Annotated in this window: 110 protein-coding genes, 2 tRNA genes, 1 pseudogene and 1 riboswitch (2 of these 114 only partly in view); of the genes and pseudogenes, 78 read left to right on the top strand and 35 right to left on the bottom strand. The window is 71.7% G+C overall.

Annotated elements, in window-relative coordinates; genetic code table 11:
* The 3 genes from ACQPZK_RS24825 to ACQPZK_RS24815 all read left to right on the top strand — a co-directional run.
* A protein-coding gene (locus ACQPZK_RS24825; protein WP_433535274.1) for a ComEC/Rec2 family competence protein crosses the window boundary here: on the top strand, window positions 1-1029 show its end. 1356 nt of this gene lie to the left of the window's left edge; the window shows 1029 of its 2385 coding nt (coding positions 1357-2385); its start codon lies off the left edge, out of view; its stop codon occupies window positions 1027-1029.
* Between the two features lie 155 nt (window positions 1030-1184).
* Window positions 1185-2165 carry a DNA polymerase III subunit delta gene (gene holA, locus ACQPZK_RS24820; protein ID WP_433535273.1) on the top strand — a complete coding sequence of 327 codons (981 nt, stop codon included), beginning with the start codon at window positions 1185-1187 and terminating at the stop codon, window positions 2163-2165.
* The gene (locus tag ACQPZK_RS24815; protein WP_433535272.1) at window positions 2162-2578 is read left to right on the top strand and encodes a hypothetical protein; all 417 of its coding nucleotides are present in this window, start codon (window positions 2162-2164) and stop codon (window positions 2576-2578) included. The genes holA and ACQPZK_RS24815 overlap by 4 nt, the downstream gene beginning before the upstream one ends.
* A gap of 77 nt (window positions 2579-2655) precedes the next feature.
* Here the strand turns inward: ACQPZK_RS24815 and rpsT are convergent, their stop codons facing one another.
* Both rpsT and ACQPZK_RS24805 read right to left on the bottom strand, forming a co-directional pair.
* Window positions 2656-2922, bottom strand: a complete 267-nt coding sequence (gene rpsT / locus ACQPZK_RS24810; RefSeq protein ID WP_433535271.1) for a 30S ribosomal protein S20 — start codon at window positions 2920-2922, stop codon at window positions 2656-2658.
* Between the two features lie 285 nt (window positions 2923-3207).
* On the bottom strand, window positions 3208-4176 hold the full coding sequence (locus tag ACQPZK_RS24805; RefSeq protein ID WP_433535270.1) for a phosphotransferase: 969 nt from the start codon (window positions 4174-4176) through the stop codon (window positions 3208-3210).
* A 60-nt stretch (window positions 4177-4236) separates the two neighbouring features.
* Between ACQPZK_RS24805 and ACQPZK_RS24800 the strand changes: the two genes are divergently transcribed.
* The 7 genes from ACQPZK_RS24800 to ACQPZK_RS24770 all read left to right on the top strand — a co-directional run bounded on the left by ACQPZK_RS24800 (window position 4237) and on the right by ACQPZK_RS24770 (window position 11417).
* Window positions 4237-4773: a DUF4240 domain-containing protein gene (locus tag ACQPZK_RS24800; RefSeq protein WP_433535269.1), complete on the top strand. Its 537-nt coding sequence runs from the start codon at window positions 4237-4239 to the stop codon at window positions 4771-4773.
* A gap of 116 nt (window positions 4774-4889) precedes the next feature.
* Window positions 4890-6767 (top strand): translation elongation factor 4, encoded by a 1878-nt coding sequence (lepA, locus tag ACQPZK_RS24795; RefSeq protein WP_433535268.1) that lies wholly within the window; start codon window positions 4890-4892, stop codon window positions 6765-6767.
* Between the two features lie 349 nt (window positions 6768-7116).
* Window positions 7117-7401 (top strand): GlsB/YeaQ/YmgE family stress response membrane protein, encoded by a 285-nt coding sequence (locus ACQPZK_RS24790; protein WP_422736453.1) that lies wholly within the window; start codon window positions 7117-7119, stop codon window positions 7399-7401.
* Between the two features lie 226 nt (window positions 7402-7627).
* A complete protein-coding gene (locus tag ACQPZK_RS24785; RefSeq protein ID WP_433535267.1) occupies window positions 7628-8914 on the top strand; it encodes a sugar ABC transporter substrate-binding protein in 1287 nt (428 codons plus the stop codon).
* On the top strand, window positions 8911-9897 hold the full coding sequence (locus ACQPZK_RS24780) for a carbohydrate ABC transporter permease (RefSeq protein WP_433535266.1): 987 nt from the start codon (window positions 8911-8913) through the stop codon (window positions 9895-9897). The genes ACQPZK_RS24785 and ACQPZK_RS24780 overlap by 4 nt, the downstream gene beginning before the upstream one ends.
* A complete protein-coding gene (locus ACQPZK_RS24775) occupies window positions 9894-10724 on the top strand; it encodes a carbohydrate ABC transporter permease (RefSeq protein ID WP_422736451.1) in 831 nt (276 codons plus the stop codon). Before ACQPZK_RS24780 ends, ACQPZK_RS24775 begins: the two co-directional genes overlap by 4 nt.
* A gap of 51 nt (window positions 10725-10775) precedes the next feature.
* Window positions 10776-11417 (top strand): MOSC domain-containing protein, encoded by a 642-nt coding sequence (locus ACQPZK_RS24770; RefSeq protein WP_433535265.1) that lies wholly within the window; start codon window positions 10776-10778, stop codon window positions 11415-11417.
* 51 nt (window positions 11418-11468) lie between these two features.
* On the opposite strand, the gene ACQPZK_RS24765 is transcribed toward ACQPZK_RS24770, so the two are convergent.
* Both ACQPZK_RS24765 and ACQPZK_RS24760 read right to left on the bottom strand, forming a co-directional pair.
* Window positions 11469-12371, bottom strand: coding sequence for a phytanoyl-CoA dioxygenase family protein (locus tag ACQPZK_RS24765; RefSeq protein WP_088988074.1), 903 nt, complete (start codon window positions 12369-12371; stop codon window positions 11469-11471).
* Between the two features lie 243 nt (window positions 12372-12614).
* Window positions 12615-13469: a hypothetical protein gene (locus ACQPZK_RS24760; RefSeq protein ID WP_433535264.1), complete on the bottom strand. Its 855-nt coding sequence runs from the start codon at window positions 13467-13469 to the stop codon at window positions 12615-12617.
* Between the two features lie 266 nt (window positions 13470-13735).
* Here ACQPZK_RS24760 and ACQPZK_RS24755 point away from each other — a divergent pair, with 266 nt between their 5' ends.
* Window positions 13736-14500: an SDR family NAD(P)-dependent oxidoreductase gene (locus ACQPZK_RS24755; RefSeq protein WP_433535263.1), complete on the top strand. Its 765-nt coding sequence runs from the start codon at window positions 13736-13738 to the stop codon at window positions 14498-14500.
* 43 nt (window positions 14501-14543) lie between these two features.
* Here ACQPZK_RS24755 and ACQPZK_RS24750 read toward each other — a convergent pair whose 3' ends face one another.
* On the bottom strand, window positions 14544-15353 hold the full coding sequence (locus ACQPZK_RS24750; RefSeq protein WP_433535262.1) for an enoyl-CoA hydratase-related protein: 810 nt from the start codon (window positions 15351-15353) through the stop codon (window positions 14544-14546).
* Between the two features lie 19 nt (window positions 15354-15372).
* On the opposite strand from ACQPZK_RS24750, the gene hemW reads away from it, so the two are divergent.
* Window positions 15373-16596 carry a radical SAM family heme chaperone HemW gene (gene hemW, locus ACQPZK_RS24745; RefSeq protein WP_433535261.1) on the top strand — a complete coding sequence of 408 codons (1224 nt, stop codon included), beginning with the start codon at window positions 15373-15375 and terminating at the stop codon, window positions 16594-16596.
* 62 nt (window positions 16597-16658) lie between these two features.
* Here the strand turns inward: hemW and ACQPZK_RS24740 are convergent, their stop codons facing one another.
* The gene (locus ACQPZK_RS24740; RefSeq protein ID WP_433535260.1) at window positions 16659-17288 is read right to left on the bottom strand and encodes a DUF4870 domain-containing protein; all 630 of its coding nucleotides are present in this window, start codon (window positions 17286-17288) and stop codon (window positions 16659-16661) included.
* Window positions 17289-17473: 185 nt separating this feature from the next.
* On the opposite strand from ACQPZK_RS24740, the gene hrcA reads away from it, so the two are divergent.
* The 3 genes from hrcA (at window position 17474) to ACQPZK_RS24725 (ending at window position 20454) form a co-directional block, all read left to right on the top strand.
* Window positions 17474-18496 (top strand): heat-inducible transcriptional repressor HrcA, encoded by a 1023-nt coding sequence (hrcA, locus tag ACQPZK_RS24735; protein ID WP_433535259.1) that lies wholly within the window; start codon window positions 17474-17476, stop codon window positions 18494-18496.
* Between the two features lie 73 nt (window positions 18497-18569).
* The gene (gene dnaJ, locus ACQPZK_RS24730) at window positions 18570-19718 is read left to right on the top strand and encodes a molecular chaperone DnaJ (protein WP_433539303.1); all 1149 of its coding nucleotides are present in this window, start codon (window positions 18570-18572) and stop codon (window positions 19716-19718) included.
* A gap of 1 nt (window position 19719) precedes the next feature.
* Window positions 19720-20454, top strand: a complete 735-nt coding sequence (locus tag ACQPZK_RS24725) for a 16S rRNA (uracil(1498)-N(3))-methyltransferase (RefSeq protein WP_433535258.1) — start codon at window positions 19720-19722, stop codon at window positions 20452-20454.
* 258 nt (window positions 20455-20712) lie between these two features.
* Here the strand turns inward: ACQPZK_RS24725 and ACQPZK_RS24720 are convergent, their stop codons facing one another.
* Window positions 20713-21474 carry an SDR family NAD(P)-dependent oxidoreductase gene (locus tag ACQPZK_RS24720; protein WP_433535257.1) on the bottom strand — a complete coding sequence of 254 codons (762 nt, stop codon included), beginning with the start codon at window positions 21472-21474 and terminating at the stop codon, window positions 20713-20715.
* A 47-nt stretch (window positions 21475-21521) separates the two neighbouring features.
* Here ACQPZK_RS24720 and ACQPZK_RS24715 point away from each other — a divergent pair, with 47 nt between their 5' ends.
* The 8 genes from ACQPZK_RS24715 to ACQPZK_RS24680 all read left to right on the top strand — a co-directional run bounded on the left by ACQPZK_RS24715 (window position 21522) and on the right by ACQPZK_RS24680 (window position 28834).
* Entirely contained in the window at window positions 21522-21881 is a 360-nt protein-coding gene (locus tag ACQPZK_RS24715) for a histidine triad nucleotide-binding protein (protein WP_393055180.1), read from the top strand.
* A complete protein-coding gene (locus tag ACQPZK_RS24710; RefSeq protein WP_433535256.1) occupies window positions 21878-23263 on the top strand; it encodes a serine hydrolase domain-containing protein in 1386 nt (461 codons plus the stop codon). Before ACQPZK_RS24715 ends, ACQPZK_RS24710 begins: the two co-directional genes overlap by 4 nt.
* Window positions 23264-23394: 131 nt before the next feature.
* The gene (locus ACQPZK_RS24705; protein ID WP_433535255.1) at window positions 23395-24453 is read left to right on the top strand and encodes a PhoH family protein; all 1059 of its coding nucleotides are present in this window, start codon (window positions 23395-23397) and stop codon (window positions 24451-24453) included.
* A gap of 15 nt (window positions 24454-24468) precedes the next feature.
* Window positions 24469-24942, top strand: coding sequence for an rRNA maturation RNase YbeY (gene ybeY, locus ACQPZK_RS24700; RefSeq protein WP_433535254.1), 474 nt, complete (start codon window positions 24469-24471; stop codon window positions 24940-24942).
* Window positions 24918-26342: a hemolysin family protein gene (locus ACQPZK_RS24695; protein WP_433539302.1), complete on the top strand. Its 1425-nt coding sequence runs from the start codon at window positions 24918-24920 to the stop codon at window positions 26340-26342. Before ybeY ends, ACQPZK_RS24695 begins: the two co-directional genes overlap by 25 nt.
* Window positions 26335-26721, top strand: coding sequence for a cytidine deaminase (locus ACQPZK_RS24690; protein WP_433535253.1), 387 nt, complete (start codon window positions 26335-26337; stop codon window positions 26719-26721). Before ACQPZK_RS24695 ends, ACQPZK_RS24690 begins: the two co-directional genes overlap by 8 nt.
* A 5-nt stretch (window positions 26722-26726) precedes the next feature.
* Complete coding sequence (gene era, locus ACQPZK_RS24685) at window positions 26727-27623, top strand: GTPase Era (RefSeq protein WP_425892816.1); 897 nt, start codon at window positions 26727-26729, stop codon at window positions 27621-27623.
* A gap of 74 nt (window positions 27624-27697) precedes the next feature.
* Window positions 27698-28834, top strand: a complete 1137-nt coding sequence (locus ACQPZK_RS24680; protein WP_433535252.1) for an acyltransferase family protein — start codon at window positions 27698-27700, stop codon at window positions 28832-28834.
* Here ACQPZK_RS24680 and ACQPZK_RS24675 read toward each other — a convergent pair.
* Window positions 28821-29627: a DUF4097 family beta strand repeat-containing protein gene (locus ACQPZK_RS24675; protein WP_433535251.1), complete on the bottom strand. Its 807-nt coding sequence runs from the start codon at window positions 29625-29627 to the stop codon at window positions 28821-28823. The two genes, ACQPZK_RS24680 and ACQPZK_RS24675, sit on opposite strands and share 14 nt — an antisense overlap.
* 102 nt (window positions 29628-29729) lie before the next feature.
* Between ACQPZK_RS24675 and recO the strand changes: the two genes are divergently transcribed.
* From recO to ACQPZK_RS24650, 5 genes are all read left to right on the top strand, one after another.
* Window positions 29730-30686: a DNA repair protein RecO gene (gene recO, locus ACQPZK_RS24670; protein WP_433535250.1), complete on the top strand. Its 957-nt coding sequence runs from the start codon at window positions 29730-29732 to the stop codon at window positions 30684-30686.
* A complete protein-coding gene (locus ACQPZK_RS24665; RefSeq protein WP_433535249.1) occupies window positions 30683-31495 on the top strand; it encodes an isoprenyl transferase in 813 nt (270 codons plus the stop codon). Before recO ends, ACQPZK_RS24665 begins: the two co-directional genes overlap by 4 nt.
* A gap of 68 nt (window positions 31496-31563) precedes the next feature.
* Window positions 31564-31749, top strand: coding sequence for a hypothetical protein (locus tag ACQPZK_RS24660; protein WP_334630275.1), 186 nt, complete (start codon window positions 31564-31566; stop codon window positions 31747-31749).
* A 504-nt stretch (window positions 31750-32253) separates the two neighbouring features.
* Window positions 32254-32454, top strand: a complete 201-nt coding sequence (locus ACQPZK_RS24655; RefSeq protein ID WP_433535248.1) for a thioredoxin reductase — start codon at window positions 32254-32256, stop codon at window positions 32452-32454.
* A complete protein-coding gene (locus ACQPZK_RS24650; protein WP_433535247.1) occupies window positions 32444-33214 on the top strand; it encodes a pirin family protein in 771 nt (256 codons plus the stop codon). Before ACQPZK_RS24655 ends, ACQPZK_RS24650 begins: the two co-directional genes overlap by 11 nt.
* Before the next feature lie 109 nt (window positions 33215-33323).
* Here ACQPZK_RS24650 and gndA read toward each other — a convergent pair whose 3' ends face one another.
* Window positions 33324-34766, bottom strand: coding sequence for an NADP-dependent phosphogluconate dehydrogenase (gene gndA, locus ACQPZK_RS24645; protein ID WP_433535246.1), 1443 nt, complete (start codon window positions 34764-34766; stop codon window positions 33324-33326).
* A gap of 144 nt (window positions 34767-34910) precedes the next feature.
* Complete coding sequence (locus tag ACQPZK_RS24640) at window positions 34911-35207, bottom strand: MTH1187 family thiamine-binding protein (protein ID WP_433535245.1); 297 nt, start codon at window positions 35205-35207, stop codon at window positions 34911-34913.
* Between the two features lie 289 nt (window positions 35208-35496).
* Here ACQPZK_RS24640 and ACQPZK_RS24635 point away from each other — a divergent pair, with 289 nt between their 5' ends.
* Window positions 35497-36114: a hypothetical protein gene (locus ACQPZK_RS24635; protein WP_433535244.1), complete on the top strand. Its 618-nt coding sequence runs from the start codon at window positions 35497-35499 to the stop codon at window positions 36112-36114.
* A 206-nt stretch (window positions 36115-36320) separates the two neighbouring features.
* On the opposite strand, the gene ACQPZK_RS24630 is transcribed toward ACQPZK_RS24635, so the two are convergent.
* From ACQPZK_RS24630 to ACQPZK_RS24615, 4 genes are all read right to left on the bottom strand, one after another.
* The gene (locus tag ACQPZK_RS24630; protein WP_433535243.1) at window positions 36321-37121 is read right to left on the bottom strand and encodes an energy-coupling factor transporter transmembrane component T family protein; all 801 of its coding nucleotides are present in this window, start codon (window positions 37119-37121) and stop codon (window positions 36321-36323) included.
* The gene (locus tag ACQPZK_RS24625; protein WP_433535242.1) at window positions 37118-37525 is read right to left on the bottom strand and encodes a hypothetical protein; all 408 of its coding nucleotides are present in this window, start codon (window positions 37523-37525) and stop codon (window positions 37118-37120) included. Before ACQPZK_RS24625 ends, ACQPZK_RS24630 begins: the two co-directional genes overlap by 4 nt.
* Complete coding sequence (locus ACQPZK_RS24620; RefSeq protein ID WP_433535241.1) at window positions 37522-38934, bottom strand: ABC transporter ATP-binding protein; 1413 nt, start codon at window positions 38932-38934, stop codon at window positions 37522-37524. Before ACQPZK_RS24620 ends, ACQPZK_RS24625 begins: the two co-directional genes overlap by 4 nt.
* Before the next feature lie 112 nt (window positions 38935-39046).
* Window positions 39047-39634 carry an ECF transporter S component gene (locus ACQPZK_RS24615; protein WP_433535240.1) on the bottom strand — a complete coding sequence of 196 codons (588 nt, stop codon included), beginning with the start codon at window positions 39632-39634 and terminating at the stop codon, window positions 39047-39049.
* A 77-nt stretch (window positions 39635-39711) separates the two neighbouring features.
* Window positions 39712-39816: riboswitch (TPP riboswitch) on the bottom strand.
* 107 nt (window positions 39817-39923) lie between these two features.
* Here ACQPZK_RS24615 and ACQPZK_RS24610 point away from each other — a divergent pair.
* The 5 genes from ACQPZK_RS24610 (at window position 39924) to ACQPZK_RS24590 (ending at window position 45145) form a co-directional block, all read left to right on the top strand.
* Window positions 39924-40754: an alpha/beta fold hydrolase gene (locus ACQPZK_RS24610; RefSeq protein WP_433535239.1), complete on the top strand. Its 831-nt coding sequence runs from the start codon at window positions 39924-39926 to the stop codon at window positions 40752-40754.
* Window positions 40755-40757: 3 nt separating this feature from the next.
* Window positions 40758-41564, top strand: coding sequence for an aminoglycoside N(3)-acetyltransferase (locus tag ACQPZK_RS24605; protein ID WP_433535238.1), 807 nt, complete (start codon window positions 40758-40760; stop codon window positions 41562-41564).
* The gene (locus ACQPZK_RS24600) at window positions 41561-42310 is read left to right on the top strand and encodes a sugar isomerase domain-containing protein (RefSeq protein WP_433535237.1); all 750 of its coding nucleotides are present in this window, start codon (window positions 41561-41563) and stop codon (window positions 42308-42310) included. Before ACQPZK_RS24605 ends, ACQPZK_RS24600 begins: the two co-directional genes overlap by 4 nt.
* Window positions 42311-42464: 154 nt before the next feature.
* Window positions 42465-42968, top strand: coding sequence for a DUF6328 family protein (locus tag ACQPZK_RS24595; protein ID WP_433535236.1), 504 nt, complete (start codon window positions 42465-42467; stop codon window positions 42966-42968).
* A gap of 254 nt (window positions 42969-43222) precedes the next feature.
* Entirely contained in the window at window positions 43223-45145 is a 1923-nt protein-coding gene (locus ACQPZK_RS24590; RefSeq protein ID WP_433539301.1) for an acyl-CoA dehydrogenase family protein, read from the top strand.
* 26 nt (window positions 45146-45171) lie between these two features.
* Here the strand turns inward: ACQPZK_RS24590 and ACQPZK_RS24585 are convergent, their stop codons facing one another.
* The 10 genes from ACQPZK_RS24585 to ACQPZK_RS24540 all read right to left on the bottom strand — a co-directional run bounded on the left by ACQPZK_RS24585 (window position 45172) and on the right by ACQPZK_RS24540 (window position 50638).
* The gene (locus ACQPZK_RS24585; RefSeq protein WP_433535235.1) at window positions 45172-45351 is read right to left on the bottom strand and encodes a hypothetical protein; all 180 of its coding nucleotides are present in this window, start codon (window positions 45349-45351) and stop codon (window positions 45172-45174) included.
* Between the two features lie 78 nt (window positions 45352-45429).
* Window positions 45430-45597, bottom strand: coding sequence for a hypothetical protein (locus tag ACQPZK_RS24580; protein WP_357133280.1), 168 nt, complete (start codon window positions 45595-45597; stop codon window positions 45430-45432).
* Window positions 45598-45994: 397 nt separating this feature from the next.
* Entirely contained in the window at window positions 45995-46603 is a 609-nt protein-coding gene (locus ACQPZK_RS24575; RefSeq protein WP_433535234.1) for a hypothetical protein, read from the bottom strand.
* Window positions 46604-46683: 80 nt separating this feature from the next.
* Entirely contained in the window at window positions 46684-46845 is a 162-nt protein-coding gene (locus ACQPZK_RS24570; RefSeq protein WP_433535233.1) for a hypothetical protein, read from the bottom strand.
* Window positions 46846-47004: 159 nt separating this feature from the next.
* The gene (locus tag ACQPZK_RS24565) at window positions 47005-47403 is read right to left on the bottom strand and encodes a Fur family transcriptional regulator (RefSeq protein WP_433535232.1); all 399 of its coding nucleotides are present in this window, start codon (window positions 47401-47403) and stop codon (window positions 47005-47007) included.
* On the bottom strand, window positions 47400-47699 hold the full coding sequence (locus ACQPZK_RS24560; RefSeq protein ID WP_282257156.1) for an ArsR/SmtB family transcription factor: 300 nt from the start codon (window positions 47697-47699) through the stop codon (window positions 47400-47402). The genes ACQPZK_RS24565 and ACQPZK_RS24560 overlap by 4 nt, the downstream gene beginning before the upstream one ends.
* A gap of 49 nt (window positions 47700-47748) precedes the next feature.
* The gene (locus ACQPZK_RS24555; RefSeq protein WP_433535231.1) at window positions 47749-48615 is read right to left on the bottom strand and encodes a metal ABC transporter permease; all 867 of its coding nucleotides are present in this window, start codon (window positions 48613-48615) and stop codon (window positions 47749-47751) included.
* 2 nt (window positions 48616-48617) lie between these two features.
* Entirely contained in the window at window positions 48618-49379 is a 762-nt protein-coding gene (locus ACQPZK_RS24550) for a metal ABC transporter ATP-binding protein (RefSeq protein ID WP_433535230.1), read from the bottom strand.
* Complete coding sequence (locus ACQPZK_RS24545) at window positions 49376-50326, bottom strand: metal ABC transporter substrate-binding protein (protein WP_433535229.1); 951 nt, start codon at window positions 50324-50326, stop codon at window positions 49376-49378. Before ACQPZK_RS24545 ends, ACQPZK_RS24550 begins: the two co-directional genes overlap by 4 nt.
* Window positions 50327-50380: 54 nt before the next feature.
* Complete coding sequence (locus tag ACQPZK_RS24540) at window positions 50381-50638, bottom strand: hypothetical protein (protein ID WP_421472643.1); 258 nt, start codon at window positions 50636-50638, stop codon at window positions 50381-50383.
* A gap of 29 nt (window positions 50639-50667) precedes the next feature.
* Between ACQPZK_RS24540 and ACQPZK_RS24535 the strand changes: the two genes are divergently transcribed.
* The 4 genes from ACQPZK_RS24535 (at window position 50668) to dusB (ending at window position 54231) form a co-directional block, all read left to right on the top strand.
* Entirely contained in the window at window positions 50668-51009 is a 342-nt protein-coding gene (locus ACQPZK_RS24535) for an antibiotic biosynthesis monooxygenase family protein (RefSeq protein WP_007463893.1), read from the top strand.
* 24 nt (window positions 51010-51033) lie between these two features.
* Window positions 51034-51513, top strand: coding sequence for a hypothetical protein (locus ACQPZK_RS24530; RefSeq protein ID WP_433535228.1), 480 nt, complete (start codon window positions 51034-51036; stop codon window positions 51511-51513).
* 114 nt (window positions 51514-51627) lie between these two features.
* Window positions 51628-53007 (top strand): glycine--tRNA ligase, encoded by a 1380-nt coding sequence (locus ACQPZK_RS24525; protein ID WP_433535227.1) that lies wholly within the window; start codon window positions 51628-51630, stop codon window positions 53005-53007.
* A gap of 132 nt (window positions 53008-53139) precedes the next feature.
* Window positions 53140-54231, top strand: a complete 1092-nt coding sequence (dusB, locus tag ACQPZK_RS24520; protein ID WP_433539300.1) for a tRNA dihydrouridine synthase DusB — start codon at window positions 53140-53142, stop codon at window positions 54229-54231.
* A gap of 249 nt (window positions 54232-54480) precedes the next feature.
* On the opposite strand, the gene ACQPZK_RS24515 is transcribed toward dusB, so the two are convergent.
* Entirely contained in the window at window positions 54481-55143 is a 663-nt protein-coding gene (locus ACQPZK_RS24515) for a C39 family peptidase (RefSeq protein ID WP_433534736.1), read from the bottom strand.
* A gap of 792 nt (window positions 55144-55935) precedes the next feature.
* Window positions 55936-57669 (bottom strand): beta-N-acetylhexosaminidase, encoded by a 1734-nt coding sequence (locus ACQPZK_RS24510; protein WP_433535226.1) that lies wholly within the window; start codon window positions 57667-57669, stop codon window positions 55936-55938.
* A 260-nt stretch (window positions 57670-57929) separates the two neighbouring features.
* Between ACQPZK_RS24510 and ppdK the strand changes: the two genes are divergently transcribed.
* The 4 genes from ppdK (at window position 57930) to ACQPZK_RS24490 (ending at window position 63219) form a co-directional block, all read left to right on the top strand.
* Window positions 57930-60638 carry a pyruvate, phosphate dikinase gene (gene ppdK, locus ACQPZK_RS24505; protein WP_433535225.1) on the top strand — a complete coding sequence of 903 codons (2709 nt, stop codon included), beginning with the start codon at window positions 57930-57932 and terminating at the stop codon, window positions 60636-60638.
* Between the two features lie 156 nt (window positions 60639-60794).
* The gene (locus tag ACQPZK_RS24500) at window positions 60795-61142 is read left to right on the top strand and encodes a VOC family protein (protein WP_433535224.1); all 348 of its coding nucleotides are present in this window, start codon (window positions 60795-60797) and stop codon (window positions 61140-61142) included.
* Window positions 61139-62374 carry a deoxyguanosinetriphosphate triphosphohydrolase gene (locus tag ACQPZK_RS24495; RefSeq protein ID WP_433535223.1) on the top strand — a complete coding sequence of 412 codons (1236 nt, stop codon included), beginning with the start codon at window positions 61139-61141 and terminating at the stop codon, window positions 62372-62374. Before ACQPZK_RS24500 ends, ACQPZK_RS24495 begins: the two co-directional genes overlap by 4 nt.
* 14 nt (window positions 62375-62388) lie before the next feature.
* Window positions 62389-63219 carry a siderophore-interacting protein gene (locus ACQPZK_RS24490; RefSeq protein WP_433535222.1) on the top strand — a complete coding sequence of 277 codons (831 nt, stop codon included), beginning with the start codon at window positions 62389-62391 and terminating at the stop codon, window positions 63217-63219.
* A gap of 12 nt (window positions 63220-63231) precedes the next feature.
* Here ACQPZK_RS24490 and ACQPZK_RS24485 read toward each other — a convergent pair whose 3' ends face one another.
* Window positions 63232-64419: a low temperature requirement protein A gene (locus tag ACQPZK_RS24485; RefSeq protein ID WP_433535221.1), complete on the bottom strand. Its 1188-nt coding sequence runs from the start codon at window positions 64417-64419 to the stop codon at window positions 63232-63234.
* 114 nt (window positions 64420-64533) lie between these two features.
* Here ACQPZK_RS24485 and dnaG point away from each other — a divergent pair.
* Both dnaG and ACQPZK_RS24475 read left to right on the top strand, forming a co-directional pair.
* Window positions 64534-66436: pseudogene (gene dnaG / locus ACQPZK_RS24480) on the top strand (DNA primase).
* A complete protein-coding gene (locus ACQPZK_RS24475) occupies window positions 66437-66973 on the top strand; it encodes a hypothetical protein (RefSeq protein WP_433535220.1) in 537 nt (178 codons plus the stop codon).
* Window positions 66974-66982: 9 nt separating this feature from the next.
* Here ACQPZK_RS24475 and ACQPZK_RS24470 read toward each other — a convergent pair whose 3' ends face one another.
* Both ACQPZK_RS24470 and ACQPZK_RS24465 read right to left on the bottom strand, forming a co-directional pair.
* A complete protein-coding gene (locus ACQPZK_RS24470) occupies window positions 66983-68002 on the bottom strand; it encodes a TAXI family TRAP transporter solute-binding subunit (protein ID WP_433535219.1) in 1020 nt (339 codons plus the stop codon).
* Window positions 67999-70113, bottom strand: a complete 2115-nt coding sequence (locus ACQPZK_RS24465; protein WP_433535218.1) for a TRAP transporter permease — start codon at window positions 70111-70113, stop codon at window positions 67999-68001. Before ACQPZK_RS24465 ends, ACQPZK_RS24470 begins: the two co-directional genes overlap by 4 nt.
* A gap of 483 nt (window positions 70114-70596) precedes the next feature.
* Here ACQPZK_RS24465 and ACQPZK_RS24460 point away from each other — a divergent pair, with 483 nt between their 5' ends.
* Entirely contained in the window at window positions 70597-71529 is a 933-nt protein-coding gene (locus tag ACQPZK_RS24460) for an ABC transporter ATP-binding protein (protein WP_433535217.1), read from the top strand.
* Between the two features lie 88 nt (window positions 71530-71617).
* Here the strand turns inward: ACQPZK_RS24460 and ACQPZK_RS24455 are convergent, their stop codons facing one another.
* Window positions 71618-71851, bottom strand: a complete 234-nt coding sequence (locus tag ACQPZK_RS24455) for a flavin reductase (RefSeq protein WP_433535216.1) — start codon at window positions 71849-71851, stop codon at window positions 71618-71620.
* A gap of 305 nt (window positions 71852-72156) precedes the next feature.
* On the opposite strand from ACQPZK_RS24455, the gene ACQPZK_RS24450 reads away from it, so the two are divergent.
* The 23 genes from ACQPZK_RS24450 (at window position 72157) to ACQPZK_RS24340 (ending at window position 100133) form a co-directional block, all read left to right on the top strand.
* Window positions 72157-72960: a helix-turn-helix domain-containing protein gene (locus ACQPZK_RS24450; protein ID WP_433535215.1), complete on the top strand. Its 804-nt coding sequence runs from the start codon at window positions 72157-72159 to the stop codon at window positions 72958-72960.
* Window positions 72951-73142 carry a DUF397 domain-containing protein gene (locus tag ACQPZK_RS24445; protein ID WP_433535214.1) on the top strand — a complete coding sequence of 64 codons (192 nt, stop codon included), beginning with the start codon at window positions 72951-72953 and terminating at the stop codon, window positions 73140-73142. Before ACQPZK_RS24450 ends, ACQPZK_RS24445 begins: the two co-directional genes overlap by 10 nt.
* A 341-nt stretch (window positions 73143-73483) precedes the next feature.
* Window positions 73484-73678, top strand: coding sequence for a DUF397 domain-containing protein (locus ACQPZK_RS24440; protein ID WP_433535213.1), 195 nt, complete (start codon window positions 73484-73486; stop codon window positions 73676-73678).
* 576 nt (window positions 73679-74254) lie between these two features.
* Window positions 74255-75055 (top strand): ABC transporter permease, encoded by an 801-nt coding sequence (locus ACQPZK_RS24435; RefSeq protein ID WP_433535212.1) that lies wholly within the window; start codon window positions 74255-74257, stop codon window positions 75053-75055.
* A 9-nt stretch (window positions 75056-75064) separates the two neighbouring features.
* Window positions 75065-75874, top strand: a complete 810-nt coding sequence (locus ACQPZK_RS24430; protein ID WP_433535211.1) for an ABC transporter permease — start codon at window positions 75065-75067, stop codon at window positions 75872-75874.
* A gap of 64 nt (window positions 75875-75938) precedes the next feature.
* Window positions 75939-77153 carry a YihY/virulence factor BrkB family protein gene (locus ACQPZK_RS24425; RefSeq protein ID WP_433535210.1) on the top strand — a complete coding sequence of 405 codons (1215 nt, stop codon included), beginning with the start codon at window positions 75939-75941 and terminating at the stop codon, window positions 77151-77153.
* Between the two features lie 268 nt (window positions 77154-77421).
* Window positions 77422-78600 (top strand): ROK family protein, encoded by a 1179-nt coding sequence (locus ACQPZK_RS24420; protein WP_396804177.1) that lies wholly within the window; start codon window positions 77422-77424, stop codon window positions 78598-78600.
* Window positions 78597-80219: a sugar ABC transporter ATP-binding protein gene (locus ACQPZK_RS24415; protein WP_433535209.1), complete on the top strand. Its 1623-nt coding sequence runs from the start codon at window positions 78597-78599 to the stop codon at window positions 80217-80219. Before ACQPZK_RS24420 ends, ACQPZK_RS24415 begins: the two co-directional genes overlap by 4 nt.
* Window positions 80216-81343: an ABC transporter permease gene (locus tag ACQPZK_RS24410; protein ID WP_433535208.1), complete on the top strand. Its 1128-nt coding sequence runs from the start codon at window positions 80216-80218 to the stop codon at window positions 81341-81343. Before ACQPZK_RS24415 ends, ACQPZK_RS24410 begins: the two co-directional genes overlap by 4 nt.
* A gap of 98 nt (window positions 81344-81441) precedes the next feature.
* A complete protein-coding gene (locus ACQPZK_RS24405) occupies window positions 81442-82494 on the top strand; it encodes a substrate-binding domain-containing protein (RefSeq protein WP_433535207.1) in 1053 nt (350 codons plus the stop codon).
* A 54-nt stretch (window positions 82495-82548) separates the two neighbouring features.
* Window positions 82549-83739 carry a Gfo/Idh/MocA family protein gene (locus ACQPZK_RS24400; RefSeq protein ID WP_433539299.1) on the top strand — a complete coding sequence of 397 codons (1191 nt, stop codon included), beginning with the start codon at window positions 82549-82551 and terminating at the stop codon, window positions 83737-83739.
* 646 nt (window positions 83740-84385) lie between these two features.
* The gene (locus ACQPZK_RS24395; RefSeq protein ID WP_433535206.1) at window positions 84386-85552 is read left to right on the top strand and encodes an inositol-3-phosphate synthase; all 1167 of its coding nucleotides are present in this window, start codon (window positions 84386-84388) and stop codon (window positions 85550-85552) included.
* Window positions 85536-86441: an SCO3242 family prenyltransferase gene (locus ACQPZK_RS24390; protein WP_433535205.1), complete on the top strand. Its 906-nt coding sequence runs from the start codon at window positions 85536-85538 to the stop codon at window positions 86439-86441. The genes ACQPZK_RS24395 and ACQPZK_RS24390 overlap by 17 nt, the downstream gene beginning before the upstream one ends.
* Before the next feature lie 146 nt (window positions 86442-86587).
* Window positions 86588-87544: a sugar phosphate isomerase/epimerase family protein gene (locus ACQPZK_RS24385; protein WP_433539298.1), complete on the top strand. Its 957-nt coding sequence runs from the start codon at window positions 86588-86590 to the stop codon at window positions 87542-87544.
* 122 nt (window positions 87545-87666) lie between these two features.
* Window positions 87667-88275, top strand: a complete 609-nt coding sequence (locus ACQPZK_RS24380) for an EboA domain-containing protein (RefSeq protein ID WP_433535204.1) — start codon at window positions 87667-87669, stop codon at window positions 88273-88275.
* 1 nt (window position 88276) lies between these two features.
* Window positions 88277-89134, top strand: coding sequence for a TatD family hydrolase (locus ACQPZK_RS24375; protein WP_433535203.1), 858 nt, complete (start codon window positions 88277-88279; stop codon window positions 89132-89134).
* The gene (gene eboE / locus ACQPZK_RS24370; protein ID WP_433535202.1) at window positions 89134-90333 is read left to right on the top strand and encodes a metabolite traffic protein EboE; all 1200 of its coding nucleotides are present in this window, start codon (window positions 89134-89136) and stop codon (window positions 90331-90333) included. The genes ACQPZK_RS24375 and eboE overlap by 1 nt, the downstream gene beginning before the upstream one ends.
* Window positions 90330-91745: an alkaline phosphatase family protein gene (locus ACQPZK_RS24365; protein WP_433535201.1), complete on the top strand. Its 1416-nt coding sequence runs from the start codon at window positions 90330-90332 to the stop codon at window positions 91743-91745. The genes eboE and ACQPZK_RS24365 overlap by 4 nt, the downstream gene beginning before the upstream one ends.
* Window positions 91742-92809 (top strand): polyprenyl synthetase family protein, encoded by a 1068-nt coding sequence (locus ACQPZK_RS24360; RefSeq protein WP_433535200.1) that lies wholly within the window; start codon window positions 91742-91744, stop codon window positions 92807-92809. The genes ACQPZK_RS24365 and ACQPZK_RS24360 overlap by 4 nt, the downstream gene beginning before the upstream one ends.
* A 216-nt stretch (window positions 92810-93025) precedes the next feature.
* Complete coding sequence (locus ACQPZK_RS24355; RefSeq protein WP_433535199.1) at window positions 93026-95884, top strand: PQQ-dependent sugar dehydrogenase; 2859 nt, start codon at window positions 93026-93028, stop codon at window positions 95882-95884.
* Between the two features lie 62 nt (window positions 95885-95946).
* On the top strand, window positions 95947-98061 hold the full coding sequence (locus tag ACQPZK_RS24350; RefSeq protein WP_433535198.1) for a ThuA domain-containing protein: 2115 nt from the start codon (window positions 95947-95949) through the stop codon (window positions 98059-98061).
* A gap of 165 nt (window positions 98062-98226) precedes the next feature.
* The gene (locus ACQPZK_RS24345; protein WP_433535197.1) at window positions 98227-98721 is read left to right on the top strand and encodes a sensor histidine kinase; all 495 of its coding nucleotides are present in this window, start codon (window positions 98227-98229) and stop codon (window positions 98719-98721) included.
* 404 nt (window positions 98722-99125) lie between these two features.
* Entirely contained in the window at window positions 99126-100133 is a 1008-nt protein-coding gene (locus tag ACQPZK_RS24340; RefSeq protein ID WP_433535196.1) for a sugar phosphate isomerase/epimerase family protein, read from the top strand.
* Window positions 100134-100586: 453 nt separating this feature from the next.
* On the opposite strand, the gene ACQPZK_RS24335 is transcribed toward ACQPZK_RS24340, so the two are convergent.
* Window positions 100587-100985, bottom strand: coding sequence for a hypothetical protein (locus tag ACQPZK_RS24335; protein ID WP_433535195.1), 399 nt, complete (start codon window positions 100983-100985; stop codon window positions 100587-100589).
* 307 nt (window positions 100986-101292) lie between these two features.
* Here ACQPZK_RS24335 and ACQPZK_RS24330 point away from each other — a divergent pair.
* The 8 genes from ACQPZK_RS24330 (at window position 101293) to ACQPZK_RS24295 (ending at window position 108908) form a co-directional block, all read left to right on the top strand.
* A tRNA-Asn gene (locus ACQPZK_RS24330) sits at window positions 101293-101365 on the top strand.
* Window positions 101366-101999: 634 nt separating this feature from the next.
* Window positions 102000-104111 carry an MMPL family transporter gene (locus tag ACQPZK_RS24325; protein WP_433535194.1) on the top strand — a complete coding sequence of 704 codons (2112 nt, stop codon included), beginning with the start codon at window positions 102000-102002 and terminating at the stop codon, window positions 104109-104111.
* Entirely contained in the window at window positions 104101-105339 is a 1239-nt protein-coding gene (locus tag ACQPZK_RS24320) for an FAD-dependent oxidoreductase (protein ID WP_433535193.1), read from the top strand. Before ACQPZK_RS24325 ends, ACQPZK_RS24320 begins: the two co-directional genes overlap by 11 nt.
* Window positions 105340-105395: 56 nt before the next feature.
* Window positions 105396-106343, top strand: a complete 948-nt coding sequence (locus ACQPZK_RS24315; protein ID WP_433535192.1) for a hypothetical protein — start codon at window positions 105396-105398, stop codon at window positions 106341-106343.
* Window positions 106340-108025, top strand: coding sequence for an insulinase family protein (locus ACQPZK_RS24310; protein WP_433535191.1), 1686 nt, complete (start codon window positions 106340-106342; stop codon window positions 108023-108025). Before ACQPZK_RS24315 ends, ACQPZK_RS24310 begins: the two co-directional genes overlap by 4 nt.
* Window positions 108026-108089: 64 nt before the next feature.
* A tRNA-Ile gene (locus tag ACQPZK_RS24305) sits at window positions 108090-108163 on the top strand.
* A 92-nt stretch (window positions 108164-108255) separates the two neighbouring features.
* Window positions 108256-108510 carry a FitA-like ribbon-helix-helix domain-containing protein gene (locus ACQPZK_RS24300; protein WP_018729706.1) on the top strand — a complete coding sequence of 85 codons (255 nt, stop codon included), beginning with the start codon at window positions 108256-108258 and terminating at the stop codon, window positions 108508-108510.
* Window positions 108492-108908 carry a type II toxin-antitoxin system VapC family toxin gene (locus ACQPZK_RS24295; protein ID WP_433535190.1) on the top strand — a complete coding sequence of 139 codons (417 nt, stop codon included), beginning with the start codon at window positions 108492-108494 and terminating at the stop codon, window positions 108906-108908. Before ACQPZK_RS24300 ends, ACQPZK_RS24295 begins: the two co-directional genes overlap by 19 nt.
* Before the next feature lie 79 nt (window positions 108909-108987).
* Here ACQPZK_RS24295 and ACQPZK_RS24290 read toward each other — a convergent pair whose 3' ends face one another.
* The 4 genes from ACQPZK_RS24290 to ACQPZK_RS24275 all read right to left on the bottom strand — a co-directional run bounded on the left by ACQPZK_RS24290 (window position 108988) and on the right by ACQPZK_RS24275 (window position 111289).
* On the bottom strand, window positions 108988-109809 hold the full coding sequence (locus ACQPZK_RS24290) for a hypothetical protein (RefSeq protein WP_433535189.1): 822 nt from the start codon (window positions 109807-109809) through the stop codon (window positions 108988-108990).
* A gap of 118 nt (window positions 109810-109927) precedes the next feature.
* On the bottom strand, window positions 109928-110326 hold the full coding sequence (locus ACQPZK_RS24285; RefSeq protein WP_433535188.1) for a hypothetical protein: 399 nt from the start codon (window positions 110324-110326) through the stop codon (window positions 109928-109930).
* A 60-nt stretch (window positions 110327-110386) separates the two neighbouring features.
* Window positions 110387-110812 carry a hypothetical protein gene (locus tag ACQPZK_RS24280; RefSeq protein ID WP_433535187.1) on the bottom strand — a complete coding sequence of 142 codons (426 nt, stop codon included), beginning with the start codon at window positions 110810-110812 and terminating at the stop codon, window positions 110387-110389.
* 120 nt (window positions 110813-110932) lie between these two features.
* A complete protein-coding gene (locus ACQPZK_RS24275) occupies window positions 110933-111289 on the bottom strand; it encodes a hypothetical protein (RefSeq protein WP_433535186.1) in 357 nt (118 codons plus the stop codon).
* Window positions 111290-111409: 120 nt separating this feature from the next.
* On the opposite strand from ACQPZK_RS24275, the gene ACQPZK_RS24270 reads away from it, so the two are divergent.
* Together ACQPZK_RS24270 and ACQPZK_RS24265 are read left to right on the top strand one after the other, a co-directional pair.
* Window positions 111410-112648 carry a sulfite oxidase gene (locus ACQPZK_RS24270; RefSeq protein ID WP_433535185.1) on the top strand — a complete coding sequence of 413 codons (1239 nt, stop codon included), beginning with the start codon at window positions 111410-111412 and terminating at the stop codon, window positions 112646-112648.
* A 47-nt stretch (window positions 112649-112695) separates the two neighbouring features.
* Window positions 112696-113288 carry the 5' portion of a DUF6461 domain-containing protein gene (locus ACQPZK_RS24265; protein ID WP_433535184.1) on the top strand. It continues 385 nt past the right edge of the window, so 593 of the gene's 978 nt are visible here — the first part of the coding sequence; it begins with the start codon at window positions 112696-112698; the stop codon falls past the right edge of the window.

Raw genomic sequence — 113288 nt, 5'->3', positions numbered from 1 at the left:
TGGCTGGCCAGTTGGCCGGCCTGGTGGCTGGTCGTCATCGCCCGCCACGGCGCCCGCCTCCCGGCCGGCACCCTGCCGTGGCCGGGTGGGGCATGGGGCGCCCTGCTGCTGGCCGGGCTGACCGTGGCGCTGCTGGTGGCCGCGCGCCGACCGCTGGTGCGCCGATTGGTGGCGGTGGTCGCCGTCGCCGTACTCGTCGGCGCGCTCGGGGTCCGGTTGGTGGCCGGTGGCTGGCCGCCGCCCGGCTGGGTGGTGGTGGCCTGCGCCGTGGGGCAGGGTGACGCCCTCGTGCTGCCGGTCGCGCCCGGTCGGGCGGTGCTCGTCGACACGGGGCCGGAGCCGGGCGCGGTGGACGCGTGTCTGCGCCGGCTCGGCATCCGGGAGGTGTCGCTGCTGGTGGTCAGCCACTTCCACCTCGACCACGTGGGCGGGGTGGCCGGGGTGTTCCGGGGGCGCCGGGTGGCCGCCGTGCTGACCCCGTCCTCGACCGATCCGGCGAGCGGACGGGCGGCCGTCCGCGCGGCGGCGACCGGTGGTCGGGCCACGATGCGGGACACCACCGCCGGGGCACGTCACCGGATCGGCGGTGTCGAGCTGCTGGTGCTCGGTCCGCCGTACCCGCTGGGCGGCACCCGCTCGGACCCGAACAACAACTCGCTGGTGCTGCGCGCCACGGTCGCCGGCGTCTCGGTCCTGCTGCCCGGTGACGCCGAGACCGAGGAACAGCACGCCGTCCTGGTCCGGACGCCGCCCGACCAGCTGCGGGCGGACGTGTTGAAGGTCGCGCACCACGGCTCGGCGTACCAGGACGAGGGCTTCCTCGCCGCCGTTCGGCCGGCGGTCGCGCTGGTACCCGTCGGCGCGGGCAACACGTACGGGCACCCCAATCCGGCACTCCTGGGCCGGCTGAGCAGGCACGGCGCCCGGGTCCTGCGGACCGACACCGACGGTGACGTGGCGGCGATCCGGACGGCCGACGGGCTGGCGGTGGCCCGTCGAGGCCTACCGCCGGGACGTCCACCACCGTGATAGGCGCGTGGAAATTGCGCGCACTCGGCCGGAATCTCAACCGCCTTGCGGATTAAATGGTAGACCGAGGCAAATGTCTGGATTTGCGCTAAGTGCGGGCTGCGCCGACCGGGCGGCCAATGAGCAGGCCCGTACCCGCCACAGGCCGTGCGAATATGGGCGACGTGACCCCCGCCAGCCTCGCCCCCATTGTGCTCGTCCTCGGCGACGAGGAGCTGCTCGCCACGCGCGCGGTCTCCGAAGCCGTCGAACGGGCCCGGGCCACCGACCCCGAGGTGGACGTTCGCGAGTACCAGGCGGGTGCGCTCACCGTCGGCGAGATAGCCGAGATGCTCAGCCCGTCGCTGTTCGGCGGCCGGCGGCTGCTCATCCTGCGCTCCGGCCAGGACGCCCGCAAGGACCTGGTCGCCGCGCTGCTGGCGTACGCGAAGAATCCCGACCCTGAGGTCCAGCTCCTGGTGCTGCACCTGGGCGGCGCGAAGGGCAAGGCGTTCGCCGACGGGCTGCGGTCGGCCGGCGCGACGGTGGTCCCGGCGGCCAAGCTCAAGGGTCACCGCGAACGGGTCGCCTTCGTCCGCGACGAGATCCGCCGGGCCGGTGGCCGGTGCGCCGACGACGCCGCCGAGGCGCTGATCGCGGCGGTCGGTAACGACCTGCGCGAACTGGCCGCCGCCTGCTCCCAGCTCATGGCCGACACCGACGGGCGGATCAGCGCCGAGACGGTGTCCCGTTACTACCGGGGGCGGGTCGAGGTGACCGGCTTCACCGTGGCCGACGCCACCATGGTCGGCGATGTGCCGGCCGCCCTGGAGGCCCTGCGCTGGGCCCTGCACGTCGGCGTCGACCCGGTGCCCATCGCCGACGCCCTGGCCGACGGGGTGCGGACGGTGGCCCGGGTGGCGTCGGCCGGGCGGGGCAACGCCTACCAGCTCGCCAGCAGCCTCGGGATGCCGGCGTGGAAGATCGAACGGGCGCAGCGACAGGGGCGCGGCTGGACCCCGGAAGGACTGGTCCGGGCCATGCAGGTCGCCGCGGAGTGCAACGCGGCCGTCAAGGGGGGCTCGGACGACCGGGCGTACGCCCTGGAGCGGGCGGTCTTCTCGGTGGCGGCGGCCCGGCAGGGCAGCACGCGGTGACGGGGCCGAACCGTACGGCGTGGACCACCGTGTCCGCCGACGAGGAGCGGTACCGGCCGCTCTACGCCCGGCTTCTCGGCCTGCGGTTCGTCAACCCCGGTGGGGTGCTCTGCTTCCTGTTCTTCGAGGGCACCATCGCCCTCGCCGTGCTGCTCGCCCTCGCGGAGTTGGTCACCTGGTGGGCGGTGCTGGTGCTACCCGTGGTCGTGGCGGCGATGGTCAAGCTCAACGACGTGGTGGCCGCGGTGGTGGTCCGTTCCGCCGCGCTCGTACCCGAGCAGGAGCGGGACCGCTTCCGCCGGCAGATGGAGCCGGTGGTCGGCCGGGCCCGGGTCGAGTGGAGCGCCGCGACTCCGGTGGTGGTCACGACCGATCCGGTGCGGCCCCGGCGCCGCAGGGACCCGCTGAACTGACGGCCGACGCCTCGTGGACACACGGAAGCCCCGGACCGAGGTCCGGGGCTTTCCGAAATCTGTCTGACGGTGAAGCGTCAGGCGGAGAGCGACACCACGCGCTTCGCGATCGCGGACTTGCGGTTCGCGGCCTGGTTGGCGTGGATCACGCCCTTGCTGACGGCCTTGTCCAGCTTGCGCGAGGCGTCCTGCATGAGGGCGGTGGCCTGCTCGACGTCACCGGCCTCGGCGGCCTCGTTGAACTTGCGGACGGCGGTCTTCAGCGACGACTTGACCGACTTGTTGCGCAGCCGGGCCTTCTCGTTCTGCCGGTTGCGCTTGATCTGGGACTTGATGTTCGCCACGCGACAGCCTCGTCTTATAGCTCGGGTTGGTCAGCTTGTGCACGGCAGGACGACATGCGCCATCGCCGCGCGAATAGCCAGGTTACCAGGTCGTCCGGGACGAGCCAAAACGGCTCCACCTACCGTGCGTGTGCGACTTCCGCGCCCAGCCCCGGGCACTCGAGCCGTGATCCACCCGGCTTCCTGGAAACCAGGGTATCCGTCGCCCGCTGACCGCCCGACCTCCCTGAACCCGAGTGGATCACGACTCGGCGCGGGGACCTCGGCGCGGGGACCCCGGCGCTGTCAGCGCCAGCCCTGCCGGTCGGTGAGCCAGCGGAGGGCCTGCTCGCCGCTGGACCGCTGGTGTGCCGCCCGCTGCGGCGAGGTCGTCACCGCCGCCGCGCCGGTCAGGTAGTAGCCGGCCAACGCGGCGAGGGTGGCGTCCAGCGCGTCCGGGGGAGCACCCGTGGCCGCCGGGTGCGCCGCGAAGATCCGGTCGACGTCCAGACCGCCGGCGTACGCGGTGAGCAGCAGCGTGACCAGGTCGAACCAGGCCGGCCCGGTGCAGGCCCAGGTCCAGTCACAGAGCCAGGCCCGGCCGTCCGGGTCGATGAGCACGTTGTCCACCCGCAGGTCGCCGTGGATCACGCCGGTCGCCCCGTCCGCGTACTCCGGAAGGCGGGACTCCAGCATCACCAGCTCGGGGAGTCGGCCCCGGGCGGCGGCGGGCAGCGCCGGGAGCGGCTCCCGGCCCGCGGCGACCTCCTCCCACCAGAGGATGTCCGAGCGGGCCAGGTCGGCCAGGCGGGGCAGGCCGAGCGAGGTCAGGCCGGTCGGTGGGTCGGCGAGGGCGGCGGCAACCTCGGCGTACGCGGCGAGCGTGGCGTCCAGCTCGGCACGCGCCCAGGGCAGGCGTGGGAGGTGGCCGTCGACCGCGTCGGCGCAGAGCACGAACCAGCCGGCCGCGTCCAGCGTCCACCGCAGGCGGGGCGCGGGCAGGTCGACCGGCAGCCGGCCGAGGATCGCGGCCTCCCGGGCGTACCCCTGGGTCAGGTGCGGTTGCGCGACGGCGGGTGCCGCCTTGACGAAGGCCCGGCCGCCGTCGGCGGTGCGGAGCACGGCGGCGAAGCCCCGGGTGAAGCCGGCGGTGGCGGTCCGGGCGGTGACCACCGGCGCGCCGAGCCGGTCGGCGATCGCGGCCCGCAGCGCCGCCGGCAGCTGCGGCCACGACGGGCGCGGCGCGCCCGCGTGGTACGGCGGTGGGGAGGACACCCCACCATGCTGCCCGGGGTACGTGCGCGGCGCGCGGCGACACTGCCAGACTGCCAGACCATGAGGACCGAGGACTTCTGGCAGCTGATCGACCAGGCCCGTGCCGGGGGCGGGGGTGAGCCCGGGCCGGTCGCCGCGCGGGCCGTGGCGCTGCTCGCCGAGCGCGATCCGGAGGACATCGTCGGGTACGCCCAGCACCAGGCCCGGGTCCTGGCGGCGTCGCACAAGGCGGACCTGTGGGGCGCGGCGTACCTGATCAACGGTGGGGCGTCGGCGGAGGGCTTCGAGCACTTCCGGGGCTGGCTGATGACCCAGGGTCGGGCGGTGTTCGCCCGCGCGGTCGGCGACCCCGACTCGCTGGCCGAGCTTCCCCAGGTGCGCGCGGCGTCGCTGAGCGGGGAGGAGTTCTCCGCCGAGCAGATGCTGGCGGTGCCGTGGGACGCCTACCGCAGGGCCACCGCGTCGGATCTGCCGACGGATCGCGAGCCGGTCCGGACGCCGGACCTCAACGACTTCTGGGACTTCGACGACGAGTCCGAGGCCCGCCGCCGGCTGCCCCGGCTGGCCGCGCTCTTCGTGGAGCCGCCGATGGAGTGATGCGTCCCGGGACCGATCCGTCGCCCGCGCAGTGGGCGTACGCCGGCGGCGTGGGAACATGGAGGGGGTCGGCGGCGCGCCGGCCTGTTCACGTCAGCCGACCAGAACGGACCGCTGTGCCACCGAAGCTCGATCCCGGCGCGAACGCCCCTGGTGCCACCGACCCCGGTCGCATCCGGAACTTCGGCATCATCGCCCACATCGACCACGGGAAGTCGACCCTGGCCGACCGGATGTTGCAGCTCACCGGCGTGGTCGACCCCCGGCAGATGCGCGCGCAGTACCTGGACCGGATGGACATCGAGCGCGAACGCGGCATCACCATCAAGAGCCAGGCCGTCCGCATGCCGTGGACGATCCGCGAGGGCGAGCGGGCCGGTGAGCACGCCGTGCTCAACATGATCGACACCCCGGGGCACGTGGACTTCACGTACGAGGTGTCCCGGTCGCTGGCCGCCTGCGAGGGCGCCGTGCTGCTGGTCGACGCCGCCCAGGGCATCGAGGCGCAGACCCTGGCCAACCTCTACCTGGCCCTCGAGAACGACCTGCGCATCATCCCGGTGCTCAACAAGATCGACCTGCCGGCCGCGCAGCCGGAGAAGTACGCCGAGGAGTTGGCCCACCTCATCGGCGGCGACCCCGCCGACTGCATCCGGGTCTCCGGCAAGACCGGCGAGGGCGTCCCGCACCTGCTCGACGAGATCGTCCGGCAGTTCATCCCACCGGTCGGCGACGCCGAGGCGCCCGCCCGGGCGATGATCTTCGATTCGGTGTACGACGTCTACCGCGGCGTCGTCACCTACGTCCGGGTCATCGACGGCCGGATCAGCGCCCGCGAGCGGATCAAGATGATGTCCACCGGCGCGGTGCACGAGCTGCTGGAGATCGGCGTCATCTCACCCGAGATGGTCAAGGCCGACGGGCTCGGTGTCGGTGAGGTCGGCTACCTCATCACCGGCGTGAAGGACGTCCGGCAGTCCCGGGTCGGTGACACGGTCACCATCAACAGTCGGCCGGCCGAGGAGCCGTTGGGCGGCTACAAGGACCCGAAGCCGATGGTCTACTCCGGCCTCTACCCGATCGACGGGTCCGACTACCCCAACCTGCGCGAGGCTCTGGACAAGCTCAAGCTCAACGATGCCGCCCTGGACTACGAGCCGGAGACCTCCGGCGCGCTCGGCTTCGGCTTCCGCTGCGGCTTCCTCGGCCTGCTCCACCTGGAGATCATCCGGGAGCGGTTGGAGCGCGAGTACAACCTCGACCTGATCTCCACCGCGCCCAACGTGGTCTACCGGGCGATCCAGGACGACGGCACCGAGATCGTGGTGACCAACCCGAGCGAGTACCCGACCGGCAAGATCGCCGAGGTGTACGAGCCGGTGGTTCGGGCCACCGTGCTGACGCCCAACGACTACGTGGGCGCGGTCATGGAGCTGTGCCAGGGCCGGCGCGGCAGCCTGCTCGGCATGGACTACCTCTCCGCCGACCGGGTGGAGCTGCGCTACACGCTGCCCCTCGCCGAGATCATCTACGACTTCTTCGACCAGTTGAAGAGCCGCACCAAGGGGTACGCCTCACTCGACTACGAGCCCTCCGGCGAGCAGGCGTCCGACCTGGTGAAGGTGGACATCCTGCTGCACGGCGAGCCGGTGGACGCGTTCAGCGCCATCGTGCACAAGGACAAGGCGTACAACTACGGCGTCACGATCGCCGCGAAGTTGCGGACCCTCATCCCGCGCCAGCAGTTCGAGGTGCCCATCCAGGCGGCCATCGGCAGCCGGGTCATCGCCCGGGAGACCATCCGCGCGATCCGCAAGGACGTGCTCGCCAAGTGCTACGGCGGTGACATCAGCCGTAAGCGCAAGCTGCTGGAGAAGCAGAAGGAAGGCAAGAAGCGGATGAAGATGGTCGGCCGGGTGGAGGTCCCGCAGGAGGCCTTCATCGCCGCCCTGTCCTCCGACTCCGGCGACGCCAAACCCACCACCAAAAAGTAACCCCCCAAACCCCCCGACCCCGGCCTCCACCCCACCCGCTTGCCCGCGGTGATCAAGAGATTCGCGTCATCCGAAGCCCGGATCCTGACGCGAACCTCTTGATCACCGGGGCGGCCGGGGGTGGGGCCGGGGATTTTTTTGGGGTCAGGTTCTGGGGTTGTCGCCCTGGGCAACATGTTGTCTGAGCTGTGTGGACGTGTTTCCGCGCCAACCGACGCAGCCAGTCGGCATCGACGCCGGCAACTTCTTGTGCGGGTGAGTCGGTTTGGGATTTTGGTGGGTCGGGAACTTAGCGGTCACGACAGGAAGCACACGTTGTGTGTCAGACATTCTTTGAAGGAGGGCGACCGTGGAGCTCACCGTGTGGGGCATCATCACTGCCATCGTTGTTGGTCTCATCGTCGGGGCGCTCGGCCGCCTGGTTGTTCCGGGCCGCCAGAACATGCCGATCTGGCTGCACCTGCTGATCGGTATCGGTGCGGCTCTGCTGGGTACCGTGCTGGCGCGGGCGATGGGTATCGCGACCGAGACCGCTGGTGTGGACTGGACGGAGCTGCTGGTGCAGGTCGTGGTGGCGGCGATCGCGGTCGCGCTGGTGGCTGGTGTGGGTGGCCGCCGCCGCGTCACCCGGTAACAACCTGGCATCACCGCAGGACCTGTAAAGAGCGCCCGGCCGGTTGGCCGGGCGCTCTTTCGTGACGTCCTGCCCAGATTCGGCCCGGTTCCGTGGGTCTCTCGCGTCGGCGACCTGCGATACGGTCGCCAGGCTTCGGCCGGTCCGCCCACTGTCGTAAAGGATTTCTTCGTACTAAGGTGCGGCGGAGAAGGTTAGTGCCAGGCGACGCGAGGGGAGAAGTGGCGTGAACAGGTGGAAGCGGTTGGCCCCGGTCACTGCCGTGGTGGCCTCGGTCGCCATGGTGATGGGCGGCTGTGGGGGCTCCGGCGAGGAAGCGACCGACGACAGCAAGCTCACGGTCTGGATGATGGGTGAGGGCGGCGACGCCCAGAACGCCTTCCTCGACGGCGTGGAGACCGAGTTCCGGCAGAAGCACCCGGACACCGATGTGGTGGTGCAGTACATTCCCTGGCTCGAGGCGCCCAAGAAGTTCCAGGCCGCGCTCGCCGGTGGTGAGGGCCCGGACATCACCGAGCTGGGCAACACCGAGACCCAGGGCTGGGCCGCGCAGGAGGCGCTCGCCGACGTGAGCGGCCGGATGGGCGGTTGGGCCGACGGCAAGGATCTGCTGCCCGACCTGGTGCGCAACGCGCAGCTCGACGGCAAGCAGTACGGCGTCCCGTGGTACGCCGGCGTGCGCGCCATCTACTACCGCACCGACTGGTTCGCCGAGGCGGGCGTGCAGCCGCCGAAGACGTGGGACGAGCTGGTCACCGTCGCCAAGGCCGTGCAGGCCAAGAAGAAGGGCACCTACGGCATCGCGTTGCCGGGCAACTCCGAGCTGCCCTTCTACTCCTTCCTCTGGGGCGCGGGCGCGGAGATCGCCACCAACCAGGGTGGCGCGTGGAAGTCCGGCTACTCGACGCCGGAGGCGCAGCGGGCCGTCAAGTACTGGACCGACCTGGTCACCGTCCACAAGGTCGCCCCGCCGGCCGCCGCCGGCTGGAACGAGATCGACGCGCGGACGCAGTTCGCCACGGGCAAGGCCGCGATGGCGTTCGCCGGTAGCTGGCAGCAGGGGGCCATCAAGAAGGACAACCCCGAGATCGAGAAGGTCTGGGGTACGTTCCCGATCCCCGGCCCGGACGGCAAGGCCGCGCCCGGTTTCGCCGGTGGCTCGGACGTGGCGATCTGGAAGGACAGCGAGCGGCAGGACCTCGCCTGGGACTACCTGACCGTGCTGCTGAACAAGAAGAACGCGCAGAGCTTCGCGAGCAGCCTCGGGTTCTTCCCCGTCTACAAGGACCTGGTCGCCAGCGACACGTACGCCAACGACAAGGTGATGGCGGCGTTCGCCACCACCATGCAGAACACGAAGCTCACGCCGCTCACCCCGAAGTGGGTGGAGGTCAGCCGGACGAAGACGGTGACCCAGGCGATGAACAGCTCGGTCATGAAGGGTCAGAAGACGGTCGAGAAGGCTACCGCCGACGCGGCCGGTGAGATGGAAAGCATCCTCAACGCCAAGTGACCACGCTGACCGAGGTGCCGGAGACGTCCGCCGCGCGGGAGACCCCCGCGCGGCGGCGTCCCCGGGTCGACCGCCTGCCCTACCTGCTGCTTCTGCCCGCACTCGTCATCATCGGGGTGCTGCTGCTCTGGCCGCTCGGCCAGGTGGTGGCGATGTCCTTCTACCGGCTCAACAGCGTCCGGCAACTGCGTGGCGACCGGGAGTGGCCGTGGGTGGGGCTCGGCAACTACACCGACATCCTCACCGACCCGTTCTTCCTGACCGTACTGCGTAACACCGTGCTGTTCGCCGCGGCGAACGTGTTGCTCACGATGGTGCTCGGCACCCTGGTCGGACTGCTGCTCAACCGGCTCGGCCGCAAGATGGCGACCTTCGTGGCCAGTTGCGTGATGCTCGCCTGGGCCACTCCGGCGCTGACCGGCACGATCGTCTGGAAGTGGATCTTCGACGACACGAGCGGCCTGGTCACCTGGCTGTTCAACGCCCTGCCGGACGGGTTCTCGAACGCTCTGTTCGGTCGCAGCGACTGGACCGGTTACGGCTGGTTCAACTCGCCGCTGCTGTTCTTCGCCATCCTCACGTTGGTGGTCGTGTGGCACTCGTTCCCGTTCATCGCGGTGAGCGTCCTCGCCGGCCTCAAGAGCGTGCCGAGTGAGCTGCACGAGGCGGCCCGGGTGGACGGCGCGAGCCCGTGGCGGGTCTTCTGGAAGATCACGTTCCCACTGTTGCGACCGGTCTTCGGAATCCTGATCGTGCTCTCCACCATCTGGGACTTCAAGGTCTTCACGCAGCAGTTCGTGCTGGCCGGCGGCACCCAGGACCGCCCGACGTTCATGCTCTCGATCTACTCGTACGCCGAGGCCTTCTCACCACCGCCGAAGTACGGGCTCGGCGCGGCCATCGCGGTGATCCTCACGTTGATCCTGCTCGTGGTCACCGGCTTCTACGTGCGGATGGTGCTCAAGCAGGAGGACGAGTCGTGAAGAAGGTCGCCCTCAACGCCGCCGGGCTGCTGGTCGCGCTCTTCGCGGCCTTCCCGGTCTATTGGATGATTTCGACGTCGCTGAAGCCCAGCAGCGAGATCTTCTCGTCCACCCCGCAGCCGGTGCCGACCCATCCGACGCTGGCGCACTACCGGGAGATCCTCACCGGCAACCTGATCCCCGGGGTGACCTTCCTCGACTTCTTTGTCAACAGCGCGATCGTCGCGGTGTCCACGGTGGTGCTCAGTGGTCTGGTCGCCCTGCTCGCGGCGACGGCGGTGGCCCGGTTCCGCTTCAAGCTCCGGACCAGCTTCCTGATCATGTTGCTGATCGTGCAGATGATCCCGTTGGAGGCGCTGGTCATCCCGCTGTTCCTGATGATCCAGCGGCTCGGGCTCTACAACACGCTGCCCAGCCTGATCCTCACGTACCTCGGCTTCTCGCTGCCGTTCGCGGTGTGGATGCTGCGCGGCTTCGTCGCGGCGGTGCCCAAGGAGTTGGAGGAGGCGGCGGCCATCGACGGTGCGAGCCGGGCCCAGACGTTCCGCCGGGTGCTGTTCCCGCTCGTCGCGCCCGGGCTGGTCGCGACCAGCATCTTCTCCTTCATCACCGCGTGGAACGAGCTGATCTTCGCGTTGACGTTCATCAACGACCAGGGTCGCTACACCCTGCCGGTGGCGATGACCTTCTTCTTCGGCCGCGACGACACCAACTGGGGACCGGTCATGGCCGCCTCCACGCTGTTCACCCTGCCGGTCATCATCTTCTTCCTGCTGGTGCAGCGGAAGATGGTCTCCGGCCTGGTGGCCGGCGCCGTCAAGGGCTGAGCGCGCGGCGGGAGGCGGCTGCCGCACCGGGCCGTCGCTAGGCTGACGGCCATGACGGGCAGGGTGGCAGCGGTGAACCTCGGCATCGTGACCGAGGCGGAGTGGGCCGGCGACGCGAGCGGTCGCAGCGGCATCGACAAGCGTCCGGTCGACGGGCCGGTGTCGCTGCTGACGGAGGGCCTGGCCGGTGACTTCATCGGCGAGCGGGCCCACCACGGCGGGCCGGACAAGGCCGTCTACGCGTACGCCGAGGAGGACGCCGCGTGGTGGTCGGCCGAGATCGGCCGGTCCGTCCGCCCCGGCGGCTTCGGGGAGAACCTGACCACCTACGCGGTCGACGTGACCGGCGCGGTCATCGGCGAGCAGTGGGCGGTGGGTACGGCGCTGCTCCAGGTGACCATGCCACGCACCCCGTGCACCACGTTCGCCGGCTTCTGGGGCGTACCGGATCTGATCAAGCGGTTCACGGTCCGTGCCACCCCGGGGGCGTACCTGCGGGTGCTGCGCGAGGGCGAGGTGGGCGCCGGCGACCCGGTCGAGGTGGTGGAACGGCCCGCGCACGGGGTCACCATCGGGGAGGTGTTCCGGGCGACCAGCCTGGAGCCGGAGTTGCTGCCCCGCCTGCTCGACGCGACGGACCTGCCGGCGCCGATCCGGGAGAAGGCCCGCCGCCGGCTCGCCGGTCACGCCTGAGACGCGAGGAAGGCCCCCGGTTCCGCCGGGGGCCTTCCGTCGAGCTGTACGTCAGCGCAGCCAGGGAATGTTGCGGTCGAGCAGACCGCGCTCCTTGAGCTCCTTGCGCAGCGGGATCTCGTCGTCGACGTACCCGTCCCAGTTGATGCCCCAGTAGTTGGCGGTGTGGGTGCCCTCACCGATCAGCTGGCGCTGGACGGGCGTGCGGTTGCGGTACCACTCGCCGTTCACGTCGGGGTGCAGCTCGTCCAGCGGACGGATCCACCGGTAGGTGTAACCGACGAAGAGCATCTTGCGGGTGATCGTCGACAGGTTCGTCGAGCGCGAGTGCCACTGCCGGCGGTCGAAGATGAACGCGTCGCCCGGGTTCGCGGTGATCTCCACCGTGCCCTCCGGGTCCGGGTTGTGCACGCTGAGGTCCTTGGGGCGGTCCAGCGAGTTCCACAGGTGGCTGCCCGGGATGACCTTCGTGGCGCCACGGCCCGTCTCCGACAGGTCGGAGAGCACGTACGCGACCTTCAGCGAGAACATCGGACGGGGCAGGTTCGGGTCCATCGTCTCCGGGTCGGAGTTCTGCCGGTACCCGTCCTGGTGCCAACCCCAGTACGGCTTCTCCGGCTCGGCGGCCGGCGGGGTGACGTCCAGGTGGTTGTGGTGGGTGTAGATGTTCCAGCCGGCCAGCCCCCACATGTACGGGAAGGCGATCGGGTGGGTGAGCAGCTCACCGAAGAGCTCGTCGCGCTCCAGGAAGCCCAGCAGGTGCAGGGTGCCGTCCTTCTTGGTGGTGCCCTTGGCCTGCTCCTCCGCGTAGACGCGGTCGACCGCCGCCTCCAGCGCCGCCCGGTGGTCCTCCGTCAGGACGTTGCGCAGCAGGAGGAAACCCTGCTCGTGGAACTCCTTGCGGTCAGTGTCGCTGATCGGTTCGTAGCCGGTCCGGTCGCCGTAATCGAACACCGCGTCGTACCCCTCCCCATGAGGTGAAACCATTTCTGGCACAGGCCGCCGATCGTAACGCGAGTGCCGGGGCGGTGGGAGGGCGAGCGGCGGTGGTACGGCCCGGGGCCCGACCGCGCGCAGCGAAGCCGGTGCGGGGAGTCACATTTACGTGCTCACCGGCAAGTTCTGTTGGTTTTTGTCCGATTGTGCGGTCACTGCCGGTTAAGAGATCCGGGTCGCCGTCGCTCGGTGCCGGGGCACTCAGCCCTCGGCGAAGACCTCGGCCACCACCTGGCCGGTGGGGCCCTGCTCGCCCTTCGCCTCACCCCAGGTGCCGTTGCGGGCGGTCCACTCCAGGTCGCCGAAGCGGACCCGCTTCACCCCGTGGTCCTGGGCGTGCGACACCAGCCAGTGCGCGTACCGCCAGCCGTCGCGTTGGTCCTGCGCGGCCACCGACAGCCCCGTCTGGCTGGCCTTCTCGGCGCTCGACACACCCCAGTCCAGCGCCAGGTTGCGGGTCAGCTGCGCGGCCGCCGCCGCGCCGTGCATCACCGGGGTACGCCCCACCGTGCAGGCCACCGCCTCGGTGGCGTCGCCGAGCAGGGCCTTGGTGAGCACCTCGGAGTCGTCGGCCCACTTCTGGTACGCCTCGGGGAAGGCCGAGCGCTGTACCCGCTGGGCGGCGTCGGTGACCCGCATCTTCTCCCAGCCGCGCACCTTCTTGAGCGCCTTGTAGAACCTGTTCGTCGCGTAGCGCGGGTCACGGATCTGTGCCGGCGTGCCCCAACCCTTGCTCGGGCGCTGCTGGAACAGCCCGAGCGAGTCGCGGTCACCGTGGTCGAGGTTGCGCAGCCCCGACTCCTGGTACGCGGTGGCCAGCGCGACCACCACGGCGCGCTCGGGCATGCCGTGCTGGACGCCGATCGCCGCGATGGTCGCCGCGTTCGCCATCTGCTCCACGTCCAGGACCACCCGGCCGTCGGCCTGGACCGTGCAGGTGCGTCCCGCCAGCGGCAGCCGCAACTCGTCCCCGACCCGCTTCAGGACGAGCCAGATCGCGATCACGGCGACGAGGATGAGGACCACTCCGCCCGCCACGGCTGCCCGAGTTCGCACCCACACCTCCAGATCGACAGTTCGACAAGCGTACGTCCCCGCCGGCGTCGTCCGGGTCGTTCGACCGGTTCCGGCTCCGCTCGGCCGTCACGTACCGATCGGGACGTTCCCGCTGCGGCGCGGAACTCACCTGCCGGTGACGATCCTGCCGGTGACGATCGTGTCTGCCGCGTCACCCGCCGTCAACGGCTGGAAGAGATTGCCTGGTCACGGACTTTTCCCGGTTGACACGTCAATCGGACGTGCGGGAACGGAGGAGCAGTTCGATGGGAACGCTGGACGGCAAGGTGGTACTCGTGACCGGCACCGGCGGCGGTCTGGGCCGCGTCGCGGCGCTGACCTTCGCCCGCGAGGGCGCGAAGGTCGTCGGGGCCGACATCCAGGTCGACGGCAACAACGAGACGGTCGGCCTCGTCCGGGCCGCCGGCGGGGAGATGACGAGCATCGCGCCCGTCGACCTGACCGACCCGGAACAGGTCCGTCAACTCGTCGAGGACGCCGTGGCCGCCTACGGAGGGCTCGACGTGGTCTACAACAACGCTGCCGCGCTGCGCTTCGGCCCACTGCCGGACTTCTCGGTCGAGGACTGGCGGTACACGATCGCCGGTGAACTCGACATTCCGTACCTGGTGTCGAAGTTCGCCTGGCCGCATCTGGTGCGGCGCGGTGGCGGCGTCATCATCAACGCCGCCTCGATGGCCGGGATGATCGCGGGTCACGTCCCGCCGATGGTCGGCCACACGGCGGCGAACGCCGGCGTCATCGGCATGACACGGCAGCTCGCGCTCGAAGGCGCGCCGCACGGCATCCGGGCGGTGGCGGTCAGCCCCGGGCCCATCCTCACCCCGGCCAGTGAACGCGACCTGGGCGACAACCAGGAGGCCCGGGACGCGATCACCGCGAAGACGTTGCTGAAGCGGTTCGCCCGCCCCGAGGAGGTCGCCGAGCTGGTGGTGTTCCTCGCCTCCGACCGGGCGTCGTACATCACCGGCGCCAACTACGCGGTCGACGGCGGCGCGAGCGCGTGGTGACCGACCTCGGGGGCGTCGCCGCTTCCGGGCGGCGCCCCCGCTCCTACCCGGCGTGCTCTGCGGAACCCCCGTCGAGAGCGGCCACCCATCGAGTCAATCGCTTCTCGCGGAACGCGGTGACACCCTCGCGCCCCTCGTCGGAGAGGAAGTAGCCGGTCGAGAGGGCGGACAGGCGGGTCAGGTCACCGCGCAGCTCGGCGGTGCCCGGCCGGCGCAGCAGATCCTTGGTGCCGGCCAGGGCTCCGGGCGCGCCGCGGACCAGGGAGTCGCAGTAGCCCCGCACCGCGTCGTCCAGCTCCTGGGCCGGCACCGAGGCCGTCACCAGGCCGACCTCGGCGGCCCGCCGCCCGTCGAAGGTGTTCCCGGTCAGGTACAGCTCGGCCGCGGCGCGGGGGTGCAGCCGGGGCAGCACGGTCGCCGAGATCACCGCCGGGATCACCCCGATGCGGACCTCGGTGAACGCGAACGTCGCCTCGTCGGCGCAGACCGCGAGATCAGCGGCGGCCACGAGACCCAGTCCGCCGGCCCGCGCGGGCCCGCCGACCCGGGCCACGACCGGCTTCGGGCACTCCCAGAGCGCCGCGAGCACGTCGCCCAGCATGCCGGCGGGGACGGTTCCACTGGCGTACGCCGCAGCGGTCTCCTTCAGGTCCGCGCCCGAGCAGAAGACCGGCCCGGTGTGGTCGAGCACGACCACCCGGACCGCGTCGTCGGCCACCGCGTCCGCCAGTCCGGCCAGCAACTGGGTCATCAGGGCGGTGGAGAGCGCGTTGCGGTTGTGCGGGCTGTCCAGGGTGAGTGTGGTCACCCCACGGGCCGTGGCGACCCGCACGAGCACGTCGGGAGAGGTCATGCCGGGCACACTAGTGGCCATGCCCGGCGTCCTTCCAGATGGTGAGACCGTCCCCGCCGACGGATCGTTGCCCGCCACCGCCACCACGGCGGTCGGCGCGCGCGGTTTCGGCGTGTACGTCCACGTTCCGTTCTGCGCCAGCCGCTGCGGCTACTGCGACTTCAACACGTACACGGCCGCCGAGCTGGGCGGGGGCGCGAGCCGCGAGGCGTACGCCGACACCGTGCTGGCCGAGCTGGCGCTCGCCGCCCGGGTGCTCGGCGACAACCCGCCACCCCGCGTCGACACCGTCTTCGTCGGTGGCGGCACGCCCACCCTGCTCCCCGCCGACGACCTGGCCCGCATCCTCGACGGCATCGACCGCACCTGGGGACTGGCCGCCGACGCCGAGGTGACCACCGAGGCGAATCCGGAATCGGTCACCCCGGAGTCGTTGAAGCTGCTGCGGGCGGCCGGCTACACCCGGATCTCGCTGGGCATGCAGTCCGCGTCGCCCGGGGTGCTGGCGATCCTCGACCGCAAGCACAGCGCCGGCCGGGCCACCGCCGCCGCCCGGGAGGCGCGCGAGGCCGGGTTCGACCACGTCAACCTGGACCTGATCTACGGCACGCCGGGGGAGCGGGCCGAGGACTTCGCCGCCACGTTGGAGCAGGTCGTCGCCGCCGGGGTCGACCACGTCAGCGCGTACGCCCTCATCGTGGAGGACGGCACCCGGCTCGCCGCCCGGATGAAGCGCGGCGAGTTGCCGTACCCCAGTGACGACGTGGCGGCGGACCGCTACCTGGCCGCGGAGGCCGCCCTCGACGCGGCCGGCCTGTCCTGGTACGAGGTGTCCAACTGGGCGCGCGCCGAAGAGGCCCGGTGCCGGCACAACCTGCTCTACTGGACCGGCGCCGACTGGTGGGGCCTCGGGCCGGGCGCGCACAGCCACGTCGGCGGGGTGCGCTGGTGGAACGTGAAGCACCCCACGACGTACGCCCAGCGGCTCGCGGCCGGCGCGTCACCCGGCCTGGCCCGCGAGGTGCTCACCACCGACGAGGCGCACATGGAGGACGTGATGCTCCGGCTGCGGCTCGCCAGCGGACTGCCGCTCGGGGTGCTCGACGACGCCGGCCGGGCCGGCGCCGCACGGGCGCTCGCCGACGGCCTGCTGGACGCCGAGGCGTACGCCGCCGGACGAGCGGTGCTCACCCTGCGCGGCCGGCTGCTCGCCGACGCGGTCGTGCGCGACCTGCTGCCCTGAGCCGGACGCCCGCCCGGCCGGCGACGGTGTGCCGGACCGGCCGGGGGAGCGGCCGGCCCGTCTCACTTGATGAAGCTGGCGGAGAGCGGGTAGCGGTAGAGCTGCCCCTCGTTGGCCTTGATGCCGGCGAGGATGCCGCACACGGCCCCGAGGATGATGGCCGCCGCGACGCCGATGAAGCCGATCAGGATGCAGGACAGCACCCAGCCGACCAGGCCGACGATCGACCAGATGAGCTGGAAGTTGAGCGCCGACACGGCGTGCGCCCGGACGGTCGGGGACTGGCTGCCCCGGGCCAGCATCGCCACCAGCGGGGCGATCCAGCCGAGCACGCCGCCGCTGATGATCATCCCGGCCGCGCCGCCGAAGTGGGCGACGAGTGCCCAGGTCTTGTCCTCGTTGTTGGCGTAACCGCCGCCGGGAGCGCCGTACGCGCCGCCGGTCGGATAGCCGCCCGGCGGGGGATAACCGCCCGGTGGCGGATAGTCGCCGGGCGGAGGGTAGCCGCCCGACGGCGGTTGGTCACCGGTGGGCGGCGGATAGCCACCGGCCGGGGGATAGCCGCCCGGGCCGGGTGCCCCGGACAGTGGTGCGGTGGGCGGCTCGGCCGACGAGGGCGAGCCGGGGAGATTCGGCTCCGGCGGGTAGCCGCCGGGGTCTCCCGCGCCGGGAGGGCGAGGTGGTTCAGTCATGGTTGTCACGGTAGGTGCCGTTGGCAATGTCGCACCAGTGCGACACCGGCGCACCGGACCGGGACAACCTTGATCATCGCGTCGGCGGGAGCGCCGACGTAGACTGGCACTCGTTACAGTCGAGTGCCAGGACGGTCCGTCGGCCCGGGTGGGCCGACGGCCGACGTGCGACAGGAGGTGCGGAGATGGGTCTGGACGACCGCAAGCTCGCCGTGCTCCGCGCCATCGTCGAGGACTACGTCTCGACCCAGGAGCCCGTCGGCAGCAAGGCGCTTGTCGAGCGGCACCAGCTCGGCGTCTCCCCGGCGACGGTCCGCAACGACATGGCGGTGCTGGAGGAGGAGGGCTACATCCGGCAGCCGCACACCAGCGCCGGCCGGGTGCCCACCGACCGCGGCTACCGCCTCTTCGTCGACCGGCTGTCCCGGGTCAAGCCGCTCAGTCCGGCCGAACGCCGGGCCATCGAGCGCTTCCTCGTCGGTGCCGTCGACCTCGACGACGTGGTCCACCGCACCGTACGGCTGCTCGCCCAGCTGACCCGGCAGGTGGCCGTGGTGCAGTACCCGAGCCTCGCCCGCTCCTCAGTACGCCACCTGGAGCTGGTGCCGATCTCCACCACCCGACTGATGCTCGTCATGATCGCCGACACCGGCCGGGTCGAGCAGCGGCTGGTGGAGCTGCCCGGGCCGGTGCCCGCCGACGACGTCACCGACCTGCGTCGCCTGGTCAACGAGAAGCTCGCCGGCGAGCGCATGTCGGACACGCCTCCGCTGGTGCAGGCGCTGGTGGAGGAGGCGCCGAACGAGCTGCGCGGCGCCATGACCACGCTCTCCACCGTCCTGCTGGAGACGCTCGTCGAGCGGCACGAGGAACGCATCGCCCTGGCCGGCACCGCCAACCTGACCAGGGGCGGTGTGCTCGACTTCCAGGGTTCGCTGCGGCCCATCCTGGAGGCGTTGGAGGAGGAGGTCGTGCTCCTCAAGCTCATCGGCGAGACCGAGCCCAGCACGACCCGGGTGCTGATCGGCGACGAGAACGAGTTCGACAACCTGCGTGCCGCCTCGGTGGTCAGCACCGGGTACGGCCCGGGGGCCACCATCGTGGGCGGCCTGGGCGTGCTGGGGCCGACCCGGATGGACTACCCCGGCAATATCGCCATGGTGCGCGCCGTGGCACGCTACGTGGGCGAGCTGCTGGCCCAGAACTGACCAGTCAGGGCCGACGGCCGGCTGCGGCCGCCGGTCGGCGCAACGCGAGACGAACATGAGGACACGGAACGCAGTGGCCAGGGACTACTACGGCATCCTCGGTGTCAGCCGGGAAGCCTCCGATGACGAGATCAAGCGCGCCTACCGCAAGTTGGCGCGCCAGTTCCACCCGGACGTCAATCCGGACCCGGAGGCCCAGGAGAAGTTCAAGGACATCAACGCCGCGTACGAGGTCCTCTCGGACGACCGGAAGCGGCAGATCGTCGACCTGGGTGGCGACCCGCTCGCCCCGGGCGGCGGGGGCGCGGGCGGCCCGGGTGGTCCGGGCGGGGCCGGCCCGTTCGTCGGTTTCCAGGACATCATGGACGCGTTCTTCGGTGGCGCCGCGGGCGGCGCCGGCCGTGGGCCGCGTCCCCGGACCCGGCCGGGCGCGGACGCGATCCTGCGCCTCGAACTGGACCTGCACGAGACGGCGTTCGGCGTCGAGGCCCCGATCACCGTCGACACCGCCGTGCTCTGCACCACCTGCTCGGGCGCCGGCACCGCGGCCGGCACCCACCTGGCCACCTGCGAGGCGTGCGGCGGCCGGGGCGAGGTGCAGTCGGTGCAGCGCACCTTCCTCGGTCAGGTGGTCTCGGCCCGGCCGTGCACCGTCTGCCAGGGCTACGGCACCACCATCCCGCACCCCTGCCCGACCTGCGCCGGTGACGGCCGGGTGCGCACCCGCCGCTCGCTCACCGTCAAGATCCCGGCCGGGGTCGAGGACGGCATGCGGATCCGGCTGGCCCAGCAGGGTGAGGTGGGTCCGGGCGGCGGCACCGCGGGCGATCTCTACGTGGAGATCCACGAGCGGCCGCACGACGTCTACTCCCGCAAGGGCGACGACCTGCACTGCCGCGTCACCGTGCCGATGACCGCCGCCGCGCTGGGCACCCGGCTCACCATCAAGACGCTGGACAGCGAGGAGACCGTCGACGTCAAGGCCGGTACGCAGCCGGCCAGCACGCTGCGACTACGCGCCCGGGGCGTGCCGCACCTGCGGGGCACCGGCCGGGGCGACCTCTACGTGCACCTGGACGTCCGGACGCCCACCAAGCTCGACCCCGACCAGGAGAAGATGCTGCGCGACTTCGCCAAGACCCGGGGCGAGGAGGTCGCCGAGCTGACGAAGCAGGGCGGCTTCTTCTCCCGGATGCGCGACGCGTTCAACGGCCACGCCTGACGTGTCCGCGCCGCTGTTCCTCGTCGACGCGCTGCCCACCGGTGACGCGCTGACGCTCGACGGCCCCGAGGGCCACCACGCCGCCACCGTGCAGCGGCTGCGGGTCGGTGAGGAGTTGCTGCTCGCGGACGGCCGGGGAGGCACGGCCGCCGCCGTGGTCACCGCCGTCGGCCGGGGCAGCCTGGAGGTCGCCGTCACCTCGCGGGGGTACGCGGACGCGCCCGTACCCCGGATCGTCACCGTTCAGGGCATCGCCAAGGGTGACCGGGGTGAGCTGGCCGTGCAGGCGATGACCGAGGTCGGGGTGGACGAGATCGTGCCCTGGGCGGCGGCGCGCTCGGTGGCTCAGTGGCGCGGCGACCGGGGCGTACGCGCCCGCGAGAAGTGGGTCGCCACCGCCCGCGAGGCGGCGAAGCAGTCCCGCCGGCCCTGGTTGCCCGTCGTGGCCGGCGCGCCGGACGAGTCCACCGCCACGGTCGTCCGCCGCATCGCCGGCGCCGCGGCCGGGTTCGTCCTGCACGAGGAGGCCGACGAGCCGCTGACCGGCGTCGAGCTGCCGTCGGCCGGGGAGATCGTCCTGGTGGTCGGCCCCGAGGGCGGCATCGACACGGCCGAACTGACCGCCTTTCGCGAGGCCGGCGGCCGGCCGGTACGCCTCGGGCCGGAGGTGCTGCGTACCTCCACGGCCGGCGTGGCCGCGCTCAGCGTCCTCGCCACCCGCCTCGGCCGCTGGTAGTTCCACCTTCCGCCGCGGCGGGCCTCCGTGCCCGGCCCGCCCGCTCGCTCGCTCGCCGTGTTCGGCCGCCGCGTTCGGCCCCGGCAACCTCGTCCGCGTCCTTTGCTCTGCTTCAGCGGAGGCAACAGTTTCGGCCCTCAAGTGTTGCCGTGATGGAAGCAGAGCAAAGGACGCGATGATTGGGCCGGAGGCCGTGCTCGGAGGCCGTGCCCGGAGGTCAGTGGCCCAGAGGCCGTGCTTGGCTACGAGCTCGGGCGGTCAGCTGCGCAGGTACGAAGCGCCGTTGAGGTCGACGATCGTGCCGGAGGCCCACTCGGCCTCGGGCGAGGCCAGCCAGTGCACCGCGGCCGCGATCTCCTCCGGCCGGGCCACCCGGTCGAACGGACTCTGCGCCCGGATCGCCGCGCCCCGCTCACCGCGTAGGTGCTCGATCGTCATGTCGGTCGCCACGAAGCCCGGCGCCACCGTGGCCACCGTGATGCCGTACGGCGCGAGCGCCACGGCGAGGGACTGACCGAGCGCGTTCAGCCCCGCCTTGCTGGCCCCGTACGCGGGCTGGTCCGGCTCGCCCCGGAACGCGCCCCGGGACGACACGTTCACGATCCGGCCACCCCGCTCGCGCAGGTGCTGGGCAGCGCACCAGATCACGTTCCCCGCGCCGGTCAGGTTGGTCTCCAGCACCTGCCGCCAGCGAGCCTGCCACTCGTCGTACGAGGTGCCGAAGATCGGGTGCGGAACGTCCCGCTCGCCGTACGTGCCGGCGTTGTTGACCAGCACGTCCAGGCCACCGAGCTGCTCGGCGGCCCGGTCGACCATGCGGCGGACCGCCTCGGGGTCGGTGAGGTCGGCGCGGACCACCACGTGCCCCGATCCGGGCAGCCCGGCGCGCAGTTCCTCGGCCGCCTCGGCGGAGTCGCGGTGGTGGATCGCCACCCGGTCCCCGCTGGCGGCGAACGCCTCCACCACCGCGCGGCCGATGCCGCGCGAGGAACCCGTCACCAGAACCGCCCGATCCGTCATGCCGGCCATCCTGCCTGAGCCGTGCCTGCCGTCCTTACACTGCCCCGATGGGATCCGACTGCCTGTTCTGCCGCATCGTCGCCGGGGAGATCCCGGCCACCGTGGTCCGCGAGACGGACACCACGCTCGCCTTCCGCGACATCGACCCGAAGGCCCCGGTGCACGTCCTGGTCATTCCGAAGGAGCACTACGCCGACGTCGCCACCCTGGCCGAGGGTGACCCGGCGCTGGCCGGGGCGGTGCTGGCCACGGCCGCCGCGGTGGCCGAGGACGAGGGGCTGCTCGGCGACGGGTTCCGGCTGATGTTCAACACCGGGGCGTACGGCGGGCAGGAGGTGTTCCACGCGCACGCCCACCTGCTCGGCGGCGCGCCGCTCGGCCCGATGCTCGCCCGGGACCTGGCGTGACGACCGGCCCCGACGCGTACACCCGGTTGGACCGGCTGGTTCGCCGCGTGCAGGCCGACGCCCGCGTCCCGGCGGTGTCGGCGGCGCTGCACCGGGCCGACCGCCCGCTGTGGGACTGCACCGTCGGCGGCACCGGCACCGACAGCGCCCTGGGGTCGCAGACCCAATTCCGGATCGGCTCGGTCACCAAGACCTTCACGGCGGTGCTCACCCTCCAGTGCCGCGACGACGGGCTGCTGGACCTGGACGACCCGGTCGGTCGGCACCTGGACCTGCCGGCGCACGGCGAGCTGACCGTACGCCGGCTGCTCTCGCACACGGCCGGTCTGCAACGCGAACCGTTCGGTGACGTCTGGGACACCCTGGACGCGCCCGACGTCGCGCGGTTGGTGGCCGAGCTGGGCCGGGCCGAGCGGGTGCTGCCGCCGGGCCGACGTTTCCACTACTCCAATCTCGGTATGGCCGTGCTCGGCCTGCTGGTCGGCCGGCTGCGCGGCGGCGCCTGGGCGGAGGTGCTCGCCGAGCGGGTCCTGACGCCGCTGGGCCTGACCGACACGACCGTGACCCCGCGGCCCTCGGCGGCCACCGGGTTCCTGGTCGACGCGTACTCGGACGAGGCGCACCCGGAGCCGCCCACCGACTTCGGCGCGGTCGGCCCGGCCGCCCAGCTCTGGAGCACCGCGACCGACATGGCCCGGTGGGCCGCGTTCCTCGCCGACCCGGCGGCGCTCGACCCGGCCGGCGCGGTCCTCGCCCCGACCACGCTGCACGAGATGCGCTGGCCGTTGACCACCACCGACGAGACCCTCTGGGGCGCCGGCTTCGGACTCGGCCTGATCCTGATCCCGCAGGGCGAGCGCGTGGTGCACGTGGGGCACGACGGCGCTATGCCCGGTTTCCTCGCCGGGGTGTACGGCCGGCGAGGCGGCGACGGCACCGCCGGGGCGATGGGTGCCGCGGTGCTCGGTTCGTCCGGTACGGCGACCGAGCTGTTCGACCTGCCGCACCGGCTGCTCGCGGAGGCGGTCGCGCACGACCCCGCCGACATCGTGCCCTGGACGCCCGGCGCACCCGCCCCGGCGGCCCTGCGGGGGATGCTCGGCCGCTGGTGGGGTGAGGGTTTCGAGTACGTCTTCTCGTGGCGCGACGGCGCGCTGCGGGCGCAGGGCGTAGGTGACCCACCGGGTCGTCCACCGGCGGTCTTCGCACCCCTGCCGGACCGGGCGGACGTGTTCCGGACGGTCTCCGGCCGGGAGGTCGGCGAGCTGCTGCGGCTGACCCGCGACGAGGCCCGGACGGTGGTCAGGATGCACTGGGCGACCTACCGTTTCACCCGCCACCAGGAGACCTTCGACAGGTACGACTTCCGGGCCGAGAGTTGATCGCGGCCAGCGGAAATGGGCGCGATGCGGCATGCGTTGAACCGATACGATGGGTGTAACGTCCGCACGCCGTGCCAGCAGGGCCGGCGCCGAGATCGAGAGCAGGTGCGCAGGGCCCCTCGGCCCGACCTATGACTGGCACCCCACCTCCCGGCCCGCCCCGGGTGCAGACCAGGATCACCGTGCCCGACCCCAAGATCATGGTCAACCTGCTGGGCGCGGGTGACGAGATTCTGCGCCTCGTCGAACGCTCGGTCGCCAGCGACGTGCACGTCCGCGGCAACGAGATCACCATCACCGGCGCTCCCGCCGACAACGCCCTCGCCGAGCGGGTCTTCAGTGAGCTGCTCGAACTCATCGAGAAAGGCGAGACCCTGACCACTGACGCCGTCCGGCGTACCGTCGGCATGCTCGAGCAGGGCAGCGCCGAGCGGCCCGCCGAGGTCCTGACACTCGACATCCTCTCCCGCCGTGGGCGCACCATCCGCCCGAAGACGCTCGGGCAGAAGCGGTACGTCGACTCGATCGACTCGCACACCATCGTCTTCGGCATCGGCCCGGCCGGTACCGGCAAGACGTACCTGGCCATGGCGAAGGCCGTCCAGGCGTTGCAGGCGAAACAGGTCAACCGGATCATCCTGACCCGGCCGGCGGTCGAGGCCGGCGAGCGGCTGGGCTTCCTGCCCGGCACGCTCAACGAGAAGATCGACCCGTACCTGCGCCCGCTCTACGACGCGCTGCACGACATGCTCGACCCGGAGTCGATCCCGAAGCTGATGGCCGCCGGCACGATCGAGGTCGCCCCGCTGGCATACATGCGGGGTAGGACGCTCAATGACGCGTTCATCATCCTGGACGAGGCGCAGAACACCACGCCCGAGCAGATGAAGATGTTCCTCACCCGGCTCGGCTTCAACTCCAAGATCGTGGTGACGGGTGACATCACCCAGGTGGACCTTCCGGGCGGGACGAGCAGCGGGCTGCGGGTCGTCCGGGAGATCCTGGGAAACGTCGACGACGTGCACTTCGCCCAGTTGTCCAGCTCCGACGTGGTGCGTCACCGGCTGGTCGGGGAGATCGTCGACGCGTACGCCCGCTGGGACGCCGAGCGGGAGAACCAGCAGGCGCAGGGCGTCCATGCCGTACCCGGGCGACCCGCCCAGGGCGGCCGGGCCGGCCGCCGCCGCTAAAGCAGAGGAAAGCAGTTGTCCATCGAGATCGCCAACGAGTCCGGTGTCGAGGTCGACACCGACGCCGTGCTCGCCGTCGCCCGGCACGCCCTCGACGAGATGGGGGTCAACCCCCTCGCCGAGCTGTCCGTGCTGCTGGTCGACATCGACTACATGACCGAGCTGAACCACCGTTGGATGGGTGGGGACGGCCCGACCGACGTCCTCGCCTTCCCGATGGACGAGGGGAGCGTCGACCACGGCCCGGGCGAGATCGCCCCGGCCGGCGGCGAGCCGGCCCTGCTCGGCGACATCGTGCTCTGCCCTGAGGTGGCGGCCAAGCAGGCCGCGACCGCCGGGCACGCCGCGGCCGACGAACTGCACCTGCTCACCGTGCACGGGGTGCTGCACCTGCTCGGGTACGACCACGCGGAGCCGGAGGAGGAGCGGGAGATGTTCGCCCTCCAGGCTCGACTGCTGGCGAGCTGGCGGTCGACCCGTACCCCGTGATGTCCACTCCTGTGTTACTCGCGGTCGGCCCCACGGCCGGCCTTCCCGACCTGCAACTGATCGTCTTCGCGGCCGGCCTGGTGGTGCTGGCCGGTGTGATCGCGATGACCGAGGCGGCGCTCGCCGCGGTCTCGCCGGCCCGGGCCGCCGAACTGGCCCGGGACGGCGTGCGCGGGGCCCGCACCCTCCAGGTCGTGGCCGGCGACGTCGTCCGGCACCTCAACCTCCTGCTGTTGCTGCGGCTGCTCGCCGAGCTGACCGCCACCACGCTGGTGGCGCTGGTGGCGGTGGACAGCTTCGGCGCGGGTTGGCGGGCGGCGCTGGTCACCGCGGGCGCGATGACCGTGGTCAGCTTCGTGGTGGTCGGTGTCGCCCCGCGCACCATCGGCCGGCAGCACGCGTACGCCGTGGGCCGGGCGGTCGCGCCGCTGGTCCGCTGGCTGGGTCGTGCGCTCAACCCGCTCGCGTCGCTGCTCATCCTGATCGGCAACGCGGTCACCCCGGGGCGTGGCTTCCGGGAGGGGCCGTTCGCCAGCCAGGTGGAGCTGCGTGAGCTGGTCGACCTGGCCGAGCAGCGTGGCGTCGTGGAGCACGGCGAGCGTCAGATGATCCATTCGGTCTTCGCGCTCGGCGACACCATCGCCCGCGAGGTGATGGTGCCGCGCACCGAGATGGTGTGGATCGAGGAGGGCAAGACCCTGGCCCAGGCGCTGGTGCTCTTCCTGCGCTCGGGTTTCTCCCGCATCCCGGTGATCGGCGAGAGCGTCGACGACGTCCTCGGGGTTCTCTACCTCAAGGACCTGATCCGTCGGTCGCGCGGCGGCGACCCGGGCGCCGAGCAGGTGCCGGTGGCCGAGCTGATGCGCCCGGCGACCTTCGTGCCGGAGTCCAAGCCGGTCGACGACCTGCTGTCGGAGATGCAGGCGGCACGCAACCACCTGGTCATCGTGGTCGACGAGTACGGCGGCACCGGCGGCCTCGTCACCATCGAGGACATCCTGGAGGAGATCGTCGGGGAGATCACCGACGAGTACGATGTCGAACGCCCGCCGGTCGAGCGCCTCGCGGACTCCTCGGTGCGGGTCACGGCCCGCCTGCCGGTAGAGAACCTGGGCGAGCTGTTCGACACCGACCTGCCCACCGACGAGGTGGAGACGGTCGGTGGCCTGCTCGCCCAGTCGCTGGGGCGGGTGCCGATCCCCGGAGCGGAGGTCGAGGTGGCCGGTCTCCGACTGGTCGCCGAGGGCACCACAGGTCGGCGCAACCGGATCGACACCGTCCTGGTGAGCAGGGTGGAGTCGGGCGACGAGCAGGACGCCACCGGGCGCGGCGACCACGCCGGCCCCGGGAACGACCCGGACCACTACCGAGATGACGAGAGGCAAGCCGCCGATGCCTGAGACACCCGCCGCGCCCACCGCCCGGCCCACCCCCGGCGCCGCGGCGCCGCTGAGCGCCGAGGACGGCAAGCTCGTCGTCCTGGCCCGGGGCGCCCGTGCACGGGTCGGTGCCGTGGAGGGCGCCGCGGTCCGGGACCAGGACGGTCGGACGTACGCGGCGGCGAGCGTGGCGCTGCCCTCGCTGACCCTCACCGCGTTGCAGTTGGCGGTGGCCTCGGCGGTTGCCGCCGGGGCGAGCCGGCTGGAGGCGGCGGCGGTGGTGACCGAGGCGTCGACGCTTGACGGCGCGGGGCACGCGGTGGTGCGTGACCTCGCGACGGACGCGCCGATCCACGTCGCCGCCCCGGACGGCACGGTCCTCGGCACGGTGACCGAGTGAGCCCGGTGCGCGAGCCGGAGGCACGCCCGTACCGGGCCGGGTTCGGGTGTTTCGTCGGCCGGCCCAACGCGGGGAAGTCCACGCTGACCAACGCGATCGTCGGCACCAAGATCGCGATCACGTCCAACAAGCCGCAGACCACCCGGCACGTCATCCGGGCGGTGCTGCACCGCCCGGAGTCGCAGCTGGTCCTGGTGGACACGCCGGGCCTGCACCGACCCCGTACGCTGCTCGGCGAGCGCCTCAACGACCTGGTCCGCTCCACCTGGACCGAGGTCGACGTCATCGGTCTGTGCATCCCGGCGGACGAGCCGGTGGGGCGCGGTGACCGGTTCATCACGGGCGAGCTGGCCGAGCTCAAGGCGACCGTGCTGGCCGTGGTCACCAAGACCGACCTGGTGGACAAGCGTCGGTTGGCCGAGCAGTTGCTCGCGGTCAGCGAGCTGGGGGAGTTCGCCGAGATCGTGCCGGTGAGCGCGGTCTCCGGTCACCAGGTGGACACCCTCGTCGACGTGATGACGAAGTACCTGCCGCCGTCGCCGCAGCTCTACCCGGACGACATGCTGACCGACGACCCGGAGCAGGTGCTGGTCGCGGAGCTGATCCGGGAGGCGGCCCTGGAGGGTGTCCGCGACGAGCTGCCGCACTCCATCGCCGTGGTGGTGGAGGAGATGATCCCCGAGGGTCAGCTCATGAAGATCTACGCCGACGTGTACGTGGAGCGTCCCAGCCAGAAGGCGATCGTGCTCGGCCACCGGGCCAGCCGCCTCAAGGAGGTCGGCACCAACGCCCGCCGGCAGATCGAGGAACTGCTCGGCTCACGGGTCTACCTGGACCTGCACGTCCGGGTCGCGAAGGACTGGCAGCGCGACCCACGGCAGTTGCGCAAGCTGGGTTTCTAAAGGCGTCGTTTGGCTCATGGGTCGGGCCGGGTAGGGGAGAGGGCACCCCGCGCCCCCGATCCAGATGCAGGCTGATGCGCAACAGATACCTCGATCTGCTCCGTTTCCTGGCCATCGTCCGAGTCGTCGTCTACCACGTCACCGGGTGGGCGACCCTCACCCTGGTGTTCCCCGCCATGTCGGTGATGTTCGCGCTGGCCGGCTCGCTGATGGCGGCCTCGCTCACCCGGTCCGGCCCGGCGGCGGTCGGCCGTCGGCTGCGCCGCCTGCTGCCGTCGCTGTGGGTGTTGGCGGTGGTCTTCGTGCCGGCCATGCTGTTCACCGGGTTGCCGCTGTCCCCACGGGTGCTGCTGTGGCTGTTCCCGATCGCCGACCCGCCGGCCAACAACTGGGGGGCCCTGGCGCTGAGCGTCATCTGGTACCTGCGCGACTACCTCTGGTTCGTGCTCGCCTCGCCGGTCGCGTTCTGGCTGTTCCGGCGGGCCCCGCTGCCCACCCTGCTCGCCCCGTACCTGCTGCTGGTGGCCATCGAGGTGGGCATCTACCCGGCGCCGCCGGCGGTCGTCCGCGAGTTCGGGTTGTACTTCGGCGCGTGGCTGCTCGGTTTCGCCCACCACGCCGGGATGCTGCGCCGCCTCACCGGGCGGGTGCTGTACCCGCTCGCGCTGGCCCTCGCCGTCGCCGGCGGGGCGTGGATCGTCACGCATCCCGGCCCACGGGGGTACGACCTCAACGACATCCACCTCGGCAACGCCCTCTGGTCGGCCGCGTTCATCCTGGTCGTCCTGGGTCGGGCGCCGGCCGGGCTGGCCTGGCTGTCGCGTAGCCGGCTGGCCGACCGGGCGGTAACCGTGGTCAACCGGCGGGCGCTCACCATCTACCTCTGGCACATGCCGTTCGTGGTGGCGCTCACGCCGCTGGTCGACGTGGTCGGCTGGTCCCACCAGGACCCGGTGGGACTGGCGGTACGGGTACTGCTGGTCTTCGCCCTGGTCGGTCTGGTCACTCTGGCCGTCGGCTGGGTCGAGGACGTCGCCGCCCGCCGCCGTCCGGAACTGGTCCCCGACGGCTCGCCGGCCCCGACCGGCCCGCCGGTCCCCTCCGACGACGGTACGGCGGGTCGGCCCGGAACCGGTACGCCCGTGGGCCGGGCCGTCGTGCCGGCGCAGCGGTCCGGTGAGGCGGCGACCGTCGAGATCAACGTTGGCTGATGGTCACGTTGCCGCTGCCGGCCGAGCCGTCGAGCACCAGGGACGCCGCCGGGTCGTCCGCCACGGTGATCCGTGCGTCGCCGGAGCCGGTGCTGGAGCGGACCCGGTAGCTGCCAGCCGGCACGAGCACGGTGACATCACCGCTGGAGGCGTGCGCCCGCGCCGAGGTCGGCGTCTCCAACTCGATGGTGACGTTCCCGGAGCCGGCCTCGGCGTCCGTCGCACCGGCCAGGCGGCGGGCGCTGACGTCGCCGGAGCCGGCGCGCAGCCGTACCGTCGAACCGGCCTCGCTCAGGTCGATGTTGCCCGAGCCGGTCTCCACGTCGAGCGCCCCCGTGACCTCGGCGATCCGTACGTCGCCCGAGCCCAGCCGCAGCTTCACCGCGCCCACCTTGGTCAGCTCGACGTCACCCGAGCCACTGTCGCCCTGCACCGTCACGCCCGCCGGAACGGTCACCTCGTACGAGACGCTGCACCGGTCGCCGCAGTCGGTGTTCAGCACCAACTTGCTGTCCTTGATCTCGTACCGTGCCTTGGGTTCGCCGCCCTGGTAGCGCACCACCCGCTTGATCCGCGCCTCGCCCGCCGGGCCGGTGCCTCGGATGATCACGTCGCCGGAGCCCCCGTCCACCCGGATGGTGGTGATCTTCACCGGCTCCGTGTCGTCGTAGTCGAGCCGACGGAAGGACAGGTTGTCGCACCCGGCCAGCAGGATGAGGGCGGTGGACAACCCCAGCGCGACGGGCGCGACGGCGCGTCGACGACGGACGGCGGTGCTCTGGTGCGGTGCCATGGCCAGCACGCTACGGGCGGTCGTCGGCCCGGCGCATCGGGGTTCATCCTCGCGTCCACCCCGAAGCGACCCTGATTTCACACCCCGAGGGAGAATGGTCCGATGGCCGGGTACCGCCGACAGCTCTACCGCGACGACGCGGTGGTGCTGCGCGTGCAGAAGCTCGGCGAGTCCGACCGGATCATCACCCTGCTGACCCGCCGGCACGGCCGACTGCGGGCGGTCGCCCGGGGGGTCCGACGCACCATGAGCAAGTTCGGCGCCCGGCTGGAGCCGTTCGGTCACGTCGACCTGCAACTCGCCGGTGACCCCAAGGGCAACCACGGCAGTTCCCTGCACACCGTCAGCCAGGTCGAGGGCATCGACCTGTACGGCAAGCGGTTCCTCGGCGACTACCCCCGCTACACGGCGGCCAGCGCGATCGCCGAGACCGCCGAGCGGCTGACACCCGTCGAGCGGGAACCGTCGCTGCGGCTGTTCCAGCTCACCGTGGGGGCGTTGAAGGCGCTGTCCCGGGGCGAGCACGACACCACCCTGGTACTCGACGCGTACCTGCTGCGGGGGATGGCCCTCGCCGGCTGGGCGCCCGCGCTGATCGCCTGCGCCGTCTGCGGCACCCCCGGCCGGCACCGCGCCTTCTCCGTGCCGGCCGGCGGCGCGGTCTGCCCGGACTGCCGGCCGCCGGGCGCGGCCCACCCCGCGCCGGCCACCATCGACCTGATGTCCGCGCTGACCACCGGCGACTGGGTGGTCGCCGATGCCACCGACACCGGTGTACGACGGGAGTGCAGCGGCCTGGTGGCGGCGCACCTCCAGTGGCACCTGGAACGCGCGTTACGCTCGCTGCCGCTGGTCGACCGGGGCACCACCCCGGTCGCCGGCACGGTCCCGCCGCCGGGCGGCGGTGGGACGGGGATGCTCCGGCCGCGCGGTGACGCCGGGTCCGGAGCGACGATGCCTCGGCCGGGCGGTGACGTCGGGTCCGGGGCGGCGATGTTCCGGCCGGGCGGTGACGTCGGGGCCGGAGCGGACGGCACGAGCAAGGAGAGAGCCGAGTGATCCGATCGACGAGGCCCGGTCGGCGCGAGCCGACACCACCGACGCCCCACCCGTCCGGTGCCCGGCCGCCCGCCCTGCCCGCGGGGGCGGTGCCGAAGCACGTGGCCATCGTGATGGACGGCAACGGTCGGTGGGCCAAGGAACGCGGGATGGCCCGCACCAAGGGCCACGAGGCGGGGGAGCACAGCCTCTTCGACACCATCGAGGGCGCGATCGAGATGGGCATCCCGTACCTCTCGGCGTACGCGTTCTCGACGGAGAACTGGCGGCGTTCGCCCGACGAGGTCCGGTTCCTCATGGGGTTCAACCGGGACGTCATCCGTCGACGCCGCGACCAGTTGGTCGACCTGGGCGTCCGGGTGGTCTGGTCGGGGCGTCCGGGGCGGCTGTGGAAGAGCGTCATCTCCGAGTTGCAGACCGCCGAGGAGATGTCCCGCGACAACTCCACGTTGACCCTGCAGTTCTGCGTCAACTACGGCGGCCAGGCCGAGATCGGCGACGCCGCCGCCGCGATCGCCCGGGACGTGGCAGCCGGTCGACTCGACCCGGCGAAGGTCACCGAGAAGACCGTCGCGAAGTACCTGTACCACCCGGAGATCCCGGAGGTGGACCTGTTCCTGCGCCCCTCCGGCGAGGAACGGATCTCCAACTTCCTGCTCTGGCAGACCGCGTACGCCGAGTTGGTCTTCCTCGACACCCTGTGGCCGGACTTCGACCGCCGCCACCTCTGGTACGCGTGCGAGCTGTACGCCCAGCGGGATCGGCGTTTCGGCGGTGCGCTGCCCAACCCGGTGGCTCCGACGGCCTGAGCGAGGCTTACCCACACGTCACGCTGGGTATCAGGAACGTCAGAAGCCACTGACGGAGGTGAACCCACATGATCCAGAAGCGCATTGCCCAGTGGGCGGTGATGGCCGTCGCGGTGCCACTGGCCGCGGCCGGCGCGCGTCGGCTCAGCCACACCCTGGAGGCCCGCCGTGGTCCCTCCGGGGCGACCCGGCTGCTGACGAAGGGCGCGGACCTGATCCGCCCGCAGAAAGCCAAGCGCCGCCGATTCTGGTAAGGCGAAACTCCCCACCCACCCACCCCGGCGCCGCCCCGCACGAAACGTGCGAGGCGGCGCCGCGCCATGCACTCCACCCCCGCCCCGGCCTCGCCCCGGCCCCGGCCTGGCCCGGCCCCGGCCCGGCCTCGCCCCGGCCCGGCCTCGCCTCGCCCCGGCCCGGCCCGGCCCGGCCCCGGTCCCGCCCCGGCCCCGGTCCCGCCCCGGCCTGGCCCCGCCGATCTTGCACTTTCGGTGGTGACGAAAGGGCGCAAAATCGGACCGATCGACCACCATAAGTGCAAGATCGGCGGAGGTGGAGGCGGAGGCGGGGGCGGGGGTGGGGTGGGGTGGGGTGCGGGTTAGGGCGGGGTGGGGTGGGGTGCGGGTTAGGGCGGGGTGGGGTGGGTTGTGGGTTTCGGGGCTTGGAGGGGTGGGGGCCGGTAGGGTCCGAAGGGGAGGGCGCGGGGGCGCGGGACCTGTCGGGTGGGGGTGGGTGTGCGGGATCTCCGGTACAAGATGATCATGGCGTTGAACGCTGCCGACCTGGGCGACCCGATCTGCGAGCAGGTCGCCGAGATCTGCGCCGAGATCGCCGAGCAGCACTGCGCCGAGTTCGGTCACACGCCCGCGCTGCGCACCGGTGAGATCGCCGAACTGGCCACCGGAGAGCCGGCCCTGACCTGGGCGCCGTCGGTCCCCGACGCCGGGCAGCGTGCCTGGTGACCGCACCCGCACCGGCGGTCGACGTACGCCGTGCCGACGACCGCTTCGCGCGACTCGGATCTCCTGGCTGGATTCCAAGCACTCCTTCTCGTTCTCGCGGCACTACGACCCGGCCAACACCCACCACGGGCTGCTGCTGGTCAACAACGACGACGTGGTCCGGCCGGGCGCCGGGTTCGAGACCCACCCCCACCAGGACATGGAGATCGTCACCTGGGTGCTGCGGGGTTCGCTCGTGCACCAGGACTCCACCGGTCACTCCGGGGTGATCTACCCGGGCCTGGCGCAGCGGATGAGCGCCGGTACCGGCATCCTGCACTCGGAGAAGAACGACGCCTGGCGGCTCGCCAACCAGCAGCCGCACAGCGACCCCGTGCACTTCGTGCAGATGTGGGTGCTCCCTGACGAAGAGGGCGTCGATCCCGGCTACGAACAGCTGGAGATCGAGGACGAGTTGCTGCGCGGCGGCCTGGTGCCGATCGCCTCCGGGATGGACCGCTACGACGGCGCGTCCGCCATCCGGATCCGCAATCGGTACGCGACCCTGCACGCCGCGCGCCTGCGCCCCGGCGACGAGGTCACCATCCCGGACGCGCCCTTCGTGCACCTGTACGTGCCCGACGGCACGGTCAACCTGGAGGACAGCGGTCCACTCGCCACCGGTGACGCGGCGAGACTCACCATGACCGGCGGCCGACGGGTCACCGCCGACGAGCCGGCGGAGATCCTCGTCTGGGAGATGCACGCCACGGTGGCCTGACCACTCGCGCTGCCCCTCATGATCACGCTCGAACATGGATGTAGTGGCCTCCCTGGAACGGAAGACCACTACATCGTGGATCGAGCGCGATCGTGCCGCGCGTCGTCGCTTACGCCGGCGACTCGGTCTTGTCACCGGCCCAGGTGGTGTGGAACGAGCCCTCGCGGTCCACGCGCTGGTAGGTGTGCGCGCCGAAGTTGTCCCGCAGGCCCTGGATCAGCGCGGCGGGGAGCCGCTCGGCCCGCAGCGCGTCGAAGTACGCGAGCGACGACGAGAAGGCCGGCGTCGGCACACCCGCCTGCGCCGCGTCGGCCACCACCCGCCGCCAGCTCGGCACGCCCGCGCTGACCGCCTCGGCGAAGTACGGCGCCACCAGCAGCGTCGGCAGGTCGGGCTGCTCGTCGTACGCCTCGCGGATCCGGTCCAGGAAGCGGGCCCGGATGATACAGCCACCGCGCCAGATGGTCGCCGTACCGCCCAGGTCGATGTCCCAGTCGTACTCGCTGCTGCCGGCCCGGATGTGGTCGAAGCCCTGGGCGTACGCGACGATCTTGGAAGCGAGCAGCGCCCGGCGGACGTCCTCGACGAACGCGTCCCGGTCGGCCACCTGCCACTTCTCACCCGCGTCCGGGAATGCCCGGCGGGCCGCCTCGCGCTGGTCGACGTGCCCGGACAGTGAACGGGCGAAGGTCGCCTCGGCGATGCCGGTGATCGGGATGCCCAGGTCCAGGGCGCTCTGCACGGTCCACCGGCCGGTGCCCTTCTGCTCGGCCCGGTCCTGCACGATGTCGACGAACGCGCGGCCGGTCGCCGCGTCGGTGTGCGCCAGCACGTCGGCGGTGATCTCGATGAGGAACGACTCCAGCTCGCCGCTGTTCCACTCGCGGAAGATCTCCGCGATCTCCGCCGGGGTCGCGTCCAGGCCGGCCCGCAGCAGGTCGTACGCCTCGGCGATGAGCTGCATGTCGGCGTACTCGATGCCGTTGTGCACCATCTTGACGAAGTGCCCGGCGCCGTCTGGCCCGACGTGCATGCAGCACGGCACACCGTCCACCTGGGCGGCGATCTTCTCGAACATCGGGCCGAGCTTCGCGTACGACTCGGTGGAGCCGCCCGGCATGATGCTCGGGCCGAGCAGCGCGCCTTCCTCGCCGCCGGAGACGCCGGTGCCGCTGAAGTGCAGCCCCTGCGCGCGCAGCGACTCCTCCCGGCGGCGGGTGTCGGCGAAGTGGGCGTTGCCGCAGTCGACGATGATGTCGCCCTCGTCCAGCAGCGGCACCAGCTCGTCGATGACCGCGTCGGTGGGCGCGCCCGCCTTGACCATCACGATCACCGCGCGCGGACGCTCCAGCGACGCCACGAAGTCGGCCATCGTCTCACCGGGCACGAAGGTGCCCTCGTCGCCGTGCTCCGCGACGAGGCTGCGGGTGCGTTCCGGGGACCGGTTGTGCACCGCCACGGTGAAGCCGTTGCGGGCCAGGTTGCGGGCCAGGTTGCGGCCCATCACCGCCAGCCCGGTCACGCCGATCTGCGCTGTCGCCTGCTGAGCCATTCGTGCCGCCACCTCTCGCCGTCGAACTGTCCCTGCGACGGTATCGCGGCATCCGGCATCACGGGCAGGTCGTCCCACGGCGGGTCACCGCCTGGTCGCGGCCCGTCCATCCAGCACGCCGATCAGGGTCAACGCACCGGCCGCTCAGCCCTGGGCCAGTCGTTCCTCCACACGCGCCACCTTCGCCGTCAGCGCGTCGGTCACGCCGGGCCGGACGTCGGCCTTGAGGACGACGCTCACCCGGGGCGCCTGCGCGGCCACCACGTCGACAGCCCGCTTGACCACGGCCATCACCTCGTCCCACTCGCCCTCGACGGTGCTGAACATGGCGTCGGTCCGGTTCGGCAGCCCGGACTCGCGGACCACCCGTACCGCCTCGGCGACGAGGTCACCCACCGAGTCGCCGCCGCCCAGCGGGGTGATCGAGAACGCGATCAGCATGTGCCGATCGTGCCAGTAATTCGGATGCGCGTCCTCTCCGGCCGTGGATAGGGTTCCGGCATGCGTAACTGACGCCCCCCTTCCGAGCCGGTCCGCCGCCCCGCGTCGCGGTCCGTGCGCTCCCGGGCGTCACGCGTCTTTCGCACGCCGTCAATGGCGTCGAGCCTGCCCGATCCCCGGTGAGCAGTCCCTTCCCACTCGACCGTCGCTTCGCGACGGCCATCAGCCGATCCAACCGACCGCCGGAGCGCGGGAACGGCCGGGACGGTCGGCACCGAAGGAGGCCCGGATGTCCGCCAGGCGTAACCCGAGAAAGTCCCGTACCCCGAAGGCGACCCCGCCCGCACAGATCCCGGCGGCCGAGGATGGCCCGGCGGCTGGTCGCGGACTGTTGGCTGACGACGGCCCGGCGGCCGATCGCGGCACGATCCTGCCGACCCGCCCCGATGCCGCGGTCGAGTCGGTGCTGCCCGCAGCCCTGATCGACCCCGCGCCTCTGGCGGCGCTGGTTGACCCGGCGCTGCCGGCGGCCCTGGTCGAGCCCGCGCCTCTGGCGGCGCTGGTTGACCCGGCGCTGCCGGCGGCCCTGGTCGAGCCCGCGCTGCCGGCGGCGCTGGTCGACCCCACACCGCTGGCGGCCCTGGTCGAGCCCGTGCCGCTGGCGGCGCTGGTTGACCCGGCGGCGACCCTCGAGCCACTCCGGCCCGGAGCTGTCCGGACCGACGTGGCGCTGCCTGTCGATGTGCCGGCGGCTGTCGACGCGCCGACGGTCGAGGACCTGCCGATGCCGGCTCGGCGACCGTCCGCGCCCACCGCCGGACCGCCGACGGGCGGCGGCAACCGCTCGGCCGGCGGCCGCAGTCAGCCGGCGGGCCAGACCCGCCGCTACGCCTTCCGGCGTAGCTGACCGGGCCCGTCGGGCCCGTGGGTGCCGGTCGGTGACAGCAACTTCAGGGATGTAGTGGCTTCCCGCGCTGCCGAAGCCACTACATCCCTGAAGTTGCGCGGATCTTGCGTCCCGGCCCGCCGGCCCGCCGGCCCGCCGGCCCGCCGGCCCGCCGGCCCGCCGGCCCGCCGGCCCGCCGGCCCGCTGGCTCGGGTGGCGCGGGGGTGTCAGCCGAGGAGGGGGCGGAAGGTTCCGGCCAGGATGCTCGTCGTCAGGGCCGCGCCGGCCAGCGTCGCCGCGCCGACGACCAGCAGCGTGTCGGCGAGGCCGAAGCGCTGCCGGCGAGCCACGGTACGGGGTGTGCCGGCGTCGAATCCCCGTGCGTCCATCGCGACGGCCAGCCGGGTACCTCGGCGGATCGCCCCGACCAGCAGCGCGAACGCCGTCGAGGCGAAGAGTCGTAGCTTGGCGACGGGATTGCGCCCCGCGTCGACGCCGCGTGCGCGTCGGGCCATGCTGATCATCTGCCACTCCTGGCCGAGCAGCGGCACCAGCCGGAACGCGGCCAGCGCTCCGATGGCGAACCGCGCCGGTGCCTTCGCGTTCTGGATCAGCGCGTCCGCCAGGTCGGTCGGGTCGGTGGTGGCGAAGACGATCACGCCGGGCAGGGCCACCGCGAAGATTCGTAGTACCAGGCCCAGCGCGGTGAGCAGCACGCCGGTGCTCACCAGCACCGGTCCGGCGTCTAGCAGGACGCGGCCGGACTGGTCGGCGGCGAAGAGCACCAGGGTGACCAGGATGCCGACGGCGCTGAGCAGCAGCGGCAGCGCCCGTCGGGCCAGCACCCGGTAGCGCAGGCCGAACAGCGGCAGCACGGCCAGCTCGACGGCGATGGCGATCGCGGGCGCCACCGGGTCGAGGGTGGCCAGCAGAGTGAACGAGAAGACCAGCGCGGCGGCGAGCTTCGCCACCGGGTTGCGCCGGGCCAGCGGCGCTCCGGGCCGGGCGACCGGTTCGAGGCTGATCACCGACGCACCTTCCGTCCGGCGTCGAGGCGTCGGTCGCCGCACGCCGCCCCGCTCACGACCGCTCCAGGGTGACGGCCCTGTGCCGCGATGCTCACGACCGCTTCCGCGTTGAGGCGTCGGTCGCCGCACGCCGCCCGGCTCACGACCGCTTCAGGGTGACGGCCCTGTGCCGCGATGCTCACGACCGCTTCGGCGTTGAGGCGTCGGTCGCCGCACGCCGCCCGGCTCACGACCGCTTCAGGGTGACGGCCCTGTGTCGCGATGCTCACGACCGCTTCGGCGTTGAGGCGTCGGTCGCCGCACGCCGCCCGGCTCACGACCGCTTCAGGGTGACGGCCGTGCGCCGCGACGCTCACGACCGCTTCGGCGTCGAGGCGTCGGTCGCCGTGTGCCGCGACGCTCATGACCGCTCCAGGGTGACGGTGCGGTCGGCGAGTGCGGCGACGAAGTCCGGGTCGTGGGTGACGCTGACGACGGCGTGCCCGGCGTCGCGCAGGTCGGCGAAGAGGTCGACCAGCTCGCGCCAGGTGCGCCGGTCCTGGCCGAAGGTGGGTTCGTCGCAGATCAGCAGGCGTGGCGCGGTGGCCAGGGCCGTCGCCACGCTGAGGCGTCGCGCCTCCCCGCCGGAGAGGGTGTACGGGTTGGCCGCCGCGAGCCGGGTCAGTCGTAACCGGTCGAGTAGCCCGGCCACCGTCTCCTTGACGGCCGTCTCCGGTTGACCCGTCCGGCGTGGGCCGAGCGCCAGCTCGTCGAAGACGGTGCCGGTGACGAACTGGTGCTCCGGGTCCTGGAAGACCGAGCCGATCCGTCGCGCCAGCGTGGGCGCGCGCCAGCGGTGCGGGGGAGTGCGATGGTGGGCGTCGGCCAGCTCGGCCGAGGCGCTGACCCGGCCCGTTCCCGGTTTGAGCAGTCCGCCGAGCAGCAGCGCCAGGGTGGACTTGCCGGCCCCGTTCGGTCCTCGTACGGCGAGGGTCTCTCCGGCGCGTACCGTCAGATCGGTGGGGCCCAGCCGCGACGGCAGGCCGAGCCGGTCGGCGGTGAGCAACACGGCACCCGCGGCGGCGGTGGCCCGGCGCGGCGCGATGGGGTGACCGGGCACCCAGACGCCCTCGGCGGCGAGGGCGTCGCCGTGCGCGGCGAAGACCGCTTCGGGCGGCCCGTCCGCGCGGACGCCGCCGCCGGGCTCCAGGACGACCACCCGGTCGACCAGGGGCAACGCCTCGGCGACCCGGTGTTCGACGAGGATCAGGGTGGTGTCGGCGTCCAGCGCGCCCGCCACGGCGCCTCGCACCAGGGCGGCCCCGTCCGGGTCGAGGTTGGCGGTGGGCTCGTCGAGCAGCAGCAGGCCGGGGCGCAGGGCCAGCGCGCCGGCCAGGGCGAGGCGCTGCTGCTCGCCGCCGGAGAGGGCGGCCGTGTTGCGGTCCCGGGGGTACGGGAAGCCGACCCGCCGTAGCGCCTCGTCGACGCGGGGCCAGATCTCGTCCGTCGGTACGCCCCGGTTCTCCAACCCGAACGCGACGTCGTCGCCGCTGCGTGCCATGACCAGCTGGGTCTGCGGGTCCTGGAAGACGATACCGACCCGTTCCCGGCCCTTGCGGGGGTCGAGCCCGTCGATCTCGACGGTGCCCTCCTGCTCACCGGAGTCCTCCGGCAGCAGCCCGGCCAGCGCGGCGAGCAGGGTGCTCTTGCCGGCCCCCGAGGGCCCGAGCAGGAGTACCCGCTCGCCGTCCTCCACCCGGAGGTCCACCCCGCGCAGGGCCCAGGCCCGCCGCCCGGCGTGCCGCCACCCGAACCCCCGCAGCAGTACCCCCACAACCCCTCCTTCCAGGTCCCTTCACGCTGTTGATCAAGAGGTTCGCGTCAGAATTCCGCCTCGCGGTGACGCGAACCTCTTGATCAACGAGGCCGGGTCGGACGGGGCAGCGTCAGATCAGGGCGCGAGTTCGGCCTGATGGGAGGCGGTCCAGGACGCCGGTGTTGGCCAGGGCGCGGGTGAGCGCCCAGCCGCCGACTCCCGCGATGATCGTGGCGCTGACGATGGTGAGCAGCGCGTACGGGATGCGGTAGTTGACCAGCTCGGTCTCGCTGTTCCAGACGAAGAAGTCGAACAGGGCCGCGCTGAGGCCGGTCAGCGCGCCGGCCAGCACGGCGGTCGGCAGCCCGTACGACCGGTAGCGGAAGGCGGCGAACGCCAGCTCGGCGCCGAGGCCCTGCACGATGCCCTGCGGGATGACCGTGCCGGCCCACTGGCTGCCCAGCAGCGCGGAGACGACCGCGGCCACCGTCTCGCAGTAGAGGGCGGCCCCGGGCTTGCGGATGACCAGCCCGCCGACCACGGCCGGCATCAGCCACACGCCGTAGATGAGCGTCTGCGCCGGCGGGAAGAACGCGAACGCGCCCTCGGTGGCGCTCCACACCAGGCCCCAGGCCCAGAAGATGACGCCGAAGGCGACCGCGATCACCGAGGCGACCACGATGTCGATCGTGCGCCAACGGTTGGTGGTGTTGTCCATACTGTGCTCCCAGTTCAGTGGAACGAACCAGGAGAAGACGCACGCCGCGCGTCCGGTGGCACCGGACTCACGGCGCGGCTGGAGGTCGACCGAACTCCCTGCGCTGGCATTACCCAGATCAGGTTCGAGGGTCTGCGGGCGTACCCGCACTCTCAGCGCTGTGCGCTCCCCTGTCGGATGTGAAGTTGTCTCGCTGACGCTAGCACCGACCAGGGGTAACAGCCCAGCAGGGCGTTCCGGCGTCCGTGCAACCGGGCCGGCGCGACGACGGCTGGGTAGGCTGACGATCATGCAGGTCGACGCGCGGGGTCTGACATTCGAGGTACGCACCAGCGGCCCGTCCGACGGCGCGCCCGTTCTGCTGCTGCACGGATTTCCCCAGCACAGCGGCGAGTGGGACGAGGTCGTGCCACCGCTGCACGCCGCCGGCCTGCGCACGTACGCCCTCGACCAACGGGGCTACTCGCCGGGCGCGCGCCCCGCCGAGGTGGCGGGGTATCGCATACCCGAACTGGTCGCCGACACGGTCGCGGTGCTCGACGCGCTCGGTCTGGACGCCGTGCACCTCGTCGGCCACGACTGGGGCGCGGTCGTGGCCTGGGCGGTGGCCGCCGCGCACCCGGACCGGGTCCGTACGTTGACGGCGGTGTCGGTGCCGCATCCGGCGGCCATGGCGCACGCGCTCGCCACCGACGGCCAGCAGAAGGCCCGCTCGTCGTACATCGCGCTGTTCCGCAAGCCGGGCAAGGCCGAGAAGGTGCTGTTGGCGTGGCACGCGACGGCGCTGCGCAAGCTGCTGAGCGGGGTGGGCGACGCCGCCCGGGTGAACCGCTACGCCGACCCGATGCGCGAGCCGGGCGCGCTCACCGCCGCTCTGAACTGGTACCGGGCGATGTCCGGCGCCGACCTGGCCGCCGTCGGCCCGGTCGCCGTACCGACCACCTACGTCTGGAGTGACCGGGACGTCGCGATCGGCCGGACCGCCGCCGAGGCGTGCGCCGCCCACGTGACCGGCGACTACCTCTTCGTACCCCTGACCGGGGTGAGCCACTGGATCCCGGACGCCGCGCCCGCCGCGCTGGCCGAGGCGGTCCTGGCGCGGGTCGCCGGGACGGCCTGAGCCGTGACCGTTCCCGTCGGCGGACCGGGCACCCGTCGGTCGATCGCCGCGCAGCTGCGCCTGCTGGGCGTACGCCCCGGGTCGACGGTTCTGGTGCACGCCGGGATGCGCCCGCTGGGCTACGTCTGCGGCGGGCCGCAGGCGCTGGTGCTCGCCCTGCGTGACGCGCTCGGCCCGGACGGCACGATCGTGGTGCCAACCCACACCCCCGACAACAGCGACCCGGCGCAGTGGCGCAACCCGCCGGTGCCGGTGGACTGGTGGCCGCTGATCCGCGCCGAGATGCCCGGCTTCGACCCGGTGACCACGCCGAGCCGCTACATGGGCGTCTTCGCCGAGACGGTCCGCTGCTGGCCCGAAGCGCTGCGCAGCACGCACCCGCAGGTCTCGTTCGCGGCGCTCGGCCCGGCGGCCGAGCGGGTGGTCGCCGGGCACGCCCTGGCCGACATGCTCGGCGAGGTCTCACCGCTGGCCCGGCTCTACGACCTGGACGCCGACGTGCTGCTGCTCGGGGTCGACCACAGCGTCAACACCTCGCTGCACCTGGCCGAGTACCGCCGTCCCGCCCTCGTCCACGAGCGACTGGGGGCGGCGGTGCGGACCGCCGACGGTGGCCGGGAATGGGTGTGGTGGCAGGACGTCCGGCTCGACGAGAGCGACTTCGGCGCGCTGGGCCGCGACCTCGACGCGACCGAGGCGGTCCGGGTCGGTCCGGTGGGCGCGGGGACGGCGAGGTTGGTACGCCAGCGGGCGGCGGTCGACTTCGCGGTGCGGTGGTTCGCCCGCAACAGACGGACGGAGGACGTATGACGGTGAGCGCCGAGAACTACCTGGAGGTGGTGACCGAGGCGATGTCCCGGGTGGCCGCCAGCCAGCGGGATGCCGTCGGTCGGGCCGCCGACCTGATCGCCGACGCGGTACGCGCCGACGGAGTGGTGCACGCCTTCGGCACCGGGCACTCGGAGGCCCTCGCCATGGAGATCGCCGGCCGGGCCGGCGGACTGGTGCCCACCAACCGGATCGCCCTGCGGGACCTGGTCCTGCTCGGCGGCGAGCCGGCCGACGTGCTCGGGCCGCTGCTGGAACGGGACCCGGCGGTGGCGCACCGGCTCTACGAGTTGGCGCCCGTACGGCCCGCCGACATCTTCGTGCTGGCGTCGAACTCCGGGGTCAACGGCGCGATGGTCGAGTTCGCCACGCTGGTCAAGGAGCGGGGCCATCAGCTGGTGGCGATCACCTCCGCACAGCACTCCGGCCAGATGACGTCCCGTCACCCGTCCGGGCGCAAGCTGGCCGACCTCGCCGACGTCGTGCTCGACAACGGCGCGCCGTACGGCGACGCGACGCTGCCGCTGCCGGGCGGGGGCGCGGTCGGCGCGGTCTCCTCGATCACGGCCGCGCTGCTGGCCCAGCAGATCACCGTGGAGGTGGTAGCTCGGCTGCTCGCGGCGGGGGAGCGGCCGCCGGTGTACCTGTCGGCGAACATTCCGGACGGGGACGCGCACAACAACGCGCTGGAGGCCCGGTACGCCGGTCGGATCCGCCGCGGGTCCTGACCCGGGCCGGCCGCTCGACCGTTTGGTGTCCGCCGGGCGACCGGGAGGTGGCCGGCAGGTGTCGTGAGCCTGTTTCGCGCTCGGTCGGGTGGGGCATTGGCGTTGCTGCCGGCGGCCAGGACCGCCGACAGTACCGTCTCACCGGAGGTAGCGCGTGTCCAAGGAGACCGAGAAGCAACGCTGGCAGCGTAACTTCGCCGACCTGCTCCAGGAGTTGCGGGTCGCCCAGACCGGCGTGCAGATCCTCTTCGCCTTCCTGCTCACCCTGCCGTTCAGCAACGGGTTCACCCGGACCAGCGAGTTCCAGCGCGACGTCTACATCGTCGCCCTGCTCGCCGCGGCCGCCGCCACCGCGATGATCATTTCGCCGGTCGCGTTCCACCGGGCGCTGTTCCGCCAGGGACGCAAGCCGGAGCTGGTGCGGTTCGCGCACCGGATGGCGACCGGGGGCCTCGGCTTCATGCTGATCGCGATGGTCAGCGCGGTGCTGCTGATCACCGACTTCGTGCTGGACCGGCCCATCGCCTTCGTGCTCAGCGCGCTCACCGGAATCTGGTTCCTCGTCTTCTGGGTGATCCTGCCGTTCGCCCGGCGCAACTGGGGTGACGACGACATCGACGACGAGGACGACGACCCGGAAACTCTCACCGTCGGCTGACCGCTCTCGATGTTCACGCCACGCTACCCCTGGGTAACAACCGGGGGTAGCGTGGCGTTAGTCGCGCACGTCGAGCAGCCGCACCGAGTTTCGAGGGGGCAGCCGTGACCACGACACAGGACGGCCGACCGGACGGCCCCGACTCCCAAGCCGCCGCCGGTTCTGCGGTACCGCCCACCGCCGGCGCTGCCGGGTCGTCCGATGCTGGCGCTGCCGAATCGGCCGCTGGCGGCGCTGCCGGGTCGGCCGCGCCGCTGCCCGCCGAGGCCGGCCAGGTCTCGGAGAAGGAGGCCCGCAGGGTCGCCGAGGCCGCCCGCGAGTCCACCTGGGACCGTCCCAGCTTCGGCAAGGAGCTATTCCTCGGCCGGTTCCGGCTCCACCTCATCGACCCCTGGCCGCGCGCCGACCCGGACGACGCGGCCCGCGCCGAGGACTTCCTCGGCCGGCTCCGCGCCTTCGTCACCTCCGAGGTGGACGGCGCTGCCATCGAGCGCGACGCCTCCATCCCGGACTCCGTCTTCCACGGGCTCGCCGACCTGGGCGCGTTCGGCATGAAGATCGACCGGAAGTACGGCGGCCTCGGGCTGAGCAACCTGCACTACTGCCGGGCACTGATGCTGGCCGGCTCGGTCAGCCCGGCCATCGGGGCGCTGCTCTCGGCCCACCAGTCGATCGGGGTGCCACAACCGCTGAAGATGTTCGGCACCGCCGAGCAGAAGCAGCGTTTCCTGCCCCGACTCGCGGCGGGCGAGGTCTCCGCCTTCCTGCTCACCGAGCCCGACGTCGGCTCCGACCCGGCCCGACTCGCCACCACCGCCGAACCCACCGAGGACGGCACCGGCTACCGGCTCAACGGGCTGAAGCTCTGGGCCACCAACGGCACCGTGGCCACCCTGCTGGTGGTGATGGCCCGGGTGCCCGCCGCCGAGGGGCGACGCGGCGGCATCACCGCGTTCGTGGTGGACGGCGACAGTGCCGGCATCACCGTGGAGCGACGCAACGAGTTCGTCGGCCTGCGTGGCCTGGAGAACAGCCTGACCCGGTTCCACGACGTGTTCGTACCCGCCGAGAACGTCATCGGCGGCGAGGGCAAAGGGCTCAAGATCGCCCTGACCACGCTCAACACCGGCCGGCTCTCGCTACCGGCCATGTGCGTGGGCGCCGGCAAGTGGGCGCTGAACGTGGCCCGGGGATGGGCCGCCGACCGCGTCCAGTGGGGCCGGCCGGTGGGCGAGCACGAGGCCGTCGCCCAGAAGCTCTCCTTCATCGCCGCGACCACGTACGGCATGGAGACCATGCTCGACCTGTGCTGCCTGCTCGCCGACGACGACCGCAACGACATCCGGATCGAGGCGGCGCTGGTCAAGCTCTACGCCAGCGAGATGGCCTGGAAGATCGCCGACGAGCTGGTCCAGATCCGGGGCGGGCGCGGCTACGAAACGGCCGACTCGCTGGCCGCCCGCGGCGAACGCCCGGCCACCGTCGAACAGGTGCTCCGCGACCTGCGCATCAACCGGATCTTCGAGGGCTCCACCGAGATCATGCACCTGCTGATCGCCCGGGAGGCCGTCGACGCCCACCTGTCGGTGGCCGGCGACATCATCGACCCGGAGGCGGGCCTCGGCCGCAAGGCCCGCGCCGGCGCCCGGGCGGGAGCGTTCTACGCGCGGTGGCTGCCGACCCTCACGGTCGGCAAGGGCCAGAGCCCATCGGCGTACGCCGAGTTCGGCCCCCTCGCCGGCCACCTGCGCCAGGTGGAGCGCTCCTCGCGCAAGCTGGCCCGCTCGACGTTCTACGCGATGTCCCGCTGGCAGGGAAAGATGGAGCGCAAGCAGGCGTTCCTCGGGCGCATCGTGGACATCGGCGCGGAGTTGTTCGCGATGTCCGCCGTCTGCGTCCGGGCAACCGCCGAGCGTGACGCCCACCCGGAGAACGTCGAGCTGGCCGACCTGTTCTGCCGGCAGGCCCGGGTTCGGGTCGACGCCCTGTTCGCCGCCCTCTGGGACAACACCGACTCGGTCGACACCGCCGCCGCCAAGCGGATCCTCGCGGGCCGTTACGCGAGCGTGGAGGAGGGCGTCGTCACCCCGTCCGCCGAGCTGCCCTGGGTGGCCCGCTGGAAGCCCGGCCCGTCCACCGCCGAGGACGTCCGCCGCCGCATCCCCCCGAAGCCGTAACCCTTCGCGACCCGTCCCCACCGCATTCAGTGGGGACGAGTCGCGACGTTGGCCGGGGTGTTCGCGGTGCTGGCCGGGGTGATCGCGGCGCTGGCCAGGGTGTTCGCGGCGTTGGCCGGGGTGTTCGCGGCGTTGGCCGGGGTGATCGCGGCGCGGAATCGCGCTCGATCCTGGATCCAGTGGCATCCCGCCGACCTCGAGGCCACAACTTCCTGGTTCGAGCACGATCTTCAGGCGAGGCGAGGCGAGGCGAGGCGGGGCGAGGCGGGGCGGCGCGAGGCACGTCAGCGGGCGACCGCCCAGGCCAACACCCCGGCCAGGATCAGACCGTTGAGCACGGCCAGCGCGAGGTACGCAGCGGGCGGGATCTTCTTGCCCCGGCGGACGAAGGAGACCAGAACGGCGGCGTAGCCGAGCAGCAGGACGGCGATGACGATCAGGAAGTAGAACACCCGACGACCTTAACGGCCCGCCGTCGCACCCCCGCGTACATAATCCCCACGCCCCCTGTCCGCGTCCGCGTCCGCGTCCGCGTCCGCGTCGATCTTGCACTTTCGGTTGTCGTTTCAGGGCGGTATGCCCCTTACGCCGCCACAGAAAGTGCAAGATCGCGGGGTGGTCGCCGCCCCGGCCCCGTCGATCATGGAGTTGTGGTGGCTTTTCTGCGGGTTTACGGGTGCTTTGTCACGCACCGCAACTCCATGATCGACGAGCCGAGCCGAGCCGAGCCGAGCCGAGCCGAGCCGAGCCGAGCCGAGCCGAGCGGAGCCGAGCGGAGCCGAGCCGAGCCGAGCGGGGAGGGGCGGGGGCGGGGCGAAGGCGGGGCGGGAGGCGGGGGCGGCGTGGGGGTTAGCGGGTTTTGTTGCGGAGGCCCAGGTGGCGGAGTTCCAGGGCAGCCAGGGCGTTGACGGTGTCGTCGTCGCCGCGTCGCCACGCCTCGGCGACGTCGGGCGCGATCCGGGTGAGGCGGCCCAGCGGTTGGGTGGCCAGGGCGCGGAGCGCGAGCAGGTCCCGTCCGGCGGGCCCGGCAGCGAGCTTCGCGGCCGAGCCGGCGCGACGCATCCAGCGCAGCCGCAGCGGCAGCCAACCGAAGAGCACCAGGCCGAGCGGGAAGATCAGTACGGCGACGGCGAGGGCGAGGGCGAGCTGGTCGATGAGGTGCTGCTGCTCCCGTCCGGCGTCGGCCAGCCCTCGGGCGGCCTCGGCGGCACGTTGGAAGGGCGCGGTCAGCTCGTCACCGACCAGCGGCACCCGGCGTACCTTGCCGCCGGCGTCGGCGAGGTTGTCGGCGAGGCCACCGCCCGCGCCTTCCAGCTTCTGCCCGGGTACGGCGAGCTTCTGCACCAGGTCGTGCAGCCAGAGGGCGGCGCGGATTGCGGCGTACACCCAGATGACGACGAGCAGGTCGGTGAGCAACTGACGGACGGCGGTCGGAAACCGATCGGCGTAGATCTTCACGCCGGACAGCGTGCCACGAACGACGACGGCCCGGCACCCGTCGAATCGGTCCGGACCGGAGCGCCGCAGCCAGACCTCGATCAGGCGAGCCGCAGGTCCACGAACGCGATGGTGTCGCCCGGCGGGCCGTAGCGGTCGATCTCGACGAAGCCGTGTTGTCGGACGAACCGCAGGCCCTCGTCGTTGGACGCCAGGACGACGGTCTCGATGGTCTGCGCGCCCAGCTCACCGGCCAGGGCCAACGCGCGCCGGTAGATCTGCTCCCCGTAGCCGTGCCGGCGATTCCCGGGCGATCACGGTCGCGGTGCCGGGGGTCGGACGGTCGAGCAGCCCACCGCCACGCCGTCGACGTACGCGACCTCGAGGATGTGGCGCTGGGCGCGGGCGGCGATCTCGGTCCGTCAGCGGAGGCACGTCGGGCAGGTGCCGAAGATCTCCAGGGTGTGGCTGACGTCGGCGTACCCGTGCTCGGCGGCGACCCGGTCGGCCCAGCTCTCCACGGCCGGGCCGGCGACCTCGACCGTCCGCCCGCAGGCCCGGCAGACGAGGTGGTGGTGGTGCCCCTGGCTGCACCTGCGGTAGAGGTGCTCGCCACCGGGCGGGCGCATCACGTCGATCTCGCCCGCGTCGGCCAGTCCTTGCAGGGTGCGGTAGACGGTGGTCAGGCCGACCCGCTCGCCGCGCTGCCGGAGCATCGCGTGCAGATCCTGGGCGCTGTGGAAGCCCTCCATCTCGCCCAGCAGCGCGCTCACCGCCGAGCGCTGCCGGGTGTTGCGCACCGCGGCGCCGCTCTCGCTCATGATCCCTCCCCCGCGTGACTGACCGCGTCCGCCACGATGTGCGCGACGTGCTCGTCGACCAGGCTGTAGGCGATCTCCCGGCCTCGACGCGAGCCGCGCACCACGCCCGCCCCGCGCAGCACCCGCAGGTGCTGGGAGACCAGCGGTTGCGCGGCGCCCAGCTTCTCCACCAGCTCGTGTACGCACCGCTCGCCGTCGGCGAGCTCGCTGACGATGGCCAGCCGAATCGGCGCGGACAAGGCTCGGAGCAGTTCGCTGGCTCCGTCGAAACCCTCGTAGCCCGTTGCGCTGGTCATCTTGCAACGGTAACCAATACCACCGACATCCGCCGATCCGGCTCAACCGTCAGTCCAGGACGACCTCGTGCGGCTCCGGCACCGGTACGGGTGCCGGCGCGGTGCGGCGGCGCAGCGTACGCCAGATCGCCCCGGCGACGGCCACCACCAGGAAGGAGGCGATCGCGAGCAGCACCACCGAGGCCCCGGGCGGGGTGTCGGCGCTGGCGGCGACCCAGACACCCGAGCCGGCGGCGAAGAACCCGAGCGCCATGGCGGCGGTCATGGTGCTGCGGAAGCCTCGCGTGACCTGCTGGGCGGCGGCCACCGGAACCACCATGAGCGCGCTGATCAGCAACACCCCGACGGCCCGCATCGCGATGGTCACCGTGACCGCGGTGGTGACCGCGATCAGCAGGTTGAGCGTGCGCACCGGCAGGCCGGAGACTCGGGCGTACTCCTCGTCGTGGCTGATCGCGAAGAGCGCCGGCCGCAGGGCGATCATGGTGATCAGGATCGCCACGCCGAGCACTCCGACGGTGATCAGATCGTTGGTCGAGGTGGAGAGCAGCGATCCGAACAGGTAGGCGTTGAGGTTGGCGCTCGTCGCGTCCGAGAGGCCGACCAGCAGGACGCCACCGGCGATGCCGCCGTAGAAGAGCAGGGCCAGGGCCAGATCACCGGAGGTACGCCCCCGGGCGCGGACCAGCTCGATGGCGATCGCGCCGGCGGTGGCGACGATCACCGCGACCAGCACCGGCGAGCGGTTCAGGAGCAGGCCGGCGCCGACACCTGTCAATGCCACGTGGCCGATGCCGTCGCCGATCAGCGTCAGCCGGCGCTGCACCAGGTAGATGCCGAGCGCCGGGGCGGCCAGGCCGATCACCAGCGCGCCGATCAGGGCACGCTGCATGTAGGGGTACTGGAAGAGTTCCATGGTCAGTTGCTCCACAGCCCGGCGGGCTCGTCGGGACCGTGCGGGTGCACGTGGTCGTGGTCGGGCTCCGCGTGGTGGCCGGCCGGGTCCGGAACCGTGCCGTCGTGACAGATGCCGCCCTGGTGGACGACGATCGCCCGGCTGATCACCGGTCGCAGCGGGCCCAGCTCGTGGGCCACCAGCAGTACCGTCCCGCCGTCGGCCACGAAGTCGCGCAACGCGCCCGCGAACGTCTCCTGGCTGGCCGCATCGACCCCGGCGGTGGGCTCGTCGAGGATCAGCAGCTCCGGCTCACCGGCCAGCGCGCGGGCGATCAGGGTGCGCTGCTGCTGACCACCGGAGAGGGTGGACACCGGATCGGTGGCCCGGTCGGCCAGCCCGACCGCCCGCAGCGCCGCGTCGACGGCGGCCCGGTCGGCGGCGCCGGGAGGGCGCAGGATGCCCCGGCGGGCCAGCCGGCCGGAGGCCACCACCTCGCGGACGGTGGCGGGCACGCCCGACCCGGCACCGAGGCGCTGCGGGACGTACCCGATGCGCTGCCACTGGCGGAACTGGCGCAACGGCCGGTCGAAGAGGGTGATCGAGCCGGCGCTGAGCGGCACCAGGCCGAGGATCGTGCGGATCAGCGTGGACTTGCCGGAGCCGTTGGCGCCGAGCACCGCGACCACCTCGCCGGCGGACACGGTGAGCGAGACGTCCCGGAGCACGGCGCGGCCCTCGTAGCCGACCGCGCCGTGCTCGACAGTGATGACGGGGATGCTCACGAGCAGCTCAACGCCGTCCGCAGGGTCTGCAGGTTGCTACGCATCACCGAAAAATAGTCGGCGTCGCTGCCCGCTGCGAGTCCTTCGATCGGATCGAGCACCGCGGTCTTCGCGCCGACCTGACCGGCGATGGTCTCGGCGACCTTCGGGCTGACCAGCGCCTCGAAGAAGATCGTGGTGGCCTGGTGTTCCTTCGCCTCCTCGATGACGTGGGCGAGTCGCTGTGGCGAGGGCTCGACGTCGGGGCTGAGCCCGGTGATGCCGACCTGGTCGAGGCGGTAGCGGTCGGCGAGGTAGCCGAACGCGGTGTGGCTGGTCACGATCTCGCGTCGCTGGCAGGTCGCCAGGCCCTTGGTGAACTCGCCGTCGAGGGCGGTCAGGTCGGCGCGCAGGGCCGCGGCGCGGGCGGTGTAGTCGGCGGCGTGCTTCTCATCGACCGTGCCGAACCGTTCGGCGAGCTTGTCGCCGATGGCGGCGAGCCGGATCGGGTCGAGCCACACGTGCGGGTCCTTGGCGTGGCCGTGCTCCTCCTCGCCCTCCTCGTCGCCCTCGTGGTTGTGGCCGCCGGCGCTGGCGTCCATCAGTGGCTGCACGCTGGCCACGTCGAACACGGGGGCGTCGTCGTCCTGTGCGATCGCCTCGTCCACCGCGGGCTGGAAGCCCTTGAGGTAGACGATCAGCTCGGACTCGGTGATCTCACCGACCTGGCGTGGGCTCAGCTCCAGGTCGTGGGGCTCGGCGCCGGGCTTGGCCAGGTTGATCACGCGAACGGCGTCGCCACCGACGCGCTCGGCGACGAACTGGAGTGGGTAGAACGCGGCCACCACGTCGACCCGTTGGGGATCGGCGCCGGCCGGGCCACCGGTGGAGCAGCCGGCGGCGGCCCCCAGGGCGAGCAGGGCGGTAGCGGCGGCGGCCAGGACGCGGGGCGTGGTGCGGTTGTTCATGTTCCCAACTGTCCGTGGTAACGACAATGATTGTCAAAAACGCATGCTTGCATGTCAGAGCAGCTTTGCCAGGCCCACCGTCACCAGCAGCGTCAGCATCAGCAGGCGGACCACCCTCGTCTGCGGCGCCTGAACCGGCCACGTGGTCGCCAACAGGGCGATCAGGGCGGCGGCGAGGGCCAGCGTCAGCAGGCCGCCGACCACCCCCGGCGTGAAGAACGCCACCAGCACCACCACCAGGGTGAGCAGGAACACCGACGTCGGGTTCGCCCCGGCCAACCGGGCGAGCAGAGGGCGCTGCGTACGCTGCATCCCACAGACTCTACGAGGAGGAACCCCCGGTGCTGGTGACCAACCGGTTCGTGGTCGACGTCGATGTCGCCGACGGCTTCACCGAACGGGCGCACGCCGCCCTCACCGCGCTCGCCGCCTGCCCCGGCTACCTGCGCGGCCAACTGGTCCGGGCCCTGGACGACCCCCGGTACTGGTCACTGGTCACCGAGTGGGAGTCGGTCGGCACCTACCGGCGGGCACTGGGCGCCTTCGAGGTCAAGGTGAGCGCGGTGCCGCTGCTCGCCGAGTCGGTGGACGAGCCGTCCGCGTACGAGGCGCTCGCCAGTGCCGCGCCGGGCGGAGCCGTGGTGGTCGCCGAGAGTGATCGGGCTGCAGGTCCTTACCGCTGAGCCGCCGGGCACTACCCTGCTCCTATGACCGCACCCGCCCCGCCGCCCGGTCCCGGTGTGGCTCCGCCCTTCGCCGCGCCTCCCACCGAAGGACGCCGGACCCGGCTCTGGATCGGCCTGGGCGTCGGCGCCCTCGCCGTGCTGCTCTGCTGCGGCGGAGGTGGCACGGCCATCGTGGGCCTCGCCGTGACCGGCGTGCAGGCGGTACGCGAGCAGGGCCGCACGGTGACCGGCGACTACTACCAGGCGCTCGTCGAGCGCAACTACGGCCGGGCGTACGACCAGCTCTGCGACGACGCGCAGCGGCGCGAGTCCCGCCCCGAGTTCGAGCGACGGGCGGCCGCCGAGCCGCAGGTCACCGCCTTCCGAGTGGGTGAGGTGGACACCACCAACCTGACCGTGCCGGTGGACGTGACCCTGGACGGCGGCGAACGGGAGCGGCAGCAGGTCAACCTGGGTCAGGACGGTCAGACCGGTGGCATGGAGGTCTGCGGGGTGAGCTGACCCGCCCCCGGTATTCTGCTGGGCTCGGGGCGGCGGTGGTCGTACCGTTGTCCCGAACCGACCGATCCATCCACATCTCGCCCCCGCCGACCGCCAGCCGGCGTAGGAGGAAACATGCCAGCCGACCGTATCGACGCCGTCGTCAGCCTCGCCAAGCGCCGAGGCTTCGTCTTCCCCTCCAGCGAGATCTACGGAGGCACCCGGTCGGCGTGGGACTACGGTCCGCTCGGCGTGGAGCTGAAGGAGAACGTCCGCCGGCAGTGGTGGAAGACCATGGTCCAGCAGCGCGACGACGTCGTCGGTCTCGACTCCGCGGTGATCCTGGCCCGCAAGGTGTGGGAGGCGTCCGGCCACATCGCCGAGTTCGTCGACCCGCTCACCGAGTGCCAGTTCTGCCACAAGCGGTTCCGGGCGGACCACATCGAGGAGGCGTACGAGGCCAAGCACGGCCACCCGCCCGCCTCACTCGCCGAGGTCAACTGCCCCAACTGCGGCAACAAGGGCACCTTCACCGAGCCGAAGATGTTCAACGGCCTCATGAAGACGTACCTGGGCCCGGTGGAGAGCGACGAAGGGCTGCACTACCTGCGTCCGGAGACCGCGCAGGGCATCTTCGTCAACTACAAGAACGTCGAGACGGTGGCGCGCAAGAAGCCCCCGTTCGGCATCGCGCAGACCGGCAAGTCGTTCCGCAACGAGATCACCCCGGGCAACTTCATCTTCCGGACCCGCGAGTTCGAGCAGATGGAGATGGAGTTCTTCGTCGAGCCGGGCACCGACGAGGAGTGGCACGAGTACTGGCTCCAGGAGCGCTGGAACTGGTACCTCGACCTCGGTCTCTCGGCGGACAATCTGCGCCTGTACGAGCACCCTGCCGAGAAGCTGTCGCACTACTCGAAGCGCACCGTCGACATCGAGTACCGGTTCCAGTTCGGCGGGACCGAGTTCGCCGAGCTGGAGGGTGTCGCCAACCGCACCGACTTCGACCTCTCCACGCACAGCAAGCACTCCGGCGTCGACCTGTCGTACTTCGACCAGACCAAGGGTGAGCGCTGGATGCCGTACGTCATCGAGCCGGCCGCCGGTCTGACCCGCGCGGTGCTCGCCTTCCTGCTCGAGGCGTACGACGAGGACGAGGCCCCGAACACCAAGGGCGGCGTGGACAAGCGCACGGTCATGCGGTTCGACCCGCGACTGGCCCCGGTCAAGGTGGCGGTGCTGCCGCTGTCGCGCAACGAGGCGCTGTCGCCCAAGGCGAAGGACCTCGCCGCGCTGCTGCGCAAGCGTTGGGTGGTGGAGTTCGACGACTCGCAGGCGATCGGCCGCCGCTACCGCCGGCAGGACGAGATCGGCACCCCGTTCTGCGTGACCGTCGACTTCGACACCCTGGACGACAACGCCGTGACCGTCCGGAACCGGGACACCATGGGTCAGGAGCGCGTCTCCCTGGACCAGGTCGAGCGGTACCTCATCGAGCGTCTTCCCGGCTGCTGAAGCTGGTCACGGGGCCCCGACCGTCTGGTCGGGGCCCCGTACACTTGTGCGGTGACCGCCTCGACCGTGCCCGCGCTGCGCCCGTTGACCCTCGGGCCGTACCAGGTGTCACCGCCGGTGGTGCTCGCCCCGATGGCCGGGATCACGAACGTCGGCTTCCGTCGGCTCTGCCGCGAGCAGGGCGGCGGCATCTACGTCTGCGAGATGATCACGACCCGGGCGCTCGTCGAGCGGAACCCGAAGACGCTGCGCATGATCGCGTTCGGCGACGACGAGCAGCCGCGCAGCCTCCAGCTCTACGGCACCGATCCCGAGATCACCGCCGCCGCCGTGCGGATCGTCGTCGAGCGGAACCTGGCCGACCACATCGACCTCAACTTCGGCTGCCCCGTACCCAAGGTCACGCGGCGGGGCGGCGGCGCGGCGCTGCCGTGGCGGCGCCGGCTCTTCGCCCGCCTGGTGAAGGCCGCGGTGGATGCCGCCGCACCCTCCGGCGTGCCGGTCACGGTCAAGATGCGCAAGGGCATCGACGACGACCACCTGACGTACGTCGAGGCGGGGCTCGCCGCGCAGGAGGCCGGCGTCGCCGCGGTGGCCCTGCACGGGCGTACGGCCTCGCAGCGCTACTCGGGCACCGCCGACTGGGACGCGATCGCCACGTTGAAGCAGGCCCTGGATGTGCCGGTGCTCGGCAACGGCGACATCTGGGAGGCGGACGACGCGCTGCGGATGGTCGCCCACACCGGTGTCGACGGCGTGGTCGTCGGTCGTGGCTGCCTCGGCCGGCCGTGGCTCTTCGCCGACCTGGAGGCCGCCTTCAACGGTCGGCCGGAGCGGCGGCTGCCCACCCTCGGCGAGGTGGCGTTGACCATGCGCCGGCACGCCGAGCTGCTGGTCGATCAGTTCGTGGCGGGCGCCCGCAACCCGGCCCGGGGTGAGCGGGACGGCTGCACCGACTTCCGCAAGCACGTCGCCTGGTACCTGAAGGGCTTCCCGGTCGGCGGCGAACTGCGCCGCTCGCTGGCGATGATCGAGAGCCTTGCCCAGCTCGACGACCTGCTGGGCAAGCTCGACCCGGCGGAGCCGTTCCCGCTGACCGCCCTGGGTCAGCCGCGCGGCCGTACCAACTCGCCGGGCAAGGTCGCCCTGCCGGACGGCTGGCTGGCCAGCCGCGACGACGACACCGTCCCCGAGGGCGCCGAGATGGACGACTCCGGCGGCTGACCGGTGGTGGTCCCGGATGGATCACTCGTCGCCAAGATCCGCGCAACATCGGGGATGTTGCTGCTTCCGGCGCGTCTGAGGCAGCAGTATCCCCGAAGTTGTGAGGATCTTGGCGCGGGGCGCGGGGCGCGGGGCGCGGGGCGCGGGGCGCGGGGCGCGGGGCGCGGGGCGCGGGGCGCGGGGCGCGAGGCGCGAGGCATGCCGAAAGGGCCGGGCCCCGTGGTGGGGTCCGGCCCTTTGGGTTGGTGCTTAGCTGGTGGCGTAGCCGCGGGTGGCGATCCAGTCGGCGAGGTGCTCGACGGTGATGTCGTAGGCGGCGGTGTTGGGGTCGGCGGAGTCGGCGATGCGGACGGTGTTGCCGTTGTCGCGGTAGCCGACGACGCTGATGTAGTGCCCGCCTTCGAAGGAGTGGGTGTTGCCGTCGGTGTCGGTGCTGGTGCCGGCGATGTTGGCGACGACGGCGCGGCCGTTGTCGACGGTGCGGACGATGTCGGCGCGCAGCTGGTCGGTCTGCTTGGCGTCGGCGTCGGGCTTGCTGATCTCGACCGAGTGGTAGGCGTCGGTCTTGCCGGTCTCCTTGTTCAGCACGGGGGTGATGTCGTTGATGGAGTTGGTGCCGGCTTCGGTGGTGCCCATCTCCTTGGCCATGGCGTCGACGCTGATGTTCTTGCCCTGCACGCTCAGGGCGTTGCGGGCGGCGGCGGGGCCGCAGTAGTAGAAGTTGGGTTGGGCTTCGTAGCGCACGCCGAGTTGACGCTCGCTGTGGCCGTTGCGGTCGGCCGCCGTCTGGGACACGGGCGTGGTGGTGTTTTCGGCGGCGAAGGCGGTGGTGACGGGGCCGGCGATGGCGCCTGCGGTGAAGGCGAGGCCGGCGGTGGTCAGGGCGGTCTTGCGAATCAGATCGGTACGCATGGTGGCGTGCTCCTCTGCTTCATCGGGGGATACGCGCTCGGCACACGGGGGCGTGCCGGGCGGAAAGATTCGGATCGGCCCGGCGACCCAATAAGAGGGGTCTGCGCGGGGGGTGGTGCAACGGTCCGGGCCGGCAGGTCATTCCCTGCCGGGGGGCCGGGGGACGGCCGGTGGTGCTCGGCCGTGCGGGGGTGTAACGACGTCGGCTCGGTGGGTGTTCCCGGCCGGGGTTGGTCGGGGCGAGCCGGCGTGGTGCTCGGTGGTGCGGGGGTGTAACGACGTCGGTCCGGCGGGTGTTCCCGGCGGCGATCGGCCGGGCCGAGCCGGTGGGGTGCGGGGGTGTAACGACGCCGACCCCGGCGGCTGTTTCCGGCTGCCAGGGCTGGGACTCGGGGGTCGCGGCGGCGTGCCAGGTATAACGACCCCGCCCGGCCCGCGATTCCGCCCGCCCGGTGTCACCGACCACAGCATGCCGACGGCCCAAAACCGGACAGACATCGCATCCGTGACGCCGTGCACGGGCCTCACCGGCGTGATCGTCACCAGAGCGCCGACCTGGGGGCATCCGCGCAGAGGGACGCCCCCACATCGCCGACCCGGAGTCGATCACCGGCGCCGATCCGGCGTCCCCTCGGGGCGATGTGCGGCATTCGCCGTCGGTCGGGGGCGTGATCGACTCGACGTCGGCGATGTCGGGGTGTCCGGGCGTGCGGGACACCCCGATATCGGGGATCCCGAGTCGATCATTCCCCGCTGGCGACCTCAGGGTGACCTGCGGGAGGTGCCGCGCCGTTACGGGGTCGTCGGGTCCGCCTGGAGTGCGCCGTGTTGGCCCGGGATGGTGGGTGTCGCCGGCCAGGGGATCTCGGGGCTGCGGTGGAAGGTGATCCCGGCGGTGGACCAGCGCGGGCCGTGTCCGGCCAGGCGGTCCCGGAAACCGGCCCAGTCGTGTGTCGCCCGGGGCGACCAGCCCAGCTCGGCGATGGCGGGGAGCCGGGGGAGCAGCAGGAACTCGATGTCGGCCAGCGAGGTGACCGATTCGGTCCACAGCGGGGCTTCCACGCCGAGGACGGCCGTGGTGGGCACGCCGGTGACGTGTGTGCCCGGATCCCAGTCGTACGCGCGGTGCACGTCGATGAGGCCGGCCCAGTCGTGCCCGATCGGGGTGTCCTCGGCGTACTTCATGTCCAGGTAGGCGCGGTTGCCGGGGGAGACGATCAGCCGGGCGCCCCGGCGGACGGCGTCGGCGGTGGTGGGGTCGTCGGTGTCCGTACCCCACCATTGCAGGACCCGCCCGTCGCTGTGCGCGGCCGGGGCGAGCTGGTGCCAGCCGACCACGGTCTTGCCGGTGTCGGCGACGAGTCGCTGTGCCCTCTCCACGAAACCGGTGTAGACCTCGCCCTTGACCTTGAACGCCTCGTCGCCGCCGATGTGCAGCCACGGTCCGGGCGTGAGGGCGGCGACCTCGCCGAGCACGTCGGCGATGAAGTCGTACGTCTGCTCGTCGGCCGGGTCGACGTAGCTGAAGCCGACCTCGGTGCCGGTGTACGGCGCGGGCGCGATCTTGTCCGGCGCGAGGCTCGGGTACGCGACGAGCGCCGCGTTGGTGTGGCCGGGCAGGTCGATCTCCGGGACGACGGTGACGTGCCGGTCGGTGGCGTACGAGACGATCCGCAGGTAGTCGGCCTTGGTGTAGTGCCCGCCGGGGCCGCCGCCGACCTCGGTCGCCCCGCCGACGGTGGCCAGCTTCGGCCAGGAGTCCACGGCGATGCGCCAGCCCTGGTCGTCGGTGAGGTGCAGGTGCAGGTGGTTGAGCTTGTAGCGGGCCAGATGGTCGATCACCCGCAGGACGTCCTCGACGGCGAAGAAGTGTCGCGCCACGTCGAGCATCGCGCCCCGGTACGGGAAGCGGGGGCGGTCCAGGATCGTGCCGCCGGGCAACGCCCAGCGGACGGCCACCGGGGTCGGGCTCTCCACGGCGGCCGGGAGCAGCTGCCGGAGCGTCTGGACGCCGTAGAAGAGACCGGTGGCGGTGTCGGCGACGACGCGTACCTCGGTGGCGGTCACGTCGAGCCGGTAGCCCTCCGCTCCGAGGTCGGCGCGCCCGGCGTCGGTGCCGGAGGGCGGCGGGGTCGTACCGGCCAGGGTGAGGGTCAGGGTGCCGCTCGGGTCGGCCGCGAGGGTGTCGGCGACGGGCAGCGGGAACCCGGTCGCCGGGCGGAGCAGTCGGGCCAGGTGGTCGGCGACCTGCTGGGCGTCCGCCTGGGCGGTGACCCGGATGGCGGTGTCGCCGTCGAGCACGAACGTCACCCCCGGGTCCGCCTCGACCCGTTCCGGCGCCGGCACGACGTCGTCGAGCCGTGCCGGCGGGGAGAGCAGGTCGTCACCGGCCGCCCGCGCGGCGAGCGCGGCCAGGTCGCCGGCGTCCGGCTGGTGCGCGGGCAGCGCGACGGGGTCGCCAGCGGTGCGCAGGTCGGCAGCGGCGTCCGGGTCGGGGGCGGGGGTGGGAAGCGGGAGGGTTGACACGACGACGGCTCCGGAAGGGGTTATTTCGCGTCGGATATGGCAAAAGCGAGCTTCAGCACAACCAGTGTCGTCAACAATACGAGGACCGGAGAAATTGCGTGATCGTGCTCGTGGAAGCGTTCCCAAAAACCGGTACGAACGCGGATAGTCGTGATGGCTGTGCCTATTGTCACCGAACGGTCCCAGCCCACCCGATCTTCGCTTAGCCTTTCGGCCTGAACCTTCGTTAAGTGTCAATCCGGCGCGCGTGGGAGGCTCTGGTGGCAGCGCAAGAGACCGACGATCACAAGTACGTCTACGACTTCTCCGAGGGCAACAAGGACCTCAAGGACCTGCTCGGGGGCAAGGGCGCCAACCTGGCCGAGATGACCAACCTCGGCCTGCCCGTACCGCCCGGCTTCACCATCACCACCGAGGCCTGCCAGGCGTACCTCGCGACCGGGCGGGAGCCGGACGGCCTCGCCGGTCAGATCGAGACGCACCTTCAGGCGCTTGAGCGCGAGATGGGCAAGCGCCTCGGCGACCCGCATGACCCGCTGCTGGTGTCCGTCCGTTCCGGCGCCAAGTTCTCCATGCCCGGCATGATGGAGACCGTCCTCAACGTCGGCCTCAACGACCAGAGCGTGGTGGGGCTCGCCGCCCAGGCGGGCCAGAACGACCGCTTCGCCTGGGACTCGTACCGCCGACTCATCCAGATGTTCGGCAAGACCGTCTGCGAGGTGCCGGGCGAGGAGTTCGAGCACGCCCTCGACGAGGTCAAGAGCGCCAAGGGTACGCACAACGACCTGGACCTGGACGCGGACGACCTGCGAGGGCTGGTCGACGCGTACAAGAAGATCTTCGCCAAGCACACCGGCCGCGAGTTCCCGCAGCAGCCGCGTGAGCAGCTCGACCTGGCCATCCGGGCCGTCTTCGAGTCGTGGAACGCCGAGCGCGCGGTGCTCTACCGCCGCCAGGAGCGCATCCCGGCCGACCTCGGCACCGCCGTCAACGTGGTGACCATGGTCTTCGGCAACCTGGGCCCGGACTCCGGCACCGGCGTCGCGTTCACCCGCGACCCGGGCAGCGGCGCGCAGGGCATCTACGGTGACTACCTGGCCAACGCCCAGGGCGAGGACGTGGTCGCCGGCATCCGCAACACCGTGCCGTTGCAGGAGTTGGAGCGGCTGGACAAGTCCTCCTACGACGAGCTGTTGTCGATCATGGCCCGGTTGGAGGAGCACTACCGGGACCTGTGCGACATCGAGTTCACCATCGAGCGCGGCAAGCTGTGGATGTTGCAGACCCGGGTGGGCAAGCGGACGGCCGCCGCCGCGTTCGTCATCGCCGGGCAGCTCGTCGACGAGGGCCTGATCGACGAGGACGAGGCGCTGCACCGGGTCAACGGCGCGCAGCTCGCCCAGCTCATGTTCCCGCGCTTCCAGCTCGACCACGAGTTCGAGGCGGTCGCCACGGGCATCGGCGCGTCGCCCGGCGCGGCGTCCGGCAAGGTGGTCTTCACCTCCGCGCGGGCCGTCGAGCTGGCCGCCGAGGGTGAGTCGGTGATCCTGGTCCGCCGGGAGACCAACCCGGACGACCTGAACGGCATGATCGCGGCGAAGGGCATCCTCACCTCGCGCGGCGGCAAGACCAGTCACGCCGCCGTGGTGGCCCGGGGGATGGGCAAGACCTGCGTGTCCGGCGCGGACGAGATCGACGTCAACGTGCCCGCGAAGCGGTTCACCGTGGCCGGGCAGACCGTCGACGAGGGCGACGTCGTCTCCATCGACGGCACTACCGGCAAGGTCTACCTGGGCGAGGTGCCGGTCATGCCGTCGGAGGTCGTGCAGTACTTCGAGGGCAGCATCGACGCCGAGCACGTCGACAACCCGTTGGTCCGGGCCGTACACCGGATCATGACGCACGCCGACGGGAAGCGGCGGCTGGCGGTCCGCACGAACGCCGACACCGGCGCGGACGCGGCCCGTGCCCGGCGCTTCGGCGCCGAGGGCATCGGCCTGTGCCGCACCGAGCACATGTTCCTCGGCGACCGGCGCGAGCTGGTGGAACGGCTGATCCTCGCCCGGGCCGCAGCTGAGCGCGACGAGGCGCTGGCGGCGCTGCTGCCGTTGCAGCGGGCCGACTTCGAGGAGATCTTCCGGGAGATGGACGGGCTGCCGGTCACCGTCCGGCTCATCGACCCGCCCCTGCACGAGTTCCTGCCGCCGCTGGAACAGCTCGCGGTCAACGTGGCGGTCGCCCAGGAACGCGGCGAGGACGTGGCCAAGGAGGAGGCGCTGCTGGCCGCCGTCCGGCGGATGCACGAGGAGAACCCGATGCTCGGGCTGCGGGGCGTACGTCTCGGCCTCGTCATCCCCGGCCTGTTCGCCATGCAGGTCCGGGCCATCGCCGAGGCGGCCGTCGCGGTCGTCCGCGCCGGCGGCGTCGCCCGCCCCGAGATCATGGTGCCGCTGGTCGGGGCCGTGCAGGAGCTGGAGACGGTACGCGCAGAGGCCGAGAGAATCATCGCCGAGGTGGTCGGGGACAGCGGCGTCGAGGTGCTGATCGGCACGATGATCGAGGTGCCCCGGGCGGCGCTGACCGCCGGCCAGATCGCCGAGGCCGCCGAGTTCTTCTCGTTCGGCACCAACGACCTGACGCAGATGGGCTGGGGCTTCTCCCGGGACGACGTCGAGGGCGCTTTCTTCTGGCGGTACCTGGAGCTGGGCATCTTCGGCATCTCGCCGTTCGAGTCGATCGACCGCGACGGCGTCGGCCGGCTGGTGCGGATCGCCGCCGAGGAGGGTCGGGCCGCACGCCCCGGGCTGAAGCTCGGCGTCTGCGGCGAGCACGGCGGCGACCCCGACTCGGTGCACTTCTTCCACGAGGTCGGCCTGGACTACGTGTCCTGCTCGCCGTTCCGGGTGCCGGTGGCACGCCTGGAGGCGGGCCGCGCGGCCGTGGAGACCGACGGTTCGGACAGTCGCTGACGCCGAGCGCCGCGGCGGCCCGGGACGACCGGGCCGCCGTCGGCGTTCGTCACTCGCCGAAGCGTCGGGGGCGCGTCGATCGGCCGTGACGGGCGTAACCTTGGCTCGCTCGCAAACGGCCGATTGCGTACGCCGTCGAACGGGAAGGGTGACTGAATGACAAGCGTCTGGGAGAGCCTCACCGTCGATGCGCGTGATCCGGCGCGGCTGGCCCGCTGGTGGGCCGAGGCGCTCGGCTATCAGATCATCTCCGAGAAGCCGAGCGGCGTGGAGATCCGCCAGTCGGCGGATCGTTCCCCCGCCATCTTCTTCGGCCCGGTCGCCGAGGGCAAGGTGCGCAAGAACCGGCTGCACCTGGACCTGCGCCCCGCCGACCAGGAGGCCGAGGTCGAGCGACTTGTCGACATGGGCGCCCGGCACGTCGACATCGGCCAGGGCGACGTGGGGTGGACGGTGCTGGCCGACCCGGAGGGCAACGAGTTCTGCGTGCTCCCTGAGAAGTGAGCGTTGATCCGGCCGACCGGCTGGTGGCGGAGCCGCCCAAGGACACCGGCCACCGCCGGTCGCCGTACGAGCGTGACCGCGCCCGGGTGCTGCACTCGGCCGCGTTCCGCCGGTTGGCCACCAAGACGCAGGTGCACACCGCCGGCACCGACGACTTCCTGCGTACGCGGCTGACGCACTCGTTGGAGGTGGCCCAGATCGCCCGGGAGATGGGCGCCCGGCTGGGCTGTGACCCGGACGTGGTCGACGTCGCCGGGCTCGCCCACGACCTGGGGCATCCGCCGTTCGGGCACAACGGCGAGGCCGCGCTGGACCTGCTCGCGACGCCCTGCGGTGGCTTCGAGGGCAACGCGCAGACGCTGCGGGTGCTGACCCGGCTGGAGGCGAAGGTGCTCGCCCCGGACGGGTCGTCCGCCGGGCTGAACCTGACCCGGGCGTCGCTCGACGCGATCGGCAAGTACCCGTGGCCGCGCCGCCCGGGGCAGCGCAAGTTCGGGGTGTACGCCGACGACACGGCGGTCTTCGAGTGGCTCCGGGCCGGTGCGCCGGGAGACCGGCGCTGCCTGGAGGCGCAGGTCATGGACTGGGCCGACGATGTCGCGTACTCGGTGCACGACGTGGAGGACGGCATCCACGGCGGGTACGTCACGCTGGGCCCGCTGCTCGCGGACGCCGACGAACGGGCCGCGCTCTGTGCCGACGTGGCGGCCACGTACTCGGGGGAGTCCCCGACCGATCTGGCCGAGGTGCTTGTCGCGTTGCTGGCCGACCCGCTGCTCGCCCCGCTCGCCGCCTACGACGGCAGCCACCGCTCCCAGGTGGCGTTGAAGGCCACCACGAGCGGCCTGACCGGCCGGTTCGTGTCGGCGGCGGTGGAGGCCACCGAGGAGCGGTACGGCCCCGGCCCGCATCGCCGGTACGCCGCCGACCTGGTGGTGCCGAGGCGGGTCCGGGCGCAGTGTGCGCTGCTCAAGGGCATCGCCCTGCGGTACGTGATGCGCCGCAGCGGGTTCCGGGGTCGCTACGAGCGGCAGCGGACGATGTTGGCCGAGCTGGTCGCCGCGCTGGTCCGGCGGGCGCCGGACGGGCTCGATCCGATCTTCGCTCCGCTGTGGCGGGCCGCGCCGGACGACGCCGCCCGGCTGCGCGTCGTGATCGACCAGGTCGCCTCGCTCACCGACCCGGCGGCGGCGAGCTGGCACACCCGTCTGGTGGACAGCTCGACAACTTAGGCTAACCTAACTGCATGACGGAACGCCCCAGGAACGTCACCTCGGTCCGGGTGCTGCGCACCGAACGACCCACCCCGCACCTGATCCGGCTCGTCCTCGGCGGGGACGAACTGGCCGGCCTGCCGGTGGGCGAGTTCACCGACCACTACATCAAGCTGGTCTTTCCGGCGCCCGGCGTCGCGTACCCGGAGCCCCTGGACCTCGCCGCGATCCGCCGGGACATGCCCCGCGAGCAGTGGCCCCGGCTGCGGGCGTACACCGTGCGCCGGTGGGACCCGCGCGCCGGCGAGCTGACCGTGGACGTGGTGCACCACGGCGACGAGGGGCTGGCCGGCCCGTGGGCCGCCGCGCTGCGCCCGGGTGACCCGGTGCACTTCGTCGGCCCGGGCGGGGCGTACGCGCCGAGCCCGGACGCGGACTGGCACCTCCTGGTCGGCGACGAGAGCGCCCTGCCGGCGATCGCCGCCGCGCTGGAGCGGCTGCCGGTGAACGCGCCGGCCCGGGTCTTCGTGGAGATCGCCGACCCGGTCGACGAGCAGCCGTTGCTCAGTCCGGGCGCGGTCGAGGTGACCTGGCTGCACCGGGGCCGACGCCCGGTGGGCGAGGCGCTGGTGAAGGCGGTGCGGGAGCTGGAGTTCCCACCCGGTTCGGTGCACGCCTTCGTCCACGGGGAGGCGACGTTCGTCCGGGAGCTGCGCCGGCTGCTGCGCGGCGAGCGAGGCGTACCCCTGGACCGGCTCTCCATCTCCGGCTACTGGCGACGCGGCATGGACGACGAGGGCTGGCGCTCGTCGAAGCAGGAGTGGAACCGGCAGGTCGCCGCCGAGGAGCCGGCTGCCGCCTGAGCGCCGGCCGGCTCAGTCCTCGGCCGTCGCGGTGAGTCGTCGGGTGAGCAGCACCGCGTACCCGACGACCGCCACCGAGAGCAGGGCCAGCATCAGCTTCGGCTCGTGCACCGCCGTCGTGATCAGGACGGCCGAGCCCACGCCGTAGCCGGCGATGCCCAGGCGGCCGATGCTCGGCCGGTTCCACACCCAGTGCAACGCCAGCCCGCAGAGCATCCAGACGGTGATCGAGGCGGCCAGGACGAGCCGCAGCTCCATCGGCAGCCGGACCACCTCGTCGTCGGCCAGCCGGACCATCTGCCCGAGCGCCCAGCCGAGCAGCAGCAGCGCGGCCCCCAGCGGAATGTGCAGGTAGGCGTACGTCTGGCCGCCGCGCAGCCGTCGCCGTGCCTCGCGGGTGGTGACGAAGGTGGTGTAGACCCACCAGACGGCGGCCGGCACCAGGAACGCCAGTCCGGCTGTCACGATCATGTGCGGCCGGGGATGGTCGGGCACCGCGAAGAGGAGGCTGGCCAGCGCGCTGCCCAGCACGATGATGGTGAACTGCCCGATCCGCTCGGGCAGATGCTGGTCGTCGACCGGAAACCGGTTGAGCCACCGCTTGCCGACCCACGGGGTGGACAGCTCGATGATCATGGCGACGATCCACAGCGTCGGACGCGCGGTGGCGGGAGTGGCCAGCGAGGCCAGCCAGATCAGCCAGCCCGACCCGAAGCCGCACAGGTAGATCGTGGTCACCGTACGGGCCTGCGAGCTGGTCGGGCGGGCCCGCAGGTACAGCAGGAGCAGCACACCCCGCACGATCAGGTAGCCCACCGGCAGGAGCACACTCTCCGGCACCTCGTCCACCCCGAGGGTCATCGTGCCCGCGCCGACCAGCGCGACCAGCACCAGAAGCCGGTGCGGTACGTCGTCCGGGTCGAAACGGGTGTCGTAGAACACCTGGCCCAACCAGGCCCACTGGACCACCACGAACAGCCCCAGCACGGCCAGCACGGCGCTTGTCGACGGAGTCGGATCGTCGCCCAGCCGGCGTACGACCGCCGCCAGCGCGTACACGAAGATGAGGTCGAGGAACAGCTCCAACCAGGTCGCGTGCCGTTCACCGGCGTCGTCGGTCGGCGGACCCTGCCCGCGCATCCGCAGTCGACCGGTCACCCATCGTGGTGGCCGGGGCCCGTTGGCGCGTACCCTGCGCATCTGGTCATGGTCCCCGCGCGGACCCGGCGGCCGGGTCGAAACGGGTGAGCCCGGCGGCGGCCCCCGCCACACCGGCGTCCCCCGGCCGGCGTGTCGTCGGTCGGGCAGGGCAGGATGTACGGCGAGGGGGTGGCGCATGGCTGGGCGGATCCGGGACGAGGACATCACGCTGGTCCGGGAGCGCACCTCGATCTCCGACGTCATCTCCGAGACGGTCACCCTGAAGTCCGCCGGTGGCGGCAACCTCAAGGGCCTGTGCCCGTTCCACGACGAGAAGAGCCCGTCGTTCAACGTCTCGCCGGCCCGCAACGTCTGGTACTGCTTCGGCTGCGGGGCCGGCGGCGACGCCATCAAGTTCCTGATGGACGCCGAGCACCTGAGCTTCGTCGAGTCGGTCGAGCGGCTGGCCGGGCGTGCCGGTATCCAGCTCCGCTACGTCGAGGACGACCGGGGCGCCGCGCGTCCACGCCCCCAGCAGGGTCAGCGCCAGCGACTGGTCGCCGCGCACGCCGCCGCCGTCGAGTTCTACCGGGCGCAGCTCAGCACCGCCGGGGCGCGACCGGCGCGCGAGTTCCTGGCCCGCCGGGGCTTCGACCGGGCCGCCGCCGAGCGCTACGGGTGCGGGTTCGCGCCGGAGGGCTGGGACCCGCTCACCAAGCACCTGCGCCAGCAGGGCTTCACCCACCAGGAACTGGTCACCGCCGGGCTGTCCCGGGAGTCCCGCTCGGGCACGCTGATCGACCGGTTCCGTCGCCGGCTGCTCTGGCCGATCCGCGACCTCTCGGGTGACGTGATCGGCTTCGGGGCGCGCAAGCTCTTCGACGACGACGACGGCCCGAAGTACCTGAACACCCCCGAGACGCCGATCTACAAGAAGTCGCACGTGCTCTACGGCATCGACCAGGCCAAGCGGGAGATCGCCAAGCAGGGCCGAGCGGTGATCGTCGAGGGCTACACCGACGTGATGGCCTGCCACCTGGCCGGGGTGACCACGGCGGTCGCGACCTGCGGCACCGCGTTCGGCGCGGACCACATCGGGGTGCTGCGCCGGCTCCTGCTGGACACCGATTCGGTGGCTGGCGAGATCATCTTCACCTTCGACGGGGACGCCGCCGGCCAGAAGGCGGCGCTGCGCGCGTTCGCCGACGACCAGCGCTTCGTCGGCCGAACGTTCATCGCGGTCAGCCCCGACAACATGGACCCGTGTGACCTGCGCCTGGCCAAGGGCGACCTGGCCGTTCGGGACCTGGTCGCCCGCCGCGAGCCGCTCGTCGACTTCGCGCTTCGGCACGAGATCAGCCGCTTCGACCTGGACACCGTCGACGGCCGGGTGGAGGCCATGCGCCGGGCCGCGCCGTTGGTCGCGCAGCTCAAAGACCGGGAAAAGCGCCCAGAGTACGTCCGCAAGCTCGCCATGGACCTCGGAATGGAGATCGAGCCCGTGCAGCGGGCCGTGCTCGCCGCCGCCAACACCCCGCCGTCCGGCGGCCGGGACGCCGCGCCCGCTCCCCGGCCCGCCCCGGCCCAGGCCGAGCCATCCGTGGACAGCCCACAGTCGATGGTCGAGCGCGAGGCGTTGAAGCTCGCCCTGCAACAGCCGGTGCTGGCCGGGCCGATGTTCGACGCCGTCGAGGCGACCGAGTACCGCCATCCGGTGCACGTGGCCGTCCGCGCGGCCGTGGCGGCGGCCGGCGGGGCCGCGTCGGCGACCGGCGGCGCGGTCTGGATCGAGAAGGTCCGCGACGCCTGCGAGGACCTGGCCGCCGCGGCGCTGGTCGGCGAGCTGGCCGTGGAGCCGCTGCGCATCGACGGTGAGCCCGACCCGCGCTACGTGTCGATCACCATGGCCCGGGTGCAGTTCGGCTCGGTGACGGCCCGCATCCGCGACCTCAAGTCGCGGATCCAGCGGATCAACCCGGTCAACAACAAGGACGAGTACTTCGCCGCCTTCGGGGAGCTGCTGTCGCTCGAACAGCACGCCCGGGCGCTGCGCGAGCAGGCCGCGGGAGGGCTCTAGATGGGACTGTTCAGCCGCAAGCCGAAGCTGCCGCCGGCCGACCGGCCGCCGTTGACGGCCGACGAGCGGTTGCTCGCCTGGGCGGCGGTGGGCAACGGCGAGGGCGACGGCGTGATCGTGGCCAGCAACCTCGGGCTGTGGCTGCCCGGTCGGGGGCACCGCATCGGCTGGCACGACCTGATCAAGGCGGTCTGGTCGGGTCGGGAGCTGACCGTCACGCCGGCCGAGACCGTCGTCGAGCGCGACGGCTACGTCGTCGTCGCCGACGGGCCGGCCGAGACGTACCTGCTCCTCGACCCCGGTGAGCTGCCCCACCAGGTGCGCGCGCGGGTGACCCGCTCCGTCGCGTACACCGAACACCACCCGGTGCCCGGCGGCGCGGCACGTGTCGCGGCCCGCCGCGCGGCCGGGGTCGACGGTCTGACCTGGACGGTCCGACTCGACCCCGGCACACCGGCGGACGACGAGGCGTTGCTCGCCGAGACCGACCGTCTGGTCACGGCGGCTCGTGCCGCGACCGCGCCGGCCGACCTCTGACCGCCCCGATCACCTCGCGCCGAGGTCGTTCAGCGCCTTCTCGGCGCCGCGGTGCAGCGGCACCGGCAGGGTCCGGCGGGCCCTCTCCAGCGAGATCCCCTTGGCCGCCGGGTTGGCCTGGGCCAGGACGTCGCGCTTGTCGAACACCGTGCGGGTGATCGCACAGGCGACGTTGGCATCCAGGTCCTCGCGGACCAGCAGCACGTTCGGCACGACGATGGTCGGAGTGTCGGTCGCCGTCCGGTACACGTCCCGACCGATCGTGCCGGCCTGGTAGCCGGGCCCCAGCGCGGTCAGCTTCGGCAGCAGCGATGAGATGTCGACGAACGTCACCGTGTCGCCGGCGGTGGTGAACAGGTCCGTCAGGCCGCCGGTGGGCAGGCCACCTGACCAGAAGAATCCGTCGATGCTGCCGTCCTTGACGCCGTCGACCGTCTTGGCGAGGTCGAGTCGCTGCGCCCGGACGTCCTTGGCCGGGTCGAGTCCGGAGGCCTCCAACAGCCGGTTCGCGATCACCTCGGTGCCGGACTTCGGGGAGCCCGTGGAGATCCGCTTGCCGCGCATGCCGGCGACCGAGGTGATCCCGGCGTCCTTGCGGACCACCACCTGCGTGTAGTTGTCGTAGAGGCGGGCCAACGCCTGCACCGGCTGCGGCGCGCTGAAGCTGCCCGTGCCCTCGTGCGCGTTGACCGCCGTGTCGAAGAGCGAGAACGCCACGTCGTACTGGCCGGCGACCAACTGCTCGACGTTCTGCACCGACGCGCCGGTCTCGGCGGCGGTGCCGGTGAGCTTGCCGCCGGTCGCCCCGGACAACTGCCCGGCCAGGGCGTTGCCGACCGCGTAGTAGACACCCGTCGAGTTGCCGGTGGCGATGCCCACGCGGGTCTCCCGGGTCACCTCGCAGGTGACCGCACTGGCCGTGTCGTCCTTGGCCGCGCCGCCCTTCTGGCCTCCGCAGCCGGTGACGCCCGCCAGGGCCAGGGCGAGCACGCCCAGACCCGCCGCGAGCCGTACGTCGGTTCGTCTCACAGTCTCTCCTCTGTTGATGATTGCGGTCGGCCCTCTGTTGGTGTTCGCGGTCGGCCGCTGGTTCCGCGTCGGACGAGCACTCCCGCTGCCGCGACGGCGGCCAGCGCCACGCCGACCGCGACCGGCACGGGTTCGAGCCAGAGCAGGGTGACCCCGCCGAGCGCGCCGAGCACCCGCTCCGGCGCGCCGGCCGGGCCCACGCCGGGCAGCCAACCACCGGCGGCGACGGCCAGCACCGCCACGCTGAGCGCCGTGACCACGGCGGCGAGGGCAACCTGTTGAACACCGCCGATACCGAGCAGGCCCAGCCCGGCCGGGGTGATGACGAACGCGATCGGAGTCAGGTACGCCGGCAGCGCGTACCGCAGGGTCTGCCACATCGTCGGCACCAGCCGGCCCCCGGTGACGGCGGCGGCAGCCACGGCGGCGAGCGCCGTCGGCGGGGACACCTCGGACAGCACGGCGAAGTAGAAGACGAACATCGCCGCGGCGGGCGCGGCCACGCCCAGGTCGAGCAGGGCCGGGCCGACGATCACCCATCCGATCACGAACGAGGCGGTGACCGGCACGGCCAGGCCCAGCAGGCTGAGCGCGACGGCCGCGAGCAGCGCCGTGAGCACCAGGACCAGCGTGGGATCGGTCGTGGCCGCCTTCGCTCCGCCGATCAGCAGTGCCGCCGCCTGCGGCCCGAGGCCGGTCTTCGTGGTGGTGGCCGTGATGATGCCGGCCGCGGCGCACACGGCGGTGACGGCGAGCACCCCGCGTACGCCGGTGACGAGGGCGGTCACCAGCCGAGCCGGGGTGAGTCGGTGCGTGCGGTCCAGCCACGACAGCGCGGCGGTGAGGACGATGGCGAAGACGACCGCCCTCGTCGCGGAGACGCCCACCGCGAGGAACACGACGATCGCGATCAGCGAGGCGAAGTGGTAGCCGAACCGGCCGAGCAGCCGCCACGGTGAGCCGACGTCGAGCACCACCGGGCGTACACCGGACCGGCGGGCGTCGATCTCCACGGAGAGCAGAATGCCCAGGTAGTAGAGCACCGTCGGCACCGTCGCCCAGCCCAGCACCTGAAGGTACGAGACGCCGAGATACTCGGCGATGATGAACGCCGCCGCCCCGAGTGTCGGCGGGGAGAGGATCGCGCCCACCCCGGCCGCGGCCAGCATGCCACCGGCCCGCTCCGGCGGATAGCCGGCCCGACGCAGCAACGGCCAGGTGACCGCGCCGATGCTCACCGTCGTCGCCGCGCCCGAGCCGGACACGGTGCCGAGCAGGAAACCGGAGGCCACCGCCGTCCGACCGGCCGCGGTACGGGAGTGCCGGAACGCGGCGGCCGACAGCTCGACGAAGAACCGTCCGGCCCCGGACAGCTCCAACACCGCGCCGTAGATGGTGAACAGCACGATGTACGAGGCGGCCACGTCCAGCGGGGTGCCGTAGAAACCGCTGTCGGAGTTGTAGAACGCGTCGACCAGTTGACGGAAGTCGAGCCCGGCGTGCGCGACCGCCCAGGACTGCGGCAGCAACCCGCCGTAGTAGCCGTACCCGAGGAACAGCAGGCAGACCGCCGGCAGGATCCAACCGGTCGTGCGCCGGCACGCCTCCAGCAGCAGAAGCAGCAGTACGGTGCCGAGCACCAGGTCGGCCGGCGCGAGCAGGCCCTGCCGGTCGAGGAACGCGTTGTAGCCGCCGCCACCCGTACCGATCGTGAACGGCAGGACGGGATAGAGGCAGGCCGCCACGGTGAGAGCGGCCAACAACCAGTCGGTGACGGTGGGCAGGGTGCTGGCGGTGCTGGGTCCTGTGCTGTCGGCGCGCCGGGTGCTGGCGGTGCTGGGTCCTGTGCTGTCGGCGGGCCGGGTGCCGGTGGTGTCTCCTGTACTGGCGCCGGCGGTGCTGTCGGTGCGTCGGTGCCGCCTGCGCGGGCGGGCCCAGCGCGGCAGGTCGGCCGGGTAGGCGAGAAAGACCAGCGGGAGCACACCGGCCAAGAAGATGATCAGGTAGTACTTGCTGCCCTGCGCGAGTGGGCGGAACACCTGCCAGAGAGCGAGCGCGCCGACCGCCAGCGCCACCGTGCCGAGCAGCAGAGCCGTCGGACCGGCCAACACTCGGCCGGGCTTCTCGTCCTCGAACTGGGCGGCGAGGTCACGCGTCGCCTGCTCGGCTGCTCCCGTCAGCCCGCCCGGTTCTGTGGTCTGGGCTGGCTCTGTGGTGTGGGCTGGTTCTGTGGTGTGGGCTGGCTCTGTGGTGTGGGCCGGCTCTGGGGTCTGGGCTGGTTCTGTGGTGTGGGCCGGGTCTGTGGCCTCGGCGGGTGGGCGTGGCCGGGGTGGCGCGTCGGTAGCGCTCGTGGCCGGTATGCCCGCGGCGTCCGTGGGTTCGCCGCTGGTGTTCGTCGCAGGCCCGTCGCCGGGAGAGTTGACTGGTCGGGCGGGTGACGGCGAGCCATCGGGCGAGCTGATCGGCGACACACGGGGACGATACCTGTCGATCGGCCGTCGGAGTGGGGCATTGATCGGCGTTTCGCTCCCGACGGGTCGGGCGCGCGCGTATTTGCGTGGAGGGGTGTCGGACCTGGCGGTTAGGGTCGGGCGGTGACTACCGGGCGACCACTGATTCAGGCTCGTGGGCTGGTGAAGCGGTTCGGTGACTTCACCGCCGTGGACGGCATCGACGTCGAGGTGCAGTCGGGTGAGGCGTTCGGTTTCCTCGGCCCGAACGGCGCGGGCAAGTCCTCCACCATGCGGATGGTCGGCTGCACCTCGCCGCCGAGCGACGGGGAGCTGCGCATCCTCGGCCTGGATCCGGTGGCCGACGGGCCGGCGATCCGCGCCCGCCTCGGGGTGTGCCCGCAGCTCGACAATCTCGACCCCGAGCTGACCGTCCGGGAAAACCTGACCGTCTACGCCCGCTACTTCGGCATCTCGCGCCGGGCGGCACGGGCGCGGGCCGACGAACTGCTCGACTTCGTCCAACTCAGCGAACGGGCCGACAGTAAGGTCGATCCGCTCTCCGGCGGGATGAAGCGCCGCCTGACCATCGCCCGCGCCCTGGTCAACGAGCCGGACATCGTGCTGCTCGACGAGCCGACCACCGGGCTCGACCCGCAGGCCCGGCACCTGGTGTGGGAGCGCCTGTTCCGGCTGAAGCAGCAGGGCGTCACGCTGGTGCTCACCACGCACTACATGGACGAGGCCGAGCAGCTCTGCGACCGGCTGGTGGTGATGGACGCCGGCCGGATCGTCGCCGAGGGCTCACCCCGGGCGCTGATTGAGCGATACTCCACCCGCGAGGTGGTCGAGCTGCGCTTCGCCGCCGAGTCGCAGGCGCCGTTCGCCGACAAGCTGAACGGTGTGGGGGAGCGGGTCGAGGTGCTGCCCGACCGCGTTCTGCTCTACGTGCCCGATGGCGACGCGGCGGTCGCCGAGGTCACCGCGCTGGGGTTGCAACCGGCGAACGTGCTGGTACGACGCAGCAGCCTGGAGGACGTCTTCCTGCACCTGACCGGCCGCACCCTCGTCGACTGAGGGGAAGCTCCGCAGATCTTGGACAGTTACCGTCATCAGTTGACGGAAAGTGTCCAAGATCTGTTCCAGATGTGCCCGTGAGCCTCCTTCATCGGGCCCTGGCCCAGGTGAGGAAGCGGTTGTTCAGGCTTTCGGGGTCAGTGCTGGGAAGATTTGCGGTGGCCTCGTCGAGCAGCGTGGCGAGGTAGATGAGTAGACCGGTCCGGTTCTCGCGGTACTCGCCGAGCAGCGCCAGCCGGGCCGGAGAGCAGGGCCACGCGGCGCCGCAGACCCGGCAGCGCCACGATGGGCGCGCCGCCACGTGCGGGCGGTAGCGGGGCATGAATGCCTCCCTTGGTCGTGAGCCGACGTGCTCGGGCAGGTCCTTTGCTCTGCTTCCACCGACGCAACACCCGAGGGCTCCCGGTGTTGCCTCCGGTGCAGCAGAGCAAAGGATGGGTGGGAGCGCCCCGGATCGGGGGTCGCGGGGCGCTCCCGGCCTGGTTCCGCCCGCCGTCCGATCCCGTGAGCGGTTCCGCTGCGTGACAGTCTGGTGATGACCCGACTACGGTGGGAGGTTCCGCGCGCCGACGACCAGCGCGTGCGACGGTCGGCCCGGCCCGGTACGAAGATGTACGGAGGTTGTCCGTGGAGAGTTCGTCCATGCTGGAACACTTCGCGGAGGAGCTGCGGCTGGCCCGGGCAGACCGGGGCCTGTCACAGGCGGCGCTGGCCGAGGCGTTGAGCTACTCGGGCGCGCTGGTCGCCAAGGTGGAGACCTCCGAGCGCCGGCCGAGCCTGGACTTCGCGCGCCGGTGCGACGTCGTGCTCGCGGCCGACGGCCGGTTCGAACGCATCCAACGGCGGATCAGCCGCGAAACCGTGGTGCCGTGGTTCCGCGACTGGGCCGGCATCGAGCAGGAGACCACCGCACTACGGTGGTTCGAGCCGCTCTACGTGCCCGGTCTGGTCCAAACCGAGGGATATGCCCGTGCCGTCCTTGCCGGTGCCGGGTTATTCGCACCTGACGAGGTCGAGCAGCAGGTGACCGCCCGACTCGACCGGCAGGGCGTGCTCACCCGGGACCGACCACCGCTGCTCAGCGTGGTCGTCGACGAGTACGCACTGCGCCGCCGCGTCGGCGAGCCGGAGGTGATGCGCGAGCAGCTGCGGCACCTGGTGAAGCTCGGGTCGGCCCTGCCCCGGCTCAGAATCCAGGTCGTGCCGCTGTCCGCCGGTGCTTACGCTGGGCTCGATGGTCCCTTCGTGATCGCCACTGCGGCAACCGGTGAGGATGTCGTCTACCTCGACGGGCAGCGTCACGGGCAGGTCATCGACCGGTCCGATTACGTGCGTCAGATGGTCGAGGTGTGGGAGTCGATCCGGGGTGAGGCACTATCGCAGCAACAGTCCCTCGACCTGATCGCGGAAGTGGCGGAGACATGGAACTGACCGGTGCCCGGTGGCGCAAGAGCACTCGCAGCAACGGCAGCGGCGGGGCCTGTGTGGAAGTGGCCGACAACCTGCCGGGCCTGGTGGCCGTGCGTGACTCGAAAGACCCGGATGGCCCGGTGCTCGTGTTCGAGCCCGGGGCGTGGCGCGCGTTCGTCGGGCTCGGTGCCGGTGTCCGATAGGTCGCCGGCGCGCGGATCCTCGGCCTGCTAGGACGCCGGGCCAGTAGATGCTCCGCCCGGTAGGTCACTTGTCCGCCAGCTCCTCGGGCCGGTAGGTCGCCGGGCCGGCAGCTCCTCGGGCGGGTAGGTCGCCGGGCTGGTAGTTCGTGGGCCGGTCGGCCCCTGGACGGTCGCGTGGGCCAGCCGCCTGGCTCTGCACAGCACCAAGGTCCACTCGGCTTCCTGCGAACCGGGGTGTCTGCGGGACCGGGACACCCCGACCTCCGTGAAGCCGAGTTGATCTGCCATGAGGCACCACCGCAGCAGCAGTCACCGACGAAAGCGAAGGACGTGGCGGAGATATGGAACTGACCGGCGCCCGGTGGCGCAAGAGCACTCGCAGCAACGGCAGCGGCGGCAACTGTGTGGAGGTGGCCGACAACCTGCCGGGGGTGGTGGCCGTCCGTGACTCCAAGGATCCAGGTGGTCCCGCGCTGGTCTTCACGTCCGATGCGTGGCGCGCGTTCGTGGGGTCCGACGCCGTCCGTCGAGCGTGATCCACACCAGATCGCCGACCTGGGGGTGTCCGGGCGACGGGATGCCGCCAGGTCGCCGATCTGGAGTGGACCATCGCGCCGGCGGCCCTCGCTGGCCCGGTGCGAGTGATCCACTCGACTTCCGGAAAGTCGGGCCTTCCCGTGGCCGCCGACAGCCCGACTTCCACGAAGCCGAGTCGATCACCGCTTCGCCGGTCACCGGGTTTTCGGAAGGACCGTCGCGTGCCGCTGCCTGACGGATGATCGACTCGACTTCTGGAAAGTCGGACCGTCCCATGGCCGTTGACACCGCGACTCCCCAGAAGTCGAGTCGATCACAGCGGTGCCGAGTCGATCATTCCGGAGCCGCGCCGAGTCGATCACGCAGGTGCCGAGTCGATCACGCCAGTGCCGGGCCGAGCCGATCACGCCAGCGCCGGGCCGAGTCGATCACACCAGCGCCGGGCCGAGCCGATCACGGCAGAGTCGGGCCCTGTCGATCACGGCAGAGTCGGGTCGGTAACGGCGTAAAGGGGTCGCGGTCTGTCGTACCCCGGGGGTAGACAGGTCGTGGTCGATGCGGGTGGAGGTGGCGCGGTGGGCGTGGCGGAACGGACGCGGGCGAGACCGGGACCGCCGTGGGCGCCGGCGTCCGCGGTGTTCGGCTACTACCTGGTCGGGCTGCGGCGCACCTGGCGGGCCGGGGTGTTCTCGTCGTTCCTGCTGCCGGTGCTGACCGTGCTCGGGTTCGGCGTGGGCGTCGGGGGCTACATCGACCAGGGCGTCGACGGGGTGCGTTATCTCGACTGGCTGGTGCCTGGGCTGATCGCCTCGACCGCGCTCCAGGTGACCGTTGGTGACTCGACGTGGCCGGTGTTCAGCAACTTCCAGTGGGTCAAGAGCTACCAGGCGCAGAGCGCGTCGCCGCTGCGCGTCGGCGACATCCTGGCCGGGCACCTGGCGTTCGTGCTGTTCCGGGTGGTCACCACGATCGCGGTGTTCCTGCTGGTGACCGGCCTGTTCGGGGCGCTGCGGTCGCCGTGGGCGGTGGTCACCCTGCCGGTGGTGGCGTTGCTCAGTCTGGCCGTGGCAGCGCCGACCTTCGCGTACGCCGCGGTGGTGTCCAGCGACAGTTGGCTGGCGATGCTGTTCCGGTTCGCGGTCATCCCGATGTCGCTGTTCGCCGGGGTGTTCTTCCCGGTCGAGTCGCTGCCCGAGGCGCTGCGGTGGCTGGCGTACGCGACACCACTCTGGCACGCCGTCGACCTGTGCCGGGCGGCCACACTCGGCGTCGCCCCGCAGTGGTCGATCGTCGGGCACCTGCTCTACCTGGCCGCCTGGGTGGTCGCCGGGTGGCTGCTCGCGTTGCACACCTTCCGCCGCAAGCTCGTCGTCTAGGGGGAACCCGTGGTCACGCTGGTCCTGCCCCGGCTGGTCGACGTCTCCGGCGCGTCCCGCCGGTCGGCGTCGGTGATCGGGCGCAACGTCACGGCCCTGAAGCCGGTCTACTGGCTGCTGTTGCTCTCCGGTTTCGTGGAGCCGCTGCTCTACCTGTTCTCCATCGGCCTGGGCGTGGGGACGCTGGTCGGGGACCTGCCGTTGCCCGATGGGCGGCTGGTGTCGTACGCCGAGTTCGTGGCTCCGGCGATGCTGGCCTCCTCCGCGATGACCGGGGCACTCTCGGAGACCACATTCAATTTCTTCGGCAAGATGAAGTACATGAAGCTGTACGACGGGATGATCGCCACCCCGATCCGCCCGTTCGAGATCGCTCTCGGTGAGCTGGGCTGGGCGATGCTGCGCGGCAGCGCGTACTCGGCGGCGTTCCTCGGGGTCATGGTCGCGCTCGACCTGACCACCGTGACCCGGGCGGTCACCGCGCTCCCGGCGGCGGTGCTGGTCGGGTTCGCGTTCGGCGGGCTCGGCATGGCGGTCTCCACCGTCATGCGCAGTTGGCAGGATTTCGACCTGGTGGGGTCGGTCCAGTTCACCCTGTTCTTCTTCTCGGGCACGTTCGTGCCGGCGCAGGCCTACCCGACCCTGCTGCGCTGGCTGGTCGAGGTCACTCCGCTGTACCGGGCGGTGCACCTGCTCCGGGGGGTCACGGTGGGTACCGGCGGGTGGCTCTGGCTGCTCGACGTGCTCTACCTGCTGGCGATGATGGCGGTCGGTCTGCTGGTGGCCTCGCGCCGGATGGGCAGGATGCTCTACAAGTAGGGGTTATGCCAGGCCGTCGACGGGGCATGTCCGCAGGTGACACCGCCGACGACGAGGAGGGGCGATGGCCTCGGACGAGTCTTCCGCCCAGCGCGACCGCAGCACCGCAAGCGACCGCACCGCGCGCGACAGCGGCGCGCACGACGGCACCGCGCCTGACAGCACCGCGCCTGACAGCACCGCGCCCGACCGCAGCGTGCCCGACAGCACCGCGCCCGACCGCACCGCGCCCGACCGCAAGCACGGCCGGAGCGAGCATGACCCCCGCACGCGCGGCACCGAGCGTGACCGCGCCGGCGCGCCGGTCGGGCCGGTCGGGCCCGACGACGGCCCGGACAGTCCCACCGACCTGCCGGGCAGCGGCTGGAAGGCGGCGATCCGCCGTACGGTCGGAGAATTCCAGGACGACAGCCTGACCGACTGGGCGGCAGCGCTGACCTACTACGGAGTGTTGTCCATCTTCCCCGGGCTGCTGGTGCTGATCTCCATCCTCGGGCTGCTCGGGGAGAGCGCCACCGAGGGCGTCAAGGACACCGTCAGCCAGGCGGTGCCGAACGACAGCATCCAGACGATCATCAACGACGCGATCGGCGCGGCGCAGGACAACGGTGGGCTGGCCAGCGTCGCGGCGATCATCGGTCTGCTGGCGGCGTTCTGGTCCGCGTCCGGGTACGTGGGCGCGTTCATGCGCGCCTCGAACACCATCTACGACGTGCCGGAGGGCCGGCCGATCTGGAAGACGCTGCCGATCCGGCTCGGCGTGACCGCGGTGATCGGGGTGCTGCTGCTGGCCAGCGCGGTGATCGTGGTGTTCACCGGTCGGCTCGCCGAGGCGGTGGGGGACGTCGTCGGTCTCGGCTCCACGGCGGTCACGGTGTGGGACATCGCCAAGTGGCCGGTGCTGCTGATCCTGGTCAGCCTGATGTTCGCCATCCTCTACTGGGCCTCGCCGAACGCCCGGCACGGCGGCTTCCGCTGGGTCAGCCCGGGTGGTGTGCTGGCCGTGGTGATCTGGCTGGTGATCTCCGGCCTGTTCGCCTTCTACGTGAGCAACTTCGGCTCGTACAACAAGACGTACGGCACGCTGGCCGGCGTGATCGTCTTCCTGGTCTGGCTGTGGCTGAGCAACATCGCCATCCTGCTGGGCGCGGAGTTCGACGCCGAGTTGGAGCGTGGCCGGGCCATCTCGGCGGGGCACCCCGTCGACGACGAGCCCTACGTCGAGCTGCGCGACGACCGCAAGCTCCGCAAGAAGGGCACCGCGCACACGGGCGGCTGAACGAGCGTCCACCGACACGAACCGCCCCGCCAGCAGAGACAAGCTGGCGGGGCGGGTTCGTGTCCGTCGATGAAACTGCACGCGAGCGCCTGCGATCACGGCGTTATCCTTTTCTTGATCCACTTTTAGCTTTTGTTCCTTCGGACAAAAGTTGGGAACGGAACGGCTGAAGCTCTGGACACGCGGCGCGGAGCGCTCCTACTGTGTCGGACACAACACATCGACATTGCGTCGATGTGAACGAGTCCGATGAAGAGGTGAACCGCGCGTGCGGACCGTCGACCCCCTGCACGTCCGACTGTTGCGGTTGCTCCGCGACGAGGGGGCCGTGTCCCGCGCCGAGCTGGGCGACCGGCTCCAGATGCCGCGTCCGCGACTGCTGGCCGAGCTTGATCGCCTGGTCGCGCTGGGGTACGTCGCCGAAGCCGGTTTTGCCGCCTCCCGGGGCGGGCGTCGTTCGACGCTCGTCGAGCTGAACCCGAAGCTGCGCTTCGCCGCCGTTGACCTGGGCGCCAGCTCGATGGACGTCGAGGTCGTCAACGGCCGCCTCGAACCGGTGGCCCACTACGCCGAGCCGGCCGACATCCGCAGCGGCCCGAAGGTCACCCTGCAGAGGGTCAACGAGCTGCTGCACAAGGCCCGGGTCGACGGGGCGTACGAGCGGCTGGACGCGGTGGGCATCGGCGTACCCGGGCCGGTCAGCTTCCGCGACGGCGTGCCGGTGTCGCCGCCGATCATGCCGGGCTGGGACCGCTTCCCCGTGCGCGAGCTGCTCAGCCGGGAGCACGCCTGCCCGGCGGTGGTCGACAACGACGTCAACATCATGGCCATCGGGGAACGCCACGGCGGGGTCGCCCACTCGGTGGACGACTTCCTCTTCGTGAAGATCGGCACCGGTGTCGGCTGCGGCATCTACCTCTCCGGCGAGGTCTACCGGGGCACCGACGGCTGCGCCGGGGACATCGGCCACATCCAAGTCGATGCGCACGGTCCGATGTGTTCCTGCGGCAACGCGGGCTGCCTCGAGGCGCTGTTCAGCGGGGCCGCGCTGGCCAAGGAAGCGTTCGCCGCGGCCCGCAGCGGATCGTCGCCGGCCCTGGCCGAGCGGCTCAGCCTGCGGGGCACCGTCACCGCCCTGGACGTCGCCGAGGGCGCCGTCGAGGGCGACGTGACCTGCATCCAGTTGATCCGCGACGGCGGACGGCGGGTCGGCGGCGTGCTCGCCGGCCTGGTGAGCTTCACCAACCCGTCGATGATCGTGATCGGCGGCGGGCTGGCCCAGCTCGGGCACATCCTGCTCGCCGAGATCCGCAGCGTGGTCTACCGCCGGTCACTGCCCCTGGCTACCGGCAACCTGCCCGTCGTGCTGTCCGAGTTGGGTGGCCGGGCCGGTGTCGCCGGCGCGGCCGTGCTCGCCAGCGACGTCGCCTTCGGGGAAGCATCATGAGCGAGGAGGAGACCGTGGCCCTGTCCGACGAGACCGCCACCACCGGGTCGGCCGACGCCGACGCCGACGCGCCGCTGGTCGAAGCTCCGCCCGACACCGTCGCGGGCGAGGTGGTCCTGCGCCTCACCGACGTGGTCAAGACCTTCCCCGGCGTACGCGCCCTGGACGGGGTCCAACTCGAGGTACGCGCCGGCGAGGTGCACTGCCTGCTGGGGCAGAACGGCGCCGGCAAGTCCACGCTCATCAAGGTGCTGGCCGGCGTGCACCAGCCGGACTCCGGGCTGGTGGAGTGGCGCGGCGAACCGGCCACCTTCGCCAACCCGCAGGCCGCCATGAAGGCCGGCATCGCCACCATCTACCAGGAGCTCGACCTCGTCGAGGATCTGTCGGTCGCGGAGAACGCGTTCCTCGGGCACGAGTACCGCAGCCTCGGCTTCGTCCGGCGTGGCCGGATGGCCCGGCACACGCGGCAGATCCTCAGCCGGCTCGGTCACGGCGAGATCCCGCCCGGTCGGATGGTCCGCTCCCTGCCGGCGGCCGGCAAGCAGATCGTCAGCATGGCCCGTGCGCTGTCGCACGAGGCGCGACTGATCATCATGGACGAGCCGAGCGCGGTGCTGGCCCACGACGAGGTCGGCAACCTGTTCCGGATCATCCGCGAGCTGACCGCGCAGGGCATCGCCGTCATCTACATCTCCCACCGCATGGAGGAGATCCGCGAGATCGGCGACCGGGTCACCGTACTCAAGGACGGCCGGACCACGGCGGCGAACCTGCCGGCGCGCGACACCCCGACCCGCGACCTGGTCAGCCGCATGACCGGCCGGACCATCGAGTACGTCTTCCCGGACCGCCCCGCCGACGACACCGCCGGCGCCGACCTGCTCCAGGTGGAGGGGTTGACCCGCACCGGCGAGTTCGCCGACGTCTCGCTGAACGTGCGGGCCGGGGAGATCGTCGGCATCGCCGGTCTGGTCGGCTCCGGCCGCTCCGAGCTGCTGGAGACGATCTACGGCGCCCGGCTGGCGGAGGCCGGCACGGTGCGGATGGACGGCAAGGTGCTGCGCCCCGGCGTCGGGGCGGCGGTGCGGGCCGGCATGGGCATGGCCCCGGAGGAGCGCAAGAGTCAGGCGCTGCTGCTGGGCGAACCGATCTACCGCAACGTCACGCTGGCCACCTTCGGCCGGTACGCGCGGCTCGGCTTCACCAACGCGGCGGCGGAACGCGCCGAGGCGGACCGGATCGCCGAGACCCTGGAGCTGCGTCCCCGGGACGTGGACCGGCCGGTCCGCACCCTGTCCGGCGGTAACCAGCAGAAGGTGGTGGTCGGCCGGTGGTTGCTCGGCGGCACCAAGCTGCTGCTGCTCGATGAGCCCACCCGGGGTGTGGACGTGGGCGCCCGGGCCGAGCTGTACCAGGTCATCCGCTCTCTGGCCGCGCAGGGCGTCGGCGTGCTGCTGGTCTCCAGCGAGGTACCCGAGGTGCTGGGCCTGGCCGACCGGGTGCTGGTGATGCGCGAAGGCCGGGTGATCCGCGAGGCCGCGGCCGGCGAACTGGACGAGAACACTGTGCTTGACCTCGTGATGGCGGGGTCCTTGATGGAAGGCGCACCGGCATGAGCGACGCGACTCCCACACCCACCGCGACACCGGAGCGCCCGCAGCTTCCGGCCCAGTCGCCGCCGGTGGACCCGGCGGAGACGGCGGTGGCCAGCGAAAAGACGGCATCCAGCGGCAAGCTCTCCTGGTGGCGGGGCGACGGCGGCGACGGCGCGAAGCGCAACCTCGGCCTGATCGGCGTGCTGGCCGCGCTGATCGTGGTCGGCGCCATCACCAAGCCGGACCTGTACGGCGACCCGACCTGGGTCTGGAACAACGTCCTGGCGATCCTTCAGCTCGCGTCGGTCGTCGGCGTGGTCACGGTCGGCATGACCTTCGTGATCATCGGTGGCGGCATCGACCTGTCGGTCGGCGCGATCGTGGCGCTGGCCGGAGTCTGGTGCACCACGGTGGCCACCCAGAGCTACGGCGCCGGCGGCATGATCTTCACGGCCCTCGCGGTCGGCATCTGCGTCGGCCTGGTCAACGGCGTCCTCATCTCGTACGGCAGGTTGGTGCCCTTCATCGCGACCCTCGCGATGCTGGTGGCCGCGCGCGGCCTGGCGGCCTCGATCTCCAACAAGCAGACGCAGGTGTCGACCAGCACGTTCATCAACGACATCGCCGCCCGCAAGGTCATCGGCATCCCGATCCTGGTCTACATCCTCGGGGCGGTCGTCCTGGCCGGATGGGTCCTGCTCAACCGGACGACCTTCGGCCGGCGGACCATCGCCGTCGGCGGTAACCCGGAGGCGGCCCGACTGGCCGGCATCAACGTCCGCCGGCACACGATGCTGCTGTACGCGCTCTCCGGTCTGTGCTGCGGCATCGCCGCCATCATGCTCACCTCGCAGGCCACCTCGGCGCAGGCGGCGATGGCCAACCTGTACGAGCTGGACGCGATCGCCGCCGCGATCATCGGCGGGACGCTGCTCAGCGGTGGCCGGGGCACGATCGTCGGCTCGCTGCTCGGCGTCATCATCTTCGCCACGATCACCAACCTCTTCGCCATCAACGGCCTCTCCATCGAGGCCCAGAACATGGTCAAGGGCGGCATTATCGTCGCCGCCGTCCTGATCCAGCAGTTCAAGTTCAAGTCAGTCACCCGGCTCCTCGCGCGGAACAGGGTCACCACCACGACCTGACGCACCGCACCGTTGTCCTGGCGACGTCGAGATCTTCGACGGTGGCCGGACCTCGCACACCCTCACCCATGTGAAAACCCGCTCCCAGGAGGTCGTTCATGACCCAGAACAGTCGCGACCTGTCGCGCCGCCGGTTGCTCTTCGGTGGTGCCGCGGTCGGCGCCGCCACCCTGCTGACCGCCTGCACCAGTAACGAGACCCCGGCCGCCAGCACCCAGACCAAGGCCGCCGGAAACGCCGAGGGCAACAACGCTCCGGGTAAGAAGGTCGTCATCGGCTTCTCCGCCCCGGCCGCCGACCACGGCTGGATGGGCGCGATCCACGCGAACGCCAAGGCGCAGGCCGCGGCGTATTCGGACGTGGAGTTCAAGGAGGTCGACGGAGGGTCCAACTCGGAGGCCCAGCGCTCCACGCTCGGCACCCTGATCGCCCAGAAGCCGGACATCATCGTCGTGCTGCCGCACGACGGCAAGGAGGTCAACGCCGTTGCCCTCCAGGCCATGCAGGCCGGCATCCCGATCGTCAACCTCGACCGGGCGTTCCCCGACGCGCTGGCCTCGCGGCTGGTGATCAAGGGTGACAACTACGGCATGGGCGTCTCCGCCGGCCACTTCATCGGCAAGCAGCTCAAGGACAAGGGCATCACCAACCCGGTCATCGGTGAGATCGCCGGCCTGGAGATCCCGCTGACCGTCGAGCGCAGCGAGGGCTTCAAGGCCGCCCTGGCGACCTACGGGTTCAAGGTGGCCAACCGACGCTCGGCCGAGTTCACCTCGGACAGCGGACAGCGCGAGGCGGCCCAGCTCCTCCAGGCGCTGCGCAAGATCGACGCGATCTGGAACCACGACGACGACCAGGGCATCGGTGTGCTCGCGGCCGTCAAGCAGGCCAACCGGTCCGAGTTCTTCATGGTCGGCGGCGCGGGCTCCAAGCTCGCGATCGACGCGATCAAGGCCGACAACTCGGTGCTCAAGGCGACGGTCACCTACAACCCGTCGATGGCGTCCTCGGCGATCTCGCTCGCGCGGCTCATCGCGCAGGGCCGGGGCCTGGGCGACCTGACGGAGCTGCAGGTGCCCAAGGAAGTGACCCTCGCCTCCGAGACGATCACCAAGGAGAACGCGAGCAGCTACGACAAGCTCGGGTTCTGACATACCGGGGGGAGACCCACCTTGTCCACGACAGACAGAGAACTGCGGATCGGCATGGTCGGTTACGCGTTCATGGGCGCCGCGCACTCACAGGCGTGGCGCACCGTGAACCGCGTGTACGACCTGCCGGCGCGGGCCCGGATGGCGCTGATCTGCGGCCGGGACACCACAGCGGTGTCGGACGCGGCAGACCGGCTCGGCTGGGACGCGTACACGACCGACTGGCGTGACCTGGTCAATCGGGACGACATCGACGTGGTCGATGTCTGCACCCCGGGCGACAGTCACGCCGAGATCGCCCTCGCCGCGTTGGCCGCCGGCAAGCACGTGCTGTGCGAGAAGCCGCTGGCCAACACGGTGGCCGAGGCGCGGGCGATGACCGCCGCGGCGGACACCGCCCGCGCCGCCGGGGTGCGGTCGATGTGCGGGTTCAACTACCGCCGGGTCCCCGCGGTCACGATGATGCGCCAGATGGTCGCCGAGGGACGACTCGGGGTGATACGGCACGTCCGGGCGACGTACCTGCAGGACTGGATCGTGGATCCGCAGTTCCCGCTGGTCTGGCGGTTGCAGAAGGACAGGGCGGGCTCCGGCGCGCTCGGTGACATCGGTGCGCACATCATCGACCTGACGCAGTTCGTCGTCGGCCAGCAGATCACCGGCGTCAGCGCGATCACCGAGACGTTCGTCAAGGAGCGGCCGTTGCCAGCCGAGTCGAGCGGGCTGGCGGCCACCGTCGACGGCGAGTCGGTCGACGGCAACGCTCCGGCCACCGGCCAGGTCACCGTCGACGACGCCGCGGTCTTCGTGGCCCGGCTCGACGGCGGCGCCCTGGCCACGTACGAGGCGAGCCGTTTCGCCACGGGCCGCAAGAACGCCCTGCGTGTCGAGATCAACGGCTCGCTGGGCAGTGTGGTCTTCGACCTGGAGCGCCTCAACGAGTTGGAGTTCTACGACGCCACCCGGCCGACGCTCGAGCAGGGCTTCAGCCGGATCCTGGTGACCGAGGGCGACCACCCGTACATGTCGGCGTGGTGGCCACCGGGCCACATCATCGGCTACGAGCACTCCTTCACGCACCAGATGCGCGATCTCATCGAGGCGATCGCCACCGGCACCGACCCGGCGCCCTCCTTCGCCGACGCGTTGCAGGTCCAGCTCGTCCTGGACGCGGTGACCCGTTCGGCGGAGACCGGATCCTCGTGGACCGACGTGGAACCGGCGCTGACCGTGGTCACCGTCTGACCCCTGACCATCCGCGACGGCGGTGTTCGCGCCGCCGTCGCCCGACCGGCTTTCCGGAGCCGACCGGCGAGGGACCGGCCGCGGTTTGCGCCCCGCGGCCGGGACGAGGTCGGCTCCGGAGAGTGTGCAGCCGGGCCTTCGACGGCCCGGTGGCGCACGGAAAGGACGGTCGTCCGGTGCGACCGGACCGGGATTCCCCGGCCGCACCGGAGGACCGCCACCACCACCCCCCCGGCGATCCGGAGGATCCGATGACATCGCCCGCCGCTGCCCCCACCCGTACCGCTTCCGTCCGCCGTCGCACGGCGGACCGCACCCCGGTCGATCCGGTGGGCGCGGCAACCTGAGACGTCCGATCGGGGCATGCCAACGCCCCGGTCGGCGGATGCGGGGGAGACAGGGTCGAGACGCCGACCGACCCTGTCTGCCAGCCCCGTCTGCCCGTACCCGTGCCGAGAGCCGGTCCGTCGTCGTCGCCGCCGACGCCGACGCCGGACCGGCGTCGTACCGGTACGGGTCGGGCGGGCGGGGCCCATCCATCCGGCCCGAAACTTTCTCGAAATCGGGCCGTATCTTTCCGAAACATATTCTGATATTCCTATATTTAGCGGTACCGACGATTCCTCGTGATTGGGGAAGGAGCACCATGCGAACAGGTGTCTGGCTGGTAGGAGCGCGCGGTTCCGTCGCGACCACCAGCATCGTCGGGGGGCTCGCACTGCGGGCCGGCCTGGCCGGGCCCACCGGCTGCGTCACCGAACTGCCGGCCCTTCGTGGCCCCGCCCTGCCGTCCTTCGCGGACCTGGTCTTCGGCGGGCACGACGTGGCCACCACCCCGTTGGGCAAGCGGGCCGAGGCGCTCGCCGACACCGGCGTGATACCCGGCCGCCTGGTCGCCGCGCTCCCCGACGAGCTGGCAGCCGTCGAACAGGACCTACGCCCGGCCCCGGTCGGCGTCACCCAGGCCGCCCGGGTCGCCACCGTCGTGGACGACCTCACCGCCTTCCGTACGCGCCATCGGCTGGACCGCGTGGTCGTGGTCAACGTCTCCGCCACCGAACCGGCGCCTCGACCGCACCCCGGTCACGTCGACCCGGCCGCGTTGCGCGCCGCCCTCGACGGCCCCGACGAGGTGCTGCCGCCCAGCTCCCTCTACGCGTACGCGGCGCTGCTGGCCGACTGCCCCTACGTCGACTTCACGCCGTCCACCGGCCTGCGGCTGCCGGCGCTGGCCGCCGTGGCGCAGGAACGCCGCCTGCCGTACGCGGGGCACGACGGCAAGACCGGCGAGACCCTGGTCAAGTCGGTGCTCGCGCCGATGTTCGCGATGCGCAACCTCGCTGTGCGCTCCTGGTCCGGGATGAACCTGCTGGGCGGCGGCGACGGCGCCACCCTCGCCGACCCGGCCGCCAACGCCGCCAAGGTGCAGAGCAAGCAGCGCGTGCTCGGCGAGACGCTTGGCTACGTCCCGCAGGGCAACACCCGCATCGAGTACGTCGAGGAACTGGGCGACTTCAAGACCGCCTGGGATCTGATCACGTTCGCCGGCTTCCTCGGCACCGGCATGCGGATGGAGTTCACCTGGCACGGCTGCGACTCGGCGCTGGCCGCGCCGCTGGTGCTCGACCTGGCCCGCCTCACCGCCGCCGCGCACGCCGCCGGACACGTCGGCCCGCTGGCGGACCTGGGCTTCTTCTTCAAGGACCCGCTCGGCACGCCGACCCACTCGCTCAACGAGCAGTGGGCCCGGCTGACCGACTTCGTCCAGCGACTGCACGCCGGCCCGGACGGTGCCCATGACCACGCTGGCTGACCTGGCCGAGCTGGTCCGCGCGCCGGCCGCGCTCTCGGTCCCCGGGGACGTCGTGGCCGGCGCGGCGGCGGCGGGCGCGCTGAGCCCGCGTACCCCCGCCCTGGCGGGCGCGTCGGTGCTGCTCTACTGGGCCGGCATGGCCGCCAACGACTGGGCCGACCGGCGGCTCGACGCCGTCGAACGCCCCGAACGGCCGATTCCCAGCGGCCGGGTCACCCCGACCGCCGCGCTGGGTCTCGCCGCCGGCCTCACCGCCGCCGGCGTGGGTCTGGCCGCCGCCGTGGGCGGTCGCCGCGCCGCCGCGCTCGCGGTGCCGCTGGCCGCCAGCATCTGGGGGTACGACCTGCTGGCCAAGAACACCGCCGCCGGTCCCGCCGTGATGGCCGCCTGCCGAGGGCTGGACGTGCTGTTGGGAGCGTCCGACGGTCGACTGACGCGGGCGCTGCCCTCGGCGGCCACCGTCGCGGCCCACACCTGGACGGTCACCGCGCTGTCCCGTCGCGAGGTCAGCGGCGCGGACGCCGCCCTGCCGATGCGTACCCTGGCCGGCACCGCCGTGGTCGCCGCGAGCGCCGCCGTAGCCGTTCCCGGACGTACCGCCGAGCGGGGCGCCGCCGGCGCGGGCCGGGCCTGGTCGAGCGGGATCGCCGCCGCGGTGCCCGCGGTGCTGGCCGGGTGGTACGCCGCCCGCTACGGCGCGGCCCAGGCCCAGGTGGTCCGGGATCCGTCGGCCGGGAAGGTCCGTGCGGCGGTGGGCGCCGGGATCACCGGCCTGCCCGCCCTCCAGGGAGCGCTCACCGCCCGGGGCGGCGCGGGCCTGCTCGGGCTGGCCGTCGCGGCGGCCGCGCCGCTGGGCCGCCGGCTGGCCCGGAAGGTCTCCCCGACATGACCGTGCCCCAACCCCGCCGCGCCCAGCCCGACGCCGTGCAGCCCGACGCCGCGCAGGCCGACGCTGTCCGGGCCGACGCCGTCCGGGCCGACGCCGCGCAGGCCGACGCCGTGCAGGCCGACGCCGCGCAGGCCGACGCGACGACGCTGCGCCTCGGGTACGGCACCAACGGCTTCGCCAACCACCGACTCGACGACGCGCTCGCCGTCATCGCCGACCTCGGTTACGACGGGGTGGCGCTCACCCTGGACCACGACCACCTGGACCCGTTCGCGCCCGGACTCACCCGCCGGATCGCCGCGGTCGGCCGACGGCTGTCCGCTCTGGGTCTCGGGTTGGTGATCGAGACCGGGGCCCGCTACCTGCTGGACCCGTGGCACAAGCACGCCCCGACGCTGCTGCACGACGACCCCACCCGGCGGATCGAGTTCCTGCGCCGGGCGGTACGGATCGGCGCCGACCTGGGCGCGGAGGCCGTCTCGTTCTGGGCCGGCGTACGGCCGGAGACGGTGTCGCCGCAGGGTGCCTGGGACCGGCTCGTGTCCGGCTGCGCCACAGTGGTCGACGCCGCCGACAGCGCGGGCGTGACCCTCGGCTTCGAACCGGAGCCGGGAATGTTGGTGCAGGACATCGCCGACTGGCGTCGACTGCACGCGGCGCTCGGCGAGCCGGCCCGCCTCGGCATCACCCTCGACATCGGTCACTGCCGGTGCCTGGAGCCGTGGCCGGTGCCGCAGTGCGTCGCCGAGGTGGCCGAGCACCTGGTCAACGTGCAGATCGACGACATGCGCCGGGGTGTGCACGAGCACCTGGAGTTCGGCACCGGCGAGATCGACTTCCCGCCGGTGCTGGCCGCCCTGGCCGATGCCGGCTACCGCGGTCTGGTCGCGGTGGAGCTGCCCCGCGACTCGCACGCGGCGCCCGCCGTGGCCGCCCGGTCGATCGAGTTCCTACGCGCCGCCGCGGCCTCGGCCGCCGCAGCCGCCGCGATGGCCGGTGCCCGGCCCGCCGGGGGCGAGGTCCCCGCTGACGTCCTTTGCTCTGCTTCAGCGGAGGAGACAGCGACCGTCCGATATTCGAACACCGGCCGTTTCCTGGAGTGAAGCAGAGCAAAGGACGTGCCCGGGGTGCCCGCCGCGCAGCGCAGCAGCCGGGCGGTGCAGCAGCACGGCACTGAGGGCAGCAGGGCACGACAGCAGCACAGCAGCACGAGGGAGGAGACGGAATGACACCGGATTCACTGCGGGCCGCGCTGCGGGGCGTACCCGATCCCGACTGGCTGGACACGGCGCTGCGCCAGGTCGCGGCCGAGCCCACCGCGATCACCCGGCTCTTTCCGGCCGCCGGCCGGCGCTGCGGTCGGGGCGCGCTGGCCGACGCTCCCGGCTGGACCGCCGACGACGCGGCCCGGGTGCTGCTGCTGACCAGCCTGCCCGGCGAGCACGCCGCGTACGCCGAGACCCTCTACCGGCACGGCGACGCCGCCGAACGGCGTGCCGTGCTGCGGGCCCTGCCGCTGCTGCCGATCGGCGCCGAGGCGGTGCCGCTGCTGCACGACGCGATCCGGACCAACGACACCCGGCTGGTCGCCGCCGCGCTCGGTCCGTACGCCCGGCACCTCGATCCGGCCGCCTGGCGGCAGGCGGTGCTCAAGTGTGTGTTCAGCGGGGTGCCCCTCGCCGCCGTGGCCGACCTGGACAGCCGGGCCGACGGTGAGTTGGCGGCGATGCTCGCCGCGCTCGCCGCCGAACGGCACGCCGCCGGCCGCGACCTGCCCGCCGACGCCACCGACCTGCTCCACCGGCTCACCGCCGCACTGCCCCGGGAGGCGTGACATGCGCATCTTCGACCCACACATCCACATGACCTCGCGCACCACCGACGACTATGAACGGATGGCCGCCGCCGGTGTGCGCGCGGTGGTGGAGCCGGCGTTCTGGCTGGGGCAGCCGCGGACCAGCGCCGCGTCGTTCGTCGACTACTTCGACTCGCTGATCGGCTGGGAGCCGTTCCGGGCCGGGCAGTTCGGGGTGCGCCACTTCGCCACCATCGCGCTGAACCCGAAGGAGGCGAACGACCCGCGCTGCCGTCCGGTGCTCGACCTGTTGCCCCGCTACCTGGACAAGGACGCGGTCGTGGCGGTCGGCGAGATCGGGTACGACTCGATGACGCCCGAGGAGGACGAGGCGTTCGCCGCGCAGCTCGCTCTCGCCGTGGCGTACGACCTGCCGGCGCTGGTGCACACCCCGCACCGGGACAAGGCGCGTGGCTGCGAACGTACCCTCGCCGTGGTCGCCGAGTCCGGCATCGACGCGGGTCGCGTGGTGGTCGACCACCTCAACGAGGTGACCGTCAAGCTCGTCAAGGACAGCGGCTGCTGGATGGGCTTCTCCATCTACCCGGACACCAAGATGACGCCGTCGCGGATGGTGGAGCTGCTGCGCGAGTACGGCACGGAACGGATGCTGGTCAACTCCGCGGCCGACTGGGGACGCTCCGACCCGCTGCTGACCCGGGCCACCGCCGAGGCGATGGCCGAGGCCGGGTTCGGCGACGACGACATCGACAAGGTGCTGTGGCGCAACCCGGTGGAGTTCTACGGGCAGTCGGGTCGGCTCGACCTCGGCGACGTGGCGGAGCCCGCCGCCGTGGACCCGCAGACCGGTAACTCGATCCTGCGCGGCGGTAGCTGATGCGGCTGCGACACTCCGGCGGCGAGACCGTCCACCTGGGCTACTGCACGAACGTGCACCCTGCTGAGGACCTGGCCGGCATCCTCGCCCAACTGGACACCTACGCCGTGCCGGTGCGTCAGGCGCTCGGCAGCGACCTGCTCGGGCTCGGCCTGTGGCTGGCCGCTCCGGTCGCCGCCGAGTTGGCCGCCGATGAGACGCTGCGCCGCCGGCTGCGCGCCGAACTCGACGCGCGCGGCCTGGAGGTGGTCACCCTCAACGGCTTCCCGTACGCGGCCTTCCAGGCCCCCGTGGTGAAGCAGGACGTGTACCACCCGGACTGGACGACCGAGCAGCGACTGACGTACACCCTGGATCTGGCCCGGGTGCTCGCCGACCTGCTGCCCGACGACGCGGCCCGGGGCTCGATCTCCACCCTGCCGTTGGCCTGGCGGCGGCCGTGGGACACCGACATGGCGGACGCCGCCCGGCGGCGACTCGACCAGCTCGCGGCCGGTCTGGCCGACGTGCAGCGGGACACCGGCCGCGAGGTGCGGGTGGCGTTCGAGCCGGAGCCCGGCTGCGTGGTGGAGAGCTCCGGGCAGGCCGCCGCGCTGCTGTCCGGCATGGACACCGACCGGCTGGGAATCTGCCTCGACCTCGCGCACCTCGCCTGTGCGTGGGAGGAGCCGGCGGCTGCGCTGGACCGGCTGCGGGCGGCCGGACTGCCGGTGGTGAAGGTGCAGGTCTCCGCCGCCGTCGAGGCGGCCGACCCGGCGGGCGGGGCCGACGCGCTGCGCCGCTGGGTGGAGCCGCGCTTCCTGCACCAGACCCGTGGTGTCGGCTGCGCCGGCGCGGCCGACCCGGCGGACGAGGCGTACGCCGCCGACGACCTCGACGAGGCCCTGGACCGGGAGCTTCCCGGGCCGTGGCGGGTGCACTACCACGTGCCCCTGCACGCCCCGCCCGAGGAGCCGCTCGGCTCGACCCTGCCGGTCCTCCGTGCGGCCCTGAGAGCGCTCTTCGACGGGCCGGCCGCCGGCTGCGACCACCTCGACGTCGAGACGTACACCTGGGGTGTTCTGCCGGCCGCACGGCGGCCCGGCACCGACGCGGAGTTGGCCGCCGGCATCGCCGCCGAGCTGGCCTTCGCCCGCGACGAACTGGTCGGCCTCGGGCTGACCACCTACCGAACCGAGAGCATGGGGGTGACGCGATGAGCCGGCGACTGGTGGTCCTCGACGTGGTGGGGTTGACCCCGCGACTGCTGAAGCACATGCCTCGACTGCGCGGCGTCGCCGACGGCGGCTTCCGCGCCGAGCTGGGCACGGTGCTGCCCGCGGTGACCTGCTCGGTGCAGTCCACGTTCCTCACCGGCGAGCAGCCCAGCGGGCACGGCATCGTCGGCAACGGGTGGTACTTCCGGGATCTGGGCGAGGTGCTGCTGTGGCGGCAGCACAACGCGCTGGTCGGCGGGGACAAGCTCTGGCACGCGGCCCGCCGGGCCGAGCCGGGCTACACCGTCGCCAACGTCTGCTGGTGGTACGCCATGGGCGCGGACGTCAACTGGACGGTCACGCCCCGCCCCGTGTACTACGCGGACGGCCGCAAGGAGCCGGACTGCTACACCGACCCGCCGGAGCTGCACGACGCGCTGACCGGGCGGCTGGGCACCTTCCCGCTGTTCACCTACTGGGGGCCCACGGCCGGGCTGCCGTCGTCGAAGTGGATCTGCCAGGCGGCCGAGCAGATCCTGGCCGACGTCTCACCCGACCTGACCCTGGTCTACGTCCCGCATCTGGACTACGACCTGCAACGGTACGGTCCCTCGTCGCCGCAGGCCGCCACTGCGGCGGCCGAGTTGGACGCCGTCCTCGGGCCGCTGCTGGACGCCGCCCGCGCCCGAGACGCCACCGTGGTGGTGCTCTCGGAGTACGGCATCACCGACGTGTCCCGACCGGTCGACGTCAACCGGCTGCTGCGCAGCGAAGGACTGCTGCACGTGCACACCCAGGCCGGCATGGAGTACCTCGACCCGTGGACGTCCAAGGCGTTCGCCGTCGCCGATCACCAGGTCGCGCACGTCTACGTGAAGGACCCGGCCGACGTGCCGGCGGTGGCGAAGCTCTGCGCGGGGCTGCCCGGCGTGGCGGAGGTGCTCGACGCCGACGGCAAGGCCGCGCACGGGCTGGACCAGGCCCGCGCCGGTGAGCTGGTGCTGGTGGCCGAGCCGGACTCCTGGTTCACCTACTACTACTGGCTCGACGACGCCAAGGCGCCGGACTTCGCCCGGCTGGTCGAGATTCACCGCAAGCCGGGGTACGACCCCGCCGAGCTGTTCTTCGACCCGGCCAATCCCGGTGCCGCCAAGGCTCGCGCCGGCGTGGCACTGGCCCGCAAGAAGCTCGGCATGCGCTACCTGATGAGCGCCGTCGGCCTGGACGCCGGCGCCCGGGCGATCCGCGGCTCGCACGGGCGGCTGCCCAGCGACCCGGCGGACGCTCCGGTGCTGCTCTGCTCCGACGCGTCCGCGGCCCGGGACCGGATCGCGGCCACCGAGGTCAAGGGCTTGTTACTGGAGTTGGCTGGTTTAAGCGGTGCCGGTGCGCAGGGTCCGGGAGATCGGACGTGACCGTCACCGTCGCGCCCACCGACACCAGCGGTCTGCGGGCGCGCTTCGACGCGGAGTTGGCCGCCTTCCTCGACCGGCAGGGCCCGGACTGGCCCGACGGCGCGCCCCGGGGGGTGTTCACCGCGCTGCAACGGTTCGTGCTGGCCGGGGGGAAGCGGCTGCGCCCACTGTTCTGCTACTGGGGCTGGCGCGGCGCCGGGGCGCCCGACGCCACTCCGATCGTGGTGGCCGCGGCGGCGTTGGAACTGTTCCACGCGTTCGCGCTGATCCACGACGACATCCTGGACGGCAGTGACCGCCGCCGGGGCGAACCGTCGGTGCACCGGCTCTTCGCCGACCTGCACGCCCGGTCGTCGTGGCGGGGCGACCCGGAGGCGTACGGGCGCAACACCGCGCTGCTCTGCGGCGACCTCTGCGCGGCCTGGTCGGATCAGATGTTCCACGAGTGTGGGCTCGGGACGGAGCAGGTGCACCGGGGGTACGCCGTGTTCGCGCTGATGCGGACCGAGGTGATCGCGGGGGAGTACCTGGATCTGGTCTCCGGGGTGGGTGACGGCTCGGTCGCCAGCGCGCTCACGGTGATCCGGATGAAGGCGGCCCGGTACACGGTGACCCGGCCGTTGCAGATCGGCGCGGCGCTGGCCGGCGCGGGCCCGGAGCTGATCGCCGCGCTCGGCGAGTTCGGTGATCCGTTGGGGGACGCGTTCCAGCTCCGCGACGACGTGTTGGGCGTCTTCGGTGATCCGGCGGTCACCGGCAAGTCGATCCTGGACGACCTGCGCGAGGGCAAGCCCACGGTGATGATGGCGCTGGCCCGCAGCGCCGCGGACCGGTCGCAGACCACGCGGTTGCGGGAGTTGTTCGGCAACCCGTCGCTGGACACCGACGGCGCGGCAGAGCTGCGCGAGATCATCGAGGCCACCGGGGCGCGGGACCGGATCGAGCAGATGATCCGGGTACGCACCGAGGCCGCGCTGACCGCGCTGCGGAGCGCGGCGGTGAACGAGGAGGCCCGGGCGGCCCTGGTCGCGTTGGCCGCGCAGGCCATCGACCGGCGCGCCTGACCCGCCGACTTTCGATCAAATCGACGAAAGTTCATGCTGTGCTACCGGAAGGTATGGACACATCGACACTTGCGACTTAGTGTCGGGGCCAACACGGCATTGTTTCGTCGAGGTGAACCGGCGGCGCGGTAACCCATCGACCCCACCACCGCTACGGCATCCGGCGCGACGGCGCGCGCCCCGCCCTGGCCTCTTCGTCAGGAAGGGACAGCACAGATGTCCAAGAAGGACAGACCCACTCAACGGTCCCGACGATGGTTCTCCGCCGGATCGGCCCTGCTCCTCGCGGTCGCGGCCGGCACGGTCACCCTCACCGCCAGCGCGACACCGGCCTCGGCGCACACGATCAACGCCAGCGACTTCCAGCAGGTCGAACTCGCCCGCGGCGTGACCGACATGGGCGAGCCGATGTCGCTGGCCGTCCTGCCGGACCGCTCGGTCCTGCACACCGCCCGCAACGGCACCCTGCGCCGCACCGACGCGAACGGCACCACCTCGGTGATCGGCACCCTGTCGGTCTACAACCACGACGAGGAGGGGTTGCAGGGCGTCGGTGTCGACCCGAACTTCGCCAGCAACCGGCAGATCTTCCTCTACTACGCGCCGCCGCTGTCCACCCCCGCCGGCGACGCCCCCGCGACCGGCACCGACTTCTCGGCCTGGCAGGGAGTGAACCGCCTCTCCCGGTTCACCCTCAACAGCGACTTCACGCTGAACCAGTCCAGCAAGGTCGACGTCCTCGACGTACCGGCCGATCGCGGCCTGTGCTGCCACGTGGGCGGGGACATCGACTTCGACGCCGCCGGCAACCTCTACCTGTCGACCGGCGATGACACGAACCCGTTCGAGTCCGCCGGCTACTCGCCCCTGGACGAGCGGACCAACCGCAACCCGGCGTACGACGCGCAGCGCAGCGCCGGCAACACCAACGACCTGCGGGGCAAGATCCTGCGGATCAAGGTGAACACCAACGGGACGTACTCCATCCCGTCGGGCAACCTGTTCGCGCCCGGCACCGCCAAGACGCGGCCGGAGATCTACGCGATGGGCTTCCGCAATCCGTTCCGGATCAGCGTGGACAAGGCCACCGGGGTCGTCTACGTCGGTGACTACGGGCCGGACGCCGGCTCCACCAGCTCCACCCGCGGCCCGTCCGGCCAGGTGGAGTTCAACCGGGTCGCGGCACCGGGCAACTACGGCTGGCCGTACTGCACCGGCACCAACACCAGCACCGAGACGTACAACGAGTGGGACTTCGCCACCAACACCAGCGGGGCGAAGTACAACTGCACCGGCGGGCCGACCAACAACTCGTTCCGCAACACCGGCCTGACCACCCTGCCGCCGGCCCAGCCGGCCTGGATCCGGTACGCCGGCGACGCCGGCACGCCGACCGAGTTCGGAGGCGGCTCCGAGTCGCCGATGGGCGGCCCGGTCTACCGGTACAACGCCTCGTCGACCTCCACCACCAAGTTCCCACAGTCGTTCGACGGGCAGTTCTTCGCCACCGAGTTCGGCCGGGGCTGGATCAAGCCCATCCACGTCAACTCCGACGGCTCCCGGGGGACCATCGACACGTTCCCGTGGGTCGGCAAGCAGGTGATGGACTCGGCCTTCGGCCCGGACGGCTCGTACTACGTGCTCGACTACGGCACCGGCTACTTCAACGGTGACGCCAACTCGGCCCTCTACCGCTTCGACTACGTCGGCGGCGGCAACCGGGCCCCCAGCGCCGCGGCGAGCGCCAACAAGACGTCCGGCGCGGCACCGCTGACCGTGACGTTCTCCTCGGCCGGCTCGTCCGACCCCGAGGGCGGAACGCTCACCTACTCGTGGAACTTCGGCGACGGCACCACCTCCACGGCGGCCAACCCGACGAAGACCTACAGCACCAACGGCACGTACACGGCGACGCTGACCGTACGGGACCCGCAGGGCGCGACCGGCAGCGCGAGCGTGCAGATCAACGTCGGCAACACCGCGCCCACGGTGACCATCAACAACCCCGGTAACGGGCAGCTGTTCAGCTTCGGCGACACCGTGCCGTACAGCATCACGGTGACCGACCCCGAGGACGGCACGATCGACTGCACCAAGGTCAAGATGACCTACGTCCTCGGGCACGACCAGCACGGGCACCAGATCACCTCGAAGACCGGCTGCTCCGGCTCGATCACCATTCCGGTCGACGGCGAGCACGACGACGCGGCGAACATCTTCGCCATCTTCGACGCCGAGTACACCGACGCCGGTGGCCTGACCACGCACACCCAGCACACCCTGCCGCCGCGGCACCGCCAGGCCGAGTTCTTCGGCAGCTCCTCCGGCGTCAACGTGTTCAGCAAGACCCCGGCCGAGGGTGGTAAGACCGTCGGCGACATCAACAACGGCGACTGGATCGCCTTCCAGCCGTACCGGCTGGGCAACGTCACCTCGTTCACCGCCCGGGTCTCGTCGGCGGGCAGCGGCGGCACCCTCCAGGTGCGGGCCGGCTCGGCCACCGGCACGGTGCTCGGCTCCGCGACCGTCCCGGTGACCGGTGGCTGGGAGACGTTCACGACCGTCACGGGGGCGATCACCAACCCGCCGACCGGCACCACCACGCTCTACCTGACCTTCGCGGGTACGGGCACCGGCGCGCTCTACGACCTGGACGCGTTCACCTTCGTCACCGGCTCGGCCCCCACCGGCGGAACCGGCCCGATCAAGGGTCTGGGCGGCAAGTGCCTGGACGTGCGCAACGCCGCCACCGCCGACGGCACGCAGATCCAGATCTACACCTGCAACGGCAGCGCGGCCCAGACCTGGGCGGTCACGCCGAACTCCACCATCAAGTCGTTGGGCAAGTGTCTCGACGTCTCCGGTGCCGGCACCGCCGACGGCACCAAGATCCAGCTCTACACCTGCAACGGCACCGGGGCGCAGAACTGGGCCGCGCAGGCCGACGGCACGATCCGCAACGCGGCGTCCGGCAAGTGCCTCGACGTCTCCGGCAACAACTCCGCGGACAGCACGGTGGTCCACCTGTGGACCTGTGTCAGCGGTGCAGCGAACCAAAAGTGGACCCTGCCCTGAGCTGAGCGGAGGGGCTCCCACCGTCCCGGGAGCCCCTCCCCACCGTCCCGAAGGAGAGCGACATGCGCAGACTCCTGCGATCCGTTGTCGGCGTGAGCACCGCCGTCCTCGCCGTCATCGCCTGCACCACCCCGGCCACCCCGGCCAGCGCCGCCGACGCCCCGTACGACGTGCTGGTCTTCTCCAAGACCGCCGGCTTCCGGCACGACGCGATTCCGGTCGGCATCCAGACCATCCGTGACCTGGGCGCGGCCAACAACTTCACCGTCACCGCCACCGAGGACGCCGCCGCGTTCACGACCAGCAACCTCGCCCAGTACGAGGCGGTCGTCTTCCTCAACACCACCGGCGACGTGCTCAACGCCACCCAGCAGACCGCCTTCGAGTCGTACATCGGCTCGGGCCGCGGGTACGTGGGCGTGCACGCCGCCGCCGACACCGAGTACGACTGGCCGTTCTACGGCAACCTGGTCGGCGCGTGGTTCGCCTCGCACCCGGCCATCCAGCAGGCCAACGTCAAGGTGGAGGACCGGGGGCACGCCGCGACCGGGCACCTGCCGCAGACCTGGACCCGCACCGACGAGTGGTACAACTACCGCACCAACGCCCGGTCCACCGCACACGTGCTCGCCACGCTCGACGAGTCGTCGTACTCCGGCGGCGGGATGGGCGCCGACCACCCGCACTCCTGGTGCAAGAGCTACAGCGGCGGCCGGTCCTTCTACACCGGCGGCGGGCACACCCAGGCGTCGTACGCCGAGCCGGCCTTCCGCAACCACCTGCTCGGCGGCATCCGGTACGCGGCCGGCCGGAGCAAGGCCGACTGCCGGCCCGAGACCGGCTACACCCCGCTCTACAACGGCTCCACCACCGGCTGGTCGCAGGCCGGCCCGGGCAACTTCACCAACTCCGACGCCACCCTCACCTCCGTCGGCGGCATGGGCCTGTACTGGTACAGCGCGAAGCAGTTCACCAACTACTCGCTGAAGCTGGACTGGAAGCTGGCCGGCGACGACAACTCGGGCATCTTCATCGGCTTCCCGCCGTCGAGCGACCCGTGGTCGGCCGTGGACAACGGCTACGAGATCCAGATCGACGCCACCGACGCGGCGGACCGGACCACCGGCTCGGTCTACACCTTCAAGTCCGCGGACATCGCGGCCCGCGACGCGGCGCTCAACGCGCCGGGGGAGTGGAACACGTACGAGCTGCTGGTCGAGGGCGAGCGCCTACAGATCTTCCTCAACGGGGTGAAGATCAACGACTTCACCAACACCAATCCGGTACGGTCGCTGGCCGGCCACATCGGCATCCAGAACCACGGTACGGGTGACGACGCCTACTTCCGTAACATCCGGATCAAGGAGCTGGGCGGCAGCAACCCGCCGACCGGCAACACCACGGTCCAGGCCGAGGCGTTCAGCTCGGCCAACGGCGTCAGCGCGTTCACCAAGGCCGGGGCCAACGGCGGCCAGACGCTGGGCTACATCGAACCGGGCGACTGGGCCGCGTACAACGGTGTGAACCTGACCGGTGTCACCTCGTTCACCTCCCGGGTCGTCTCCGGCGGCGCGGGTGGCACCATCCAGGTCCGCACCGGCTCCGCCACCGGCACGGTGCTGGGCACGGTCACGGTTCCCAACACCGGCAGCTGGGACACGTACGCCAACGTCACCACGGCGCTGTCGAACGTCCCGTCCGGCACGCAGAACCTGTACCTCACGTTCAACGGCAGCGGCACCGGGCTCTTCGACGTGGACGACTTCACCCTCGTCAGGGGCACCGGAGGCACGAACGGAGTCGGCCCGGTCAAGGGCCTCGCCGGCAAATGCCTGGACGTCCGCAACGGCGCCACCGCCGACGGCACCCAGATCCAGATCTACACCTGCAACGGCAGTACGGCGCAGACCTGGACCGTGACGCCGAACTCGACCATCAAGGCGCTCGGCAAGTGCCTCGACGTCAGTGGCAGCGCCACCGCCGACGGCACCAAGATCCAGCTCTGGACCTGCAACGGCACCGGCGCGCAGAACTGGTCGGCCCAGTCCGACGGCAGCCTGCGCAACACGTCCTCGAACAAGTGCCTCGACGTGTCCGGCAACAACTCCGCCGACAGCACGGTGGTCCACCTGTGGACCTGCAACGGCGCGGCCAACCAGAAGTGGACCCTGCCCTGACCCACCGAGCCCGCTGGGGCCGTCGGACATGACCGGCGGCCCCGGCGTTCCACCCGATGACGCCGCCGGCGCGGCGGTACCTCACCGCCGCCGCGCCGACGGCGTCCCGCGCGTCGGACGGATGCCGTGGATCTACTGCCAGCCGGCTGCCGTACCTTGACCAGCATGGGGCGTTACGCGCGATGGCTCCGGATGGTCCAGGCGCAGGGCCACCGGCTGCACGACGCGCTGCGTCAGGTCGACGAGCCCGACCCGCTGACCGGGCCGGCGCCCAGCCTCAACCGTCTCGACGCCCTGGTGGAGGGCTTCGCCGCAGGTCAGCCCGTGCGCTGGAGCCTGGCCGGAGCGCCCCGGCCGCTGCCCGAGGCGGTGGACGTGGCGGCGTACCGGGTCATCGAAGAGGCCCTGACCAACGCCTGCCGGCACGCGCCGGGCGCGGCGGTCGCGGTCCGCCTGCGCTACGACGACGAGGGCATCACCATCGAGGTACGCGACGACGGCGCGCCGCCGGTGGAGAGCCCGTCGCGGACCGGCGGCGGTCTCCTCGCGGTACGCCGCCGCGTCGAGCGGGTCGGCGGCACCCTGAGCGCCGGCCCGAACCCCGGCGGCGGCTTCACCGTCCGGGCGGTCCTGCCGGCCCCCGAAGAAGTGGCCGGGTGACGGTCCGGGGCTTTCGCGATGCGGTCGGGTGGCGGTCTGGTGCTTCCGTGACGCGGTCGGGTGGGGATCCGGGGCTTTCGCGATCTGGCCGGTTGACGGTCGAGGGCTTTCGCGATGTGGTCGGGTGACGATCCGGGGCTTTCGCGATGCGGCCGGTTGACGGTCGAGGGCTTTCGCGATGCGGTCGGGTGGCGGTCCGGGGCTTTCGCGATGGGCCCGGCGGAAATAGGGTGGGGGCGGCGACCGTGACGGTGGCCGGTGACCCGGTGGGAGGCGCAACCCGCCGGGCTCAGGTGCGCTCGGCACCCACCGGCGTTCCGCCCCGTTGCCACGTACCGGTCTGACCGGTCACCCTCGCCCCGGTCCGCACAACGGAATCCCCATCACATCAGGGGAGAAGGACAATGGCGCGACCCATCACGCTCTTCACCGGCCAGTGGGCCGACCTTCCGTTCGAGGAGGTCTGCCGGCTCGCCTCCGAGTGGGGCTACGACGGTCTGGAGATCGCCTGCTGGGGCGACCACTTCGAGGTCGACAAGGCGCTCGCCGACGACTCGTACATCGAGCGCAAGAAGGAGACCCTGGCCAAGCACAACCTCCAGGTCTTCACGATCTCCAACCACCTGGTCGGTCAGGCGGTCTGCGACCACCCGATCGACGAGCGGCACCAGGACATCCTGCCCGGCCGTATCTGGGGTGACGGGGAGCCCGAGGGCGTACGCCAGCGGGCCGCCGAGGAGATCAAGGACACCGCGCGGGCGGCGGCGAAGCTCGGTGTGAACACCGTCGTCGGCTTCACCGGGTCGTCCATCTGGCACACCCTCGCGATGTTCCCGCCGGTGCCGCCGTCGATGATCGAGCGCGGCTACCAGGACTTCGCCGACCGGTGGAACCCGATCCTCGACGTCTTCGACGAGGTCGGCGTGCGCTTCGCGCACGAGGTGCACCCCAGCGAGATCGCGTACGACTACTGGACGACGAAGCGGACCCTCGAGGCGATCGGCAACCGGCCCGCGTTCGGGCTCAACTGGGACCCGTCGCACTTCGTCTGGCAGGAGCTGGACCCGGTGAACTTCATCTTCGACTTCGCCGACCGCATCTACCACGTCGACTGCAAGGACGCGAAGGTGCGTACCGGCGACGGCCGTCGCGGCCGGCTCGCCTCGCACCTGCCCTGGGCCGACCTGCGCCGCGGCTGGGACTTCGTCTCCACCGGCCACGGCGACGTGCCCTGGGAGGACTGCTTCCGGGCGTTGAACGCGATCGGCTACGACGGCCCGATCTCGATCGAGTGGGAGGACGCCGGCATGGACCGCCTGGTCGGCGCCCCCGAGGCGTTGCAGTTCGTCCGCCGGCTCGCCTTCGACGCTCCGAGCGCCGCCTTCGACGCCGCGTTCAGCAGCAAGGACTGACGAACCACCGCCCGGCCCGAGACCATCGGGCCGGGCGCCGGCTTCGGTTGGCCCGCTGGGCCAGTGGCTCGGCGGTCTGGTGGCTAGTTGGCCCGGTGGCCCGGTGGCCCGGTGGCCCGGTGGCCCGGTGGCCCGGTGGCCCGGTGGCCCGGTGGCCCGGTGGCCAAGTGGGCCCGGTGGCCCGGTGGCCAAGTCGGCCTGGTGGCCAAGTCGGCCTGGTGGCCAAGTCGGCCTGGTGGCGTGGTGGCCAAGTCGGCCCGCTGGCCCGCTGGCCCGCTGGCCCGCTGGCCTGGTGGCCTGGTGGCCTGGTGGCCCTGGTGGGCCGGTGGGCCGGTGGCCAGTCGGCTCGGTGGCCCCCGTTGGCTGGTCGGCCGGTTGGCCGGCTCAAGCACGGTCCGGACAGACCACGGGCCGGTCGCCATGCGGCGGCCGGCCCGTCGACGTGCGGGTGGGTCAGAGCGTGCTTGCGTTGGTGCCCGAGCCGGACGGCTTGGTGCGGGGGGCGGTGGCCGACGGCGACCCGGAGGTCGTGCCGACCGGGCTGCTGCCCGCCTTGGCGCCCACGGTGGCGGGCGTGCCGGCGAACGCGTCGTCGGCGGCGGTCAGTTCCTGCTTGCCGGTGCTGCCGTTGCCCAGCTTCTCGCCCAGCTTGGTCTGGCCGAGCTTGTCCTTGCCCTCGCTGTAGAGCCGGTTGGCCTGGGCCTGCGCGACCCCGGCCGCCTCCTGGACGGTCGGGTGGTCGAGCACCTTGCGGCCCCGGACGACGAGCTCCTCGTACTTCTCCCGGCCGGCACGGGCGCCCAGGACGAATCCCGCAGCCAGCCCGCCAAGAAACATGATCTTTCCGCGCATGGCGGCTCCTTCCGTACCTGACGCGCCGTCGCCCCGTCGGGTCGCCCCGCCGGACGCGACCAATCCGCGCCTGCGTCCTCTGTCCGCAGCTAACTACCCATCCTGCTCTCCGCTCAAGCCTGCTTGTGCCCGGATGGCGATTTGCCCTGATTGTGGTCCCACCCTTACTCCTGACCTGCGAATCTGGATCATGGTGGGTTGTGGGTGGGTTGCGGGTGCAACCCACTGGACCACCACCCGGGTATGTCCTGTACTCTTGTCCCCGTCGCGAGGTGCCGGCGAGATCCGGTTCTCAAGCGGTGCACGATCCCCTGTAGCTCAATTGGCAGAGCAGCCGGCTGTTAACCGGCAGGTTATTGGTTCGAGTCCAATCGGGGGAGCTCCTGCTCCACACCAACGCCCGTCGGCCCACGCCGACGGGCGTTCCCGTATCCGCGCCACCCCTCGGCCCTCCCGGCCCTCGCGGGCCCACCCCTGCACCGCGATCTTGCACTTAGTGTGGCGGCATATCGGGCTGTAGTGCGCATTTCGACAACAGAAAGTGCAAGATCGACGCGATCATGTCGGCCCCGCGCGGTGGCGCGCGGGTGTGCGGGGCGGGAGGTCGGCGTTTGGGGCAGCAACTTCGGGGATGTTGCTGCTTCCCGTGCGTCTGAAGCAGCAACATCGGCGATGTTGTGATGATCTTGGCGCGTGGCGCGTGGCGCGTGGCGCGTGGCGCGTGGCGCGTGGCGCGTGGCGCGTGGCGCGTGGCGCGTGGCGCGTGGCGCGTGGCGCGTGGCGCGTGGCGCGTGGCGCGTGGCGCGTGGCGCGGGGCGCGGGGCGCGGGGCGCGGGGCGCGGGGCGCGGGGCGCGGGGCGCGGGGCGCGGGGCGCGGGGCGCGAGGCGCGAGGACGCGAGGACGCGGAATGTGAGGTTCGGGCCGTTTGGGGCTGGTCTGGCCGGCAGGATGGTCGATGTCGACTTGGACTCCCGCTGCGTCGGTTGACGCGTCGATCCTTGGAGTGAGCGCGAATGTCCGGACGAGGGGGCTTCGGCCGGGCCACGCTGGTCGCGGTGGTGGTCGTGCTGGCCTGGTTGGTGATCGGCGCGGTCGCCGGCCCGTACGCCGGACGGCTCGGCGAGGTCTCCACCAACGACAACGCCGCCTTTCTGCCCACCGACGCCGAGGCGACCCGCGCCCAGGATCTCGCCGGTGGATTCGTCGACCGGCAGACCACCCCGGCGCTTGTCGTCTACGAGCGGTCGTCGGGCATCACCGACGCCGACCGGCAGCGGGTCGCCGCCGACGCGGCACGCTTCGCCCAGGTGCCGGGCGTCGTCACCCCGCTGCCCCCGCCCATTCCCAGCCAGGACGGCCAGGCACTGCAGGTCGTCGTGCCGGTGGACGACGCCGAGGGTGAGCAGATCGGCTCGGTCGTCGAACAGGTGCGCGACATCGCCGGGGGTGACCGGGACGGTCTCAGCGTGGACGTCGCGGGTCCGGCCGGTCTGCTCGCCGACCTGATCGAGGTCTTCTCCGCCATCGACGGGCCGCTGCTGCTCGTCACGCTCGTCGTGGTGCTGATCATCTTGCTGATCGTCTACCGCAGCCCGGTCCTGTGGATCTTCCCGCTGCTGGCCGCCGGGATGTCGTACGCCCTCGCGGCGGTCTTCGTCTACCTGCTCGCCGACGCCGACGTCCTGAAGCTCAACGGGCAGGCGCAGGGCATCCTCACGGTGCTGGTCTTCGGCGCGGGCACCGACTACGCGCTGCTGCTGATCGCCCGTTACCGGGAGGAGTTGCACCGCCACGACCGTCCGTGGAGCGCGATGCGTGCCGCGTGGCGGGGTGCCGCGCCGGCCATCATCGCGTCCGGCGGCACCGTCATCGTCAGCCTGTTGTGCCTGTTGCTGTCCAGCTTGAACTCCAACCGGGCGCTCGGCCCGGTCGCCGCCATCGGGATCGCCGCCACGCTGCTGGTGATGCTCACCTTCCTGCCCGCGCTGCTGGTGCTCGGCGGTCGGTGGGCGTTCTGGCCCCGACGTCCCCGAGCGGACCAGGCCGACCCGCGGGCCGAGCACGGCATCTGGAGCCGGGTCGCCGCTTTCGTGGCCCGGCACGCCCGCCCGATCTGGTTGAGCACCGCCGTGGTCCTGGCGGTGCTGACGCTCGGCCTCACCCAGCTCGGCGCGACCATCCTCGGTCAGTCCGACCTGTTCACCCAGCGCACCGACTCGGTGGACGGTCAGGAGGTGATCGCCCGGCACTACCCGGCCGGCACCGGCAGCCCGGCCACCGTCTTCACCACCGAGCAGACCGCCCGACAGGTCGCCCAGGTGGCGAAGGACGTGCCCGGGGTCGCGGCCGTCCGTCCCCTCACCGCCGGCCCACCCCAGGAGAACGCCGCCCCGAAGGTCGTCGACGGTCGGGTGCAGCTGGAGGCGACCCTGACCGACCCGCCGGACAGTGACGGCGCCGAGCGGACCATCCGCGACCTGCGGGAGGCCGTGCACCGGGTGCCCGGCGCGGACGCCGTGGTCGGCGGCTTCACGGCGATCAACGTGGACACCTCGGACGCCGCGAAGCGCGACCAGAACGTCATCATCCCGGTGGTTCTGGTGGTCATCGCGGTGATCCTGGCCCTGCTGCTGCGCGCCCTCCTCGCGCCGCTGCTGCTCATCGGCACGGTGCTGCTCAGCTTCGCGGCCACTCTCGGCCTGTGCGCGCTGCTGTTCCGCCACGTCTTCGGCTTCCCCGGCGTGGACTCGTCGTTCCCGCTGTTCGCGTTCGTCTTCCTCGTCGCGCTCGGCATTGACTACAACATCTTCCTGATGAGCCGGGTCCGGGAGGAGTCGGTCAAGCGGGGCACCCGGGCCGGTGTGCTCGCCGGCCTCGCCGTGACCGGCGGGGTGATCACGTCCGCCGGCATCGTGCTCGCCGCGACGTTCTCCGCCCTCGCCGTGCTGCCGCTGGTGGTGCTCGTCGAGTTGGGTACGGCGGTCGCGATCGGGGTACTGATCGACACGATCATCGTCCGGTCGCTGCTGGTGCCCGCGCTCGCGTACGACATCGGGCCGAAGATCTGGTGGCCGGGCCGGTTGTCCCGGACGAACGGTGAGCGGGAGGCGCGCGATGCTGGCTGAGACCGACGTGGTGGTGGTCGGCGGCGGCCTGGCGGGCCTCGCCGCCGCCCGTCGGCTGCACCGGGCCGGCGTGCCCTGGCGGCTGCTGGAGGCCGGTGGCCGGCTCGGGGGTCGGGTCGCCACCGACGTCGTCGACGGGTACCTGATCGATCGCGGTTTCCAGGTGCTCAACACCGCCTACCCGAGGCTCGGCACGCTCCTCGACACCGAGCGCCTGAACCTCGGCTACTTCACCTCGGGCGTGCTGGTCCGTCGGGGCGACGAGCTGCTGCGGCTGGTCAACCCGCTGCGTGAGCCGACCGGCGGTCCCCGTACCGCGCTCGCCGGCGTCGGTTCGCTGCTCGACCGGCTCCGCTTCGCCGCGCTCGCCACCGGTGCCGCCACCCTGCCGGTGTCCCGCCTGCTGGCCGCCCCGGAGACCACCACCGAGACGGCGCTGCGCCGGGCTGGTCTCTCCGACGCGATCATCGAGGAGTTGCTGCGGCCGTTCCTGTCCGGTGTGTTCATCGACCGGGAGTTGGCGACCTCCAGCCACGTCTTCGCGATGGTGCTGCGCTCGTTCGCCCGGGGTCGCATCGGCCTGCCCGCCGAGGGGATGGCCGCGCTGCCCCGGGCCATCGCCGATCCGCTCCCGGTCGACCTGCTCGACCTGGACACCCCGGTCGCGCAGGTCGCGCCCGGCCTGGTCCGCACGCAGGCGGGCGACATCAGATGCCGGGCCGTCGTGGTCGCCGTCGACCCGCCCGCCGCGGCCGCGCTGCTGCCGGCTCTGACGACGGTACGGATGCACAGCTACACGACGTACTACCACAGCGCTCCCGAACCACCGCTCGCCGAGCCGATCCTGCTCGTCGACGGCGACCGTCGGGAGATCGTGGCGAACACGGTGGTGCTCAGCACTGCCGTACCGACGTACGCCCCGGCCGACCGGCACCTCGTGGCCACCTCGGTGGTCGGCCCGACGGCCCCGCCCGAACCGACCATCCGGGCCGAGTTGACCCGGCTGTACGGACGATCAACCGCCGACTGGACGCACCTCACCACCGTGTCCGTGCCGGACGCGCTGCCCGCCGCCCCACCCCCGCAGGGGCGGCTGCGCAAGCCGGTCGTGCTCGGGCAGGGGCTGTTCGTGGCCGGTGACCACCGCGACAGCCCATCGATCCAGGGCGCTCTCGCCAGCGGTTGGCGTGCCGCCGGCGCGGTGCTCGAGGAGCTGCGCGCCGGCTGACTGCACGCTGAGAACGAGGGCACCGCAGCCGTGCATGATCACCTATGATCGCCGCCATGCCCGCCACCCTCCCGGCGCCCACCTTCGACGTCGCCGACGCGTACCCCGAGGTCAGCGACCTGCACAAGGCGCTCGACGCCGCCGACTGGCCCGCGGTGCGGGCGGTGTTCGCGGACCGCGCGCCGGACGCCCGCACGCTGCTCGTCGCCGCGGCCGGCGACAAGCTCGGGACCGAGCCGTTCCTGCGTCAGGCGTACGACGCGGACCCCACCGACCCGCTCGCCGGGACCCTGCTCGGCAACCACCTCATCCGCGCCGGCTGGCGGATCCGCAGCGGTTATCGGGCCCAGTACGTCAGTCGGGAGCAGTTCGACCAGTTCCACGACCACCTCCGGCGTGCCGAACGGATCCTCATCGACGTCACCGCCCGGTACCCCGACGACGCCGCCGCCTGGACCCAACGGATCACCATCGCCCGAGGTCTGCAACTGGGGCAGAACGAGGCGCGCCGTCGCTACGACCGACTCGCCCGGCACCACCCCCACCACGCGCCCGCGCAGGCGACGCTGTTGCAGCAGCTCTGCCCGAAGTGGAGCGGCGACTGGGACCGCGCGTTCGCCTTCGCCCGCGAGTGCGTGCAGGCCGCGCCCGCCGGCGCGCCGAACGCCGTGGTGCTCGCCGAGGCACACCTGGAGCGCTGGCTCGACTTCGACACCGAGCGGGAACGCGCCGCGTACGTGCGCAGCGCCCCCGTCGTGGACGAGATCATGCAGGCCGGGCAGCGGTCCGTGCTGCACCCGGACTTCGTCGACCGGCCCGGTTGGGTCTGGGTCCGCTCGTCGTTCGCGCTGATGTTCAGCCTGACCGAGCAGTGGTCCGCGGCGGCCAGCCAGTTCAGAGCGCTCGGCAACCTCGGCTCGGAATTCCCCTGGACGTACGTGGACGACGCCGAGGGTTACACGAAGTACCGCGCGAAGGCGTACGCGAAGGGTGGCCAGTCGTGATCCAGCACCTGGACGTGGACGGGGTGCCCACGCTGCTCGCCCCCACCGGCGGGCCGATGCGCGCCGGACTGACCTTCCGGGTCGGCACCGCCGACGAGACGCTCGCCCGCGCCGGCATCACCCACCTCATCGAGCACCTGGCGCTCGCGCCGCTCGGCCTGGCCGACTACCACGTCAACGGCGTGACCGCCCCGGCGTTCACCATGTTCCACACGCAGGGCTCCGAGACCGACATCGCGGCGTTCCTGACCGCCGTCTGCGGGCACCTGTCCGACCTGCCGGTCGGGCGACTCGACGTCGAGAAGGACATCCTGCGTACCGAGTGGAGCAGCCGGGGCGCCGCCGCGATCGACGACATCCCGCTGTGGCGGCACGGGGCCCGGGACTTCGGGCTCAGCAGCTACCCGGAGTGGGGCCTGGGCTCGCTGACCGCCGACGACCTGCGCGAGTGGACGGCCCGCTGGTTCACCCGGGAGAACGCGGTGCTGTGGATCTGCGGCGACCGGGTGCCCGCGGGGCTCCGGCTCTCGCTGCCCGCCGGGGTACGCCAGCCGGTCCCGGCGGTCTCGTCGGCGCTGCCGCAGACCCCCGCGTACTTCGTCCACGGCGCCCGGGCCGTGGTGCTCGACGCCGTGGTGCGGCGCAGCGCCGCCGCGGCCGTCTTCGCCGGTGTGCTGGAACGGGAGCTGTACCGGTCGCTGCGCCAGGAGTCCGGCCTCTCCTACACCGCCACCACCGGGTACGACCCGCGTGGCGACGGCAACGCCACGCTGCGGGCGCTCGCCGACACGCTGGCGGAGAAGCAGGACGCCGTCCTCGGCGGCTTCGTCGACGTGCTCGCCAAGCTGCGGGTGGGCCGCATCGAGCAGGCCGACCTGGACGCCACCGTGGCCAAGCGCGAGGATCTGCTCGGCACCGCCGAGGTCGATGCCGCGCGACTTCCCGGGTACGCGCTGAACGTGCTCACCGGGGAACCCAACCTCACCATCGACGAGCACCGGGCCGAGTTGAAGGCCGTCAACCTCGCCGACCTGCACGAGGTCGCGGGCGAGGTGATGGGCTCGGCGCTGCTCATGGTGCCGCGAGGGCTCACCGCCGACTGGGCCGGCTTCGTCGCCGCGCCCACCCACTCCACGGAGATCCTGGACGGCACCGGCTACTCGGCGAAGGAGGGCAACGCCGCCCTGCGGATCGGCGTCGACGGAGTGACCCTGTTGCAGAACGACACGCCGCTGACCGTCCGGTACGCCGACTGCGCCGCCATGCTCACCTGGCCCGACGGCGCGCGGCAGCTGATCGGCGCGGACGCCATCGTGCTGCACATCGAGCCGACGATGTTCCACCTGCACCCGGCGGCGCTCCCGGTCATCGACGCCCAGGTGCCGGCCGACCGGCACATCAGCATGCCGGCACGTACGCCGGACGAGATCCCGCAGCCCTCGACGCCGCAGAAGCCGACCCGCGCGCCCGGCGACCGCCCCTGGTGGGAGATCGCGATGATCGTGGTCAGCGGCGTCGCGGTTCTCGTGGTCGGTGCCGCGAGCCTGTTGGTGACCTACGTCATGGTCGCCGCCGGCACCGAGCCGGGCGAAGAGTTGCTGTGGGGCGTCGTCGTGGCAGGCTGGCTGCTCACTGTTATCCTCGCGTTGCCCATCGTGCTGCTGTGGCGACGGCGACGGTGATGGGACGGGGCCGCATCGGCGCTGGCCCGTGATCCACCGGGCGGGATAAGATCCGCGCGGTTCCGGGGCGGTAGCTCAGCCGGTTAGAGCAGGGGACTCATAATCCCTCGGTCGCGGGTTCGAGTCCCGCCCGCCCCACACACTTTTCTGACTTGCGGCTCTTGCAGACCAGTTGAGCCAGGGTCCGAGTCTTCCTGACGAGTGAGCGACGCTGCATGCATAATGAATGCATGGTTGCTCTCCAGATTCGGGACGTGCCGGAAGAAGTGCGAGACGCCCTGGCGGCCCAGGCCAGGGCGCGCGGGCAGTCACTCCAGGCATACCTGCTGGAACTGGTGGAGACGCAGGCTCGACGGCTGCGCAACACGGCGGCCCTTGATCGCTTCGCCGGCCGATCCGACGGTGCTCGCTCTCTGCCGGGGGAGAGCGCCGCAGAGTTGAACGACCAGCGGGAACAGCGCGGACCGTGGGGGAGCGCCGCGTGATCGTCGTGGATGCGTCGGTTCTGGCTGACGCTCTGGTCGATGATGGGCCGGTCGGGGACGCGGCACGGGCGGAACTGGCCGGAGATCCACACTGGGCCGCGCCGAGTCACCTTCTGGTCGAGGTCATGTCCGTGATCAGGGGCAAGGTCCTCGGTGGGAAGCTCGGCCTTGCCCGGGCTCAGGAGGCGATCGACACCCTGCCTTCGTTGGTCATCGACGAGGTTGGCGTCGCGATGCTGGTTGACCGGATGTGGCAGATGCGGGGCAATGTCACGGCGTACGACGCGGCTTACGTCGCGGCGGCGGAGTTGATGGCCTGCCCACTCGTGACCGGTGACGGTCGGCTCGCCAAGGCCAGCGGTATCCGCTGCGAGATCCGACTGCTCGCCGCGTCCTGACGACGGTGGCCGGCCGCCGGCGTCGAGGTAGGGACCCGACGCCCTCAGCCCGCACTGAGTTGCTCGATCGCGCCCGTGGTCAGGAGGTCGTCGGGGCGTGGCCCCGAGGGGCTGCTTCCCAACGCACGCCGGGCGGAACGAGGCCGAACCAGGCTCCGATGGCGGCCATCGAGGCGACGAGGTACGCCGCCCACCACCCGAGCAGCGCCCACATACCGTGGCCGACGAGGTCGGCCAGGCCGAGAACGAGGAACACGAGAAAAAGGTAGGCCAGGCGGCCGTACGAGAGGCTCCTGCTCTTCGGCAACTCATGGGCCTTGCGGAACGGAATGAGGCTGACCCCGTAGGGACGACGGAGCAGCGTGAGACTTGCCGGCCAGAGCCGCCCGTACCCGGCCACGTCGACCACGCTGACGCCGGGCCCGCGCCGGATCGTAGCCTGACGCGACCTGGTCAGCTCGCGCAACCACGGTTCCCAAACGACACGTTGGTGCAGGACACCGCCCCTGCCCCGGCCGCTCACCGTCAGCCACACGGAGTATCCCTTGGGGCTGGTGTCGGACCCGCCGGCGGCGCTTACGGCGTGCGCCGCAGCGGTGACCTGCCCCGCGCTTCCCGAGTGTGACCCCTGCGCCAGATGCGCGGTCACCAGGACGCGCCTCGCGGGAGCACGAGCGGCACCCCACCACTGAACCAGGCGGACGAGCCAGGACAGCACCAGAAAGGCTCCCGGAGCCAGCACCACGCGGATGACGGTCCCGCCGTGCCCGACCCGCGGGTCGGTACTCAGCCGGTACCCCAGCGCGACGAGGGCGGTCAACGCCACGACGCTGCCGATCACGACCATCGGCGCGCGAGCACGCCGATTCGCCGAGCTAGCTGCACTTTCGCTGCTGGCCATCGCGTCGTCCTGCCTGCTCGCGCCCCAGACGTAGCCACGACGCTAGCAACGCCGAGCAAGGCTCATATCGCGCGTCCGTTCCAGATTTCCACCGCGTTGCGCGGTGTGGCAGTGCAGCTCAGGCGCGAACGCGACCGGACGCGACAGTGGCAAGGAAGAAGACGCCAGCTCCGAGCGCGGCTAGAGCGCGCCAGGTGTCGATGTGGGTGACCGTGGTGAGGACAGCCGTCAGGAACGTTGCCGATGCGCCTACCTGCCACCATTGGCGAACACGGAGAAGCTTTGCGCCAAGTAGCGCTACCAGGAGTGCTGCGGGAAACGCGAAGACCAGGCCAGCCATGCCCTGCGCCGCCCCGCACGCCACGCCATCGACGCCTGAGTCCAGGCACTCGGAAACTGGAGGCATGACCTCCCAGGCGACGGTGACAGCTGCCACGCCGAGCACGCCCGATCCCAACGCCGTCCAGAGCCACCGGTCCCGCACGAACATCAAGGTTTCATGCCCCAGCCTCACCACGGAGTCACCATAGTGCTGCCAGTCAGCCGAAGGCGTGCTGGTGTATCCGAACGCAGGTCCCTACTCCGGGGAAGGGGGATCCACGTACTCGCCGAACGGCTCGATCGATCCGTCCCAGCCGAGCCAGCCCTGTTGGGTCATCCGTCCGTCGGCGTAGATGTAGGACCAGCGGGCGCCGTCCTCACCTTCGAATTGGACGACGCCGGAGCGAACGAACGGCGCGATCGCGACGTAGAAGGCGATTGCCTGCTTCGACCACTTGGGGTCGCCCTCGTCGTCGTGATCGAACTCGATCCAGTCCCCGTCGCGGGTGATCGAGGCCCTGGCCTCGCACGCGATGTCGACGAGCCGGTCGTTCACCTCGCCCATGTCGGGCTCGTACCAATGACTCTGTTCGGCCATGGCGGCCTTGGCGGCGGCGGTCGCCGCGGCGTCGTCCGACTCCGGTAGGTGCAGACGGCCCGTAGGCCACACCGAATATCCCACGGCGGCCAGTCTACGGTCGTCGATCTTCTGCCTGTCGACCCGTACATCGACTCAGTTCCGGGGTCAGTTCGATGGTGGCGGCCAAGCGGGCAACATCGTCGCGGCACGCCGGACCGTTCGTCAGAAGTACCGGATGGACCAGTCGAACATGCGTACCGGCAGGAGTACGAGGACGACGGTCGCGGCGACGGCGAGCAGTACGCGTACGGTGCGAAGACCTCGCCACCACGGGATGATCCAGAGCAGCAACCACATGACGCCCGCGATCGCCACATGCAAGCCGATCACTCCGAGGCTGGTCTCCTCGCATATGTTGTCGACGACGGCCTCTTCGCACAGCGTTGGGGGGCCGTTGTGGTCTCCGATGTTCCCCAACAATCCGACGCCGCAGGCCAACACCGGTGCTGCCACGAGGGTGAACAGTGGCGTCACCAACCATCCGGCAAGATCGCGGCGGCGGTCCATGAGTCGCCTCATCAGCGAGACGATACAGCCGGATATCGGTGGAGGATGACCCTCCGAGCTGGGGGCATGTGCCGCACAATCAGTTGCCCGCAGGGGTTTCGGCTTCGCCTATAAAATCGATAGGTTTGGTAGATGAGAAAGAAGGTGGACGAGACCGGGTACGACGCGTTGCGGCTACGGCAGTGGCAGGCCGGGCACGCCGAGGGCTTCTCCCGGCGCACGTTCCTCGCGCTCGCCGCGGCGGCATCCAGCGGCACACTGCTCCGTCCCGAGGCGGCGTCGGCCGCCGCGCCAGGGCCGATCGTCAAACCGCTGCCGCCCGAGCTGTTCACCGTGTTCGGGTCGAACGCCGAGATGCGCTGGTCCGGGATGCGCGACCAGGGCTACCTGGTCCCGGTCGACCGGTTCTTCGTCCGGGACCACACCAGCACCCCCGTCATCGACGCCAGCACCTGGCGGTTGACCGTCGACGGCGCCGGGCTGCGCGGCGGCCCGGTCGAGTTCAGCCTCGCTGAGCTGCGCCGGCTACCCAGCGAGACCGCCATCGCCGCAATCGAGTGTGCCGGCAATGGGCGCAGCTTCTTCACCACTCAGCAGGGGCAGAGCGTCACCGGCACCGCGTGGACGCTCGGGGCGGTCGGGGTCGCACGCTGGCGTGGCGTGCGGCTGTCCACGGTGCTGCGTCGAGCCGGTCTCTCCCGCCGTGCGGTCGACGTGATGCCGTCCGGGCTCGACCCGAACTTTGTGACCGGCGGCGTCGACCTCGGCCCTGTGCGCCGTCCCATGCCAGTCGGCAAGGCCCTGGATGACGTGCTGCTGGCGTACGAGATGAACGGTGAGCCGCTGCTGCCCGACCACGGCCATCCGGTACGCCTGGTGGTGCCCGGCTGGATCGGGGTGTCCTCGATCAAATGGCTGGGCCGGATCGAGGTTTCCGACCAGCCACTGTTCTCGCCCTGGAACACCCAGTTCTACCGGCTCTTCGGTCCTGGCTATCCCGACGAGGGGCAGCCGTTCGACAAGCAGGTCATCAAGAGCGCCTTCGAGCTTGACTTCGGTGCCACCGTCCTGGCCGGCCGCACCGTACGGCTCACCGGCCGATCGTGGTCGGCCAGCGGCCCGATCCGGCACGTCGAGGTCAGTACCGACGGCGGCCGCCATTGGAGGCGCGCCCGGCCAACCGGTCCCGATCTCGACGATGCGTGGCAACGCTGGGAACTCGATTGGAAACCCACGATCGGCGACCACGAGTTGCTTGCCCGAGCCACCGACGTACACGGCAACACCCAGCCGGACGTCGCCCGTTACAACACCCTCGGCTACCTCTTCGACGGCGTGGTCCGCCATCCCGTATCGGCGGTCGCTGGCTGAACGGACGTGGTAACCACGGGCGTCGATGATCGTCGTACCGTGTTCCGATGGTGTCGGACGTGGTGCGGTACTACGACGATTTCCTCGCCGAGCGGGACTGGCTCGCCGAGGGGCTGAGCTGGGCCGTGGTGCAGCCGGCGAGTGTCGAGGCAACCGTCGACGGGGTCGTCGAGCGGCTGCGGGCCCGGCGTGTCGAGCCGGGTGACGACCAGTCGGGCGAGCTTGCCGACCTGGTGCAGATCGGGCCGAACGTGCTGGTGTTCCAGGACAATGGCTGCGCGTTGAGCCGGCCCGAGGTGCTGCGCTGGCTCAGCGACGGTACGCGGGTGCACACCGTCGAGTGGACCGTGAACGGCAACGGCGGCCTGACGTACGCGGTGTACGGCCGGGTGCTCGCCTGGATGGACCTGAACGACCCGGAGCGGCGGCACGGCGACGACCCGTCCGCGTTCGCCGACGACCTGGACGACGTACGGGCCGCGCGCGGCACCGGGTACGAGCGGTCCGCGGCGATGGCGTTCGTGGAGCGGCGGACCGGGGTGCGGCTGCCGGCCGAGTGGATGGGTGACGAGGGGGCCGATCCGCAGGCCGGGCCGTGGGTGACCGTGCGGCTGCCGCACATCCCGGCCGACCCCAGGCC

This window comes from Micromonospora sp. CA-249363, from assembly GCF_050950185.1.
Classification (GTDB): Bacteria; Actinomycetota; Actinomycetes; order Mycobacteriales; family Micromonosporaceae; genus Micromonospora.
This window is presented reverse-complemented; position numbering and strand designations above follow the sequence as displayed.

Bases quoted from the DNA above. Each gene is read 5' to 3' on its own strand.
- holA (WP_433535273.1), top strand. From the start codon at position 1,185: ATGGGCGACGTGACCCCCGCCAGCCTCGCCCCCATTGTGCTCGTCCTC.
- ACQPZK_RS24800 (WP_433535269.1), top strand. From the start codon at position 4,237: ATGAGGACCGAGGACTTCTGGCAGCTGATCGACCAGGCCCGTGCCGGG.
- ACQPZK_RS24770 (WP_433535265.1), top strand. From the start codon at position 10,776: ATGACGGGCAGGGTGGCAGCGGTGAACCTCGGCATCGTGACCGAGGCG.
- ACQPZK_RS24755 (WP_433535263.1), top strand. From the start codon at position 13,736: ATGGGAACGCTGGACGGCAAGGTGGTACTCGTGACCGGCACCGGCGGC.
- ACQPZK_RS24750 (WP_433535262.1), bottom strand. From the start codon at position 15,353: ATGACCTCTCCCGACGTGCTCGTGCGGGTCGCCACGGCCCGTGGGGTG.
- hemW (WP_433535261.1), top strand. From the start codon at position 15,373: ATGCCCGGCGTCCTTCCAGATGGTGAGACCGTCCCCGCCGACGGATCG.
- ACQPZK_RS24740 (WP_433535260.1), bottom strand. From the start codon at position 17,288: ATGACTGAACCACCTCGCCCTCCCGGCGCGGGAGACCCCGGCGGCTAC.
- hrcA (WP_433535259.1), top strand. From the start codon at position 17,474: ATGGGTCTGGACGACCGCAAGCTCGCCGTGCTCCGCGCCATCGTCGAG.
- ACQPZK_RS24720 (WP_433535257.1), bottom strand. From the start codon at position 21,474: ATGACGGATCGGGCGGTTCTGGTGACGGGTTCCTCGCGCGGCATCGGC.
- ACQPZK_RS24715 (WP_393055180.1), top strand. From the start codon at position 21,522: ATGGGATCCGACTGCCTGTTCTGCCGCATCGTCGCCGGGGAGATCCCG.
- ACQPZK_RS24705 (WP_433535255.1), top strand. From the start codon at position 23,395: ATGACTGGCACCCCACCTCCCGGCCCGCCCCGGGTGCAGACCAGGATC.
- ACQPZK_RS24690 (WP_433535253.1), top strand. From the start codon at position 26,335: ATGCCTGAGACACCCGCCGCGCCCACCGCCCGGCCCACCCCCGGCGCC.
- ACQPZK_RS24680 (WP_433535252.1), top strand. From the start codon at position 27,698: ATGCGCAACAGATACCTCGATCTGCTCCGTTTCCTGGCCATCGTCCGA.
- ACQPZK_RS24675 (WP_433535251.1), bottom strand. From the start codon at position 29,627: ATGGCACCGCACCAGAGCACCGCCGTCCGTCGTCGACGCGCCGTCGCG.
- recO (WP_433535250.1), top strand. From the start codon at position 29,730: ATGGCCGGGTACCGCCGACAGCTCTACCGCGACGACGCGGTGGTGCTG.
- ACQPZK_RS24660 (WP_334630275.1), top strand. From the start codon at position 31,564: ATGATCCAGAAGCGCATTGCCCAGTGGGCGGTGATGGCCGTCGCGGTG.
- ACQPZK_RS24655 (WP_433535248.1), top strand. From the start codon at position 32,254: ATGGCGTTGAACGCTGCCGACCTGGGCGACCCGATCTGCGAGCAGGTC.
- gndA (WP_433535246.1), bottom strand. From the start codon at position 34,766: ATGGCTCAGCAGGCGACAGCGCAGATCGGCGTGACCGGGCTGGCGGTG.
- ACQPZK_RS24640 (WP_433535245.1), bottom strand. From the start codon at position 35,207: ATGCTGATCGCGTTCTCGATCACCCCGCTGGGCGGCGGCGACTCGGTG.
- ACQPZK_RS24635 (WP_433535244.1), top strand. From the start codon at position 35,497: ATGTCCGCCAGGCGTAACCCGAGAAAGTCCCGTACCCCGAAGGCGACC.
- ACQPZK_RS24625 (WP_433535242.1), bottom strand. From the start codon at position 37,525: ATGAGCGTCGCGGCACACGGCGACCGACGCCTCGACGCCGAAGCGGTC.
- ACQPZK_RS24615 (WP_433535240.1), bottom strand. From the start codon at position 39,634: ATGGACAACACCACCAACCGTTGGCGCACGATCGACATCGTGGTCGCC.
- ACQPZK_RS24610 (WP_433535239.1), top strand. From the start codon at position 39,924: ATGCAGGTCGACGCGCGGGGTCTGACATTCGAGGTACGCACCAGCGGC.
- ACQPZK_RS24600 (WP_433535237.1), top strand. From the start codon at position 41,561: ATGACGGTGAGCGCCGAGAACTACCTGGAGGTGGTGACCGAGGCGATG.
- ACQPZK_RS24565 (WP_433535232.1), bottom strand. From the start codon at position 47,403: ATGAGCGAGAGCGGCGCCGCGGTGCGCAACACCCGGCAGCGCTCGGCG.
- ACQPZK_RS24560 (WP_282257156.1), bottom strand. From the start codon at position 47,699: ATGACCAGCGCAACGGGCTACGAGGGTTTCGACGGAGCCAGCGAACTG.
- ACQPZK_RS24555 (WP_433535231.1), bottom strand. From the start codon at position 48,615: ATGGAACTCTTCCAGTACCCCTACATGCAGCGTGCCCTGATCGGCGCG.
- ACQPZK_RS24545 (WP_433535229.1), bottom strand. From the start codon at position 50,326: ATGAACAACCGCACCACGCCCCGCGTCCTGGCCGCCGCCGCTACCGCC.
- ACQPZK_RS24540 (WP_421472643.1), bottom strand. From the start codon at position 50,638: ATGCAGCGTACGCAGCGCCCTCTGCTCGCCCGGTTGGCCGGGGCGAAC.
- ACQPZK_RS24530 (WP_433535228.1), top strand. From the start codon at position 51,034: ATGACCGCACCCGCCCCGCCGCCCGGTCCCGGTGTGGCTCCGCCCTTC.
- ACQPZK_RS24525 (WP_433535227.1), top strand. From the start codon at position 51,628: ATGCCAGCCGACCGTATCGACGCCGTCGTCAGCCTCGCCAAGCGCCGA.
- dusB (WP_433539300.1), top strand. From the start codon at position 53,140: ATGGCCGGGATCACGAACGTCGGCTTCCGTCGGCTCTGCCGCGAGCAG.
- ACQPZK_RS24515 (WP_433534736.1), bottom strand. From the start codon at position 55,143: ATGCGTACCGATCTGATTCGCAAGACCGCCCTGACCACCGCCGGCCTC.
- ACQPZK_RS24500 (WP_433535224.1), top strand. From the start codon at position 60,795: ATGACAAGCGTCTGGGAGAGCCTCACCGTCGATGCGCGTGATCCGGCG.
- ACQPZK_RS24490 (WP_433535222.1), top strand. From the start codon at position 62,389: ATGACGGAACGCCCCAGGAACGTCACCTCGGTCCGGGTGCTGCGCACC.
- ACQPZK_RS24485 (WP_433535221.1), bottom strand. From the start codon at position 64,419: ATGCGCAGGGTACGCGCCAACGGGCCCCGGCCACCACGATGGGTGACC.
- ACQPZK_RS24475 (WP_433535220.1), top strand. From the start codon at position 66,437: ATGGGACTGTTCAGCCGCAAGCCGAAGCTGCCGCCGGCCGACCGGCCG.
- ACQPZK_RS24455 (WP_433535216.1), bottom strand. From the start codon at position 71,851: ATGCCCCGCTACCGCCCGCACGTGGCGGCGCGCCCATCGTGGCGCTGC.
- ACQPZK_RS24445 (WP_433535214.1), top strand. From the start codon at position 72,951: ATGGAACTGACCGGTGCCCGGTGGCGCAAGAGCACTCGCAGCAACGGC.
- ACQPZK_RS24440 (WP_433535213.1), top strand. From the start codon at position 73,484: ATGGAACTGACCGGCGCCCGGTGGCGCAAGAGCACTCGCAGCAACGGC.
- ACQPZK_RS24425 (WP_433535210.1), top strand. From the start codon at position 75,939: ATGGCCTCGGACGAGTCTTCCGCCCAGCGCGACCGCAGCACCGCAAGC.
- ACQPZK_RS24415 (WP_433535209.1), top strand. From the start codon at position 78,597: ATGAGCGAGGAGGAGACCGTGGCCCTGTCCGACGAGACCGCCACCACC.
- ACQPZK_RS24410 (WP_433535208.1), top strand. From the start codon at position 80,216: ATGAGCGACGCGACTCCCACACCCACCGCGACACCGGAGCGCCCGCAG.
- ACQPZK_RS24405 (WP_433535207.1), top strand. From the start codon at position 81,442: ATGACCCAGAACAGTCGCGACCTGTCGCGCCGCCGGTTGCTCTTCGGT.
- ACQPZK_RS24400 (WP_433539299.1), top strand. From the start codon at position 82,549: ATGGTCGGTTACGCGTTCATGGGCGCCGCGCACTCACAGGCGTGGCGC.
- ACQPZK_RS24395 (WP_433535206.1), top strand. From the start codon at position 84,386: ATGCGAACAGGTGTCTGGCTGGTAGGAGCGCGCGGTTCCGTCGCGACC.
- ACQPZK_RS24390 (WP_433535205.1), top strand. From the start codon at position 85,536: ATGACCACGCTGGCTGACCTGGCCGAGCTGGTCCGCGCGCCGGCCGCG.
- ACQPZK_RS24380 (WP_433535204.1), top strand. From the start codon at position 87,667: ATGACACCGGATTCACTGCGGGCCGCGCTGCGGGGCGTACCCGATCCC.
- ACQPZK_RS24375 (WP_433535203.1), top strand. From the start codon at position 88,277: ATGCGCATCTTCGACCCACACATCCACATGACCTCGCGCACCACCGAC.
- eboE (WP_433535202.1), top strand. From the start codon at position 89,134: ATGCGGCTGCGACACTCCGGCGGCGAGACCGTCCACCTGGGCTACTGC.
- ACQPZK_RS24365 (WP_433535201.1), top strand. From the start codon at position 90,330: ATGAGCCGGCGACTGGTGGTCCTCGACGTGGTGGGGTTGACCCCGCGA.
- ACQPZK_RS24355 (WP_433535199.1), top strand. From the start codon at position 93,026: ATGTCCAAGAAGGACAGACCCACTCAACGGTCCCGACGATGGTTCTCC.
- ACQPZK_RS24350 (WP_433535198.1), top strand. From the start codon at position 95,947: ATGCGCAGACTCCTGCGATCCGTTGTCGGCGTGAGCACCGCCGTCCTC.
- ACQPZK_RS24345 (WP_433535197.1), top strand. From the start codon at position 98,227: ATGGGGCGTTACGCGCGATGGCTCCGGATGGTCCAGGCGCAGGGCCAC.
- ACQPZK_RS24340 (WP_433535196.1), top strand. From the start codon at position 99,126: ATGGCGCGACCCATCACGCTCTTCACCGGCCAGTGGGCCGACCTTCCG.
- ACQPZK_RS24335 (WP_433535195.1), bottom strand. From the start codon at position 100,985: ATGCGCGGAAAGATCATGTTTCTTGGCGGGCTGGCTGCGGGATTCGTC.
- ACQPZK_RS24325 (WP_433535194.1), top strand. From the start codon at position 102,000: ATGTCCGGACGAGGGGGCTTCGGCCGGGCCACGCTGGTCGCGGTGGTG.
- ACQPZK_RS24320 (WP_433535193.1), top strand. From the start codon at position 104,101: ATGCTGGCTGAGACCGACGTGGTGGTGGTCGGCGGCGGCCTGGCGGGC.
- ACQPZK_RS24315 (WP_433535192.1), top strand. From the start codon at position 105,396: ATGCCCGCCACCCTCCCGGCGCCCACCTTCGACGTCGCCGACGCGTAC.
- ACQPZK_RS24300 (WP_018729706.1), top strand. From the start codon at position 108,256: ATGGTTGCTCTCCAGATTCGGGACGTGCCGGAAGAAGTGCGAGACGCC.
- ACQPZK_RS24290 (WP_433535189.1), bottom strand. From the start codon at position 109,809: ATGGCCAGCAGCGAAAGTGCAGCTAGCTCGGCGAATCGGCGTGCTCGC.
- ACQPZK_RS24275 (WP_433535186.1), bottom strand. From the start codon at position 111,289: ATGAGGCGACTCATGGACCGCCGCCGCGATCTTGCCGGATGGTTGGTG.
- ACQPZK_RS24270 (WP_433535185.1), top strand. From the start codon at position 111,410: ATGAGAAAGAAGGTGGACGAGACCGGGTACGACGCGTTGCGGCTACGG.